General features: G+C 33.3%; 78 protein-coding genes, 3 tRNA genes and 1 pseudogene (1 of these 82 running past the window's edge). 23 read left to right on the forward strand and 59 right to left on the reverse strand.

The genetic code is table 11. From position 1 onward, the window contains the following. Together ACMHJ2_RS04825 and ACMHJ2_RS04830 are read right to left on the reverse strand one after the other, a co-directional pair. Positions 1-366, reverse strand: the 5' end (the start) of a protein-coding gene (locus tag ACMHJ2_RS04825) for an NUDIX domain-containing protein (protein WP_413511829.1). Its footprint begins 507 nt before the window's first position; the window shows 366 of its 873 coding nt (coding positions 1-366); its start codon is at positions 364-366; the stop codon falls past the left edge of the window. 677 nt (positions 367-1,043) lie between these two features. Then, complete coding sequence (locus ACMHJ2_RS04830) at positions 1,044-1,379, reverse strand: winged helix-turn-helix transcriptional regulator (protein ID WP_413511830.1); 336 nt, start codon at positions 1,377-1,379, stop codon at positions 1,044-1,046. Positions 1,380-1,843: 464 nt separating this feature from the next. Between ACMHJ2_RS04830 and ACMHJ2_RS04835 the strand changes: the two genes are divergently transcribed. Next, a complete protein-coding gene (locus tag ACMHJ2_RS04835) occupies positions 1,844-2,425 on the forward strand; it encodes a porin family protein (RefSeq protein WP_413511831.1) in 582 nt (193 codons plus the stop codon). Between the two features lie 183 nt (positions 2,426-2,608). Here ACMHJ2_RS04835 and ACMHJ2_RS04840 read toward each other — a convergent pair. The 6 genes from ACMHJ2_RS04840 to ACMHJ2_RS04865 form a co-directional block, all read right to left on the reverse strand. Further along, positions 2,609-2,685: transfer RNA gene (locus ACMHJ2_RS04840), tRNA-His, on the reverse strand. A gap of 24 nt (positions 2,686-2,709) precedes the next feature. Further along, a tRNA-His gene (locus ACMHJ2_RS04845) sits at positions 2,710-2,783 on the reverse strand. 24 nt (positions 2,784-2,807) lie between these two features. Next, positions 2,808-2,881, reverse strand: a tRNA-His gene (locus ACMHJ2_RS04850). A 72-nt stretch (positions 2,882-2,953) separates the two neighbouring features. After that, positions 2,954-3,670 carry a bacillithiol biosynthesis deacetylase BshB1 gene (gene bshB1, locus ACMHJ2_RS04855; RefSeq protein WP_413511832.1) on the reverse strand — a complete coding sequence of 239 codons (717 nt, stop codon included), beginning with the start codon at positions 3,668-3,670 and terminating at the stop codon, positions 2,954-2,956. A gap of 4 nt (positions 3,671-3,674) precedes the next feature. Beyond that, complete coding sequence (locus ACMHJ2_RS04860) at positions 3,675-4,730, reverse strand: isochorismate synthase (RefSeq protein ID WP_413511833.1); 1,056 nt, start codon at positions 4,728-4,730, stop codon at positions 3,675-3,677. Beyond that, on the reverse strand, positions 4,730-5,176 hold the full coding sequence (locus ACMHJ2_RS04865; protein WP_413511834.1) for a PaaI family thioesterase: 447 nt from the start codon (positions 5,174-5,176) through the stop codon (positions 4,730-4,732). The genes ACMHJ2_RS04860 and ACMHJ2_RS04865 overlap by 1 nt, the downstream gene beginning before the upstream one ends. Before the next feature lie 189 nt (positions 5,177-5,365). Between ACMHJ2_RS04865 and ACMHJ2_RS04870 the strand changes: the two genes are divergently transcribed. The 3 genes from ACMHJ2_RS04870 to ACMHJ2_RS04880 are packed head-to-tail and all read left to right on the forward strand — an operon-like array spanning position 5,366 to position 8,435. After that, complete coding sequence (locus ACMHJ2_RS04870; protein ID WP_413511835.1) at positions 5,366-5,938, forward strand: L-threonylcarbamoyladenylate synthase; 573 nt, start codon at positions 5,366-5,368, stop codon at positions 5,936-5,938. A gap of 18 nt (positions 5,939-5,956) precedes the next feature. Further along, the gene (locus tag ACMHJ2_RS04875; RefSeq protein ID WP_413511836.1) at positions 5,957-7,393 is read left to right on the forward strand and encodes a CCA tRNA nucleotidyltransferase; all 1,437 of its coding nucleotides are present in this window, start codon (positions 5,957-5,959) and stop codon (positions 7,391-7,393) included. Between the two features lie 4 nt (positions 7,394-7,397). Then, on the forward strand, positions 7,398-8,435 hold the full coding sequence (locus ACMHJ2_RS04880) for a COX15/CtaA family protein (RefSeq protein WP_413511837.1): 1,038 nt from the start codon (positions 7,398-7,400) through the stop codon (positions 8,433-8,435). 130 nt (positions 8,436-8,565) lie between these two features. Here ACMHJ2_RS04880 and ACMHJ2_RS04885 read toward each other — a convergent pair whose 3' ends face one another. The 10 genes from ACMHJ2_RS04885 to ACMHJ2_RS04930 all read right to left on the reverse strand — a co-directional run bounded on the left by ACMHJ2_RS04885 (position 8,566) and on the right by ACMHJ2_RS04930 (position 20,506). Continuing rightward, positions 8,566-9,006, reverse strand: coding sequence for an adenylyltransferase/cytidyltransferase family protein (locus tag ACMHJ2_RS04885; protein ID WP_413511838.1), 441 nt, complete (start codon positions 9,004-9,006; stop codon positions 8,566-8,568). 445 nt (positions 9,007-9,451) lie between these two features. Next, positions 9,452-9,700, reverse strand: coding sequence for a hypothetical protein (locus tag ACMHJ2_RS04890; protein ID WP_413511839.1), 249 nt, complete (start codon positions 9,698-9,700; stop codon positions 9,452-9,454). 537 nt (positions 9,701-10,237) lie between these two features. Continuing rightward, positions 10,238-10,489 (reverse strand): hypothetical protein, encoded by a 252-nt coding sequence (locus tag ACMHJ2_RS04895; RefSeq protein ID WP_413511840.1) that lies wholly within the window; start codon positions 10,487-10,489, stop codon positions 10,238-10,240. A gap of 480 nt (positions 10,490-10,969) precedes the next feature. Beyond that, positions 10,970-12,295 (reverse strand): alkaline phosphatase family protein, encoded by a 1,326-nt coding sequence (locus ACMHJ2_RS04900; protein ID WP_413511841.1) that lies wholly within the window; start codon positions 12,293-12,295, stop codon positions 10,970-10,972. Between the two features lie 9 nt (positions 12,296-12,304). After that, positions 12,305-13,723 carry a tetratricopeptide repeat protein gene (locus ACMHJ2_RS04905; RefSeq protein WP_413511842.1) on the reverse strand — a complete coding sequence of 473 codons (1,419 nt, stop codon included), beginning with the start codon at positions 13,721-13,723 and terminating at the stop codon, positions 12,305-12,307. 18 nt (positions 13,724-13,741) lie between these two features. After that, positions 13,742-16,891, reverse strand: coding sequence for a TonB-dependent receptor domain-containing protein (locus ACMHJ2_RS04910; RefSeq protein ID WP_413511843.1), 3,150 nt, complete (start codon positions 16,889-16,891; stop codon positions 13,742-13,744). 8 nt (positions 16,892-16,899) lie between these two features. Continuing rightward, entirely contained in the window at positions 16,900-17,508 is a 609-nt protein-coding gene (locus ACMHJ2_RS04915; protein WP_413511844.1) for an RNA polymerase sigma factor, read from the reverse strand. Then, complete coding sequence (locus ACMHJ2_RS04920) at positions 17,474-18,451, reverse strand: FecR family protein (RefSeq protein WP_413511845.1); 978 nt, start codon at positions 18,449-18,451, stop codon at positions 17,474-17,476. The genes ACMHJ2_RS04915 and ACMHJ2_RS04920 overlap by 35 nt, the downstream gene beginning before the upstream one ends. Before the next feature lie 502 nt (positions 18,452-18,953). After that, complete coding sequence (locus tag ACMHJ2_RS04925; RefSeq protein ID WP_413511846.1) at positions 18,954-19,421, reverse strand: YbaK/EbsC family protein; 468 nt, start codon at positions 19,419-19,421, stop codon at positions 18,954-18,956. Positions 19,422-19,573: 152 nt separating this feature from the next. Beyond that, positions 19,574-20,506: a helix-turn-helix domain-containing protein gene (locus tag ACMHJ2_RS04930; protein WP_413511847.1), complete on the reverse strand. Its 933-nt coding sequence runs from the start codon at positions 20,504-20,506 to the stop codon at positions 19,574-19,576. A gap of 77 nt (positions 20,507-20,583) precedes the next feature. Here ACMHJ2_RS04930 and ACMHJ2_RS04935 point away from each other — a divergent pair, with 77 nt between their 5' ends. The 9 genes and pseudogenes from ACMHJ2_RS04935 (at position 20,584) to ACMHJ2_RS04975 (ending at position 25,969) form a co-directional block, all read left to right on the forward strand. Continuing rightward, on the forward strand, positions 20,584-21,861 hold the full coding sequence (locus ACMHJ2_RS04935) for an NAD(P)-binding domain-containing protein (protein ID WP_413511848.1): 1,278 nt from the start codon (positions 20,584-20,586) through the stop codon (positions 21,859-21,861). A 316-nt stretch (positions 21,862-22,177) separates the two neighbouring features. Continuing rightward, on the forward strand, positions 22,178-22,276 hold the full coding sequence (locus ACMHJ2_RS04940) for a hypothetical protein (protein ID WP_413511908.1): 99 nt from the start codon (positions 22,178-22,180) through the stop codon (positions 22,274-22,276). Then, a pseudogene (locus ACMHJ2_RS04945) lies at positions 22,249-23,019 on the forward strand (TraM recognition domain-containing protein); the annotation flags it as partial. The gene ACMHJ2_RS04940 and the pseudogene ACMHJ2_RS04945, both read left to right, overlap by 28 nt. 72 nt (positions 23,020-23,091) lie before the next feature. Then, positions 23,092-23,616 carry a TetR/AcrR family transcriptional regulator gene (locus tag ACMHJ2_RS04950; RefSeq protein WP_413511849.1) on the forward strand — a complete coding sequence of 175 codons (525 nt, stop codon included), beginning with the start codon at positions 23,092-23,094 and terminating at the stop codon, positions 23,614-23,616. Between the two features lie 13 nt (positions 23,617-23,629). After that, positions 23,630-24,040: a DUF1348 family protein gene (locus ACMHJ2_RS04955; protein WP_413511850.1), complete on the forward strand. Its 411-nt coding sequence runs from the start codon at positions 23,630-23,632 to the stop codon at positions 24,038-24,040. Positions 24,041-24,185: 145 nt separating this feature from the next. After that, on the forward strand, positions 24,186-24,371 hold the full coding sequence (locus ACMHJ2_RS04960) for a hypothetical protein (protein WP_413511851.1): 186 nt from the start codon (positions 24,186-24,188) through the stop codon (positions 24,369-24,371). 105 nt (positions 24,372-24,476) lie between these two features. Beyond that, positions 24,477-24,854, forward strand: coding sequence for a hypothetical protein (locus tag ACMHJ2_RS04965; protein ID WP_413511852.1), 378 nt, complete (start codon positions 24,477-24,479; stop codon positions 24,852-24,854). Positions 24,855-24,988: 134 nt separating this feature from the next. Next, positions 24,989-25,705 (forward strand): hypothetical protein, encoded by a 717-nt coding sequence (locus ACMHJ2_RS04970; protein WP_413511853.1) that lies wholly within the window; start codon positions 24,989-24,991, stop codon positions 25,703-25,705. A 21-nt stretch (positions 25,706-25,726) separates the two neighbouring features. Then, entirely contained in the window at positions 25,727-25,969 is a 243-nt protein-coding gene (locus tag ACMHJ2_RS04975) for a hypothetical protein (RefSeq protein ID WP_413511854.1), read from the forward strand. 454 nt (positions 25,970-26,423) lie between these two features. Here ACMHJ2_RS04975 and ACMHJ2_RS04980 read toward each other — a convergent pair whose 3' ends face one another. The 3 genes from ACMHJ2_RS04980 to ACMHJ2_RS04990 all read right to left on the reverse strand — a co-directional run bounded on the left by ACMHJ2_RS04980 (position 26,424) and on the right by ACMHJ2_RS04990 (position 28,968). Beyond that, positions 26,424-27,215 carry a DUF6896 domain-containing protein gene (locus ACMHJ2_RS04980; RefSeq protein ID WP_413511855.1) on the reverse strand — a complete coding sequence of 264 codons (792 nt, stop codon included), beginning with the start codon at positions 27,213-27,215 and terminating at the stop codon, positions 26,424-26,426. Positions 27,216-27,278: 63 nt separating this feature from the next. Then, positions 27,279-28,472 carry a DUF6438 domain-containing protein gene (locus ACMHJ2_RS04985; RefSeq protein WP_413511856.1) on the reverse strand — a complete coding sequence of 398 codons (1,194 nt, stop codon included), beginning with the start codon at positions 28,470-28,472 and terminating at the stop codon, positions 27,279-27,281. A gap of 4 nt (positions 28,473-28,476) precedes the next feature. Continuing rightward, the gene (locus ACMHJ2_RS04990; protein WP_413511857.1) at positions 28,477-28,968 is read right to left on the reverse strand and encodes a hypothetical protein; all 492 of its coding nucleotides are present in this window, start codon (positions 28,966-28,968) and stop codon (positions 28,477-28,479) included. 518 nt (positions 28,969-29,486) lie between these two features. Between ACMHJ2_RS04990 and ACMHJ2_RS04995 the strand changes: the two genes are divergently transcribed. After that, positions 29,487-29,729 (forward strand): hypothetical protein, encoded by a 243-nt coding sequence (locus ACMHJ2_RS04995; protein ID WP_413511858.1) that lies wholly within the window; start codon positions 29,487-29,489, stop codon positions 29,727-29,729. A gap of 46 nt (positions 29,730-29,775) precedes the next feature. Here the strand turns inward: ACMHJ2_RS04995 and ACMHJ2_RS05000 are convergent, their stop codons facing one another. From ACMHJ2_RS05000 to ACMHJ2_RS05020, 5 genes are all read right to left on the reverse strand, one after another. After that, positions 29,776-30,501, reverse strand: coding sequence for a WG repeat-containing protein (locus tag ACMHJ2_RS05000; RefSeq protein ID WP_413511859.1), 726 nt, complete (start codon positions 30,499-30,501; stop codon positions 29,776-29,778). 1,479 nt (positions 30,502-31,980) lie between these two features. Then, on the reverse strand, positions 31,981-33,024 hold the full coding sequence (locus tag ACMHJ2_RS05005) for a hypothetical protein (protein ID WP_413511860.1): 1,044 nt from the start codon (positions 33,022-33,024) through the stop codon (positions 31,981-31,983). A 999-nt stretch (positions 33,025-34,023) separates the two neighbouring features. Continuing rightward, positions 34,024-35,049: an NAD(P)-dependent alcohol dehydrogenase gene (locus tag ACMHJ2_RS05010; protein WP_413511861.1), complete on the reverse strand. Its 1,026-nt coding sequence runs from the start codon at positions 35,047-35,049 to the stop codon at positions 34,024-34,026. 461 nt (positions 35,050-35,510) lie between these two features. Then, on the reverse strand, positions 35,511-37,313 hold the full coding sequence (locus ACMHJ2_RS05015) for a WG repeat-containing protein (protein ID WP_413511862.1): 1,803 nt from the start codon (positions 37,311-37,313) through the stop codon (positions 35,511-35,513). Continuing rightward, a complete protein-coding gene (locus tag ACMHJ2_RS05020) occupies positions 37,310-38,656 on the reverse strand; it encodes a hypothetical protein (protein WP_413511863.1) in 1,347 nt (448 codons plus the stop codon). The genes ACMHJ2_RS05015 and ACMHJ2_RS05020 overlap by 4 nt, the downstream gene beginning before the upstream one ends. 146 nt (positions 38,657-38,802) lie before the next feature. Between ACMHJ2_RS05020 and ACMHJ2_RS05025 the strand changes: the two genes are divergently transcribed. Further along, positions 38,803-39,819: a PTS transporter subunit IIC gene (locus tag ACMHJ2_RS05025; RefSeq protein ID WP_413511864.1), complete on the forward strand. Its 1,017-nt coding sequence runs from the start codon at positions 38,803-38,805 to the stop codon at positions 39,817-39,819. A 353-nt stretch (positions 39,820-40,172) separates the two neighbouring features. Here ACMHJ2_RS05025 and ACMHJ2_RS05030 read toward each other — a convergent pair whose 3' ends face one another. The 3 genes from ACMHJ2_RS05030 to cphA form a co-directional block, all read right to left on the reverse strand. Next, positions 40,173-41,120 (reverse strand): hypothetical protein, encoded by a 948-nt coding sequence (locus tag ACMHJ2_RS05030; protein WP_413511865.1) that lies wholly within the window; start codon positions 41,118-41,120, stop codon positions 40,173-40,175. A 408-nt stretch (positions 41,121-41,528) separates the two neighbouring features. Then, entirely contained in the window at positions 41,529-43,124 is a 1,596-nt protein-coding gene (locus tag ACMHJ2_RS05035) for an FMN-binding glutamate synthase family protein (protein WP_413511866.1), read from the reverse strand. A gap of 190 nt (positions 43,125-43,314) precedes the next feature. Next, complete coding sequence (gene cphA, locus ACMHJ2_RS05040) at positions 43,315-45,924, reverse strand: cyanophycin synthetase (protein ID WP_413511867.1); 2,610 nt, start codon at positions 45,922-45,924, stop codon at positions 43,315-43,317. A gap of 142 nt (positions 45,925-46,066) precedes the next feature. Here cphA and ACMHJ2_RS05045 point away from each other — a divergent pair, with 142 nt between their 5' ends. Both ACMHJ2_RS05045 and ACMHJ2_RS05050 read left to right on the forward strand, forming a co-directional pair. Next, entirely contained in the window at positions 46,067-46,945 is an 879-nt protein-coding gene (locus ACMHJ2_RS05045; RefSeq protein WP_413511868.1) for a cyanophycinase, read from the forward strand. Positions 46,946-46,959: 14 nt separating this feature from the next. Continuing rightward, complete coding sequence (locus ACMHJ2_RS05050; RefSeq protein WP_413511869.1) at positions 46,960-47,808, forward strand: isoaspartyl peptidase/L-asparaginase; 849 nt, start codon at positions 46,960-46,962, stop codon at positions 47,806-47,808. Between the two features lie 260 nt (positions 47,809-48,068). Here ACMHJ2_RS05050 and ACMHJ2_RS05055 read toward each other — a convergent pair whose 3' ends face one another. The 9 genes from ACMHJ2_RS05055 to ACMHJ2_RS05095 all read right to left on the reverse strand — a co-directional run bounded on the left by ACMHJ2_RS05055 (position 48,069) and on the right by ACMHJ2_RS05095 (position 56,445). Next, positions 48,069-48,302 carry a hypothetical protein gene (locus ACMHJ2_RS05055; protein ID WP_413511870.1) on the reverse strand — a complete coding sequence of 78 codons (234 nt, stop codon included), beginning with the start codon at positions 48,300-48,302 and terminating at the stop codon, positions 48,069-48,071. 453 nt (positions 48,303-48,755) lie between these two features. Then, on the reverse strand, positions 48,756-50,252 hold the full coding sequence (locus ACMHJ2_RS05060; RefSeq protein WP_413511871.1) for an acyl-CoA dehydrogenase family protein: 1,497 nt from the start codon (positions 50,250-50,252) through the stop codon (positions 48,756-48,758). A gap of 417 nt (positions 50,253-50,669) precedes the next feature. Continuing rightward, positions 50,670-50,867 (reverse strand): hypothetical protein, encoded by a 198-nt coding sequence (locus ACMHJ2_RS05065; protein ID WP_413511872.1) that lies wholly within the window; start codon positions 50,865-50,867, stop codon positions 50,670-50,672. A 1,175-nt stretch (positions 50,868-52,042) separates the two neighbouring features. Further along, the gene (locus ACMHJ2_RS05070) at positions 52,043-52,612 is read right to left on the reverse strand and encodes a helix-turn-helix domain-containing protein (RefSeq protein WP_413511873.1); all 570 of its coding nucleotides are present in this window, start codon (positions 52,610-52,612) and stop codon (positions 52,043-52,045) included. A gap of 410 nt (positions 52,613-53,022) precedes the next feature. Continuing rightward, positions 53,023-53,244, reverse strand: a complete 222-nt coding sequence (locus ACMHJ2_RS05075) for a hypothetical protein (RefSeq protein WP_413511874.1) — start codon at positions 53,242-53,244, stop codon at positions 53,023-53,025. Positions 53,245-53,707: 463 nt separating this feature from the next. Next, on the reverse strand, positions 53,708-53,926 hold the full coding sequence (locus tag ACMHJ2_RS05080) for a hypothetical protein (RefSeq protein WP_413511875.1): 219 nt from the start codon (positions 53,924-53,926) through the stop codon (positions 53,708-53,710). 476 nt (positions 53,927-54,402) lie between these two features. After that, positions 54,403-54,933, reverse strand: coding sequence for a hypothetical protein (locus ACMHJ2_RS05085; RefSeq protein WP_413511876.1), 531 nt, complete (start codon positions 54,931-54,933; stop codon positions 54,403-54,405). A gap of 27 nt (positions 54,934-54,960) precedes the next feature. Further along, entirely contained in the window at positions 54,961-55,152 is a 192-nt protein-coding gene (locus ACMHJ2_RS05090; protein WP_413511877.1) for a cold-shock protein, read from the reverse strand. A 180-nt stretch (positions 55,153-55,332) separates the two neighbouring features. Further along, on the reverse strand, positions 55,333-56,445 hold the full coding sequence (locus ACMHJ2_RS05095; RefSeq protein WP_413511878.1) for a DEAD/DEAH box helicase: 1,113 nt from the start codon (positions 56,443-56,445) through the stop codon (positions 55,333-55,335). 962 nt (positions 56,446-57,407) lie between these two features. Here ACMHJ2_RS05095 and ACMHJ2_RS05100 point away from each other — a divergent pair. The 3 genes from ACMHJ2_RS05100 to ACMHJ2_RS05110 all read left to right on the forward strand — a co-directional run bounded on the left by ACMHJ2_RS05100 (position 57,408) and on the right by ACMHJ2_RS05110 (position 60,561). Continuing rightward, positions 57,408-58,058 (forward strand): hypothetical protein, encoded by a 651-nt coding sequence (locus ACMHJ2_RS05100; RefSeq protein ID WP_413511879.1) that lies wholly within the window; start codon positions 57,408-57,410, stop codon positions 58,056-58,058. Between the two features lie 324 nt (positions 58,059-58,382). Beyond that, on the forward strand, positions 58,383-58,919 hold the full coding sequence (locus tag ACMHJ2_RS05105; RefSeq protein WP_413511880.1) for a hypothetical protein: 537 nt from the start codon (positions 58,383-58,385) through the stop codon (positions 58,917-58,919). Further along, entirely contained in the window at positions 58,912-60,561 is a 1,650-nt protein-coding gene (locus ACMHJ2_RS05110; protein ID WP_413511881.1) for a lectin-like domain-containing protein, read from the forward strand. Before ACMHJ2_RS05105 ends, ACMHJ2_RS05110 begins: the two co-directional genes overlap by 8 nt. A gap of 154 nt (positions 60,562-60,715) precedes the next feature. Here ACMHJ2_RS05110 and ACMHJ2_RS05115 read toward each other — a convergent pair whose 3' ends face one another. From ACMHJ2_RS05115 to ACMHJ2_RS05195, 17 genes are all read right to left on the reverse strand, one after another. Then, a complete protein-coding gene (locus ACMHJ2_RS05115; RefSeq protein WP_413511882.1) occupies positions 60,716-61,801 on the reverse strand; it encodes a hypothetical protein in 1,086 nt (361 codons plus the stop codon). A gap of 140 nt (positions 61,802-61,941) precedes the next feature. Continuing rightward, positions 61,942-63,069, reverse strand: coding sequence for an SPFH domain-containing protein (locus tag ACMHJ2_RS05120; RefSeq protein ID WP_413511883.1), 1,128 nt, complete (start codon positions 63,067-63,069; stop codon positions 61,942-61,944). A gap of 297 nt (positions 63,070-63,366) precedes the next feature. Next, complete coding sequence (locus tag ACMHJ2_RS05125; protein WP_413511884.1) at positions 63,367-64,317, reverse strand: aldo/keto reductase; 951 nt, start codon at positions 64,315-64,317, stop codon at positions 63,367-63,369. Between the two features lie 657 nt (positions 64,318-64,974). Then, positions 64,975-65,133, reverse strand: coding sequence for a hypothetical protein (locus tag ACMHJ2_RS05130; protein WP_413511885.1), 159 nt, complete (start codon positions 65,131-65,133; stop codon positions 64,975-64,977). Between the two features lie 452 nt (positions 65,134-65,585). Further along, a complete protein-coding gene (locus ACMHJ2_RS05135; RefSeq protein WP_413511886.1) occupies positions 65,586-66,725 on the reverse strand; it encodes a DegT/DnrJ/EryC1/StrS family aminotransferase in 1,140 nt (379 codons plus the stop codon). A gap of 198 nt (positions 66,726-66,923) precedes the next feature. Next, positions 66,924-67,934, reverse strand: a complete 1,011-nt coding sequence (locus ACMHJ2_RS05140) for an ATP-grasp domain-containing protein (protein WP_413511887.1) — start codon at positions 67,932-67,934, stop codon at positions 66,924-66,926. Between the two features lie 4 nt (positions 67,935-67,938). Beyond that, entirely contained in the window at positions 67,939-68,847 is a 909-nt protein-coding gene (locus tag ACMHJ2_RS05145; RefSeq protein ID WP_413511888.1) for a 1-aminocyclopropane-1-carboxylate deaminase/D-cysteine desulfhydrase, read from the reverse strand. Further along, complete coding sequence (locus tag ACMHJ2_RS05150; protein WP_413511889.1) at positions 68,834-69,373, reverse strand: GNAT family N-acetyltransferase; 540 nt, start codon at positions 69,371-69,373, stop codon at positions 68,834-68,836. The genes ACMHJ2_RS05145 and ACMHJ2_RS05150 overlap by 14 nt, the downstream gene beginning before the upstream one ends. After that, positions 69,348-69,980, reverse strand: a complete 633-nt coding sequence (locus ACMHJ2_RS05155) for a sugar transferase (protein ID WP_413511890.1) — start codon at positions 69,978-69,980, stop codon at positions 69,348-69,350. Before ACMHJ2_RS05155 ends, ACMHJ2_RS05150 begins: the two co-directional genes overlap by 26 nt. A 2-nt stretch (positions 69,981-69,982) precedes the next feature. Continuing rightward, a complete protein-coding gene (locus tag ACMHJ2_RS05160) occupies positions 69,983-71,149 on the reverse strand; it encodes a glycosyltransferase family 4 protein (RefSeq protein WP_413511891.1) in 1,167 nt (388 codons plus the stop codon). A 15-nt stretch (positions 71,150-71,164) separates the two neighbouring features. After that, positions 71,165-72,124: a hypothetical protein gene (locus tag ACMHJ2_RS05165; RefSeq protein ID WP_413511892.1), complete on the reverse strand. Its 960-nt coding sequence runs from the start codon at positions 72,122-72,124 to the stop codon at positions 71,165-71,167. Then, positions 72,121-73,209, reverse strand: a complete 1,089-nt coding sequence (locus tag ACMHJ2_RS05170) for a glycosyltransferase (protein WP_413511893.1) — start codon at positions 73,207-73,209, stop codon at positions 72,121-72,123. The genes ACMHJ2_RS05165 and ACMHJ2_RS05170 overlap by 4 nt, the downstream gene beginning before the upstream one ends. Further along, the gene (locus ACMHJ2_RS05175; protein ID WP_413511894.1) at positions 73,206-74,648 is read right to left on the reverse strand and encodes an oligosaccharide flippase family protein; all 1,443 of its coding nucleotides are present in this window, start codon (positions 74,646-74,648) and stop codon (positions 73,206-73,208) included. The genes ACMHJ2_RS05170 and ACMHJ2_RS05175 overlap by 4 nt, the downstream gene beginning before the upstream one ends. Next, on the reverse strand, positions 74,648-75,778 hold the full coding sequence (locus tag ACMHJ2_RS05180; protein WP_413511895.1) for a glycosyltransferase: 1,131 nt from the start codon (positions 75,776-75,778) through the stop codon (positions 74,648-74,650). The genes ACMHJ2_RS05175 and ACMHJ2_RS05180 overlap by 1 nt, the downstream gene beginning before the upstream one ends. Before the next feature lie 17 nt (positions 75,779-75,795). Further along, positions 75,796-76,920 carry an O-antigen ligase family protein gene (locus tag ACMHJ2_RS05185; RefSeq protein WP_413511896.1) on the reverse strand — a complete coding sequence of 375 codons (1,125 nt, stop codon included), beginning with the start codon at positions 76,918-76,920 and terminating at the stop codon, positions 75,796-75,798. A 344-nt stretch (positions 76,921-77,264) separates the two neighbouring features. Further along, positions 77,265-78,560 carry a nucleotide sugar dehydrogenase gene (locus ACMHJ2_RS05190; protein ID WP_413511897.1) on the reverse strand — a complete coding sequence of 432 codons (1,296 nt, stop codon included), beginning with the start codon at positions 78,558-78,560 and terminating at the stop codon, positions 77,265-77,267. Between the two features lie 69 nt (positions 78,561-78,629). Next, a complete protein-coding gene (locus ACMHJ2_RS05195) occupies positions 78,630-79,604 on the reverse strand; it encodes an SDR family oxidoreductase (RefSeq protein ID WP_413511898.1) in 975 nt (324 codons plus the stop codon). 553 nt (positions 79,605-80,157) lie between these two features. Here ACMHJ2_RS05195 and ACMHJ2_RS05200 point away from each other — a divergent pair. Next, a complete protein-coding gene (locus tag ACMHJ2_RS05200; RefSeq protein WP_413511899.1) occupies positions 80,158-80,961 on the forward strand; it encodes a DNA alkylation repair protein in 804 nt (267 codons plus the stop codon). A 310-nt stretch (positions 80,962-81,271) separates the two neighbouring features. On the opposite strand, the gene ACMHJ2_RS05205 is transcribed toward ACMHJ2_RS05200, so the two are convergent. The 3 genes from ACMHJ2_RS05205 to wecB all read right to left on the reverse strand — a co-directional run bounded on the left by ACMHJ2_RS05205 (position 81,272) and on the right by wecB (position 84,596). Next, a complete protein-coding gene (locus ACMHJ2_RS05205) occupies positions 81,272-82,018 on the reverse strand; it encodes a YoaK family protein (protein WP_413511900.1) in 747 nt (248 codons plus the stop codon). 189 nt (positions 82,019-82,207) lie between these two features. Then, entirely contained in the window at positions 82,208-83,419 is a 1,212-nt protein-coding gene (gene wecC / locus ACMHJ2_RS05210; protein WP_413511901.1) for a UDP-N-acetyl-D-mannosamine dehydrogenase, read from the reverse strand. Positions 83,420-83,477: 58 nt separating this feature from the next. Next, entirely contained in the window at positions 83,478-84,596 is a 1,119-nt protein-coding gene (gene wecB, locus ACMHJ2_RS05215; RefSeq protein WP_413511902.1) for a non-hydrolyzing UDP-N-acetylglucosamine 2-epimerase, read from the reverse strand. Positions 84,597-85,375: 779 nt separating this feature from the next. On the opposite strand from wecB, the gene ACMHJ2_RS05220 reads away from it, so the two are divergent. Both ACMHJ2_RS05220 and ACMHJ2_RS05225 read left to right on the forward strand, forming a co-directional pair. Then, the gene (locus tag ACMHJ2_RS05220) at positions 85,376-85,795 is read left to right on the forward strand and encodes a cold-shock protein (protein WP_413511903.1); all 420 of its coding nucleotides are present in this window, start codon (positions 85,376-85,378) and stop codon (positions 85,793-85,795) included. A 15-nt stretch (positions 85,796-85,810) separates the two neighbouring features. Further along, entirely contained in the window at positions 85,811-86,005 is a 195-nt protein-coding gene (locus ACMHJ2_RS05225; protein WP_002991706.1) for a cold-shock protein, read from the forward strand. Between the two features lie 164 nt (positions 86,006-86,169). Here ACMHJ2_RS05225 and ACMHJ2_RS05230 read toward each other — a convergent pair whose 3' ends face one another. After that, positions 86,170-86,265: a hypothetical protein gene (locus tag ACMHJ2_RS05230; protein ID WP_413511909.1), complete on the reverse strand. Its 96-nt coding sequence runs from the start codon at positions 86,263-86,265 to the stop codon at positions 86,170-86,172. Positions 86,266-86,405: the final 140 nt, after the last annotated feature.

Here is an 86,405-nt window from a genome sequence, read left to right on the forward strand (position 1 = left end):
ATCTGCTGTTTTTTCATCAGCTAATACGGTCAAATAACTCAATCCCGCATGCAAGGCTACTTTCTTTATTTCAACTAACAGTTTCTCCTCCCATTCTTCCTTACAATAATCGGGTAAAAGGTAAAAACTCGTCAAAATACCAAAAGAATCTTGGGAATAGATAGAAAAAATTCCAAGTAATTGCTCCTCTAAATAAGCGATATATACCTCGTTCTGATTCATACCCTCTAAACTATTTTTAATAGGCTCTTGCGTACTAAAAGGCTGATTATTATAAGATATTCCTTGCTTCATAGTATCTTGTACTACTTGAGTATCTTGCAGCGTTGCTTGTATTATACGCAATTTTAAACGGTCTCTAGTCATGATTGAAGAATATTTATATAGCCTTAAACCGGCTAATATAAAAAGAAAAAGCAGGACACTTTCATGCTCCTGCTTTTTCTTTTAACCCATTTTTACACCCAAAACAAAATTGTTTGTTGTGTTTTTTTTAATTTGAAAAATTAAGGTACTATTTCGAAACAACAAACAATTAAACAGAACTATTCTAATTTTTCAAATTAAAAATTGAAATTCTTTAGGTTTAAAATCTTCACCTCCTATTGTTATCTTACTAAAAAAAGAGATTTTTAAAATAAAATAAAGAACCTCAACTATTTATTTAATTCCCTAACAAAGGAAATAACAATCCTTCTAATAAACAAGAAAAAAATGAATTGAAATGTTTTTTTAATTTTAATTTAACACTATAAAATAATTGTTAAAACAAACAATCAATTACCTACTTTTTTTAGCCTATATGCGAAAAAAAAATAAAACACCCTACTTATTTAACATTAAATACCCATCCTCTACTGTATTTAGTTTTTCCTTTCTTAGTACCAATTGCAGTTTACACACTAAATACTCGTTAATCTATTAACTAATTTTCGTGCATTTATTTTTCCTCAACATAAATAAATAGCATCATTAGCAGGCCTCGTTAGGTTGAAAAAAGGAATATTCTTCCCTGACAATCACTGCTTTTATTTTTCTTTTTATTACTCCTTGGACTGTCCTTCAAGCAGAATTTCTCCCCAGGCATTTAATTGCTTCAAAACCTCCACTAATTGCATTCCTAAAGGAGTTAATGTATATTCCACTCTTGGAGGAACTTCATCAAAACGTGCTTTGCTCAAAATGCCTACTTCTTCTAGCTCCTTCAATTGTTGATTCAAAACTCTACGATCCACTGTAGCAATGCCTCTTAAAAACTCACTAGGCCTTTTTTCACCTTCATTCATTCGCCATATAATGGGGATTTTCCACTTTCCACTAATTGCTTTTACAGCATATTCTAAAGGACATATTTTGTCCCTAATTACTTGTTTGTCCATACCTATTTCGGTTTTAAAATCACCGTTGCATTACCTATTGAAGCTTGAAAAAGTTTATCTTAATGAGCGTTATCAAAAAAAAGACACTTTAATCAACTGGTAAACTACCTCCTTGCAAAGTACGAAAGAATCTTAGAAATTCATCACACCTTTCGTGCTAAAATACTTCTCTCTTACTAGCTAACCCTATCGTTTCGGATTCAGAATATAGAAAGTAGAAGCATTCCACTTTGAAAAAATAGAAAAAAATTCACATCCCTTATCTTATTTACTATGACTATAATTATACCATATGTAAGAGAATATACTGAGGATAAAACAAACTAAATTTCAGGAAAGCATGACTTAAAATATGTTATAAAGTTAGTATCCATATCCGAAATTTCTATTTACCTGCTCTATTATTTGGTTTTAGTGCAAATATTATCTTATATTTAGTGTTATTTTAACTTTATCTTAAAGATATGAAAAAAATTACTTTAAGCCTTTTGGCTATTTTCGCTTTTAGCGGGGTTACATTTGCTCAAACTCCCGATATTAAATTAGGAGCTAAAGCTGGTTTAAACATTTCTACTGTATCCGATTTAGATGACTCAAAAAGTAGAACTGGTTTTCACGTAGGTGCATTAGCAGAAATTTTCATCAATGAAAAATTCTCTGTTCAACCTGAGATTCTCTATTCAACACAAGGTGCAAAATCATCTAACCTTGGAGGATTAAGTTATAAACTTACTTTAGATTATTTAAATATTCCTATTATGGCAAAATACTATGTCATGGATGGCTTAAGTGTTCAAGCAGGACCACAAATTGGTTTTAATGTTAAAGCAGAAATGGAAAGGAAACTTCTAGGTGAAAAGGAAACCAAAGATATCAAAGACGAAATTAATACCGTTGATTTTGGATTAAATTTTGGCGCGGGTTATGAATTGCCAATCGGTTTATTCTTTGATGCACGTTATAATCTAGGTTTTACAAAAATTCATAAAGAAGGTGATTCTACTAAAAATAGAGTATTCCAACTTTCTGTAGGATATAAGTTTTAGTTTACCGCTAAGTTTGATAGGCACGCAAGCGATATCAATTATCCTATAGCGATGTAAACCAAAATAAAAAAGGGTTAGCTTTCAGTTGAAAGCTAACCCTTTTTCTATATCTAACTCCTTAGCTTATTCCACAAAAAAGAAAATTCCTTAAACAAAAAAAGAGAACGATTACTCGTTCTCTTTTGGGGTGATTAATGGGTTTCGAACCCACGACCTTCGGAACCACAATCCGACGCTCTAACCAACTGAGCTATAACCACCATGTATTTTTTTGTTGTATTTTGGGTGATTAATGGGTTTCGAACCCACGACCTTCGGAACCACAATCCGACGCTCTAACCAACTGAGCTATAACCACCGTGTATTTTTTTGTTGTATTTTGGGTGATTAATGGGTTTCGAACCCACGACCTTCGGAACCACAATCCGACGCTCTAACCAACTGAGCTATAACCACCGTCTTTGTCATATTTTGACGCTTGCAAAGGTAGCTATATTTACTTATTTTGCAAGCATTTTTAAAAAAAAATTACATCAAATCATCTAACCGATTGACTGCCAAATATCTTTCTACAGTAAATCCCTCTGCGTGCTCTTTATTTATCAATCGCCCTAAGTCTTGTGCACGATAAGCAATACTATCCAAGAAGTTTTTGGAAGTAATTGGCGTTGAAGGTTCTTTGGAATTGACATCAAAAAATTGGGTACCATACGCCAATACAGCTTTTACTTTTTGATCAATAAACCCCGTTACATCAACCACAAAATCAGGTTCAATGTTTTTCCATTGAATATAGTGATAAACTAATTTAGGACGATATGCTTCTTGTTCTTCTCCATTCAAGTGGGTTTCAATGCGTCTTAATCCAGCTAAAAAACAAGCATCAGACACCAACTTACTCCCTTTTCCGTGATCAATATGACGATCCTCAATTGCATTACACAACACAATTTCAGGTTTATACTTTCGAATCATTTTGATGATTTCTACTTGATGTGCTTCATCATTTGTAAAAAATCCATCGCGAAAACCTAAATTTTCTCTTACTTGAACACCAAGAATTTGGGCTGCAGCGACTGCTTCTTGCGCTCTAATTTCTGCATTTCCTCTCGTTCCCAATTCACCACGAGTAAGATCAACAATACCCACTTTTTTTCCAAAGTGAATTTCCTTTGCTAAAGTTGCTCCACATCCTAATTCTACATCATCAGGATGTGCACCAAAGGCTAATATATCTAATTTCATACGCTTAAAATAAAACTTTTTTCATAGTTGTAGATTTATTGACCGTTTCAATAAACTCACTGGTTGGATCACTATCTTCAGTAACACCACACCCTATGTATAAATTAACTTTTTCCTTTTCAATTTCCATGCATCTCAAATTGACGAATAAACGACTCGTCAATACTCCTGATGCATGAGCATAATTCAATTCACCCAAATACCCTGCGTAGTACTTGCGAGAATATCTTTCTTCTTCCAGAAGAAAGTCACGTGCTATCGCTTTTGGCATTCCACATACCGCAGGCGTTGGATGTAAAGCATCAACAACCGTCTTCAGATCAACCTGGCTTAGCTTAGCCTCTATGCTGGTACAAATATGCATCACTTTAGCTGCTCTTTTTGTAAAAGGAAGAGACACTTGTATAGATTCACTCAAGGGCTGTAATTGATTCACAATAAAATCTGTCACATAGCGCTGTTCTTCTTTTTCTTTTTCGCCCCATACTACATCCGGTTGGTTGTAATTCACTTGTGTTCCTGCCAAAGCCATTGTCGTCAAAAACTGTCCTTCCTGCTCTACTAGCGTTTCAGGTGTTGCCCCCATCCACAACCCTATTTGAGGATGATACATCACATAACAAAAAGCTTCTTGATAGGCCATTACCAGTTTTGTAAACAAGACTTGTATATCTTCGACCTTCAAAGTCAATGCTTCTTTTCGCGAAGGGACAACCTTACCAAAAGTCTTTTGCTTAATTGCATTTACACAGCGTTTTACCAAATCTTCAAAATCTGTTTTCGCAGGTTGAGCTTCATAATCCAAAGTAAAGATACCAAAATCACAAGCTGTTGGTGTAAACTCCTCCTCTACGCTTGTTGATTGAGCCAAAGGAATATAAAAGCGTGCCCCTTCATAAAAAGGAGCCATTACAAATCCTTGTTCTTTAAAATCTTCAACAACATACAACGTTGTATTCTGTTGAAATAAACCGATTAACTTCGTTTGGGTTGGTTTTTTATACAAAACAAAGGGCTTATCTTCTTTTATATGCTTTTCCCATATTTCGTATACGCCCATTATTCCTTACTTCTATCAATTACCATATTGGTTATCTTACACAAGGACAATAACACCTCATTTTCATCGGTTATGCGTATTTCCCATAAATGCAACGTTCGACCGCGATGTACTAATCGAGCTGTTCCGATAACGTATCCAGCTCTTTTACTTCGCACGTGATTTGCTGAAATTTCAATACCTCTAATTTCTTGTTGAGTAGGATCGATAAGCATTAAAGAAGCTCCACTTCCCAGGCTTTCGGCTAAAGCAACCATAGCCCCCCCATGAAGTAAACCTGCAGGTTGATGCACCCGTTCATTTACGGGCATTTTGGCCACTAAAAACTCCGGGCCTGCATCAATATATTCAATTTGCAAGGTTTCCATTAATGTGTTTTTACACACCTTAGCGTACATTGCCAATACCTCTTCTTTATTAAAATCCTTTCTTCGTTTCACATGCATAATATAACTAATTTTAGGCGTCTTAAAAGTAAGCCAAAAAAGATGTACTCCTCTTAAAAATATGATAATTCTTTCTTTTTTGAAAGTGAGAATGTATTTCTTCTGCTCCAATACTAAGGTGTATCCTCTTTTTTTTGTATTTTTAAGCCCTTGAAATAAAGAACCAATTTTATTGTAAGGAAACTGAGAATGGAAGACATCCAAAAAGAAGTTCACAAAGCTTTTGAAGTAATTAAAAATGGGGGTATAATTTTGTATCCTACGGACACAATTTGGGGTATCGGTTGTGATGCTACGAACCCAGAAGCCATCAAAAAAATATATCAATTAAAACAACGTGCGGAAAGCAAAAGCATGATTGTATTGGTTAATGGAGATCGTTTATTACATCGCGTTTTTAACAATATACCCGAAGTAGCTTGGGAAATCATGGAATTTAGTACCAAACCTACAACCCTAATTTTGGATAATCCGCAACTGGTTGCCAAAGAAATTATATCCGAAGACCAATCCTTGGGTGTACGTCTTGTTAAAGATCCTTTTTGTTTTAACTTGATTGAACGCCTGAAAGTTCCTCTTGTTTCTACGTCTGCCAACTTGAGTGGTTATCCCTCACCTGAAACCTTTATCGATATTGATTTACGCATTATTGAAGGAGTTGATTATGTTGTGAATTTGCGACAAGATGAAACAAAGAAAATTCAACCTTCTACCATCATTAAATTAAAAGAAAACGCCCAAGTAACTATCATTAGAAAGTAAACGTTACTATTGAATATTATGACCCAAGATAACCCAACTTATAAAGAAGCACTACAACATCCTATTTTTGAGATCATTACCCAAGCAGCAGCAAACTTGAAAGTAGACTCTTATGTTATTGGTGGTTTTGTACGTGATTTTTTACTACAAAGAGATTCAAAAAAGGACATTGATATTGTTGCTATAGGCAGTGGTATTGCCTTAGCTTTAGAAGTATCTAATTTGTTGCCCAATCGTCCTAAAGTGCAGGTTTTTAAAACCTATGGCACAGCTATGTTGCACTATGATGATATCGATATTGAATTTGTGGGCGCAAGAAAAGAGTCCTATCACTTTGACAGTCGCAAACCGGTTGTAGAAGACGGAACTTTAGAAGACGATCAAAACAGAAGAGATTTTACTATTAACGCCTTAGCACTTTCTCTTAATCGCGATACCTACGGTCAGCTCATTGATCCTTTTAATGGCAGTGAAGACCTCAAAAACAAGTTAATTCGCACACCTTTAGATCCAGACATCACCTATTCTGATGATCCGCTGCGTATGATGCGTGGAATTCGCTTTGCTACACAGCTGAACTTTACGATTGAAGAAAATTCTCTCCTCTCGATAACCAAAAATAGCGAACGCCTCAAGATTATATCGGGAGAGCGTATTATAGATGAGTTGAATAAAATATTACTAGCAGAGCAACCTTCCAAAGGTTTTTTACTATTGTATGAAACGGGCTTGTTACCTCTTATTCTTCCAGAGCTGATTGCCTTAAATCAAGTAGAAGAAATTGAAGGACATACTCATAAAAACAATTTTTACCACACCTTAGAAGTAGTGGATAATATTTCGAAAAATACACAGGATGTATGGTTGCGTTGGGCAGCCTTACTTCACGATATTGGAAAAGCACCAACAAAGCGTTTTTCTAAAAAACAAGGTTGGACCTTTCATGGACACGAATTTTTGGGTGGTAAAATGGTAAAGACTATCTTTACTCGTTTACATATGCCTTTGAATCAAAAGATGAAATATGTGCAAAAGATGGTTATGATGAGTTCTAGACCCATTGTTTTATCTCAAAAAGAAGTAACTGATTCGGCTGTTCGTCGTTTAGTTTTTGATGCCGGAGAAGATGTTGAGGATTTAATGCTTTTATGTGAAGCGGATATCACCACCAAAAATCCAACTAAATTTAAAAAATACCACAACAACTTTCAGCTAGTACGCCAGAAGATTGTTGAAGTGGAAGAACGAGATCACGTACGCAATTTCCAACCGCCAATTACAGGAGAAGAAATTATGACACTATTCAACCTACAACCTTGTCGAGAAATAGGCACTTTAAAAGAAGCGATTAAAGAGGCCATTTTGGAAGGGGTTATACCCAATGAATATGATGCTGCGTATGCTTTTATGCTTGAAAAAGCAGCTAAAATTGGACTAACAATTGTAAATAAATAATACTATGAAAAGCTCTTTTTTACCTTTAGCTAAAATTTCACTGATACTTGTGTATATGGTGATTTTTGCAGGAGCAGCTGTTCGTATGACCGGTTCTGGAATGGGATGTCCTGATTGGCCCAAATGCTTTGGTTATTACATTCCTCCAACAGATGAAGAAGTAGTAACTTGGCAACCTAATCGAGAATACCAAAAGGGACAGATGATCATTCACGATGAGGCTTTATGGAAAGCAAAAGAAACTTTTACTACCCCCTCAACCTACGAACAGGAGCACTGGGAAAAATACACCAAGCATGACTATGCTAAGTTCAATCCCAAACACACCTGGACGGAATACATCAACCGCTTATGTGGAGCTGTGGCAGGATTAGCCTGTTTAGCCTTAGCCATTAGCTCTTTTAGCTATTGGAAAACAAGAAAAAGCTTATTTTTTGCTTCTTGGTTGGTTGTATGCCTAATGGTATTTCAAGCCTGGTTGGGAGCTACGGTCGTGTATTCTCTTTTGAATCCGATTAAAATTACAGTTCACATGGTAATGGCCTTGGTAATTGTTGCCCTATTGATTAACATCATAAAAGTGGCTAAACACAAAACCGAAATTAAAAAATACAATGCAACCTTTCGCGTTTTAACCGTTATTACCTTATTACTTACCCTAATACAAGTGGTATTTGGAACACAAGTACGCGAATTTGTTGACGAACAAGTAAAAGCCGGTATCACGAATGAATATTTATGGTTAAATAACCCAACGGTTGAATTTTATATTCACCGTAGCTTTTCTATTTTAGTATTTGTTCTAAACTTTTATTTATTCTTCTTGAATAAAAAATTGAATTTAGGTTTTACAAAAGTAAAATGGGTAGCTATTCTATTAATTTTAGAAATTCTAACGGGTATTTTAATGCAATATGCCCATTTCCCATTCGGATCGCAAACCGCACACTTAGTGCTGGCTTCAATCCTATTTGGAGTTCAATATTACCTCTTCCTAGAAGCTAGAAAATGCTACTATAGTGGGACGAGTTGTGATGATTAAATCTGTATAAAAAACTAAAAAAGGGTTGGAAACTAGTTTCCAACCCTTTTTTTATCTGTTAGTAGTACGTTTTTTTTCTTGCTGTTAACTGTAAACTATAAATCGATTATACCAGTAACTGCAAATCATTTTAAATCGCAATTACCTTCCCATTTTCTTTCTTTGCTACTTCTTGTCGAAGCGAACTACTTGAAAAGCGGTGATCTCTTGAATTAAAATAAAATTCAATTCCTTTTTCTTCACAGTATTTTCTTCCTGTAAAGTTTTTATCTGCATATTCATCACCTAAAATTCTCACATGAATATGAAATGCACGCAAAATATCTTCTAAATCTTGTTCTGTAGTATAAGGCACAATTTCATCTACGAATTTACAACCTTTAAGTTGAATATAACGTTCTACAACCGTTTGTGTTGGTTTATTCTTCTCAGGTCTATCTATAGTAGGATCTGTTTGTAATCCTACAATTAAATAATCACATTGACGTTTTGCATCCTCTAGCATTTTAATATGCCCCGCATGGAGTAAATCAAAAGCGCTAAATGTAATACCAATTTTCTTTGTTGTCATAGCTTATTGGGTTAAAAGTTTCTAATACTGCTTATCTTGTAAGATGCAATACAATTAAACTCTTGATATAAGTGACAAAAATACAAGGTTTTTAACGTAAAATCCAAATGATTTAAGTGAATATTATGTTTTATTACTTCAATGAGCCCTTGAAAATACAGAAACTAGGTTCAAGTCACGACCAAAATAAAAAAAAGATTCCTTTATGAGCACTAAATTTTCTTAGACTATCAAACAAAAATGCTAGTAAACAAAATTTCCTGTTTAAGGAAAGTAAACTCAAACAGGAATTTTGCGATAAATACGATAAAAACAAGATTTCCCGTATAATTTTTTTCAGGATCGAGTAAGGATTGTAGTAATAAAGTTTTTGACCTTCAATATGTTAGCCATACATTGAACCTCGTTCCTACCTAATTCATCTGGGTGTAAACAAAAACAAATACTATTTTTCAGGTCTTATAATATAATACAATACATTCTTCTTAAAGAACAAAAATCTTTTTATTGTACGCTCTTCTCTTTTGATAACAAAATCTTCTTGTATCAAACGATAGTGCAATACTTTGGGTATTGTTGACATCACAACATAATTTTGTCCTTGTTTTCTTTCTCTTTCTAACAAGAGTAAAAAATTCTCAAAACCATCAGTAGCTCCTGATAATTTCAATTGTCGAAACGCTGATTCTAACATTTTATTATAATTTCGTTTTAGTAAGATATTGTAAATATAACAATTAAAACCACAAAAACAATAGTTTTTAGCAATAAAAACCAATCTAAAATAAATAAAAACACAATGTGCTCTTAAAAATTAAATTTAACAAAAATTTAGTTGTACTTTATTTAACTTATAAAAAAAACCTGCATTTATAGTAAGAAATACTTAATATTAAGTCAAAAGCACAAAAGTGGATAAAAATCTCACAATGAGCCAATTGAATAAACTTAATCTAAGCAAATAACAATAGATGCGTTCAAAAGGAACGCTTAACAATAGCACTTAATACTATCAATCCGATCTTTATTTTTATAAAAAAATTCCTGTTCTAGTCTATAAATAGATAGAACAGGAATATGGTGATAAGTAGGAACAGAAGCACTCAGTAGTAGTAACTCCTTGATTCTAATAAAATTAGATAAAAGAATAAGCTTATTGTAGTAAGCGATTATAGACAATTTTTCTTGTTATTCTTTTATTTACTTATCCTTGGTGTAAACAAACGTTAATTCATTGGTTTAAGGACTGAACAATATAATAAGAAATAGTTTTTTTAAAAAACAGGAAACGCGTTAGCGTTTTTTCTCTTTTCTTAATACTGTAATTCTCTTGTATTAATCTATAATGTAGAGTCACAGGAATCTGCGACAAGATGATGAAATTATGTCCTTTCTTTTTTTCTTTATCAAACAAAACTAAAAATGCATTAAAGTAATCATTCTGCTGTAATGATTCTAATTGTAAAACGATTGAATCTAACATTTCATTTATCTTTAGTAAAGTGGTTTTTCGTTACAAATATACTAATAATAACGCAATTTTACTAAAAAACACAAACATTACAGCCTAAAAATCAATCAAATAAACAAAAGAATAACAAATAATAACAATTTATTATTAAAATACTGAATAAATTTTAATATATCACAGTCATCATTCGATTAAAAATAAAAATATACTTTATTTCTTTAAAAAAACACAAAAATGAAACACTTTAAGGAAATATAATTTAATAAAAAACCAATAAATGAGAATAAAAAACAAAATACCTCTATTTGTTCTCGATTAATCCTTTTAATTAAAAGTAAACCTTCATTTTGTCCATACTATTTTATTTTCAATTCTACCTTTGTTGCCCTAGTATACGTGCAACTGCGAGCTAATATACTCCATCTACACCCAAAAAAAAGAGTGAACACTTTTCGTTTCACTCTCTTTCTAGTTAAAATTTTACACTTTACTTTATTTCGTTTTTTTATCGAGTATTGGCAAACGAACTCCTTCAGCTTCTTTCATATCAAAATCCAAAAGTTCACTAATAATCACCGGAATATCTTCTAAATTTAATTCATCAATAACCAAACCTGGTTTTACCATTTTACCATAGGCAACAAATCCCGTATAGATTTGATGAAAATTGGGATAATAGCCATGTTTGCCACCTTTTGTAGGGGTTATAACTTCTCCCTCTGATTGATTCGAAAAAGCGTAACCCAATTTTCCTGATAAAGCTAATTTGGCTGTTTCTTCTCCCCCTCTCGCTTTAATCATTGGCTCGGTAATAATTTCAAACTTATTTTTGTATGGTTCAGGTAGGCGTTGGAGAACTTTTAGTACTTCATCAACCACCTTTTGATTTTTGGGATCTTTGAGTTGCAATACAGCACTTCCTCCTGTAGAGAAGAAAAAGGCTTTATCTAATAATCCTTCTTTTTTAAGCCAGATATTAGGCGCTAGGCTAAAATGGGTAGAAACAAACCCGTGATCTCCAGTAATGATAATTACGGTATGATCTTCTATACCTGCCTGAACAACGGCATCCCAAATATTTCCAATGGCTTTATCTGCTCCTGCAATCGCGCGTTCCACTTCTGCTCCTTCTCTACCTTCACTATGTTGCGCTCCATCCGTATTGGGTAAATGAAGGGTCAAAAGATTGGGTTTGTACGTTTTTAGGATATAAGCGGCGCTCCGACCTAAATTCTCATCCATAGCCAAACTACTCAAATTCAATTGATTTACTTGAATTTGACCTAAAGCTTGTGTTAGAATTTCATCAAACAATCCTTTAGGCGTTGCATACAATTTGGTTGGAGTAATGCGATCCATTGGACGTTCAAAATCCCAAATTTCAGGTAGATTATAATCAATGAATGCATTGTTTAAGGTAATGGGCCAGGAGACTGAAGCTGTTGTCAATCCTTTTTCTTTTGCCATTTGCCATAGTGTAGGTACCTTAATATCTTTACTATCATAGATCCATTGTCCAGGTTGACCATCTGCACCTACTGTTGTATTGTAATATACGCCATGTTTATGTGGCAAAGTTCCCGTTGCTAGGGTTGTATGAGACGGATACGTGACGGATGGAAATATGGTGCGAACGCCCAGAGCGGACACCCCTTGCTTCGCCATTTGTTTCAAATTAGGAGTCCCCCATTTTTCTTGTTGATAAAATTCAGGTCTAAATCCATCAACGCTAACCAATATCACGTGTTTTACTTCTTGTGCTCCCGAAGGTAAGGCAAAAAAACCCGTCAATACTAGGGTAAAAATTATTTTTCTCATGGTCATTTTCTATTTTAGTAAAGGCATAATATAAGGGCTCGTTTTATGAGCTACCAACACTTTATTCATATCGTACTTCATTGTCACTGTTTTAGTCACAGGATCCGTTGTAAAATCGTCCATACCCGCTTTAAGCGGAATAAAATCAGGAATCAAAGCCTTAATATATTCCGCCGTTACGTGTGAATTATTGCCTGCTTCAATTTGAGAAATAGGATATTTAATTCCCAAATCACTCAAACGACGGCCTTCACTCATAAATATTTCTTGACGCAGTAAATAAAGGGTATACAGCAACTGATCTATCGTGGTACTTTGTTCTATTTCTGTTTTTGTCACCTTAGTTCCTGATACTTTATACACCAGAACCTTTCCTTTTTGACGATCTAATACATAACCTTGTTTTTCAGGAGAAGTAGCATCAAAACGAACGGCGACTTCTTGTACCGGGTAACCCGAGCGAATACCGCCATTTCTCGTTTCGCGTTTATCATCTACTAACTCCGTTGGACGTAAAGCAACTACATCTAATAGCGAATATAAATACTGTTTAGTCTGTGCTAAATTATTCGCTGCCAGTGCAACTTCTGCTAAAATCAAATAGCCTTCTTCTTCTTTGGCAAGGGCTAATGGTTTTTGATCATTTTGAGGTGTTCCAACCGAAAAGAATTTAGGATCTAAATAATCCAATCGCGGTAAGGGAGCCAAACGATTTGGCAAAGCATCATAGGTTGCATTTTGCATTTCATTGGGTACGCTATTTTTACCGTCAAATTGAATCGTGTACAAAAGTCCTGGAGTAGTAATAGCTACTTCTGCATATTTTTGAGCTTGTTCTCTATTCCCTGCCTTGTAATAAGCTCTTGCAATAAACATTGCATAGGCATTTTTAATTTCTGCTTTTTGTTCTAATTCATAGGCGAGTGTAAAACTAGCTACTGCATTAGCCAACATTTGTTTGGCTGTGATGACTTTTCCTAAATTAGACTCTGGAAGCCCCAAAAACAATTCTCCTCCCAATAAATTGGCATAACCTTTACAGAAGTGCATATAGGCAATATTAGCTTGAGTCAGGGTATTGTCTTTGGGTAAAATAACCTCTAGACCATAGGTAGCCATTTCGCGTAAAGTTTGGATGCTCGCTTGTAAGCTATTTACATCGGGATCAAAATAGTCAATCTGTGGTTGATCGAATACTTTGGTATATTGGGTATAATTATTAAAGTAATTGTCTGAGGTAATTTCGGTATTGATTACGACACTATTTGTTGTTAGCGCCACTTGCTTTTGTAAGCCAACCACCCAGCTATTTCCCGCATTGGGTTTGCTTATATAGTTATCTTCTGTAACATAGGGATTATCTACACAACTAACGGCTGTTAAGGCTAGGGTGAAAACCAAACTTAAGGTGATACTTATTTTTTTCATGGGTATTGCGTTTACGGCTTAAAAGTTAATTTTAATAGATGCTAAAAATTGTCTTGGTGCGGAATAGGTTGCATAGGCAATTCCCCCTGTTGATGCACCACCTTGTCCTTGGGAAGCCCCACTAATCGTTGCCTCAGGATCAAAAGAAGACGCGGTAAAGTTCAATGGATTTACAACCGTAAGTCCAAAGTTGATGGATTGATAAAAACTTGGTTTCGATGGACGTAAATAATACGTTAACCCAATCGTTCTAATTTTTAGGTAATCTGTTTTTTCAACAAATCGGTTGGTTAGATTGAGCCAATTCGTTCTGCCATTTTTGTCAATTTCTTCTTTCGGTACGAAATCATCTGATGCGCCGTAATTGTATCTAAACTGGGCATCCCAATTGGCCGCATAGCCACCCGTTTGATAATTGGCATTGGCAAAAAGACTCCAGTTTTTATAGCGGAGATTAAAACCCAAATTGCCAAATACTTCAGGTATGGTACTTCCTAAATACGATTGCGGAATCGTTTCTTGCAAGGTTCCATCTTCACCTATAACTCCGTAATTTCCTCGAATGTATCCGATAGGTCTTCCTTCTTCAACAACGGTTTGTAGGGTTCTAGAACTAAACCCATTGATATTAAAAGCAGGTGCCCCACCCGTACTTAATACTTTGTTTTTTAATGTATTTACAGATCCTGTTAACGTCAAACCCCAATCTTGTAAATCAATTGCTTCTAAGGAAAAGTTCATTTCAAAACCTTTATTCTCAATTTCACCTATGTTGTACAACTGACTTTTTGTATAGCCACTCGAAGGTGCTGGTGGTACGTAGAATAAGGCATCTTTCGTTTTTGAATAGTAATAGCCTACAGAAAGTGATAAGCGGTTTTTCCAAAAAGAAGCATCTACACCCGTTTCCCACGTATGGGTTTTTTCTGGTTTTAAATCATCATTCCCAGGTTGACTAAAACGCGTGGCTTGATCGCCTAAATAACCATCAAAGGAAACCGTTTTTTCATTGGCATAAGCAGGAGGAAGATTTCCAGCTACACCATAACTTCCGCGTAAGCGCAAGGAATTAACTAACGCATTGGCAAACCAGCTTTCTTCTGACATCACATAGGATACCCCTACTTTTGGGTAGTATTGTACCCCAATATTTTTTCCAAAAGACGGATTTCGATCCCCGCGAACACCTAAGTCCAAGAATAATTTATCTTTATATCCTATATTCTCAGAAAGATAGAAACCGTAGTTTAATACTTCACTAATATATTCTTCACTGGTTCTAATAGCTGCTTCTGAGATTGAATAAGCACCATCGCGAATATTGCGTCCTTCAATAAGGGTTTGATTGTCAGAATTTCTAAACAATTGCCCACCAAGCGTAGTAATAAAAGAAAAATTGCCCTGTTTAAAATTGTGTTGCCCATTAAATTCTACCGTCAATCCTAAATATTTGCGTTGTATTTTCTGAATACTTCCCTGATCTTTAATCGGTTGTCCTTTTGTAGCGGTTAGATATTCATTGGTTTCTATATTTTCTTGATCTTGAATTCTATAGTCCAATCCCCCAACTAATTTAAAAGATAAGTTCTCCAAGGGATTGTACTTAAACTGTTGGGACGTTGTAAAACGATTTACGGTGATATTGTTATCTTGTAAACGCTCGGCATTATCAACAAAGGTTTTCATCACGACAAACTCTTCCTCCGTAAGTTCATTTAAGCGATTTTTAAAACCTGGTCCGGTTACTTTAGAAGCACCATCTTCGGCAAACCATAAGCCCGTATAGCCGCCTTGGTTTCCGTTTCTATTGCGTTTGTATTGGTTATACACATATAAAAAGGAACTTTCATAGGTAACCGTTTCGGAAAGTTTGGCATGAAACCCAGAACTTAAATCAAACTTTTGATTTTCATTTTGTTTGTGAATTTGTACGCCTGATGAATTCTGATAGCTTGTACCAAAATTATAGCCAAACCCGCTATCAGATTCTCCGTTTAAATTCAAGCGGTATTTTTGATAGAATCCATTTTCGAATAGCAAATCTTTGGTACGATCAAAATACAAGAAATCAGTAGTTGGGGTTTCAACTCCCATTTCGGTAAACACATTGACATAGGTTCCTGGCATTCCTCTTTTCTTGGTAAAGATTTGAATCACCCCATTGGCAGCATCTGACCCGTATAAAGTAGTTGCTGCTCCTCCATTGATAAATTCTATTTTTTCGATGTTATCCATTGGAATATCGGCAATGGAACTCATAGAAGCGCCTTGTGCACTTCCTCCTAAGGTGGTTCTGGTATTGTTATTGTCCAAACGCACACCATCGATATAGATAATTGGGGTACTACTCAAAAAGGCAGAATTAACTCCACGAGAGCGAATTAATGAGGTTGCCCCCGCTTGTCCACCTGTAATATTAATCTGTGCATTGGGTAATTTAGTTGCTAGCAATTGATCGATACGTTGGGCTGGTATTTTCTCTAATTCACTGGCTTTAATAACGGTAACATTATTGGCTAAGCGCTTTTTTTGTACATCTGCACCCTGTCCTGTTACAACAATTTCATTTAGCATTTGGTTGTCTTCTTCGAGCTTGACCAAAATATTTTGGTTGTTTTTAGCAAAACTCAACTCTTTGGTTTTAAACCCCATATAGGAAAAGGAAAGGGTTATAGGTGATTTTGTAACCGTGAGTGCAAAGTGCCCCTCTAAATCGGTAACGGCAATAAACTCATTTTTGTTGTCTCGTACATCTACACCAAGAATGGGAAGTCCGTGTTCATCAACTACTCTACCTTTGAGTTCTATTATTTGATTTTGAACGGAAGCATTGCTCTTTACTAAGATTTGATTGCCTTGTGCCTGAAAAGAGACATTGGCTTTGGATGTAATAACGCGTAACAGCGCTTCTAAGGAATCATACTCTCCTACAATTCCATAGGCGGTATTCACAGGAATATCTTCGGTAATGTATACGAAATGTTGTTGGGTCATTTCCTCTACTTGGTCAAACACTTGTTTTAGGGTTGCTTGACTTTGGGTTAACTTCAATTTGGACGTTTTTTTGACTTGGCCTTGTATCTGCTCAATCTGAATTGGATACCGTGGGGAGGCCTGTGTTGCTATACTTGTAAAAGCAAGTGTGGCAAACAATACGCTTTTTTTCATGGGTGTAGTTATTTAATTTTATTGGTTTTGGCTAAAGTGAGGGCAATCGTTTTTAGGGCTATATGCATATGACTTTCAATGGTTTTGACAGAAAGATTTAAAATGTCTGCTATTTGATGGTACTTGAGTCCATCGATTCTACTCATCTCAAAAATGCGTCTCGATTTGGGTGGTATCTTATCAATGATTTGCAACAGTGCTTTTCGCAAGTCATCTTCTTGTTCGGATCGAATGATATCTTCTTCAATCGCGGGAACGTAATGCTTGTGTTCTACGGCATCAAACTGCAATTCCATTCGGTTCTTTTGGGTCGCTTTTTTATGTTGGAAGAGCCTATTTTTTGTCATCGTAAATACATATACTTTGGGGTTCATAATTTTCCCCAATTCTTCTCTCCTTTGCCAGATATAGTAAAATACATCGGATACATTTTCTTCTACGAGGTAAACATCTTTTTCATACGTCAGGGCAAAACGACACAGGTATTGGTAATATTTAACGTAGAATTGTTCAAAAGCAAGTTTATTTCCCTGAGCTATTTCTCGAAACAATTCTCGGTCATCTTCTTGGTCATCTTCTTGTTTATTGTTGCTTTTTTGATAAAGGGTGTTTTGCATGGGAGTCGATTAAATAACGGTTATTTTGTAAAGTGATGGTGCTATTGGTAATAAAAGCAAAAGCTTGAATAAATTCTGCTAAAGACTGATTGTCAAAAACACCCGTAATGCATTTTTCAGCCAAGAACTTATCTTGGATATAAAAGGAAACACCATAAAAGTGATTAATTTCAATCAAGGCTTGAGCTAAGGGCTCGTTGTTAAAAACAAGCTTATTCTCTCTCCAACTGGTCTGCTGATCTACATCGGCTTTGAGTCGCTTTACCTCGCCAAGGGTTGTATTCCACAGCAATTGCTCATTGGGTTTGAGGTACAATTGTTCGCCATTGCCCATTTTTGCCAGTATTTTTCCTGAGAGTAAGGCTACTTTCTTTTCATTACTTAGGGTATTCACACTAAATTGAGTCCCTACAACTTCAATTTCGAGGTCTTCGTGTTTGACGATAAATTTTTTATGGGTGTTTTTTACGACATCAAAAAAGGCTTCTCCTTCTAACCAAGCTAAACGCATGGAGTCATTTTGGGTATATTGCAAGCGTGTCTTTCCATTTAAGGTAACAACACTCCCATCTTCGAGGGTGACTTTTTTGCGGATACCCGCTGTGTTGGTATAGATCGCGTAATCGGAATGGGACTGCTCTTTTCCAGGTTGATTCACTTGATAGGCAATGCAAAAACTGGCAACTAACATAAAAAAGGTACAGGCGACTTGCCCATAATAGGACGAAAGAAAACGGAATCTCTTTTTGGGCTTTTCTTGGGCTTTTTGCCATACCTCACTATTGGTCGGATAGGATCTCCACAGTAATCGATAAGTTTGGTAGGTACTTTTTAACTCTTCATCAAAAAGTAAATCGATCTCAAATGTAATGCACTCTTCTTCGGAGTATTCTTTAGCGAGATACTTAATACATCGCTGCTTCTTAGGGTCTTGTTCACTCAAAACTAATGTAGTATTTGGTTTAGTAAAGGAGTGAAATAATTGGTTTTATCCCTAGAATTTAAAGTTATTGAATTGTTAGGTTTGTATTATGAATTTTGGACGGATTAGGGGATGGGGGAACAGGAAGTATGGAACTGGGGAAATGGGGGTGCCGGGGACAGAGAACAGAAAGTCGTATGGAACTTTTTCGAGCGGAATTTTATACTTACACAGTTTTTGGTACAGTGTCAGAAATTAGCTTTTAATCTAAATCAAAATTCAAAAATATTAAAATAACCAATAAAGGTCTTTTGATTTAAGATAATAGGGTGTGCTCTTAAAAGATCACACCCTAATTTTTTTATTTTACTAAAATATATCCTATCTAAGTAAAAGTTCCACCAATCGGATTTGCCTAGTTCTTATCTTGATTGTTGTCAAAATAAGCAATACATGTATTACTAAACTTCTAATGGCTCTAAGTGGTTGTATTTAGAACTTTATAGCAAACCATAATTTGAATCTACTTTGTCACAGCTACCCAATCAATAAAATCGCATAAACCGATTAACTCTTCTTGTTTTAGTCTAACTACGGTATTAGCACTTCCTCCAGCAGGATAAAGCTCTTGATGTTTTTTTAAAGATTCATCAAAATAGATCTTAGTTGATTCTTTTACCTTAAAAGGACAGACTCCTCCTACTCGATGACCTACTAGTTCTTCTACATCTTCATATTTAAGCATCTTGGCTTTGATACCAAAAGTATCTTTGAAATTCTTATTATCTATTTTACTATTTCCTGAAGCGACGACAAGAATAGCTGTTCCCTTTTCTGAGGCATAAAGCGTTATACTCTTTGCTATTTGGTCACTTTCACAACCAATCGCAATTGCAGCTTCATCTACGGTAGCTGTACGCTGTTCAAACTCAATAAAACGATCTTCAAAACCCTTGCTTTTTAGATAGTCTTTCACTTTTAAATGGTTCATACTAATTAATATTGGTTTTTAAAAATAGAAATTATAATGCAATTGGCAAGTTTTAATAACTAAGACTAATGTTTATGAAAGCCTAATAGTACCACTTGGTTGACAAGACTTAAAAAACTTTAGGTAAACATACTTCATAAATTCACGTACAATTATTCTTTTAATTTACTTGGGGAAATCCCAAATTTCTTTTTAAATGCGGATATGAAATGTTGAGGATTCTTATAACCTATTAGATCAGCTACTTCATAAACAAATTTATTTTCATTCAATAAATAGTGCTTCGCTTTCTCCATCTTCAGATTAGTTATATAGACAAAAATCGTAGTTCCGAATAGTTCCTTAAAACCTTGCATTAATTTTCTTTTATTGATACCAATACTCTGGGCAAGGTATGAAATCGTTATAAATTCATTTATATGTTCATCAATGAGAAATTTAGCTTCATATATTTTCTCTTTGTCAGTCGTTTTATAAGAAAAAAGTCTTGCTATGCTTAATTGCTGTTTCTCTTGCAGTTGCAAAAGAAAGAGTTCAGTCATTTTTGCTTCTAAAAACAAAGCTTTCATTTTGCCGGAGTAGTATGTATTATCTATTTGAGCTATTATAGCAAACATTTCAGGACTGGTTGTTAACGGATAACCTTTAACAAATTCACCTAATGTAACCTTATCAAAGTTGTCCATTAATTTTTCAAAATGGGATAAACCTATTCTGATTTCTAGAAATCCGCCACAAGTTGTCGGGTGCATCAATACTTCTTGGCGACTGTCTGTAGCGTAAGTAAGCATATTATTTCCCTTATGAATATCCATTGAATAACGGGATGAATTTACATTACTTGTACCATTAAACCTAAAGTGCATTTCTAATACTTCGTTTTCAATATCTATATAAAAAAGTTCTTTTTCAGCCAGATTATAATCACAGCGAATAAATTGCAAACCATCAAAACTTGTTTCACGAAAGTAGAGCATTCCACCCGATTTACTTCGAAGCTTATTTTCCTTTTCTACATAATCCACAAAAAAATTGCTTTGAAGGTTATGTCTTTGAATGATTGTATTTTCCTGAATTTGCATCATTGCGTAGTTTTTAATCACGATTACGTTATCGGGCTAATTGTCTAAATAAGAACCTTTGTACAAATTTAAATAATAAGATGATTAAAGACACAAATAACACATACAAAGTTGCTGTCATAGGTGCAGGACAGGCAGGATTAGCAACAAGCTATTTTCTTCAAAAGGCGGGTATAAAACATATTGTGCTGGAGGAAAATATAATTGGGCATTCGTGGATTTCACAGCGTTGGGATTCATTTAAAATGAATACACCAAATTGGATGACAGAACTTCCAGGAATGCCATTATCCCAAACAATAAGAGAAAATTTTATGGACAAAGATGAGTTTGTGGAATATCTCACTAATTATTCTCAACAGTTTGAATTGCCAATATTGGAAAAATATAAGGTGGTTAATATTAAAAAGCAGGGAAGTCTTTTTGTAATAATTACAGAGAATAATGGAAAAACACAGGAGATACACGCTGACACAGTTGTTATCGCTTCAGGTATAATGAACAAAATAAAGTTTCCTACAATAGCTGAAAAAATACCAGATAATATAGTACAACTTCACGCTTCGCAATACAAAAACCCCAATCAACTGCTCAAGGGAAATATTCTTATAGTTGGTGGTGGACAATCTGGTTGTCAGATAGCCGAGGAATTGGCACTTGCAGGCAGAAAAGTTTATTTAGCAAGCAGTAAAGTTTCCCGTGCACCAAGACGTTATAAAGGGAGAGATATAATGGAATGGTTGAATTTAATGGGAATTCAGGACATATCGACACAACAGCTTCGAGAAAACCCTAACCTTAATGCTACTCAACCCCAAAGTTCGGGTGTTGGAATTCTAGGACATACCGTTAGTTATCAATCTTTAAACAAATTAGGAGCTACTATTTTTGGAACATTCAAAAACATTGTTGACGGAATATTTTATTTCGCGGATAATGCAAAGGAAAATATTCGCTTTGCCGATGATACTTCACGGACAATTAAACAAAACATAGATACCTATCTTAAAAAACATCCTGAATTGGAAACGGGAATTGAAGAAGAAGATTTTGCTGATTTGTCAGATATAGATTGTATATCTGCTTCAAAACACAATAAAATTAACGCATTAGAATCCGGTTTTACTTCGATTATATGGGCAACGGGTTTCGGATATGATTTTTCTTATTTAGAAAGTTCTTTGCTCGATGATAAAGGAATACCTAAACATTATGATGGAAAAACATCACTTGAAAATTTATATTGTATCGGTTTTCCAGGGCTGAGAAAGAAAAAATCAGGATTGGTATTTGGTGTTAAAGAAGATGCAGAGGTAATAGTAAAGAGAATAATATCTAAAATAGAAAACACTTTTTAAAACTCTGACATCTTTCTATATAGTAGGACAAAACCTGCTATCATTCAATATAAAGTAAATAATAATTGCTCTTTAAAAGATCAATACCTATAATTTTAAAAAAAGGCTTGAAACAATATAGATTTTCAAGCCTTTTTAGTTCATTATTTTTTGATTTTGGAGCATTTGAAAGACAAATGAATCCAAAAAGTTCTATCCTATAAAAAAAACAAAACGCATATTACTTTGTTGGTTTAAAACTAATACAAACAATATGCACTCAGAAGACGATTTAAAAGCCCTTGCTAAAATCCTAGCATTTATGCGAGCCGTAAGCATGCTTAGTATGCTGATGCACGTATACAGGTACTGTTATTTTTTCTTTTTAAATCTTGGAATAACAGCAGAGCACAAGATCAATTACAAGGACAAATAGCTTCTGCTAAAATACTATGTGTAGGTAATAATCCCGATCGTCAAAACATCTACTCTGCCGCTCTTGGGCTTTATAACTCACGCATTGTAAAACTCATCAATAAAAAAGGACAACTTAAAAGTTCTGTCATCATAGATGAGTTACCTACCCTTTACTTTAGAGGACTTGATAATCTTATCGCGACAGCCGTAGTAATAAAGTAGTGGTATGTTTAGGGTTTCAAGATTTTTCTCAGCTTAATAGAGCTTACGGAGATAAAGAAAGTAAAGTAATTCAAAACACAGTTGGAAATATCTTCTCAGGTCAAGTTGTTGGCGATACTGCTAAATCGCTCTCAGAACACTTTGGTAAAATCCTACAAAAACGACAAAGTATATCCATTAATAGCAATGACCGCTCTACCTCCTTCTCTGCCCAGCTTGATACCCTTATCCCAGCTTCTAAAATAGCAACCCTTACTCAAGGAATGTTTGTAGGGGCAGTCTCGGATAATTTTGGTGAACGTATAGAGCAAAAGATATTTCACGCTGAGATTGTAGTTGATAACGAAAAGGTCAGTCAGGAAATGAAAGCCTATCAAAAGATACCTCAGCTAACTTCTTTCTTAGATGCTCATGATCATAATACCCTGGATAAAACGATTCAAGCCAATTACAGACAAGTTAAACTTGATATTGAGTCAATTCGAATAAGAGCTAAAACGCATTGAAAACGATCCTGAATTGGCTCATTTGTTAAAGTAAGTCACTCAAAAATATACAGACTTGTCTGTTTGTTTTTAATTCAATACCTTTACATTCGTAAATTATAAAACAATGACTAAGCCTAAACAACGAATTATCGAGACCGCCACAATCTTGTTTCATCAACAAGGCTATAATAGCACAGGAATCAATCAGATTATTATTGAAGCTAAAGTAGCTAAAGCTAGTTTTTACCAACACTTTAGATCCAAAGATGACTTATGTGTAGCCTATTTAAATGAAAGACATCTGTATTGGTTTTCGGAATTAACCCTCTACTTATCAAAATTTAAAGAAAGAAAAAAAAGAATACTAAGCACCTTTGATTTTCTTATCTATATGAACAGAAAAGAAAACTTTAGAGGATGTAGCTTTCTAAATATTTTGTCTGAAATATCAAAAGATCAAGATATTATTTTATCGATCATACAATCTCATAAAAGCGATCTTAGACTCTTATTTAAAAAGGAGCTTGGAGAAGGATTACTCGCTGATCATATCTATTTATTATTTGAAAGTTCAATTATAGAAAGTCAACTCTTTCAGTCCAATGAGCTCATTGAAAAATCAAGAGCTATAGCAAATAACCTACTTTAAACTTAAAAAAATTATGGAACAAAAACATCCTTTACCTCCATTTACTATGGAAATAGCAAAGCAAAAAATTCAGATGGCGGAAGATGCTTGGAATAGTAAAGACCCAGCAAAGGTTTCAATGGCCTATACCCTTGATAGCGAATGGCGAAATCGCGATATCTTTATTCAGGGAAGAGAAGCAATTGTAGTATTACTAACTAAAAAATGGGAAAAAGAGTTAAACTACAAACTTAAGAAAGAATATTGGGCCCACACAGACAACAGAATAGCAGTCAGATTTGAATATGAATACCAAGATAAAGATGGGAAATGGTTCAGGGCTTATGGCAATGAAAATTGGGAATTTGACGAAAATGGTTTCATGGCTAAAAGATATGCAAGTATAAATGATCTAGAAATAAAAGAAGATGAAAGACGCCTATAATTAACATTTGTTTCCTCTATCTAAAAAGAAAAAAAAGAGTACAAGACACAACTAATATTATGCTCTTCTTAAGTGCCTTGTTGATACATTTGGCAGTAATGGAGAAAAACTATTAAAATCTTTTCCCGATATTTACAATGCTTATATGAAATACGACAGAAGTGATTATGAACACCAACATATGGCAAATAAATACATTAACACCATTATAGCTGCACTAAAAGATTATGACGATTCTTACAGTGATGACGTATATGAAGCAATAGCATGGAATGGGTTAAAGGGAACCGATGCCTATTCAAATTTAAGTGATAAAAAGAAATCAATTTAGCTCAATCACTTTCTGATTTTAGAACTAACAATCAACCAATAGAATGTATATAGCATGAACAAAAGTATTATATTAATTCTCCTATGTTTTCTTACGAATCTTACTATGGCCCAAGTAACTATTCTCGACTCCATCGTGATTCAGGTTACTAAAAACCCAAAATATGATTTAATACAGACTGAAAAAAATATTTCTTGTATTTTTTCAGAGACTGGTAAAGCAGGGACTCGCTTACATGAGTATAGATTTACTTTGCTTGAAGAAGTAACACCTAATAAATGTACTGCTGTATTATCAGTAAATGATTTTGACACATTTATGTTAGATTATTACTACAATAAGATGTATAAGGAAAACTACTTAAACCTTGGTAGAATGTATTTTGGGAATTTTAATTTTAAAAATCTCTTTATAAAACTAAAATTAGATAACATTGAAAAAGTGTATAAGGTTGACTTCAATTATATAACAACCTCGTATTAGTACAAAAAGCTCCTTCATTGGAGCTTTGTTGTTTTTATCATTTGTATTAATTATTTCTAAAACAAACAAGTATAGCACAAAATCGAGTCACAATCAATTCAATAGCGTTTGTAATCTTTGTCATAGAACTTTAGATGACGTTGTCATACAAGTACCTGGATCTGGCGGCGGATGGGATAGTGGTTTTGGTTCTGAGTAAGGCATTGGAGTTATACCTGGCGGTGGAACCTCTGGCGGTTCAAGACCTCCTGCTCCAGAAAAAATTAAATGACAATCCTTGTTTGTATTTGATATATAATACCGTGATGAATACTAACTTTGGTGAAAAATTCATAAAAAATGTTTTTGATCTAAATAACAGTAGATTTGATTTAGTGTGGATGATAAAAAACTCAAATTCTGATAATTTTTTGAGAGATAATCCTGATACAAATGGATATACCACTCCATTCACTCCATTTAACAATAATTTAAAAATAGTACTCAACAGTGATAAATTTAGAGATAATCCAAAACTTGTTATGGCTTCAACGATAATACATGCCTATTTGTTTAAAGTTAGATATGAATATGATCCAAATAAAATCTTTTCAAGTGAATTAGAGATGGCTTTTCTAGGAGTTTTTGATTATGTATTAAGATATGCAAATGATGGAACTGCTAGAGCACAACATGAACAAATGGCTGCTCATTACATTAAAATTGTAAAAAATGCATTAAAAGCATATGACAATACTTTTGACGAGAAATACTATGATGCATTAACTTGGCTAGGTTTACAAGGTACTACTTCTTGGAATAGACTAGGTAAAAAGAAACAAGAGGAGAGAATTAAAATCTACAGCTCCTAAAATGGGGTGTTAATACTATTTATGAAAAAAATACATTTTATTTTAATATTTAGTTTTTTAAGTATTCACTGCTTTAGTCAAAAGGGCGAAGCATATAATTTTGATTTATATCGTACCACAGGTACTGATTTAATTATTGATTTGACGCAACAAGACCATATAATTCACGATAAACAAGGTGATTATGTTATCCTGGCGCTTGCAAAAAAAGACGAAGAACATCTAGGCTATTTTCGCTTTACACTTAATAAAGAAAAAAAATAGTGTCTTAAAAAAGCAGAAAATTAGAAAAGCCGTATCCTTCGATAACCTACTTTACGCTCCTGTTTTAATCCAATTAAAAAACAACGATACCATCAAGTATTATAAAAGTCAAATTGAATATCAAGAAATTGTCTTTTAATCAAACTTCAAAAATAGTAGTCTAAATAGACAATAAAGATCTTTTGAATGACAAACACAGGGTAAAATTGTAAAAAATTTCACCCTGTGTTTTTTAAAGAAGTTTTAAACTTCCTAATACTTTTAAGTAATCCAATGAATCTGTTTCTTGTCTTTTGACAAAGCTGAGCTGTTATATTAGATAGCACAATAAAAATCACCATAACGAACAATAGTAAGAAGATACTTGGTATATAGTTGTTTATTCAATTGCATAGTAGCCTTCATTGATTATATGGTAATAGTATTCCTTCGTTTTCTATACTATCTAATTTTTTTACTTTTTTAGCTTTAGGAATTTAAGCAAGTTAAATTTTGGTTTTGGTTTAATTACATGCCTTATATCTTCAACGGTTTCAACGGGGACTTTATTGGCTCTATTTTTTGGAACTGTACCTAAAAGTTGAGGAACAGTAGAATTGATTTTTTCAAAAATCCCCTTTGTAGTTAACCGTTCAATTATTCTCCATCCCTCTGAATAGTCATCGTAAATATCAACAGGTAAAGGGTAATATTGTGGTGTTGATTTTATGTATTTAGAAAAAAAGTAGGGATCTAAAGCTCCAAATTCCAATCCGAAAGCTATAGGAACTTCAATCTCTTGCTTGGTTTTAGTATTATAAAAATGACCATGTAAGCCATGAAAAAAAAACTTCCATTCCTTATACCTTCCACTCTGACCTTTTGTTTGCCAATAATTGAGAAAAGCAATATAAGGTACCTCCTTGTTTAAATCGATATTCAATTGTTCGGACAATCCATAAATCAGTTTTGTTGCAAGTTCTCGATAATCCAAAGCATATTGTTCCAATACCGTTTGATTCAAGTCGATTTCCTCATCTGTGATCAATTTTTGAATACCAATTTTTGGTTCATTCCAATATACTCCCACAGCATGGTGTGGGAACTTTACTTTGAGTGCTTCGCCTACCCTTTGTCTTTCAGGTTCGATATTAGCTGCGAACTCCATAATGAGATTTATATTACGTGATAGGTTTTCAATATAGGAATCTGAAGGAATTTGATCCAAATGATTGATATGCAATACTTTTTCGATTGATTCTAACATGATCTTTGCCTAAGGGTTAAACTACTTTTGTTTTTTGAGGTAATCCCTCTTCTTCTTCTATTCTCATCTTTCAAGGTCTTTTATAAAATTCGCCGTCTTGAAATTTCGCTCCAGGAAATTATACCCCAAATCATAAGTTATAGCTTCTCTATCTTTAAATTCAAATTTGTAAAACTGTCCATCAGTTACCACTGATTTTATTTCATTTTTATGTGTTCTTGCTTCATTTGGATCAGGTCCCCAATAGTCAAAATTATCCGCAAAGACAAGCCTGTACTTCGAGGTAAATGCTTCATCTACCTGTTTTGCTTTTTTGAGTTCTGTCCAAAGGTAAAAACTTTCTGATTTGGCAAGTGGAAATACGAAATTATCTCTTTTAAAGGTGAACGAATGCAACTTAGGATAGAAAGGTTCATCATAAGGCAAAGGATCAAGGTTCATCACATCATGAATATGCGAAAGCAACATATAGGCCCATATCAACTCCTTGGTTCCTGCCATTCCATAATCGTCGATTGTCTTAACGATTTTTCCATCTTGAATAAAGGTGGTTGTCAGTGTTTCATCATCCGTATGATCAACGGCATAGCTATTCTCAAGTGCTAAGGGATTTGCTTTTCTGAACTTGTCAAAAATAGTTTGCGTTGTTTGCCGGTCAAGATGCCCAGTATAAAAACCAAGCGATTTCACATAACCTTCGCCTTGATATAAAACATGTCCTTCTTTGGTGATTGAAATATCGAGTATTGGACATGAACCATAACAACCGGAGCTAGAATATATAATTTGATCAAAATCGGGTAAAGTATCTAAGTTATAGGTAAGTTTCTTGTATCGAATAATCGTACTATCATTCAGTGCTAGTTGTAAAGTTTCATTAGTTCTATTGACAAACTTCCATTCAAACTCCCAATTATGGGTCATCAGACTTTTAATATGAATACTATCTTTATTAACTTGATAAGGAACTTTATTTCCTAAAAAAAGTCGAGTTCTCTTACCGGTTATACTGTCTATATCAGCTTTGTAAAATCTCAAATAAAAATCGATGCTATCGTGAAAAATAGTCATGCCTTCTGGCTTAATCCATGAGCTCAAGGGAAAATCAACTCTTACATCTCCTTCTTCAATGATTAATTCCCAATCACCGACCAGCTTTTCTCTTACTTTGTTATCTGCCTTTTGTTGCTCAGTAATCTGACGACAACCTAGAAGTACAATCGTGAAGATAAAAAAAAGAATAGTACGTGTTGTCATATTTTTAATTGGAATTGCTGTTTCTACTTAATTGAGATATAAGCGTATTGAGCTGTACAAGATCTAGTTTAGTAACTGTTTCTAAAGTAGCTTCATTATCGAAGTTGATAACTAATACGCCTTTATTGTCTTCTTCATAGCCAACTTGACGTAAAGTGAACTGAATTTCTTTAAAAGAGAACTCCTTTACTCTGTTCTTAAACCAATGGTAATCAGCCGTGTATTGTAGTTTTTTATCCATTATTTTGATGACCTCTTTTCCGCAAGTATTCCACAGGGAAATTCTCAACATATAAAAAAAGACAAGACCAAAGAGAAGTAGAAAAATTAAATTAAAAAACTTGAATGCTCCTTCATTTACAAAATTTACTACAAAACCACCTAAAGGTAAAGCAGCTGCAAGAAACGTAATTACATACAAAATTGTTCGAACAAAAAGATTACTCTTTTTAACTTTCAGCACTAACGTAGTATCGTTAAACTCTATTTGGTCCATAGTTTCCTGTTTTTATATAGGGATGAAAAACTAACCTTGTTTTCTAGCAACATTCAAAAGTTAACATAAAAAATGTAGCCATAATTGAATAAAAAACAGGACCTAATGTAATTCCTTTTCTCGTAAATATCTACTTTAAATTAACCTTTAATGATAACAAACTCAACTGTCTTCTATTCGTTCATTATTACGTGTATTTTTTATACGTTTACAACTAAAAAAAAACAGCTTTGACTTCGTTTCAGGCTGAAGAGAACATCTGTTCAATCCAAACCTGCACTTAGATGATCCATCTAATGTTAAACGCAATTTAAAATCTAATCTTTAAATGAAAAAAAACTAGTCCTATTTACCTTATTACTTCTATCGTTAGTCACTTACGGTCAAAATAAAATATCTAACACCTATATTACTTGAAACGACTTTATTGACGGATTTGGAAAAGAGATAGTTTTAGCAGAAGATGTGTTTACTAGTATGGCTAAAAACGGTTTTAATGATGGACATTACCCATGATTATGGCTTATGGAAACGGTCAAGGTATTGAGCAAAATTTTGAAAAAGCATTTGAATATGCCCTAAAATGTGCAAATAACAATGATGCAACTTATATGTGGAATGGTGTTAACTGCTACTTAACAGGTAATGGTGTTAAAGCTGATGTAGACAAATTCAAAGAATGGATGATCAGATTGGAAAAACTTCAAAATACTGAAAACCTTGCTTCTAGGATTAATAATTTGTTCTTTAATTTCTACTAACACTTCAGCCCCGCTTGTGGCAAACCTTTGTTTTAGGCACTGCAGATTAATGAATTTTAATTTTTTTCCCTTTCTTGTTAATACAAAATTCTTTCTTATCTCGTGTAACTTTGCTTTGTCCGTTTTTAAAACTTTTAGCATTCTCAAATTCAAAAGGAATTGCTATTTTTCCTTCTTTATCTATAAAACCATATTTTCCATTTCGATTTACAGCTAGAGCTAAACCCTCTGAAAAATTTTCCATATAAATATAATTTATGGGTATTATTATGTTTCCTTCCAAATCTATAGCACCCCATAAACTGTCTATTGAAACTAAACTAAAACCATTGTTAAAACCATTGCTAATAGAACTATAATTTGCTTTGATTACAATATTACCGTGTTTATCAATAAAGCCAAATTTCTCATTTGAATAATCTAAGTAATAAGCACGTCCTTCAAAAAAACGACCCATAGACAAGTAATTTAGATTTATTGGTATGACTATTTGTCCAGTCTTATCAATATAACCATATTTGCCATTTTGTTTGACTGGAGCTAAATTTTCCGAAAAGTCATCTGCGAAATCATAAATACATTGAATTACAATTTCATCTTTTTCATTAATAAAACCCCATTTGTTATTCTTTTTGACTCTAGCCAATCCTTCTTTAAATTCTCCAACAAATTCCTCGGTCAGTTTTTCTGATTTAACTTTAATACTTATGTTTTGAGAGAGAATAAGATTAGAAAATAATATTAATAAAATAAGTAAAATATATTTTTTCATAATCAAATAATTCATTTTAATAATGTTGGTTTGCGCATTGCCTATAACATTGTTATGAAACAAAACATAGCGTAGTCTCATAATATTATACCTATATCGGTATTTCGCATAACACACTACTAAGATAGTTTGTTTTTTGTAAAAAAGACATTTATTACAAATGGCGAAACAATTAAACAATATTATTTTCTCTTCAAATATATTAAATTTTTCTATTAATTCTATTGAAAAAATCCGTAAACCCCCCAATATTTAAAGTTTACCAACTATTTCAAAAAAACTATCGACTTCGGAGTGGTTATCCAGACCGCTGCAAGAACAAGTCATTTTGCAAGCTCGAACCTTATTTCGAGTGATTCAACTATCACTTGATTCTATTTGTTTTTTATATCAAACAAGGTGTACTACTCGGGTGGATATACAGCTACGCAAAAATCATTTTGTATTAATCCAAAAGATTTAAAGGTTGGAACCTTAACCCATCCCCCTTATTCATGAAAAGAAGTATTGCTTACTAGTGAAGGAGCATCATGGAGGAATAGCGAAAAACCATTATTAGTCGTTGTATTACAGTTTGTTTTTAATATCAACTTTATAAAAAGAAGCAACAATTTCAGCAATTTCTAACGCTTCGTTTTTATCGATAGTCCTAAACAACGTTTTATTACTGTTCGTTTCGCTAAACACGTTTATGCAGATTCGTTCGCCTTTTAGAGTGGCTGAAGCTCCTAGTGGCTGATATTTATTCCCAATTGTATGTGTAACTTTTGCTCTTACTACAGAAATGTAGGCAATGGTTGGATAAGATTCCCAAATACCAATATTTAAGCCAAATATCGAGAAGATGATTCTAAACTATTTTGTATCAAATCTAATCTCTATTCCATCTGTTGAAGCTAAATAAAGCCCCACAAAAAAAGAAAAAAAACCAAGCACAAAAGTCAATGGATTAATTGAAATTAGTAGTAATAAAACACTAAAAATAAGTAATGAGGTTCCAATAGTTTTCTTTACAAACAAAATCTTTTTTAGATATAAGTACATATTCATAGCATTTGGATAAAATAACAGTTAACGTTTCTAAGCTCTCCTATTCACAACACAAAAAAACAAAATTTATATGATTCAAATAAAGAATTAGATTCTTAATTTTACTACCCATAGCGTCCTAAATAAATTTTAGACACAGCATTATCCTCCCATCGTGGTAGAATACGTGTATATTTTTGATAAAATTTAAAATAGAATCCCCTGTTTAGTTTTGTTGGCGGTTTTTCTACCCCATTCAGCGAATTATCCAACCATTTTCTTAGTTCAATTTTCACAAAAGGTTTAGTCTAATAAAAGCCACTAAATTTGATAAATGCCTATTGAATTTAGACTGTGCACGCAGCGCTTTTAGTATTAAAATAGTAATAAGGTTTGTAGACTTCCCCTTTTTAGGACACCTCTAAATTCGATAAATAATTCATCTTCTTCTTATTTACGGTAGGTTTTTAGTTGTTTCTTGAGGTTGTCTTTGATTATTTTGGCGCTAATTTTCTTGCTGCAATAAATTACTTCAGCTGTAAAATCAACCTGTTGGTTCGCAAGTAAAGCATCAGCAGTAAAGGACCACAGGTTATCTTTCAAACTAAAGTCCGAAGGAGCCCATCTCACTCTAGCAGGAATTTTATCCAACATTTGTTGTAAAATGCTGAAATTCTCAAGCGTTTGATTAGCTTCGTTATAGCGAAAAGCATTTGTCAAAATAATCTCTTGCAGGTACAATTTAGAAACTTGAAACTGTGGAGCAGTTAAAAGAGTTTGAATATCGCTAAACGATTTTATTTTCACTAAAGGCAAGAAAGCGGCTACATAATACTGATTTCCAAAGGGTTTGTTTTGAACAAGAGCTACTACCTTTTCTAGTGGATGTTCAATTGCGTACGTTTGAATAAAAATTTCTTTGATTTCCTCCAAGTCGTAGATATCTTTTCGTGCATCACATTTTTTCAAAACCTGGAGAAAATTCACTTTATCACCACGTTCGGCATAATAGTGTGCAATTAATCGATAACTGCTGTAGTGATAAGCTTTGTCCTTTATTTTAGAGATTATGGCTAGGCTTGTTCTTACCTCTCCGTCCAACAGTAGTTTTTCAATGGTGAAATTTGCCAATCGACTCTGCAAAATTTCATCTTCTGCTGCTTCCACATACGCTTGTAAAGCAGTGGTAGATACAGCTTCATTTTCACAGCACTGCAGCAAGCGATAGACAACATCAAGAAAGGAATATGGATACCGCTGATTGTGTACTTCCAGTGTTGGGTCAGCCCGTTCAAGTACTTGAAGTACATGTTCAACGAGCTGTTGTAGGGATTTTCCTACTATTTTTCCTTTTCTTTGTTGGTCGAGAATAAGGGCTTTAGCTAGAAAACCTTGGGTGTGAATACGCGATATTATTTCTTCATTTGGCAATGTACTATCTTGCATCCAATTGATTAATTGAATACAGAGGTTTATTTCTTCTTCTTGTTTCATAACATTAAGTAAAAAAAGACAAGATATCTCGTCTTTTGTTTTCTCTTTTTTTGTAAAATTAAGCAAAAAAAGGCTAAACCCATTTACCTTTTTTATGATTGCGCCTTTCTATTGTACAGCAATTTCAATGCTCTTCTATTCCTTCGCAACATCACGCTCATCTCAAGCAACTAATTGCTTTAATTTAGCATCCTTTTTTCATCGCTCATTGCTCCCAATATTTGTCTTGTACTTTCATCATCCCTGATTGAATGCTTTATTATTGTCGTATGTAACAGGTAAAATTTCCAACGTGGTAAAGTCTTCTTTTAAAACGATATAAGCATCAAACCTTTCCTCAATTTTCTAACTAAACCTTTGAATAACTTAGTTCTTCCTTCTGAATTAAGTCCGCTATATCATCCATTAAGAGTTTAGTTCCACAAACCTCCTTAAACAAAATCCAATTACAATCTGTATCTAAACATTTAACCACCTTTTCCCTTAGTTGGAGCGTGTTTTGTTTGCACTTAAGACACGATAGATGATTTGCTTCCTTACTTGATTTAATGGATAAAAGATCCGTTGTTATCTATGTGGTACTCCTCCTCTATCTGCCTGTGAAAATCTTCCATATTAATGTCTTTATTGATTTCCTTTATAAATTGTATCGCTTACTCTTTTTTAATAGCAGTAAAATCATATGAATAATAACCTTAGAGCACAAATAGAACAAGTAATAACCTTAACAGAGAAAGAGTCTGATTTCCTATTTGTTTTATTTTTAAAAAGTACAAAAAACATCAGTTTCTAATTCAAGAAGGAGAATCTGAACGCTATCTATATTTTATAGAAAAAGGACTATTTGAAAGCTTAACAGTAGAACATGAGAACTGTTGTAAAATGAATTATTTTTTAAAACAGATTCTATAAAATACCATAGAATCTGTTTTTTATATTGTTACATCTTGTTTCTGCATATTCATAAAACTAGGAAGTTTAAAACAATATTGGTTTGAATTAAGGAATCAATACCGCTCTACCTTTTATTTTCCCCTGTCTCATTCGCTCGTAAACTTCGTTGACATCGTCTAGCTTATGCTGTTCTATTTCAATGTGAATTTTATTCTGTCTTGCTAAACCTACAACTTCCATAAGTTCTGTTCTTGATCCCCAATAAGGATTAGTCATACTAACACCAAAAGGAAGACCGTTCATACTATATTGATAGTGACCACCACCAAGTCCAATAATTGTTAAGTCGCCATCCAAACTAACAACTTTTGTTCCTAAATCAAGGGTTGACGTTGCCCCCACAAAGTCAAGAACAACCTTAGCTTTCTTGATACCTGTAATTTTTTTAATCTGCTCAGCAGCATCAACATCTTTAGAATTAACAACATAAGTAGCCCCTAATTCTTTAGCAAAAGCTAATTTTTCAGCTGTTACATCACAAGCAATAATAGTAGCTCCACTTATCTCTCTTAAAATTTGTAAAGCAACATGTCCTAAACCTCCTACCCCAATAACAACAACATATTCATCTGCCATTAATTTAGGTAGCGATCGCTTAATTGCAGAGTAAGGCGTTAAGGCAGCATCTGTTAAGGGAGCTGCAATAATAGGATCAAGATCGTAAATCGGCACTAGAAGTCTAGCAGAAGGCACTAACATATATTCTGCCATTCCACCATCCAGCCCTAGTCCGCCACCATAGGCGTTTTCAGATTGATGATCACAATAGTTTTCTTTTGATTCTTGACACGGTTTACAATGACCACATCCCCATGGCCCATAAACTAAAACAGCATCTCCAATTTTATAGTCTTTCACACTTTCACCTACTTCCTCAATCCAGCCTGCATTTTCATGTCCTAAGGTAAAAACCGTACCTTCTATTGTTCCTTCATCAATAATATGAAGGTCTGAATGACAAACACCTGCTCCTCCTATTTTTAATAAAACCTCTTCACCTTTTGGGATAGGTTTTTCCATATCAGTGACAACTCTGACATCTTTATGTCCAAAATAACGAACTGCTTTCATTGGGTTTTTTTTAATGTTTCTTACAAATTACAAACTAACGCTCGATTTAAGATTATTTGTTAAGTTAAAAGATTATTAAAACAACACGTATAAGCTACCTGAAGTAATTCATAAGTCAGGTCGTAACTAGGTAAATCCCATTTTGAAAGAAACAGTATTATCTTAGGACGGGATGTTTCAGAAAAAATAGTTTCAATGCTTTTCGGAGTCTTAGCTGAAATAAGTAGAAAAGGTCCTTGTATAGAAAAAGTTAAATGGATAACCAAAGCGAAGCATAGTCAGCTAGAGCCTACAACTATACAAACATTCCAGTGTATACTGTCGTTAATGAGTCATCTAAAGTATATTTTGTGCGAATTTTGTTTGCAATTCCAACTAACTTCACAAAGTAGTTATAGACCTTTTTTACCTACAAAATGAGTATTTCGGCCATCCATCCCTTATACTTTTATTTCCCCCCTTTAATCCTCCTTTTCTTTTTCTCCCTTATAATTATAAGTTCCATCGCTTAAGCTCATCGTTCTCTTTCCGAAATTACTTGATTGTGCATAATTTCTATTTACGAATTTAGATACTTTTTCGTTTTTCAAGTTGATTAAACCTAAAGCATCATCTAAATATACAGGAGCAAGTCCGTACGAAAAAGGTCCACTAACATCGCTATACATAAAAGGAATTACCGTTTTATTGTTCAGATCGACAAACCCCCATTTATCGTTCTGTTTTACGGCAAATAGTAAATCGGTGGGCAAGAAATCAATCATATCAGAAAAAGTGTTCACTTCATCATACTGAATTGGAACCACAATCTTTCCTTCCGCATTCATAAAACCGTATTTTTCTTTTTTCTTTACGACAAAATATCCTTTTTCTGCGACTAAAACCTGATCTACATTGGCGATTTTTTGTGGTGCAAGACTAGTGTTGTTTAATAGGTAATAGGAATCCCCCGATGCAATCAAAGCGCAATTATACGCACTGCATATTTCGAAACTATCTACCTTCATTAGTTTAGTATTCGTTGCATCAACCAATTCCAGAGGTGATTCATCATCTTCTTGTATGATTACATAGTTATTCAATACGTTACTTACGTTGTAATAGGTAAGTGGTTGCATCTCGAGTTTATCATTCAAATAAAAGTATTGTAAATCTGTTTCAAAGTAGTAGTCATTTATGGGACTATATCGGTCTGGAAATTCTTTGATTAACTTTAAATCTGAGTTGTATATCAGGGTTTTATTGTCTTGGTGGGTAACAAAACGAGATTTAGGCGTTTGATTCAGTAATGTCTTCGTTACATTTTTCTCAAAGGTTTCTCGATTGCTATACATAACGATTTGATCTATAGGCTCCCCAAACTCATAATACAAATAACTAGCTCCTGTTGATTGATCCAATTGACCTGACCATTGCGACTCTAATTTGCTTAGTTTAACCTCTACAAGCCTCTTGAATTCAGCATGGTCCATCTCCATATTAGCCTTCGAAAAAGTCAAAACGGCTTCGATCTCTTTCAAGTATTCCCTTAAAAAAAGGTCAAACTTATCTGGGTGCATACCCGATCGTTGGGATCGATAACTACTCACCCTTTTTTTATTTTTTAAAAGCGCTTGAATCTCATCAAATTCCAGTTCGTTTGATGCTATTTTAAGTAACACGCTTTTATCAGATACCTCAACTACTTCAATAGCGACTCCGCGGTAGGTTACTTTTTGGTGTACTTTAGCAGGTAGTACGATACTGTCTACTTGTTTAACCGTCGAAAAAGCCAGCTCAACGTCTATTTTATCTACGGCTTTGGTCAATGCAAGTTCAGCCGAAAAATAAGTATTGATATTCGTTTTATCCGTTATTGTTTGTGTTGTGCCATCGTGATAATACACTTTTTTTACATAAATGGGTGCTTTGATATCCTCTAGTGAACTATAGATCGCAGGATCCTTTACTAGGTTTAGTGTAATAAAACCATCCGTCATAAAATCAGAAAACTGAATATTAACTTTCGTGATTTCCTCAATATGAGCCTCATAGTCCCGTTGATTAAAAGTCAGTTTTAAAGGTGCTACTTCCGAAGGTGTTCTGGGTTCCTCCTCGTCTTTACTAAATAAACGGACAAAACGATTCAAGGATTGCAGATCATCTGTAAGTAAGTCAATGTATTCTTCGTTGGTAGCGGCGTTGTTATACTTTTCTAGCTCAACTTGCGCTAATGCGAATGGGCTAATTAAAAAAAACAAAAGTATAGGCAAGTACGTTTTCATCGGATGATTTTTAGTTCGTTTGTATTTTTATCTATATAAAACAAAAAAGATATATTCTTGATGTAATCTAAGCCGACCGCTTTTAAATAAGCCGTTTTGTCTAACGCCTCTAGGTAAGCTAATTGTCCGTTATTACTGATATGAAGTTTGGTTTTCTTTGCCGTTATCACTTTGAAAGACTTTTCGAGCATGTATTCCAAATTGTCATATTCATGGTGTGATTTTAGTTCCGTACGATTGTAGTTATAGGTATATTTTTCTAGGAAAGACTCATATAAAAGCTCGGTAATTCGATTGAGATTTTTATCCAAAATCAAAGCGGCATAAGCGGCATAAAACTGCTTGATTTGCTCTTCTATATTTTTTTCTTTGCGCAGGTCTTTCCCCTTAGTCCATCCCACTACGTTATAAGCAACAGGCGCTTTTAGTTGGTAATTAAACCGAAGCTCTTTCTTTGTATAGTCATTCGTACCAGGGTAAGAGTAGTATCTCGTATCTCCATTTTCTACAATTGTATCTGTTACATACGTTCGATTGTTGAACAAATCTAGCGTTTGTACAACCTCCCCTTTTGCATTTACATATTCGATAGCAATCTCAGCGTATGAGCTTTTCGGAATCTTAGGCATCACATTCCCTTGGTCATCAATACCTGGTGTGAGCAAAAAAGTTAGATCAATCGGGGTATCTGGATTTAGGATATACTTATTCAGTGTAATTGTCTCATAAGTAGAATACTTGTCCTCTTTGTTTTTAGGTAGTATGGGGATACCATCAGCCCTAACAGTCGGAACCACATTATAGCACGAAACTTGCAATAGGCAAGTAATTCCCTTTTCATTTGCCTTTAATTCCTCTGACAAATTCGCTAGAGGATGATCAACTACTCTTGCAAATTGAATCCATAAATCCCCTTTTGCATTTTCTTCTATTTCAGCCTCTCTTTTTGCGTCTATTGTGAAAGTAAGGGTAAAATCGCGAGTAACTACTTTATACTTACGCTCATAATACTCCTGCTCTATTGTTAGATTAGTAGGATACGTTTGCTCTAAATAGCCAATAAATTGATTGGCTGTATTTTTTCCTGAAACATCAAGAGAACAGGAAAAGTAATCTTCATAAAAGTATACCTCTTCTACGGAGAAACCATTCCATCGTCCTTCATCATTTTTTCTAATGTATGGATTACTTTGGTCAAATGAATTAGCATCATATACTTTTTTATAGCTTTCTAAGGTAGTAAGCTGATCTAAAACAACGGTCGACTGACCAAATATAAAAGAAGGAAGTAGAAAGCTGAGTAGTAAAAACACTAATTTAATAGTGATATTGGAGGTATTCATTTTTTAAATTTGTGAATGAAAATACTAATTTACGAACTATATTAGCATTTAAAAGTAATTTAGTACTTCTATTCGTATTAATTATTTCGTCTCTGTTTCATCAACAGGTGATTAAGCCTATTATCTTTTATTAAATCAACCCCTGAATGCAAGAATTTCTTCAAAAAAAGGACATACAAATTTCAAGCAAGCGATACTTTATTGATGCTATGGGAGCCATGGCCTATGGATTATTCGCAACTTTACTAGTAGGAACTATCCTAAAAACAATAGGAGAAGAATTTAATATTTCCTTTTTAAAAGAAGTCGTTTGGCCTTTTGCGAATCAAGCGACAGGTCCGGTACTAGCTCTTGCCATCGCCTATAGTTTACGAGCTCCACAATTGGTTCTATTTTCTTCTGCTGTTGTAGGGGTAGCGGCTTATCAATTGGGTGGTCCATTAGGCGTATTTCTTGCAACCATTATCGCGGTAGAAATTGGAAAAGCCGTAGCTGGTGAAACAAGGATAGATATTGTGGTTACACCAATCGTCACTGTTTTAGTAGGCGTAGCTTTAGCACAATTAATCGGACCAAGTGTAAATCAGGTGATGCAATGGATCGGACAAATAATTATTCTTTCTACAGCCTCTAATCCCTTACTCATGGGCGTAGTTATAGCTGTAGTAGTGGGTATGGTTTTGACCTTACCAATCTCCTCTGCCGCCTTGTGTTTGATGTTGCAATTGGATGGTTTAGCGGCAGGAGCGGCTACAATAGGTTGTTGTGCTCAAATGATTGGATTTGCCACCATCAGTTATAAAGACAATGGTGTAAAGGGATTATTAGCACAAGGTCTTGGTACAAGTATGCTGCAAATGCCCAACATTTATAAGAATTGGAAGATATGGATACCGCCAACGTTAACGGCTGCTATACTAGGTCCCCTAGCCATTTTGTTTTTTGACATGCAAAATACGGCCTTAGAATCAGGCATGGGAAGCTGTGGATTCGTTGGTCAAATCGGAACCTTTAATGCCATGAAGGAGTCTCATTCAACAACTTATATTCTCTTAGCCATTTTAAGCTTACAGCTTATATTACCGATGGTTTTATCTTACCTGATTTATTATGTAATGAAAAAGAAACATTGGATCCAAGATGGAGACATGAAATTGTTTTAATTTATTAAAAAATATCAATTCATAGTAAGGATTAATACAGAGGGCATTGAAAAGTCATAGTAGGAATTGAAAGTAATTTCTTACCTCAAGTATATTGTAAATAAGTAATTCTATAAAATATACATCCTCAGATGATATAAATAGGCAATATGGTTTTCTTTACTCCTACTTTTCTTATTGAATTACTAAATACTAATGGCAAATCAATAAGGAAGACAAACTTTTAGCGTTTGAAATAACTTTTTTTGTCTTATTGTATAGCTTTTTAAAGGGGCACCATTTGACTGAAATACCCAACTTTCTTTACTACAACTAAATATACGTACTTCACATTTCAAGTAAAAGTAACGCCCCTATTTAAAGTAAACCACAATAGACCAATAGCCTTTTCCCCAGTTATAGTTATAGCCATCAGCACCAAATAACATCAAGTATATTACGCTTTTATCAATATCTTGCACAAACGTTTGCAGGGAATAAGTTACTTTTTGCTCTGAATTAGAAGCCGCAATATTGTCAGAAACGATCGCTGATACTGTCGTCACACTGGTGGGTGCCTTAGCATTACGAGGTCCAATAGTCACCTTTCTTGAACCAGCTTGAAATTCTTCAGCATTCTTCTTTAAAGTAATACCATAATATCCATATTGAGATTCACCTCCTATTGGAATACTATAGGATAATACAATTTTAGCCTCTTTATTTGGAGGAATAACAATTGTTTTTGAAAAACCATCCAAATCAATTCCACTTCGACGAACTTCTTGTGGGTCAGTCGCTACATAATCATAGATCATACCAAATTGCCAGGCCAATTCATCCCCAGGTACTATTGATGATTCCTCTGGTACTCCCAAATTAATAGAAGAGATATCCCAGGTAGAAGATCCTAAACGTTGTCCATTACAAACGATTTCTACATATTGTCCTGACTTTAGTTCAATATGTTCTACGTCTTTCCCAAAATTCCTGAACTTTTCGCCCAATGCAGGAGTTATAGTAACCGTATATTTTGAGATGTTTTTGATTTTATAAATTCGTCCCTTTAAAGAACTATCTTCTATTCCTACAAGGGGTAGGATAATTTGCCCTCCTTCACCTGCATTATAGGTAACATAATAATCTGTTTCTTCTAATTTTATAGGCGCATTAAAAGTAGTAATTTCTCTATATCCCCCTGCTATTGATCCTTCAACTGTAAGTGTAGAAGTGGGTGTTTTACTACCAATTCCTACCCTATTTTGTGCTAGGCTTGAAAAAGCTATGCTACACAAAATAAAACTTAATACTTGTTTTTTCATTACTTCTATCAATTAAAATTAAATACTCATAAAACAGCAATTATTGTATAATAAAAAACATGTTTTATTTTCAGCTACAAAAAAACAAGAATTGCAAAAGAAACAATTGCAAAATTGTACAATACTTTGGTCAATCTGTAAATGATAGTTTTACCCTTGTACACAGGCACACAAACAACCACCTGTATTTAAGCGCCTTATACAAAATCACGCCTCCATACGGTAAAAAAAACACGTACTAATAGAAACAATTTGCTTTGAATAAACAATACTCAAATTGTCAAAAAGTATATCCTTTCCTTCTCTGCTAAAGACTATTTAACTTGATGAAATAAGATTACATCCTACAAAAAACAAAGAGGCTATCTAAAAAAGTTAGCCTCTTATATTATTTTATATTACTGATCTTTAATTTGAAATCCCCCATCGATTCATATTTGCATATGCAAAATCTTTTTTATATCTCTCTGGAATTTCTCCTAAAAGCAAAGTTCCTACTTCTAGAGAAGGAAAAATTTCTTCATAAGTCAGCATATCGTTCAATGAAACACGTCTATAAATATGATTTCGAGTGATATTTTTCATATCATCCAGTCCTGAAGCGCCTAATAATTCTACAAAACTCTCAATTGTGCCTTTATGATAATTAGCCATTCGCGTTTTTTTATCTGCAATATCCAAGCCTATGGTTAGCTTAGGATCTTGAGTAGCAATTCCAGTAGGACATCGGTTCGTGTTGCATAAAAGAGTTTGGATACACCCAATAGCAAGCATCATGGCTCTAGCTGAATTGCAAGTATCTGCTCCTAAAGCCATTGCACGTGCGATATGAAAGGAGGAAGTTACTTTTCCTGAAGCGATTATCTTAATGTGTTGACGAATCCCCATTCCAGTCAAAATATTATGTACAAAAGCTAGTCCGTCTAACATTGGTGCGCCAACATAATTAGAAAACTCTTGCGGTGCAGCTCCTGTTCCTCCCTCTCCACCGTCTACAGCGATAAAATCCGGATAAGTATCTAAGTGAACCATCGCCTTACAAATAGAAATAAACTCTGCTTTGTGCCCTATACACAGTTTAAAACCTATTGGCTTACCACCTGATAAATTTCTTAGTTCTTTAATAAACTCGACTAATTCCAAAGGTGAATTAAAGGCAGAATGATAAGGTGGAGAAGCAACAATCGTATTAGGTTTCACATGTCTTATTTGAGCGATTTCCGCTGTGTTTTTAGAAGCGGGAAGTATTCCTCCATGACCTGGTTTAGCACCTTGTGAAATCTTAAGTTCTATCATTTTAACGGCAGGTAATTTAGCTTTTTCGGCAAATAATTTAGCTTCAAAATTTCCATGTTCATCTCTACATCCAAAATACCCAGTACCAATCTGCCAAATCAAGTCTCCTCCGTTTTTCAAATGATAAGGGCTTATCCCTCCTTCACCCGTATTATGTGCAAAATTACCTAATTTTGCACCGCCATTCATCGCTTCCACTGCTTGCGCACTTAAAGAACCGAAACTCATCGCTGAAATATTGAGAATACTTGCTGAATAGGGTTGTTTACAGTCTTTATTACCAAACATTACCCGAGGATTGTGATTTAATTTATCAAAAGCTTTTGGAGCAATCGAATGACAAATCCATTCATAGCCTTCTGCATAAACGTCTAATTGTGTTCCAAATGGAATAGTTTCCAACTCTTTTTTAGCGCGTTGATAAATAGTTGCCCGGTCGATGCGACTAATAGGCTTACCATCAGTGTCTGATTCAATAAAATACTGATACATCTTAGGTCGAAGTTCTTCCATCACATAGCGAAGTCGACCAAAAACTGGATAAATACGCCTTAGTGTATGTTTTTTTTGATACATATCCTGGTATCCCATAACTACAAATATGAGAACAATTATAAAAAAAATGCTCCAATTCCTATTTAAAAATAGAGAAAGTAGAAGCATTACAATTAATAATAAAGTTGAAAAAATGACAAATTGTTTACGCATATGCTTACTTGTTTTTGAACCGTAATTTGTACTAGAAAAATCGGTTTATTATTAAATATCCATTTATATATTTTGAACAAATTGTACTACTATTTAGACAAAGTAGACCAGTGAAACTTTTGATTATAACTAATCTTGTATTTTACTGATATTATCAAAGTTACTGATTTTTTCTTGTCCTTAAAGAATTCTATTTATCATTTTCAAGATAGGACTGAACAAGATTGATTGCATTTGATACAACATCACTTAAAGCTACTATGTAATTTCCTTCTTTTGCAATAGAAAGCGCCTGTTTAATAGCTTCAACTTCTTGTGGAATTATCTCATAAGTCACTTGTTTTTCTACACTTGTTATTCCTATTAATAACAGTTGTATAATCTCTTCTTCCGTTCTTCCTCCTAGATTATTTTCTTGACGAATAATAATATGATCAAACATTCGTGCTGCAATTTTACCACATTTAACGATATCCTGATCTCGTCGATCTCCTACTCCTGCTATTATCCCAATTTTCCTAGAGGCTTCAATAAAAGTTAAATAGTCTTCAATAGCTAAGTATCCCGCAACATTGTGAGCGAAATCAATCATGATTTTAAACTTTTTAAATTCAAAAACATTCATTCTTCCCGGAGTTTGAGTGGCGCTAGGAATAAAAGTTTGCAGTGACATTCTGATATTTGCTGGTTCAAATCCATATAAATAACTAGCTAAGGTAGCTGCTAAAACATTTTGTATCATGAATTTTGCTTTTCCCTGCATAGTAAGTGGAACATTATGGACTTTTTCAATTCTAATTTTCCAATGCTCTTTTTTAATGGTTATATATTCATTTTCGTAAACAGCAACTATTTCGCCTCTTTTCAAGCATGCTTCGACAATAGGGCTATTTTCATCTAATGAAAAATAAGCAACTTGACAGTCCAGTGTTGGTGCAATCTTCATACAATAGGGATCATCTGCATTTAAAATAGCCCAGCCCTCTCTTTTTACACTTTCAACCACAACCGCTTTTACTTTTGCTAAATCAGCCAACGTATGAATATCATCTAAATCTAAGTGATCTTCTTTGATATTTGTAATAATAGCAATATCACAACTGGTAAACCCTAATCCTGCGCGTAAAATACCTCCTCTAGCTGTCTCTACTATAGCAAACTCTACCGTTGGATCTCGCAGTACGTACTGCGCACTAGTAGGACCAGTGGTATCTCCTTTTTCCATTAGTTGATGATCGATGTATATTCCATCAGATGTTGTAAAACCTACTTTAATGCCCTGACTTTTTACAATATGAGCTAGTAAACGAGTGGTGGTGGTTTTTCCATTGGTTCCTGTTACTGCGAGTATGGGAATCCTAGATTCTTTTCCTGAAGGATATAACATATCCAATACAGGTGCTGCTACATTACGTGGTATTCCTTCACTAGGAGCCAAATGCATTCTAAATCCAGGTGCTGCATTTACTTCTAAAACCACTCCCCCATTTTCTTTTATAGGCGTTGTAAGATCAACAGCCACTATATCAATTCCACAAATATCTAATCCGATGACTCTTGCAATCCTTTCTGCAAGTAAAATGTTTTCAGGATGGATTTGATCCGTTACATCTATGGCAGTTCCTCCTGTACTTAAATTAGCCGTCGATTTTAAATCAACTCGTATTTTATCCTCAACAATAGCATCTAGCTGAAACCCTCTTTTTGACAAAAGATTCAGCGTATCGCGATCTATTTCTATCTTAGTTAAAACATTCTCATGACCATTTCCACGTAAAGAATCTTTATTTGCTAGCTCTATTAGCTCTTCTATTGTACAAACTCCATCACCAACAATGTGGGCAGGAACTCTTTTTGAAGCAGCTACAACTTTGTTATTGATAACTAAAATTCTAAAATCATAACCTGAAATAAACTGCTCAACGATAACTCTTTCACTACATTTCTGTGCATGTATCAACGCTTGGTTGGCTGATACAACATCTAGAATATTTATAGAGGCACCTTTTCCCTGATTTCCATCAAAAGGCTTTATTACTATAGGATATCCGATTTTATCAATCAGTTGTTTAAGTTGATCTTGATTGGTACAAACTCCACCATCTGCAACAGGTATAGAGGATTGTTTGAGCATCAATTTTGTCTTTTCTTTATCACATGCTAAATCTACAGCGATGTGATTCGTTTTACAGGTTATGGTTGCTTGAATGCGCATTTGATTAACTCCATATCCCAACTGAATTAACGATTGATTGTCTAATCGTATCCATGGAATTTTTCTCATTTTTGCTTCTTCTACAATACTCAGAGTAGAAGGTCCTAAAGTAAAACGCTGGGAAATTTGCTTTATCTTTTGAATTGCTAAATCCAAGTCATAAGCAACTCCATCAACTAGTGCTTGGGCAATTTCTACTGCTGCTTTAGCAGCAAATACACCTGCATTTTCTTCATCATAATCAAACACAACATGGTAAGTACCGGAAACTCTAGTTTCTCTAGTTCTGCCGAACCCCGTTTGCATACCTGCTAAAGATTGAATTTCAATTGCTATATGTTCAACCACATGTCCCATCCAAGTACCCGTATTTACTCTACTAAAAAAACCCCCTGGAGTTCCTTCAGAGCATCGGTGACTATATAATGAAGGTAATAATGCTTTAATTCGCTCTAAGAACCCTTCAATTACATCGGTGGGTCTTTGTTCTAATTCCTCAATATTTAATCGCATTTGAATGAGTTTAACTCTTCTATTACTCCAAAGGTTAGGACCTCTTAAAATTGATATTTTTTCTATAATCATACTTCTTACTTTATTTTTATCAAGTTACTATTAAATAAGCACTACTATTATTTTAATTAAAAAAATTATTAATAAATTATGACAATTATTTAACTTAATAATGATAATAATTGATTAAATTACAAAATCAATAATTTTAATTATGAGTATTAAAGGAAAATTAATTATCGCTGGTGGAAGCATAGATGTAGGAAATTCTATAGCCAATGAAAAAGAAATAAAAGAAGTAAACAGGAATTATTTTTACAAATATGGTATTCTGAAAAATATTATAGAAGAATCTAAAAACAAGGAAGAATCTCGAATTGAAATTATAACCACTGCCTCCAAAATACCAAAAGAAGTAAGTGAGATGTATATACGTGCTTTTAAACTTCTTGGGGCTACAAACGTTGCTCATCTACCTATCAATAGCAGAATAGAAGCGAATGACCCTACTAATTTACAACGGCTCACCCAAGCAAACGCAGTGTTATTTACGGGAGGAGATCAATTGCTATTAACTTCTGTAATAGGTGGAACTCCATTTCAACAAATCTTATTGGATAAATACCATCATGAAGAGTTTTTATATGCTGGTACCTCTGCAGGAGCCGCGGCAGTCTCATCTAATATGATTTATCAAGGAAATAGCTCGGATGCTTTTTTAAAAGGTTTGGTAGAACTAAATAGTGGTTTAGGTCTGATTGATTCTATCATTGTTGATACTCATTTTATTCAACGAGGTAGAATCGGTCGATTATTCCAAGTTGTTGTTGGCAATCCCATGAAAATAGGTATAGGTTTAGGCGAGGATACGGGTTTAATAATTACGGATAACAATGACACCATGATTGCCATTGGTTCAGGTAGCATTATACTTGTGGATGGACGGCAAATTACAGATACCAATCTAACGCAAGTAGATATTGGGAAGCCTATATCCATTAGTCATTTAATTACTCATGTTATGACTCAAAATGATGTTTTTTACTTTAAAAAAAATAAAATAATTATAAAGAATTCACAGTATAATAACTAATAGAAATAAGTAGCATGAAATTAATTATACATGGTGGTTTCTTTTCAGAATCACATACCAATGACAAAACAAAGAGTCAAAAACAAGAGGCGTTGAAACGCATTATTCATCAAGGTTTTCAATACTTGCAAAATCACACTTCTATTCAAACTGTTGTGTATGTAGTTAGTCTTTTAGAAAATGATCCGCTTTTTAACGCTGGGACAGGTTCTCAGATACAAGCGGATGGAATTATACGAATGAGTGCTGCATTAATGGATGGAAGTACGTTAAAAATGGCTGGTGTAATTAATATTGAAAATGTAAAAAATCCAATTTTAGTAGCAGAAAAATTAATGTCGTATGAGGATAAAATACTTGGTGGAACTGGAGCTATTGAATTTGCAAGAACTCATCATTTCCCTTTTTTTAATCCACAAATTAAACAACGCAAAGAGGAGTTTGATAAAAAGAAGGAAAACAAGGATAAAAATAGAACAAGTACCGTAGGATGCGTTTGTATAGACCATTTAGGTAAAATTGCAACGGCAACCTCTACTGGAGGTAAAGGATATGAAATACCAGGAAGAATCTCTGATTCTGCAACAGTAGCAGGAAATTATGCCAATGCCCATTGTGGAGTTAGTTTAACTGGAATTGGGGAGGATATTGTAAGCCTTGCTATGGCAGCAAAAATCGCAACACGAGTTAGTGATGGAATGACTTTAGCTCATGCGTTTGAGAAAAGCTTCCTGGATCTGAAACAAATACAAGGATTAGCTGGAGCCATAGGAATTGATTGCAAGGGAAATATATATCATCAAGAATCACACCCAACAATGGTATATGCTAGCTATGATGGAATTATATTGGATAGTTTCTAAACGATTTTAATAGCTCAATATCTTTATTTATCATAACGAAAAAGAACTAAAAGATACTATACAAAAAACGGAAGTGAATTTAATAAATGCTTTTTAAAAGTTTATCGCCTTCTTTAATTTATTCAACTTAATTCAAAAAACCACTTAATCTTTGCTCGATTCAGGTGGTTTTTTGAAGAAGCAACAAATCAGTACTAAAGTTTTCTTTATTTTGGTTAAGAATGCATACTTTTAAAATTGGTTGTTTTATTTATGTCAAATTAAAGTCTAGTACTCATCCTTTTACCCGTTTCTCTGATTGCTTGTTCTGTACAGGCTTGTGCCTTTGTATTACTTTCTACGGCTTTTTCAACTAATCCATCCTCATAATGTCTAACCGCATCTAAATGATATTTTACAGCTGATTCTAAATGACCAGCCGCCTCACGATGACTTTTGATTTCTTTTTCTGAGTTCATAACTGGGGGTTTGTTTTTTTTATCGTTCTTTTCCATCTATTTCATATATTATTTTGTAGTTTCATTACTACCTTATAAAGGTTGTGTTTATTGATTAACAAAGTGTTACATAACAAATAGTAGAGATTACATCATTCACACATTTTCTCTATTATTTTTTTTTTAGCCTTGCGTTTCTTAAAAAAAGTTGGGGTTAACCCCATAACTTTCTTAAAATGGGCTGTACTATTGCCATTTAATCCAGATAAAATATCAGATAAATTTAATTCATCATAGATTAACCGTTCTTTCACTCACTCATTCTTGTGAACGATGCCAAATTGCTTTATTGGTAGTACCCGTAGCCTCAAACAATATCGTAACCAAATCGCTTATAATTCTAAATGAGTTGTTTACCTATCTCATCTGATTTTTTTATTTTTAAATCCGCTATACCCCTGTAAATCTCGTTTCAATTATTCAATATATAAACTTGATATCGTAGTTTTGTTAAAAAATAGTCCAATCTGAATTCGTTTCATAATCTAAAATTGGATTTACATTATTTTTCGTATTAAATTGACCGTGAAAAGCAGCCAAATCAGAAAGAACACTTTGACGTGTAATTTCTATAAGTTGCGTATTAAAACCATCTAGTTGTAGGACAAATTGAAAGCTAATAACACAAGCTATCATTTTACCAATAAGTATTAAATTTCGCTGCTTTACTGTATTATCAATATTCAAATCTAATTGAGATGTAAAAAAATCAGCACTAAATTTCGTACGTTCATACCCTTTTAAAAAACGATATAGATTCGTTTCTTTGGTTTTTCGCATTAATTTTAATATTCCCTCCGCAATTTGTGTATACAGCATTTCGTTTGATCCTTCAAAAATTTGGAAAGGTCTACAATCAACCAAAGATCGTCCAGTAATATGGTCTAATCGATATCCATTAGCTCCAGCTAATTGCAAACTAATTTGGGCTGATTCTTGCATTAAATCTGTAACTACAGCTTTCAGTACGTTAGCTTCAATACTCATCAAAGCCACGTCTTTGTCAATTCCACTTGCCTCCACACTAAAGATACACATACCTGAACACAGCGTATAAGCGGCTTGGATTTTTGCAATTTGATTTTTAACGGAATCGATTGTCAGCAGAGGTATTCCCCCTACTTGTCTTTCTTGACAATGTGCTACGGACTCATCTAAAAGTCTTTTGATAAACCCTAGCCCCATACCTGGAAATTGAAGCCTACTACGATGCAGCGTATCAAGCATTAATCTAATTCCTGTAGTTTCAACCGTTAATTTTTGTTCCTTAGGAACAGCAATATCAATTTCATTGATACCATAAGGAATGGCATACAGTCCCAGACTATTATATCGGTGAGTCATAGGAATATGTTGATGTTCTTTGTTATTTTCAGAAACAAAAAAGTCAATATCTCTTGCCAATCCTCCATTTGACTTGCTCTCTCTGGCCGTTACAAGCCAAAAATCAGCCGCACCACTTAATCCTTGCCAGTGTTTTTGTCCTTTAATATAGTACATACCCTGTTTTTGTTGAAAAGCTGTTTTCATATTCAAGGCATCACTTCCGTGTGCTTTTTCGGTAATCATTAATCCGCCCATAGCCTTGTTTTCTATAAACTGTTTAAATACCCTTTGCTGAACAGCCGGTTGTCCATACTTAGCTAAAGGCTCCAAAAAAAGAGCGATATTAATTCCAAGCATCAGCGAAAGAGGTAAAGACTCGTAAGCGGCGGCGGCGAGTATTTGCAGACATTCTTTTACTTTCACTCCTCTACCACCGTACTTTTTAGGAATAGCTACAGACAAGGGTTTTTGATCCATAATTTCCTCAACTAATTCAGCAGGAAAATCACGGGTAAGCCCCATAGTATTACCATTGTATTTTTCGCGAAACAGATACTTCAATCGTTTCTTGAACTCTTCTATATAAATACTAAAATCAATATTTTCTATTATTGCATTCATTTCTATTATCTTTTTTCCTTTAAAATTTTTTAATTGCTTGAAAGTCATAACCCCATGACCTTAAAAACCAGCAAATGGAGAGTAATCCTAAAGTCTAGTTACTATCAAACCACCCCCATACCAAGCTTAATAACCTGATAATGAAATAAATATGATAGTTTAGATTAAATGTAAAACAAATCGTGCCTCACAAAAAACTGATTATCCTATGTTCTTCTATACTCCGAAGGTGTGATTTCCACATTCTTTTTGAGAAGACATGCAAAAGAGGAAGAAGCTATAAAATCAACAATAAAAAACCACCTGACAACAAAAATCAGGTGGTTTTAGAAAGAAGCAACAAATCGCTAATAAAGTTTTCTTTATCTCGGTAAGAGAATTAATGCTATTAAAATTTGATATTTTATTTACTTCTGATTAAAGTCTAGTACGTATATTTTTACCCGTTTCACTGATTGCTTGTTCTGTACAGGCTTGTGCCTTTGTATTACTTTCTACAGCTCTTTCAACTAATCCATCCTCATAATGTCTAGCAGCATCTAAATGGTATTTTATAGCAGATTCTAAATGACCAGCGGCTTCGCGATGATTTTTGATTTCATTCTCTGAATTCATAACTAAGGATTTGTTCCTTTCATCTTTTTTATCCATGTTCCTTATGTATTATCTTGTAGCTTCATTACTACCTTACAAAGGTTGTTATAATTGATAGACAAAGTGTTACACAATAATAATTATCTGTTACATCATTCACACATCTTCTCGATTCATTCATTTTTTATCCTTGAGTCTCTTAAAAAGATGTCGGTATTAAACCAGTGATTTTTTTAAATTGAGTAGATAAATAGACGACACTACTGTAATTAAGTTTATATGAAATCTTAGATAAATTTAATTCATCATACTTTCAAGTGCTCAAGCTTGTGAACGATATCTACTTATTCTCTTGTAGTACCAGTAAACCATTTAGTTGCCAGACAAATTCAGCACTAAAACTCGCTCATTCATACACTTTTAAAAACGAAATAGGTATGTTCCTTTGGCATTTCGCATCCATTTTAATATCCCCGCCGCAATTTGTGTATATAGCATTTCGTTTGATCCTTCAAAAATTTGGAAAGAGCTACAATCGTCCAAAGATCGTCCAACAATATTGCAAATAGATCTAATTTCACTGCTCCTATCAACTAGGTATCACAAGAGATTAACTTAATTTTACTTTGTGCAGCAAAATCAATTTCTAGAAAAATAAAACATTGACAATTATATTCTAAAGCATTTTAATTCAACTCAATACAGAATTGTTTTTTTTAATTCATACTTTAATTTGATTTTTATCCATAAAAAAAACCACCTGACGACGACAAATATCAAGTGGTTTAATAAAGAAGCAATAATCAGTACTAAAGTTTCCTTCTTTTATTTCGGTTAAGAATTGATAGTATTAAAATTTGATATTTTATTTAGACCTTACCAGAGTTTAGTACGCCCCTTTTTATCAGTTTCAGTGCTTTCTTGTTCTCTACAAGCTTGTGCCTTAGTATTACTTTCTACCGCTTTTTCAACTCATCCCAATTTATAATGTTTAGCAACATCTAAATGATATTTTACAGCTGATTCCAAATAACCTACCACTTCACGATGACTCTTTATTTCATTTTCTGAACTCCTAGCAAAGTCTCAGTTTTTTTCATCTTTCTTGTCCATATCTTTTATTTTGTAGTTTTACTACTACAACACAAAGATGATACTTATTGCTTATCAAAGTATTATACAATAATCATTATCTATTACATCATTCGCACATCTTCGCGATTTATTCTTTTTTTATCTTTTAGTTTTTTAAAAAAGGTAGAGGTTAAACCTGTAACCTTTTTAAATTGAGCAGATAAATGTGCTACACTACTATAGTTAAGTTTATATGCAATCTCAGATAAATTTAATTCATCATAAATCAGAAGTTCTTTTACTCGTTCAATCTTGTGAACAATACCAAATTGTTCTATTGTAGTACCTGTGGACTCAGAAAATATATTAGCTAGATAGGTATAATCATAATTTAGTTGTTGACTTATGTAATCTGATTTTTTTATTTTTAAAACCTCTATATCCTCATACACCATTTCAATTACTACTTTTTTAATTTTCTCAATCAAAATAGCTCTTTTACTCTCCATGAGTTCTAAACCTGTTTGAAGTAAAGCCTTTTTTAATTGCGTAAACTCTTCATTGGTAAGTTTTTGTTTTAATTCTATTTCGCCAAGATCCACACTACCATAAATGATTCCGAGTTTATCTAACTCCATCTTCACTATCATCTTACAACGAAAACTCACCATGTACTTTATGAAAATCTTCATACTTAAGAACTTTTTACTTAAAGATAACCTAAAGAATTGATTAACTGATGTTAATACTCTAAAAAAGCAAATTGAAATATTTTTAAATTTAAAACAAAGAGGAAGATCTATGTGAATCTTCCTCTTTTAGCAAAACGCTAATTATTTAAATCTCACAGAGAGATTCCTTTAAAAAAAGTTTTTATAGCAGCTTATACGAATAAAAAAAAATGATAGATACCAGGGTAAGGATATCTAAAAAATACTTTTGGTTACTCAATACTCGCACCTGTTTTCTTCTCTTCGTTTTTATACCATATTCATTAAACCCATTTCCCTTCTATATTTATTTTTGACAGCAATAAATTAGGCTTTTTATTTTAAACCCAATCAACAAATTATCATCCTCCTATTCAGTTTACTATTTGTTCTCAATTTTTGTTCTCAATTTTTGAATTACATTCCACAGCCTTATTAGTACTATCTTGTGCTTTTGCGTTGCACTCAATGGCTTTATCAATATCTCCATTTTCAAAATACCTAGCTGCATCAAAGTGATACTTTACAGCTAATTCCAAATGATTGACCGCTAGATTGTGATTAAGTATCGCTTGTTCCATTATCTTTTGGTCCTTTTGTTTTTTTGTACCCATTTTGCTTATCTTAAATAACAATATTTATATAACTTAAAGATCCGTTTTAATATCAAAAATGTTTTACATAATAATTGATATAAATTATATCTTTCACACATTAAAACATACTGCCAATAACTTCCTTTAATAAAAAATACTGTTTTATTCAAATTATCAAAGCTGTTTTTGTATCAAAAATTCTCTTTCTATAGGCTGTCGAATTAAATTCCGTTATTTTTTAACTGATAAGATAAACAAACTATAGTACAATAGCAAAGCTTATAAGCAATCCTATTTACTATTCTGACACCCCATTTCAATTCTAACAAAATCTATCGATAGTATCTCCAATGTACTTTGAACAAGTCGAATGCACCGTATACAAATCAAATTTTTTACCTCACTATCCTTAATTTATGGAAATAAAGTGAACCCTAAAGTGCACTTACAGTTATATTAAAGTGTTTTTAGAATAAAATAATTACACTTTACTCTGTTTTTCATATTTATTGATTAAATCAATCACTTCTGAGCGTTTTTTATTAATTTTCTTCTCAAGACGATTTATTAAATCATTCTCTTTTCCCACCTCATATTTCAAATCAACGTCTGTCAATTGCGAAAATTGCTCTTTTAACTTTTTTGACGATTCATCCCAATTTGAAATTTTAACTCCTTCCAATCTTTGATTATTATCCATAATAAAGAATTTTATTATAGCTTAATTACTATTAGGTAAATGTAGATTTTCTAGGCCACCTGGATTTATATAATACTAATAAATGTTTACATACTACAGCTAGTTTCCAAAATTCTATCACCTCGTTTTCTTACAAGAAAAACTACGCTAATTCAAATACCTCAATTTCCTTATCTATTTTAGTTGCCTTGATTAATTCATAAGCAAAAGCTCCACCTAGTAAAGGATTCTTAACTAAGCATCAAAACTGATAGCCAATTGTTGTTTATGCGTATCATATTCTTACAGGTACGTGTGTTTCAAATCCACTTCGTTTAAAAGTGCTTGTAGTATTTCTTTATAAAAGTTAGGGTTCACATACAGTGTGGCATCATTTGGCTTAAGATGAGCGTTTTTATCAAGTGCTACATAGTATTGTTGATAGACTTCTCCATTTCTATAAGTAGCAATAACCTGTGCTTTTTTTGCCTTCACTTTCAGCAGTATTTCAACCGCATTTGCATTGCCAGGATCAAGGGATAGTAAAGTCTGATAACGCTGAAGGGCATTATTCCAGTCCCCCTCTCTATATAAGATTTCCCAAGACTATCAGACAAGTCTACGTTCTTTGGCAATAAAGTAATACCATAGCAAAAAAACTTACTAGCCGTCTTTGGGTTTTTCTTATTCTTTAACCATTCATATCCTAGGCTCACAATATCACCTCCTACATCCATTTGTTCCAAGTTAGATTCCGTATACTTTTGCTTCGAAATAAGCTCTTCTATAGCTAAAGTAGGGTATTCTGCATCATTGTATTTTACATAGTGCTTATAGCCCAAGGATTCCTTTGGAAACAAATCAGCAATCATCGTTTTGTGATTGCCTTTTTGTAATTCCTGCATTAAATCTATTTCAACCGATTGCGCAAAATCATTAAAAAGATATACGCGTATTTTTAAGGCATTTAAATCATAGATTACCCCCTTTACCGAAAAAAAAGGCATAAAAAAAGGGAGATATACCATATCCCCCTTTCTTTATACTAAAAAAAATTATTTTCTTTTAACATTGACAGCCATTAGGCCTTTTTGTCCACGTTCAATATCGAAAATAACTTGGTCATTTTCACTAATATTATCTAATAATCCTGTAGTATGTACAAAAATATCTTCTCCACCATTTGCTTGAGAAATAAATCCAAAACCTTTGGATTCATTAAAAAATTTCACTGTACCTTCTTGCATAGCGCTTCTTATTTAATTGATTTATATTTACTTATTTATAGTACACTTTTGTTTTTTAAGTGTATTTTTTTTATTCTTTGGAAGAAAATGCGGCTACTTTCGTTAGAAAATAAATAGCACCTCAACTAGTATTCTTTTATTTTTTCTGATTTTTTAAAACTCCGTTGTCAAAAAACACATTTAATTTGACATTACAGGAATAGTAAACCCGATTAGTTTTTCAATCTTCTTCAAGTCTTTTTTCTCTTCCGTATCACAAAAAGAAACGGCAACTCCCTCTACTCCAGCACGCCCCGTTCTTCCTATTCGGTGAACATAACTTTCTGGTATATGAGGCAATTCATAATTTACAACATGTGGTAATTCTTCTATATCGATACCTCTCGCTGCTATATCTGTAGCGATAAGTACGCGTATGCGATTATTTTTGAAATCAGTCAGGGCTTTCTGTCTTGCATTTTGTGATTTATTTCCGTGAATTGCAGCGGTATATATCCCCATACTTGCTAGTTTTTTCACTAATTTATCTGCGCCATATTTAGTACGTGCAAAAACCAATGAACGCTTTATAGAAGTATCCTTTAAGATAGTAACAAGCAAATTTAGCTTTTCATCTTTTTCAACAAAATAGATTGACTGTTTGATCGTCTTTGCTGTAGACGAAATAGGAGCTACATTAATTTCCTTCGGATTTTTCACGAAATGTAGTGCCAACTTCTTTATTTCTGGCGGCATAGTCGCTGAAAAAAACAACGTTTGTCTTTTGGGAGGAATTTTTGCAAATATTTTTTTCACATCGTTTACAAACCCCATATCCAACATACGATCTGCCTCATCCAGTACGACAATCTCTATTTGATTGAGTTCTAAACAATTTTGCTTGAGTAGATCCAACAATCGTCCAGGGGTAGCAATTAATATATCTACGCCTCGATTCAATTGAACTACTTGTTTTTTCTGTGGTACTCCACCAAAAATAGCTAAATGTTTGAGCTGTAAAAATTGACTATATGTCTTGAAATTTTCATTAATCTGAATAGCTAATTCTCTTGTAGGTGTAAGAATCAACGAGCGTATTGCCTTTTTTGAAGTGGCTTTTTGATTCAACAATTGCAAAATAGGTATTGCAAATGAAGCTGTCTTACCTGTTCCTGTTTGTGCGCATCCAATTACATCATGTCCTTGTAATATAGGAGGAATTGCTTGCGTTTGTATCGCAGTGGGTGTATTATATCCAACCTGATCGATTGCGTTCAGGATAGGTTGTATTATATTTAAATCTTTAAAATTCATAGTAATTTGACTAGAAAGTCCGTATTTATAAACTCCAATAAATAATTTCGAAATAATCCGGAGTAATTAGATTATACGATATATTTTCTTCTCTATTAAACCCAAAAACTCATGCTTACAGAGAAAGAAATTGCAAAACTCACGCTCACTTTGATTTTATTTTTACTAAAATATTTCATAAAACAGACCTAATAAAAGGTTTTTAAATAGGTTGATTACTATTTTAATATAAACTTTTTTTAAATAAAACTATCCATTTCCCGTATAATCGCTATACGCAGAAGAAGCTAAAATTAAATAAAGAGTGATTGTAAATAAGGCAACTGAAAAAGCAAAAACTGAGAAAGAAAAAATGTTTTTGACTATTTTCAGATAAGGCAGAAGGCAGAAGCCTGTATGTAAATTCTTTGCAAATATACATTAATTTATTTGATTTCTATAAAAATATTTTTCACAAACAAATTAAAACAGATTATTTCAATCAATCAACTCAAATACCCCCTGTGTTTATACCAATATTAATTTCTCAAACTTAGTGCAAAACTATACTAAATTTACTTTGAATATTGTATTTTTTAAGTAAAAAACACAATATAAAAAATGAATAATCAACGTTAATTAGTACTAAAAACACTAAGAATAGATTACTAAAAGCCTCAATAAAGTAAAATTAACGACTCTTTCAACCAAACTGCGTTGTTTTTTTAGAACGTATTCAAAAATACACAAAACAAACATTAACATTATATTTTTACTTTTGGCATAGAATTAGTTAACACTTTAAATTGATTCCACACTAAACTTTAAACCAATAAAAAAATAGGAATAACAGCTAAGTGGAAAATGAGAATCAAATCAATATACACAAGTTATTTTAATACCCAAATTAGCTAAATACTAAACATTATATATACCTTTGTGAATATTTAATACGAACATTATTAATTTATAAGACTAAAAACATGAGATTACTAAATCTATCTGGAAGTTTACTTTTTATCCTTATTTGCTCAACAGTTCATGGTCAAGTAACGATAGGAAGCTCCAAACCCGCGGTTGAAGGAGCAATACTTGATTTGAAAGAGTTTGAACCCAATAGTCAAGGCCAGGATTTAAGTACAGCAAGAAAAGGCTTGTTATTACCCAGAATGGTGCTCCAAAAACAAACGAGCCTAGGCCCAATCATAGCTGAAACAGATCCTAATTTAGTTAATCAAAAAGAGGCTCATATAGGACTCGTTGTTTTTCATCTAGGCGGAAATAATATGGAAGCTGGTCCAGTAGTTTGGGATGGAGAACAATGGGCTTCCTTAAAAAATGCAGAAAGTACTGCGCCAACCTGGTTTTATATGCCTGGCTTTCCTATTGACATATCGGATATAAGCCTGAAAAAAGTTAATCTGTATGATGAATATAGAAGACAGTTTTCATCTATTCCTGACTATGATTTGATTGCTCCTGGAAAATTAAAATTTGTAATTACGGGATATGATGAAGATTCATTTAGATCTGCCTCAATTAATCCTACTACACAAGAATTAGAGTATCAAGCGTTGCCCGCTTTTATCAGTTCTAAATCTTACATAAATATTATTTGCGTAGTCCTACCTTAAATCTAAAATAGATCAAACGACAAATCGCGAGCTTACGATTGATCTTAAAATAGAAATATTCCCTGAAAGAAACAGTGACTAACTATCACTTTCCATGCTAATTTTAAGGATATAAATTCAATATCCTCTGGGATTTAAAGACTAACAACAAACCTCAAATTGAGAACTTTTTTTTAAAGTACGAGACAAAATTTAGACCTAACATAAATTTTCCTTTTTAGACGCTATACTCTAAGTCGTTTCGATTGGAATTTAAAACCAAACTACACCTAACATTCAGAATCTCAAATTTGATATTTATTAGGCGTATTAAAATAATAAACAATGATACATAGATCTTTACTTACAATTGGGTTTATTCTACTATATGCGCCATTAACCTTTGCGCAACAGACAAATTTTGGCGCGGTGTATAACCAAAGTACAGCCCAAGAAAAGATTGTAGATAATGTATCTACATCCGGAAAAACGATATTTATTCCCTTCCCTGAAGGAGAGATTACTACTGAAAGACGCAATGCGTTATCCAATCACAACATAGACCTTAGTAGCTTTAAGTTTATGAAATTACACGAAGACTTAAATAGGCTACTACCACCTTCCAATCCTTATGAATATGCCACAAGCCAAGGAACCTATAGCTATGAACCTACCTTAGGTAAAGTGTCTTTTTCGCCCAATTCGAATATAAGTATAGCAGAAGAGGATATTTACTTTGAGGTAAAATATATGGACACAGATAGAAATGGAACTCCTATATCTGGAGAATCTAAATCTATGATTTCTAAAGTTACAATGAAATTTACTCGACTTTGGGAAAAATTCATAATTGTAAATGCTAATCCGATTAAATATGAGTAACAATATAATTAAAATACAAACACATATAATAAAAGTATGCCTTTCACTCCTTATTCTCACAATTGGCATACATGATGTATTTGCACAAAAATCAACTTTCCCCTATTTCACGGATGGCACTAAAAAAGCTGAATTTGAAATAATGGCTGGAGGAAGTAGAGCTCCTGTATTCAATGACCTAGGCGTTCTTTTAACTGAAGCAACAGCAAGCCAAGCCAATGGTGTTTATTTAAAAAATCTAGAGTTTTTTTCTAAGCTTGGTTATATCATATCCTTCGAGTATGCAATGTCTGGCGCAGGGCATAGTCAATTGGGATATGCAGATGGAATGACTATGGTTTTATTTGATGCAACCGTAGAGAATCCAAAAGTAGGTACTTATGGCTCTGGGTTGGGGTATTCAGCCAGCTACAACAAGCAAAATGGTTTTTCAAAAGGCTATTTAGCTGTTGCCTTAGATTACTTTGGTGGATTCCATGGTAGAGATTCAGATAGAAGCCCCCGTAATGGAGTTTATACAGCCTATAAATATGATGAAATGACCAATTATTATTTTGATTCTCCTAAAAGTTTTCTTACTGTAAGAGGTCCCTATGATAAAGATAACTTAACCAAAGGGTATCCTGTATTAACAGCGGTATCAACTGCAGAACGCCAACGCAATACACCAGAATTTTTAGCTAATGTCACGCTTAATAACAAAGAAAGTGATAGAGGAACACCCACTTTTGGGAAATATGTATATACAGAAGATCGTTCTATAATGGGCTTTTCCATACGTGGAGGAATTGACAATCCACAACCCAATCAAAGTAGTTACCGTAAAGTTACAGCAAGTATCTATGCTGCAAAAGATGATGCAGGTGAAAGAGTCTTTTACATTACAGTAGAAATACAACATGGCGCATCAAAAACAGTAGTACTTAAAGATTTTATCTTCCAATCAGAACAAAATGTTCCCTTGGTTTATGATGAAATATTAAATAGCTATCCTAATAGCCCATATGACGATGCCCCCTATAATCTAAATTTTACAACACCAGAAAAATTCAAACTAGCCTTCACAGCAGCAACGGGTAGTGGTTATCAAAGACATTATATCCGTAATATTAGAGTAGACCTTCCTTTTGCGGCTGTAACAGAAGAAGATATTCTTGAAAATGCCTGCTACGAATGTGGATCAAGAGTTAATATTCATATCAATGACTATGGTTATGGTACCAATCAATATGACCCAGATATCCCACCTGAAAAAAGCAATCGTTTTCTAGATCCTGATACCTTTAGATTTATGGAATATAATCCTTCTACTGGAGGATATAAACCTACGCCAAGTGCATTTGAACATAGTATTCCAGGTGAAGGAACCTACAGATATATCAATAGAGGAGACGAAACTAGTTTTGTTCAATTTATTCCAGATATTGACAAACTCAATTCTGGCACGAACTTCCCAACGACTTCTACGCTATTTTATGACATAAAAAATCGAAAAGCTGATGATGCTAATATAAATTGGGGTATTAATATTTCAGAAGAAATTTATCGATCTAATGTATCTCCAATAACAATAAAATTCAATCCAGCAGCCCCTAAACCACAGAAATATATTATAATTAATAATAGTTATCAAGGAGAATAATACATTCATCCTAAGAGAATACGATACAAATTCGTTTTAATTTGAGAAGATAGCTATTGCTTAGCTATCTTCTCTTTTTTATATCTATACATCCGAAGTCGCGATGCACTATACCCCCTTGCTTACTAGTTTATCTATCAAATGTCAAATCAAACTACGCATCCTTAAACAGGAGTACCAACACGATTAGGATAAAGAAAGCTATCAAACTCACAAAAATTATTTTCCATGTACTATAAGGGCGTTCACCCGTAATTTTACCTGTTACCCCATTCACATAAAACGTGTATTGTTTATTTCCATACGAAAATGAACTAACATATAAAGGTAAAAGGATATGCTTAAACGAAATATTGGATAATTCGGTATTCATCGAATGAATCTGTTGTTGATCTCCACCTATATTTCTTTTAACACTTTCTCTTTCATATCCTTCCACTATACCTCTAGCTACCTCATAAGCTTCTTTTATATCTACCTGATACTTTTCCGTAATGAATCCACTTAAATAATCCCCTTTTATTTTCTGAACTGCTTTAGGATTCCAACCCGTAGAAATAGTTTGCAGTAAATCTTTTTTCAGTGTTTTATTACCAGTTACTAATAGATCATCATAAAAATTGGCTACTCGCCCTCGTACATTTGTCCACGCAATGCGGCGTTCTCTCCTTTGCTTATCACCACTGCCCACCGTTACATAATAAGCGTCCCCTCTTTGTCCACTATACTGGGTATAGGTTTGCATATCATACGTCCAGAAAGGCACATAGATACCTCTTAAATTATCGGCAGAAAATATTCCTCTTTGTATTTTGTCTGGTGCAAACCACAGTCCTTTGATCCACTTTTGCAGTATACCAGCAACTTGCTGTTTGTCAACAGTGAAAGGAGCAATATATTCGGGTTGAATATATCTTTCTTCATGGATATCTTTTTCAACCAATGGGCTTGCACAATACGGACAAATCATTGATTTTAAATTCTCATCAACCGTAGATGTGGCGAGACACGTAGTACAACCTACAAATTTAGTTGTAGTAAAGTTTTCCTTCTCATAGTTTTTCATAAAACTACTAAAATCACGCTCATCCAATACTTTTTCCCCAAGCTCTATTTCTTTGGTACTCCCACAATATTCACATACCAAGGTTTGCGTACCTGGTTTATAAATCATGGAAGCTCCACATGAACTACAAGCGGTGGATTCAGATATATTGTGTTTTATGTCTTCAAGTATCACTTTATATGTATTAATAAATCCTTATCCTATTTATCTATATATGCCTCAAATGTACCTTTACTAAATTATTTAGTAAAGGTACATTTGAGGCAATTTTAATAAAAGAAACAACTAAGATGTAAAATCCTAAAGCTTTGCTTTTATTTATGGGGTAATGGTGGAGGTATTTGTGTCCATAAAGTACTCAAATCTTCTTGTTCTTCTGCTTTATCCCAGTTTGCCATTCCTTTTTTCCAAACTAGTGTATCTCGAAGTAATTGACCGTTTCTCATCATTTGTTTGATTCCATCTAAATCAAAAGGCCCAGTTTGTTGACCGTTAACTGCTACAAAATAACTCATCAATACCGTTCCTGGAATGGGTGGAGGTGTACTAACTACTGGCTGAGTGACCGCTTGTTGTGTGACTGCTTGTCCTTGCGCCATAGCTTGTCCGAATTGATTTGCCATGGCAAAACCGGCTCCCATACCTACTCCAGCTCCTGCTAATCCTGAAGGATTATTAGCCGCTGCTTCCATCGCTTTAGCCGTTTTCATTTGCATTAATTTATTCAAGTCAACATGGTTTAATCTACTTAACTCAAATATTTCTTTTTTCACCTCTTCTGGCATCGATACGTTCTCAATTAAGAACTTCGTTACATCCATACCATATACCTCGAAATCGTCTTTCATATAGGTAAAGATCGCCGTAGATAGTTCATTGAGGTTAGCGGCATAACTTTCGATTGGAAGATTAGCCTCTCCTATAGAGTCCGAAAAACGAGTGACAATAGCACTTCTCAACTGATCGTTGATTTGCTCCGTGGTGAATGTACCTGATGTGCCTACGATTTCTCTTATAAACTTCCCTGAATCAGCAATTTTAAAGGTATACGTACCAAAAGCTCTCACTTCTATCATACCAAAGCGATTGTCATTCAAGATAATTGGGGTTTTCGTTCCCCAGCGTTGATCAATAAAAGTCTTGGTGCTCACAAAGTATACCTCCGCTTTAAAGGGACTATTAAAACCATATTTCCATCCTTTCAACGTAGATAGAATGGGTAAGTTCGCTGTATTTAAAGTATGGGTACCTGGACCAAAAACATCGGCTAATTGCCCCTCATTGATAAATACAGCCATTTGTCCCTCACGAACAACAAGTTTCGCATTGTTTTTTATCTCGTTTTGAAACCGTTCAAAACGGTGTACAATTGTATTTTGACTTGGATCTAAAAACTCAATGATATCAATGAATTCCCCAGTTAATTTTTTAAATAAATTCATAGCTCTTTTTTTCTTAAAGGTCATTTACTTAGCGTAAATATAAAAGATTTCACGCTATTTTAACCTGTTTTATATTTAAATTAATTGTATTTTTAACACGTTTCGTTTTCTATTTAAACTAAAAGGAAGGATAAACGATAGTTTCTAGTTAGGGGCTTTACTTTGATTGCCAACAGCTCCATATTTGTCTTTAATTCCCAAGCAATTGAACACAAAAACCCCACAAAAGACATAAAAAAGTAGTCTTTTGTGGGGTTACTATTCTAAACAGGAGTTCAATGTACTGTCTAAAGTGTTTTAATAAGCACTTGCCTTTGCCAAAATTTCAAGATCTGCTTGGTCCAACACAACCTGACTTACAGCTAGAAGTGCTTGTAACTGATTATCTTTTGTTGTACTTACAATTGGAGCAGTAACTAAGGGGTTAGTTAGTAACCAACTCAATGCAATTGTTGTTGGGGTTGTATGGTGCTTTTTAGCAATAGCATCTAAAGCATTTAGAATATTCTTTCCGCGATCATTAAAGTGTTTTTTGATGCCCTTTCCTCGAGCTGTATTTTCAAAATCCGCCTCTGTCTGGTATTTTCCAGTTAAAAAGCCTGCTTCTAAAGACCAATAAGTAAACACACTTAAATCGTATTGTTCAACTAATGGAGTATATTGCTTTTCAAATTGCTCGCGAACAACTAGATTATAATGTGGTTGTAAAGCAACATATTTTGGCAAATTATATTTTTCGGAAGCTTCAAACGACTGAATTAACCGCTCTGGTGTAACGTTAGAGGCTGCTATATAGCGAACTTTTCCCGCTTTTATAATTTGATCATAAGCTTCTAACGTTTCTTCTACTGGTGTTACTCCATCGTCAAAATGCGTATAATATAAATCAATATAATCGGTCTGCAAGCGCTTTAATGATTCATCTACCGTTTTTAAAATATGCTTTTTGCTTGTATCTATCGGATGCAATCCTGTTTCCCCACCTACTTTTGTAGCTATAACTACTTGCTCTCTAAGGGCTCGATTCTTCATCCACTTCCCAATAATTGTTTCTGACTGGCCTCCAGCTCCTCCATCGACCCAATAGGAATAGCTATCAGCTGTATCAACAAAATTAATTCCAGCGTCGAAAATTTGATCTAAAATACCAAAGGATTGTTTTTCATCCAAGGTCCAACCAAATACATTTCCACCAAAATTAAGGGATGAAACTTCTAAATCTGTATTTTTTAGTTTTACTTTCTTCATTTTTAAATTATTTTAGGTTTAAAAAGCAGGATTTACAACTCGACCATCTACCCTTAATGCTGCCGTTGTAGTGGCATAAGAAAGGGGACTAACTGTACTAACTGCTGCACAAAGTTCTACAAATATGCCTCCAATTGATGAAGGTCTTTATTCTTGTATAAAAGTTTTTCTCGCTTCTTCTACTGTACTATTTTTTCTGTAGGCTATTTTTGTCTATTTCGAGTATTTGAAGCAGACCAAGTTGAATCAGGAAGTAGTGCATTGAAAGTAATACTCGTCCTTTTTAATATGCATTGGTTTTGCTTTTTTTCCTCAATCCCAACCTAAGACCAACTCACATCTCCAGTAATTAAACACTCTTTGCCATTTTCAAGTTGGATATAAACCCTAATTTCACCTGGCGTATGTCCTGAAGATATAGATAAAACATTCTTAAAATCAACAATTAAAAACCCCTTTACTTGTTCTTTATTCAATTGTAAAAGTGGCGTTTGCAGTTCAAAAAGTAAGGTATTAACCCTTTTTTTAGTCAGCAGGATTGTAGCTCTACTTCATCTTAATATTCGGTTCGCAATACCCTGCAATATGATCTCCATGCTCATGGGTATGGTAATTTGTTTGGCTCCTTTTAAAGCGAATTGTATCGAGTCATTTTCTTTAAAAAAAAGGTTGTCCCACCCCATTTCCCAAAAAAACGTGTACTTTATCATCCATACCTGAATCAATCATAATCCATTGGTTATCAAAACAAAATTGGGAAGCCGTTCTAGCTTGTATATAAGGTTCTATTTGTTCCTCCTTCAATGATTTGTTCAAAAGTACGAGGACTTTAAGCAAATTTCACCTAAAGCAAATCATTGGCTTGTCCAAAACTATAAGTTATGGAGAATAACCCCAACAAACTAAATAAAGTGATTGTTTTTTTTATGCTAGCCTTTTTTAATATTTTTTACTCCTTTTTTATTCTATACGAATCCTATCTTCTCTCTTTTCAATTAGTTCTGATTAAAACTCACCTAATTTATTACACAAAACAAGAGAGTGCCCAAAAAAAAGGACTGGATAAATCTCAACCACTAAATCCATCGCCTTTATCCAAACTTCTAATTTTTGAGGGGCTTTGATAAATTTCACACTTTTTTATTTCTTATACTTGAGATGAAACCTAATATCATACCATAAATACTAAAAAATACGTCAATAAAACAAAGCCTAAAAAAAAGGATACCCTATGTGGATATCCTTTAGTTATACTTCTATTTTTCTATTTAAGATTTAAAAAACGCTTTAATCGCTATTGCAATACGTTTGCGTTCTTCATCGGTTAGATTTGAACCTGAAGGCAAGCATAGGCCTATTTCAAATAATTCTTCTGCTACGCCCCCGCCATAATAGGGAGCATTCTCAAAGATTGGTTGTTTATGCATAGGTTTCCACAATGGACGGCTTTCAATTTCTTCCGTTAACAAAGCTAAACGCAATTGCTCTCTGTTTTTACCACAAACTGTTTCATCTATCGTAATACAGCTCAACCAATGGTTTGAAAAGAAATCTGTCGAAGGTTCTGTAAAAACAGTAACGCCATCAATTAAAGCGAATAACTCTTTATAAAAAGCATGATTGGCACGACGAGCGGCGATGCGATCCTTCAACACTTCCATTTGTCCTCTACCTATTCCTGCCACAATATTACTCATGCGGTAGTTATAGCCAATATGGGAATGTTGGTAATGAGGCGCATTATCTCTGGCTTGTGTAGATAAAAACACAGTATGTTCCTTTTGTTCTTTAGTATTACAAACTAGCGCTCCTCCCCCTGAAGTTGTGATAATCTTATTTCCATTGAAACTCAAGCCAGCCATGATTCCAAAAGTACCGCATTGTTTTCCCTTATATGTACTTCCTAATCCTTCGGCTGCATCTTCTAAAACGGGGATATCATAGCGAGCTGCTACCTCCATAATTTCATCCATCTTAGCAGGCATTCCATATAAATGAACTGGTAAAATCGCTTTGGGTCTTTTTCCTGTTGCAATCGTACGTGCTTTAATAGCCTCTTCTAATGCTACTGGACACATATTCCACGTTTCTCTTTCACTATCAACAAAAACGGGTTTTGCTCCTAAATAAGCGATCGGATTAGCTGATGCTGAAAAAGTCATCGTTTGACAAATAACCTCATCTCCTGCTTCTACGCCTAGATTAATTAAACCCAAGTGCAAAGCGGCTGTTCCAGAGCTTAATGCTGCCACTTGAACATCCGAACCTAAAAATTGTTCTAAATCACCTTCAAAACCATTTACATTTGGTCCTAAGGGAGCCACCCAATTCGTTGCAAAGGCTTCGTTTACATACGTTAATTCGTTTCCTCCCATATGCGGAGAAGATAACCAGATTTTTGCTTTCATTCTGCTGTTTTTTTATCGAATTTTGGAAGACTTAAAGGTAAGTAGTTATTACATAATGTTTATACAATGTATACACCTTTTTTATATAATTATGTAAAAGCAAAAATCCACTCTTAAAGAATGGATTTTTGTTGTAAAAAAAAGACAGTTCCTATGCATTATTCTTACTAAAAGTATTTCGTTAAGGATTAATAACAACTAATTTACTCTTAATAATCGGTCGCATTTTGAAAACATTATCCCCTCTTCGTATTTTGAAAAGGAAGAAACTTCCGTATTTCCTTTTAGCCACTCAATATAAATAGCGGCTGTATTATTTCCAGCTTCATGTGAAAATGGATATCCACCACCAAAACGAGGATTCAATTCTAGCACATATAGTTCTCCATTATATTCAAACACATCACAATCTAAATTTCCAATATGCTTTAAATGCTTACCAATTATTTTTCCAATTTCTTCAAATCTAGAATCTATCACTGAAATAGCTTTATCCGTTTCGCCTGATCTCATTTGCAGTTTTTGACGAACAAATGTTCCTATATAATTTCCATCAAAATCATTTAATATATCCATTCCATATTCTTTTCCAGGTATTTTTTCTTGAATTAATATGGCATGTTCAATATCTGCTTTACTCGCTTCTGCCAAAATTGTTCTTTTCAAACGAATGCTTTGGAGTTTATAAGCTAGTTCTAATTCTTCTAAGTCCTCTGGAAAATCAATTCCAATAGAAGCGCTTCCCCAACGAGGTTTTACTACTAATGGAAAATTTAATTGTCCATCTGCAATTGCTTTTTTAGCTTCATTAAAATCGATAAAAGTCTTTGGTGATTTTAAACCTACTTTTTCTAAAAATTTCACTGTTTCCCATTTATCAAATGCAATATTTATCGCTTTTTCATCGGAAACAATCACCTTAGCTCCTAAAGCTTCTATGTCACTTTTGGCTTCACTCAAAATAGGCAATTCTAAATCATTTAATGAAATCACTGCATCTATCCTGTTCTCCTTTATGATATTAATTAATGAAGAGATATAATTCGCACTATAGATTGCAGGTACTTGCAATGCAACATCAGCATCGACTAATGCTGGAGCTGTTAACTGCATATCCGTTGCAAAAATTTTTCCTTGTCCTTTTAAGGCTTCTTTGAAATAATTAATTAAATAATTACGTCTTCCTGCACATGTAAATAATATATTCATTTGTTTATTCTGCTAAAAAATTAAATATTCCTCCTGTATGCCAAAACACAATGTTCTTTTGTTCTAGTTGATGCTGTTTACAATATTCTAACATACCATAAAAAGCCTTCCCTGAGTAACAAGTATCTAACGTAAAACCATATTCTCGAATTGAATTCAGGCACAATTCTTTTAATTCTTCTGAATATTTTGCATAGCCACCCATTAAATACTCATCTAAAACAATCGATTCTCTATTTAAACAAGAAATATGATAGTTCTCACATAAATCTTTATAAAATTCATCTACAATTTTAGTTGCTTGTTCTGCTTTTCTACCCACTGAAATTCCAATTACTTTTGTATGCTCAAAAGCCAATTTATCTAAACCAGCCATAATTCCAGATTGAGTAGAACCCGTGCCTGAAGCATGAAAAATATAATCTGGCTTCCAGTCATTTTCATCACAATAATTCTTCAAATCTTCAATTGCTTCTATATACGCTAAGCCCCCCTCTAATGTATGTCCTCCCCCCCAAATATAATAAGGAATATCACCTTGGTCATGATATTGTTGCATAGCAGAATCCATGGCCAATCCAATAGCAGAAGCTTGTTCAACAAAATGGATAGCAACACCCGAAAGGCGCATTATTTTAGCATTACCTGACTGTTTTTCAAACTCCTCTTTAGAACCATGTAAAACAAGCGTACACTTCATCTTATTTTGAGCAGCGAATACAGCAACTGCTCTGCAATGATTAGATTGAAAACCTCCTGTTGTTACTAGAGCATTAGCTTGCTTTGCCAAAATATCTTTTCCAATGAAGTCCATTTTCCGTCCTTTATTACCCCCACCAAGAAAAGGATAAAGGTCATCTCGAAAAACAACTAAATTCTCACTTAATTTTGAAATTAATTTAAAGCTCATCATGATAATATTCTTTCCATTCTAATACTTCCCATTCAGATTTCAACAAGCCATAAAAACGTCTATTTTGAAATTTATCGTTTTTCCACTTGTGATTTCTTAGGATACCCTCCAATTGAAAACCACTCTTTTCATAGATACTATACGCTGCGACATTATCATCATTCGTATAGAGGTAAATCTTATTCAATTTCAATATAGAAAAGGCATAATTATACATCCATTTAGATACATATTGACCAATCCCTTTTCCCTGTTGAAAAGGATCCACCATCACATAAAACTCAGCGTTAGAATGCTCCTTGGAGATACTCGTAAAACCTCCCATAGCAACACATACCGAATTGGTATCAAAAAAAGAAAAATCAATGCGATTTTGATTACCAATATTCGCATTATACCATTTTACTGTATTTTCTACAGAAGCAGGCAATTCAAAAAACATGGTTTGATTAATTAAAGGATTGTTGATCCAATCCACTCGGATTGTTATATCTCCTTCATTAAATCGCTTCGCTTTTATTTTCATTTTTTCTATAAATATCTAGTCGTGTAAATAATTGTCCTGGAATAACAACAATATCTTTTCTATTAATTACATTCTTTATCGTTTGAATAAAAATCTTCACATCATTCGCAAAAGATAAATTTTCTACATAAGTAGCATCCAGTGCTAAACGTTCGTCCCAATTAATTGTGTTTCTCCCATTTACTTGAGCTAATCCTGTAATACCAGGTCTAATTGTATGTCTTAATCGCTCACTTTCCGTATAAAAAGGCAAATAGGCTACTAATAATGGTCTTGGCCCAATTAAGCTCATATCTCCTTTTAAAATATTAATTAATTGAGGTATTTCATCTAAGGAAGTTTTACGAACAAAAGCTCCTACAGCTGTTAATCGTTCCGCATCTGACAATAGATTACCATTTGCATCCTTCTTATCATTCATTGATTTAAACTTGATAATCTTAAAAACGCGTTCCCCTTTTCCGGGTCTTGCTTGAAAAAAGAAAGGCTTTCCTTGATTAGCAAAAAACAAACCTAACATCACTATAATAAATATAGGGCTTAACAATAATAAACCAAAAAAAGCGGCTAAAAAATCGAATACTCTTTTAAAAAAAAATTTATACATATTTATTTTAGTTTTACTTTATTTGACAAACTATTATATTCATTCAATATTATTTTCCAAACATGTTTTTGTTCATAACGTTCTTCAATCATTCGTCTACAATTTTCCCTTAAGAAATTAGAATAGCAAGAGTCCAAACCTATTTTTTTCATAGAATAAAATATAGCCTCAATATTTCTTACTGGTATTATCATACCATTTACATTCTCTACTATAATTTCGTTACAACCATTAATATTTGAAACAATAGAAGGTATTCCCATAGCACCAGCCTGCATAACTACATTTGGAAACCCTTCACGATAACTTGGAAAAACAAGCACATCAGAAATAGCAAAATAGGGACGTACATCTTTTTGATATCCAACACTAATAATATTAGAATGGTTATTTATTAAACATAATGTTTCTTCCTGCAAAGCATCTAATTCATTTTCCAATGGACCTACTAGTAATAATTTGGGTTTTATTAGAGATTCCTTATCTAATTTTATAAAAGCACTTACTAATTCATTTATGCCCTTGTCTTTCACTAATCTACCTACAAATATGAACACAAATTCATCCGTTTTAATACCTAACTTCTTTTTTAATTCTGTACGTGAATCTTGAGAAATCAATTCTGGATCAAAAAAACTTGTATCTATTCCATTAGAGCTACCACTACCTAAAACTTTTAATTTACTAACTCTTGTAAATTTATTTTCTAAAATTATTTCATTCAAACCATAAGAGTTAGGGTAAACTTTCGTTGCACAAGCATAAGTTAACACTTCTACTTTATTCAATAACAAACGTTTAAAACCAGTGGCTACAGTCAAAGGCATTCCTGCAACTGTATGCAAACGATAAGGAACTCCAACAATTTTTGCTGCCAACATTCCCAATAAACCAGCTTTGGGAGTATGTGTATGTACAATTTCGGGTTTCTCCTTTTTAAAAAATTTAATCAGCTGAATTAATGATTTTAAATCACTTAAAGGGGAGATTGTTCGTGTCATATTAATAGCCACTGTTTGTACCCCTTCATTTATATGTACATCATCTAATGCTTCACCTGAGCTAGACACTCCTATTACCTCAAATCCTTGAGATTTCATAAATTTTAATTGCCCCTTTAAAAGCCCCCTTAATGATTGAGGAACAGTTGTAATACGGATAAGTTTCATTTTTAATCTCTATGCTTAATAACTTTGAAATTTTATTGGTAAATCAATTCTTCTATGCTTCTTAATTTGATTATTATTATCTGATTTAAAATTTTTCATTTCAATGGATCCTTTCATATTTTTAGATTTCACAAAATCTTCTTTCAAAACACCAGAATAAGTAAATCCATATAATGAATTTGAATCATTTAAATTTTCTATACTAATAGAAATTTCATTCTTAGATCCTGCATAATATTTTAGATATACTTTAACACCTTCATTAGTATTATTCATAGTTCGAATATTTCTCAAAACAATATTTTGCAAAAATTGACGATTATTATTGGGTTCAATATCAATCCCTGACATAGGATTTTTTCCATTTGTATTAGTAATTAAAATATCACTAATTTCTAATCCCTTTACTGTAATAACAGAAATTCCATTTCTATTGTTATTATCAATAATTCCACCCTTAATCTTTATTCTTTCATTAGGTAATTTAGTATGTTTATCTTCTCCAATATAAATACCATCTCCCCAACATAATTTTATATTTGGATTTATTATTTGAACATCTATTGATGACAGAATACTAATTCCCATCCCCCATTCACCTTTTATACCAAGATGTGTAAATCTATCTCCTTCAATTACAGGATTAACTATTTTTACATTTTTTACATTAGCAATATATAAAATACTATAATTTGTTTCAAAATTAGGTTCTATGATTAATTTTGATTTTTCTTGAAAAATAACTGTTTGATCACTGGAAATCTTAAGTCCATTTTTATTTATCAAAACTGTAAAATTTGGTATTAACACACTCAGATTTTCATCTAATCCTTTTTGGATATATTCTGTATAATCTATTTTACCAGAAACATCAAAATTGTCAGGCAAATACTTAGTCAAATCAATCGGATTTGCTAATAAAGAAACGGATACAATGAATGCGATGAAACAGAATATTTTTTTTAAACTATTCATTCTATTTTTTTAATTAACAATTCTTTTTTATAAACATCTATATAATTATCTACCATATTACAAATATCATATTCTTTTGATCTCAAATAACATCGATACGCTACTTCTTTATAATACTTTGAATCATTTATTAATTCTAAAACAAATTGAGCTATTTGTTTTTCATTTCCTCTTTCAAATAGAATTCCAAATCCATTAACTATCTCGCTTAATCCTTCTACATTTGATGCCAAAATTGGCTTCATAGAAGCCATTCCCTCCACTGCAGCGAGACCGAATCCTTCATAAAAAGATGAAAGAATGCAGATATCAGTATTAAATAATATATCAGGAATATCATTTCGTTGTCCAAGAAATCGAACTCTATCTTCAACCTTTAAGCTTCCTGCTAATTTTCTACATTCCTCGAGTCTTGGCCCCGACCCAACAAATTGTACTATGATATTCTTAGGTAAGTGTAACAAAGATCGAATAACAGTATCTTGATCTTTTGGATATCTAAAACTTGCTATTTGAGTTAAGGTAACTATATCATTATTTTGTATTGTATTATTGGTATTTGGTCGAAAATTTAATGTCTTTACTCCATTTTCAATTACTACTACCTTACTTTTAAATCGAACACCTAAATGGTCTAGTAATTGTCTCTCTGTAGCTTTTGATATACATATTATTTTTTGATATTTTGAATAAATAAATTTTTCAAACCATTTCAAATAAATTTTATCTCTTCTCTTATTATTAGTACTATGTTCAGTAAATATTATACATAAATTCGGAAAAAACAAAACTTTACAAATAGCTAACCAATAAACAGTTGGAAATAAATGTGCATGCACTATATCATAGTCTTTTAAAAATTTCTTTAATTTAAAAACTATAGAAAAACTATAGAAACTTTTAGCATGTATAGAATAAATATTAACACTCGTTTGCTTTATTTGCTCGTATAAAATAGTATCAGACTCTTTTAATAACAACAAATCGGCCTTTATATTCCTTTCATTATATAAAGGTAATGTGTCAACTATCAATTTTTCAGCTCCTCCTGTATTAAGAGAATTTATTATATGTAAAATTTTCATCTTTTTAAAACTCTTTTAAAAAACTTATCTTTTAAAAATAACACTAAGTTTTTTTCCTTCACTAATAAAATAGCCAGCATTATTACAACCATAATTGTTTTGTACATAATATTATAAGCAAACTTATCTATGAAATAATCTATTATTGAAGAAAAAATAACTAAAAAGAAAACTACCAACAATTCATATTTAACTCCAGATAAACAATCTATAACGGATATACCTAACTTTCTTTTTGCTTCATAAAAAATATAGGGAAATCTTAAATACAAACTTCCGTATCTAATTAAAACATAAGCAATAATTCCATAATGAACTGAAAAATAAATAAAGGGTAAAGAAATTAAAGTACATATCAAAGTATTAACACCGATAACTTTAAAATATCCTTTTGCACGCAAAGCCTGAATTACAACTTCATTAAAAAATGTACATCCCATCAATACAAATGTCCATTTTAAAATATAGGAAATACCGACCCATTCATCATTAAACAACACTTTCTCCATTAATTCACTATAAACAAATCCTACTGCACAGGATACAGCTGATAAGGTAAAAACAATTTTATGTGAAAAAAGAACTTTCCTATTATAATCAATTGATCCAGAAAAAGAAGAAAATGCACTATAAAGCACAGGCAATAAAGGTGCTAATAAAAATCCCTTTAATGTATTATATAATGTTCTACTCGTGGTAAACAAACCTAAGTCTTTAGATGAGAAATAATTAGCTATTAAATACGTATCCAAAAATATAGGAATCCAAATAAAAATTTCTTCTATCGTATTCCAAATAGAATTAGAAAAAATATCTTTAAATATACCTTTTTCAAAATAAAATCTAGGCTTCCAATCACTAAATTTCCATAAAATAATTGTATTTAAAAAGGCTCCCATTACTGACCCAAAAACTATTGCCCATACGCCACCGCCTAAAAAAGCTAATGGTATAGAAATAACCGCAGGAGTTCCAATTGTTATAAGTCTCGTATAAAATAAAAACTTGAAATTTAAATCTTTTCTCTTTAAAGCATTTTGTACAGATGATAATGTATAAAATATAATTTGTAAAGACATTATTTTTATTACATCAGTAGATTTTGGTTCATTAAATAAATAAGCTATCCAATCAGAAAAACTAAATATTATTACAAATAAAATCAAACCAATTACAAAATTGGTCGTAAATGCAACATTATAAACTTTAAATCTCTCCTCTCCATCTTTATTTAATTGAATAATATACTTAGCTGTACCTAAATCACTAACAATATAAATAAAAGTCAATAAAGTTGTAGCTACAGCAACAACACCATAATCACTTGGGCTAAGTATTCTAGTTAAGACAAGAAAAACTAACGGACTTACTACTTTTGCAACTACCTCTGTTAAAGAAGACCAAGCTGAGGCTTTAAAAACTTTTTCACCTACAGACATTATTTACTAAAAATTGTGTTAACTATTTTTTTTAATTGACATTCACAAGTAAACTCTTTTTCAGCAAAACTCCTCATTTCAACAAGTAAATCAGAATTTTTATAGATCTCATCATAAAATTCCAAGATTGTATTAATTTCAATAGCTGTTTCATTAAAAAGCACTTTTTTTGCAAACTTCTGCTCTTCTATTTGAGGTTCTTCGGCTGAATAGATAAAGGGTAATCCTCTAGCAGTATACTCTCTTACTTTTAACTCTGAACATTTCGTTGAACCTTTTCTAAAAATAGCTAATGATCCTATTCCAATATCACTAACATTAAAAATACTGTCTAATTCCTTTCCTCCTAACGCTCCATAGAACTTTACATATTTATTCAAATCATACTCTTTAACCAAGTTTTCAAGTACTTTCTTTTCTACACCATCACCTACAATATGTAAAAAAACTTTTTGTTTAATATTCTCTTTACTATAATAGTTCTTTAACCCTCTAACTACTCTATCAAATCCATGGGCTGGTGTGATCTGCGCTAGAGCCAAAAGGTCTACTACATCATTCTTGATTGGTTGTCTTAGTTCAATCTTTTCAATATTTACAAAATTTTCTATCTGAATAGTAGGCATATTAAATAACCTTTCGTGATTAGAAAACGTAGCCAAATAATCTATATACTTGTATGTATTATTATTTAGAAAACGTTTGACTTTAAATAAAATTTTTGTTTTTAATGAAGAATTCTGGTTTGATCTCTCCATATAAGTAGGTAATTCCCCAACTATTTTAATATTTGGATTAATCTCCTTCATTTTCTTAAAAAAACTAATCATAGAGAAACTAAAATGTTCATATCGAAGGTAAATCATATCATAATGCTCTAGCACATTAATATTATCCTTCAAATACTTATAAGTATTGTCCATTGATTTATAAAATGAAGAACTTTCATTTACTAAAAAGGTACGATTATCATTAATATTCAAGAATATTTTTCCCAAATCAAATTCTAAGAAATCTACAAGAAAACCAATTTTTTTATATGTTTCGATTTCTAGGTTAATTTTTTTTGCTACACCATTTTTATCTAAAAGATCAACACGATAACCTGAAATAAAAAGAAGTTTATACATACTATCTATTATTATTATTATTTCCTTTTATTATTTAACAACACTCCCATAAATAACCAAAAAAACACAGATCTCCAATATACATTTGAAAAGAGTAATTCTATTATACCTGCGGAAAAAAGATAAATTAAAAATATTTTATATTCTTTAGTATACTGATTTGATACAATAATTTTAAAAAATCGAAAAATAATAATCAACATTGGTATTAAATACAATAATCCACCTTCATACAAGACTTGAATAATAAAATTATGAGGATAAATACCATATTTTTCATCAAAAACAGCAATACCGTTTCCTATAAATAAACTATCTAAAATATCTAAAAAAGCATAACCCAATAATGTTCCTCTACCATTAGAAAGATCTTGCTGACTTTCATTAAACATTAAGATCTTATCAATAGCCTTAATATTATATCCAAAATTATCTAGAATTTCCTTAATCAAAAGGAGTAAATCAATAAAAACAAAAGAAACTAGAAATAATAATATTACGGATATGATTATAGCTCTCGTTTTTAATAATTTTCTTTTTTCTAAGAATATTAAAGCTAAAAATAAAAGTAATGCTAATAATGCCCCTCTAGTACCATATTTAAAATAAAATGTTAAATAATATAGAATAACAGTGATAGCAATTATTTTAAATATTCTTTTATGTAGAAATGAAACTGTTAATATCAGGGCTAAAATTAATCTTAATACTCCATAAGAAACTCCCATATAGAATCCAGAAGCCGTAACTAGAGAATCAAAGACCTTAAATTCAACTAAATAAATACCAGGAATACTAATTATTGCTATTAATGATACAGCATAATAAAAAAACTTGTAATCAATTTCGCAAGAAGAATATAAAATTCCAGTGAGCCCAAAAACTAAAAAAGAAGAAAAATAAAGAAGAAATGTTTCTCGGTCAGGTAATGAGTATGCATAACTAAAAAGAAAAAGAACCATTATTAATACAAAAACAAAGAGCTTTTTATTAATAAATATTGTTATATTATTATTTAATAGTAATAAAACTAGGCTAAACAAACATATAAAAACAATAATATTAGATACTGGAAATATCCAAGATATTGGATTAGCACATAAAAAAATTGCCAATCCAATACTATTTATCTTATTCTTCAAAATTTTATCCAAATCCTACAAAATTTTCAGTATCCTAAATACCATTTTAATGCAAATAAACTTAATTACTATAGTATAAATCCTATATCTTCAAAGTAATTCCTATTATTTGCATTAGCAATTCTAAGAGATTACAATGACTAGCTTTACAATCATCTCCTTTCACATCAATTATAATAATATACAATTTATAGAAATTAATAAGAATAATTCACAAATAATTTTTATTCTCACAACAAGTTGATTATACAACAATTTATATATATAGATGCTTTTTTACTTTTAGAAAGACTTTAAGATCTTTATCTAAAGCATTTTAATATACTATTTTATTAAAATTAATGTTACAACCTGTTATCAACGCCTTCTTTCAACAATCCTTTCACATCATATACGATTGCCGTATTTTTCTTCAGTTTTTCAATATCCAAAACTAACAATTCTTTATGTGCTACACCAAGTACTACGGCATCAAATTGTCCTTGTGGCAAAGTTGTATTACTTGTTACCCCATATTCATGCATTACTTCATTTGGATTCGCCCATGGATCATAGGTTGTTACTTTTACGCCATAATCTTCTAAAGCAGCGATTACATCTACAATTTTCGTATTGCGGACATCTGGGCAGTTTTCTTTGAAGGTAACGCCTAACATTAATACCTCCGCTTTACTCACATCAATTCCTTTTTTAATCATGGTTTTGATTACCTGAGCAGCCACATATTCACCCATCGAATCATTCAAACGACGGCCTGCCAAAATTATCTCTGGATGATACCCCTTCTCCATGGCTTTTTGTGCCAAATAGTAAGGATCTACTCCAATACAATGTCCTCCAACTAAACCAGGTTTAAACGGCAAGAAGTTCCATTTAGTTCCGGCAGCCTCTAATACCGCATGGGTATCAATCTCTAGAAGATTAAAAATCTTCGCTAATTCATTGACAAAAGCAATGTTGATATCGCGTTGAGAATTCTCAATAACTTTAGCTGCTTCAGCTACTTTAATGGTCGGTGCCAAATGCGTACCTGCGGTAATAACGGCTTTGTAAATATCGTTCACAACTACGCCAATTTCGGGTGTACTTCCTGAAGTTACTTTTAATATTTTTTCAACCGTATGTTCTTTATCTCCTGGATTAATACGCTCTGGAGAATAGCCAGCATAAAAATCATCATTGAATTTTAAACCCGAAACGCGCTCTAATACAGGCACACATTCTTCTTCTGTTACACCAGGGTATACGGTAGATTCATAAATAACGATATCTCCTTTTTTCAATACCTTCCCTACCGTTTCCGAAGCTTTATACAAAGGCGTTAAATCAGGGCGATTATGTTTATCTACTGGTGTTGGCACCGTAATTACGAATACATTACAATCCGTAATATCGCCTAAGTCATACGAACAAAATAAGCCTTTCGCTTCTTTCGCTAAAACAGGGTTCATGGATACGGTTACCGCTTTTAGTATTTCATTTTCAACCTCAAGCGTACTATCTTTCCCCTCTCTTAATTCATTAATACGCCCTTTGTTTATATCAAAACCAACCGTTGGGAATTTTGTAGCAAATAAACGCGCCAATGGCAAACCTACATAGCCTAATCCTATAACTGCAATTTTATGTTGTGTACTCATGTAATATAATGTAATGTTTTGTTCCTATTGATTATAAAGCACAAGGCTTTCTCTTTTATTTTCTATTTTTTAAAGCATCTCTTTATGCTTCCAATACCATTTCACCGCTTCTTTTAATCCTTCGCGAATCACATATGTCGGTTCATACCCCAACAATGTTTTTGCTTTATCAACAGAAGCTAAGGAATGAGCTACATCACCTTGTCGATTCGGTCCGTGTTTTACCTCTACATTGGCTATTTCAGCATCGTATTCCGTCAAAAACTCTTTCAAATAGCCTACCAATTGATTCAAATTTGTACGATCACCAACAGCCGTATTATAAACGGTATTAATTGCCGCTTTATTATCGGTTAGCATGGCACGTTCGTTCATTTGAATCACATTATCAATATAAGTAAAATCGCGTGAATTTTCTCCCGTTCCATTGATTGTAGGGCTTTCGTGTTGAATAAACTGTTTGGTGAATAAAGGAATAACCGCCGCATAAGCGCCTCTTGTATTTTGACGACGACCAAATACATTGAAATAGCGTAAACCAATAATTTCTATGCCATAGGTTTTTGCAAACACATCTGCATATAATTCATTCACGTATTTGGTAACTGCATAGGGTGAAAGTGGTTTTCCAATAACGTCTTCTACTTTAGGTAAAGCAGGTGAATCCCCATAGGTAGAAGAACTAGCAGCATAAACCATGCGTTTTACTCCACCATCACGTACGGCCACTAACATATTCAAAAAGCCATTGATATTTACTTCATTAGAAGTAATTGGATCATTAATTGAACGCGGTACAGAACCTAATGCTGCTTGATGCAATACATAATCTACACCTTCTACCGCTTGTTGACAGGTTGTCAAATCACGAATATCACCTTCTAACAATTCATACTTGGGATTACTTAAAAAATCCTCAATGTTGTGGCGATAACCGGTTGCAAAATTATCCAAACAACGCACAAAGTATCCTTTATTTAAAAAGTACTCTGTAAGATTAGAGCCAATAAAACCAGCTCCACCAGTGATCAATATCTTTTTCATTTTTTCTTTGTAAGCTTTTTAGCCTGTCTTGCACTTTACTACAAGTTTTTTTCTTTATCGACAAAGGTACATTTTTTACGCATTTAGCATAGCATTCTATTTATTATTTTTAAGCAAATACGAATTGAGCGAGTACTTCAAAAAACACTCATTTCACAAAATTAAAGTTAAAAAAACTTAATTTACTTCAACAAAAACAAAAAAAATAGCCCCATACTGATTTTAATTCAACTTAATCGCCTTTTTCAACTTTAGCTAAAACTTCACTTTTTGTAAAGATTGAATATTTAATTTGACCTTCCTTCTTTCCCCAGTCTTCTCTCTTTCTTCTCTCTTTCTTTTCCTCCTCCTAATTGCAACTCAAAATTGACAAGGTCTATTGCTCTGTATTTTTGAATGACCAATAAATCAAAATAAATCTCTTACTATGGGCTCTCACTGCAATTTCTCATTTCTATCTTAAATTTCTAGGGGGAGGGTGACTTTTTTATGCGGTATTGCAAGAGTCAAAAAAGAGACTAACCTTTGTACGTCAAACCAAATAGCCATCCGTATGAAAGAAACGAAACGTAAAGGTTCGAGAACAATTGCATCCATCCCACCTGCTCTCTTGCAACAATTGAATCAAGGAGAAATAGAAACTGCTAACCTAGTAGAATGGCTAGCTATTGACGTGGTAGAATTAGTCAAAAATCTACTACAGCAAAGCAATAAGCTGCAGTACTTGGATGCGGTATTAGATGCATTGGAAGACATAAAAAAACCGACAATCACGTTAAAAAACGCAACAATCGGTCAGGTTTTACTCGAGCAAGTCACGCTTAACAAAGACGAGGAACTCTTTGCGTTTTTAAGTCAACACCCCTCGGATATGGCCCGATGCTGGGCTACGTATATGATTGGGTGCGACCCTGCACTTAGTCCCCAAAAACAACTAGAAGCGATTCAAATATTTGCAGCAGATTCCCATTTTGGCGTAAGAGAAACAGCCTGGATGGCGGTTCGACCAACAATTAGTGCCAATCTCGCCTTGAGTTTGCAAATTCTCGAACCCTGGACCTTAAACGCCGATGCAAACATCCGCCGTTTCGCTACAGAATCAACCAGACCCAGAGGCGTTTGGTGCGCCCATATCGAAGCACTTAAAGACAACCCTGAACTAGCACTAGCGCTACTGGAAAATTTGCGCAATGATTCTGTCAAGTATGTACAAGACAGCGTGGGCAATTGGCTGAATGATGCCAGTAAAACACAACCTGAATTTGTTCGAGCTATTTGTACGCGCTGGCAAGAAGAAAGTCCATCGAAAGCCACGCTTTATATTAGCAAAAAAGCCTTGCGATCGATTGAAAAGTAATTTTTGTTCTTTCTAGTAGCTAATAAAAAAGAAAGAAATACCACTGCCTCCCGCCTTAGCTAGCTCCATGAAAGTTTTGTGCACTACTCAATTGCTGTACTTACCTCCCTATTTTTCGCGTCGGCATAAAGTAACTAAATAGGTTGTTTTTTTGAATTTCACTCGGTATTTCTTCGAGTGTTCTTTTGGTCTTGTTCGGGTTTTGTTCGAAAAAAGGGGTGTTTTCTCGAAGAACTCCCGAACAAGACCAAAAGGTATTAGTGAGCTAAGAAGAGAAAAAATTAGAGAGAAAAAGACAAAATCGCGTTGCTTAGAGACGAAAGTCTCTCTTTTGAATTTTGCGTCTTAAGGCATAATAGCTGAGTAACAATTGGTCGTACCATAAGGCTAGCACCAGTAAAAGCACAGCTAAAAACAAGGTTTTAAATTGATAGTGAAAATACATAAAACCGCCAGCTACACATCCAATAAAGAAACAACCAATAATGGCGAGCATCAAGATAACACTGCGGTATAACCGCTTGCGCTCTACGCGATCTCTATAGAAAAACAGTTGGGAAAGGACAATGCCCATATCCGTAAACAAGCCCGTTAGGTGCGTTGTTCGCACTACAGCGCCAGAAACTCGGGTAACCAATGCGTTTTGCAAGCCCATTGAAAATAATAAGGCTAAAGCGCAAAAAACGCGGTATTTAGCTAAGGCGTCTTCATAAAAAACATCAACTAGACCGATACTCAGCAATAAAACAACTTCAATAAGAATGGGTATAACATAGGAAACCTCGGATTTGTGTTTCAATCCCCACTCCATAATAAAACTAGAAACAAAGGCTCCTAAGAAAAAGAAAAACGTATAAATCAGGTAAACCATTGCCCTACTGTAATTCTCTTCAATAAATTCTTCCGCAAAAAATGCAAAATGCCCCGTTACATTCGTAGTCAAGGTATGCACACCTAAAACGCCAACAATATTAACAATCCCCGCTACACAGGATAATAAAGAGGCTAATTTAAGATTGTGTGAATACGTACGACTCTTCCCTTGATGCCTAAACATACTACAATTACTTTTATACAAAGTTACAAAATCTCTTTGGATGCTACTCCAATTCTTTTTTAGCTACTTAAAATTCAAGCCATTACAACTGTTTTTTTTAGCTAAAAAGTTTTTTTTTTAATTCAACAACGCAAAAAAATAAGGCGCAAGAAACCTAGGTTTCTTGCGCCTTATTTTTTAGTTAAGCCCTTACGCTCGTTTGATTCCACAAAAATCCAAAACAACTTTATCACTTGGGATATCTAGGGTCTTAAATTCTTTATGGGCTACTAGAAAAACAAGAATATCAGCTTTTTCGACCGCTTCATTGTAATCCGTCAACTTAAATATTTTATGTTCTTGAACATTCGGTTCTACAATATACAAATCTGCATCCCCAGAATCTTGCAAGATACGCTCTGTAATATAAATAGCTGGTGACTCGCGTAAATCGTCAATATTGGGTTTAAAAGCCAGTCCCATTAAGGCGATTGAGGGTTCGCGTTTCTCTTTTAATTCAAAGGCTAAACGCGTTGATTTCACTTTTTCTGCACACCAAAAAGATTTGTAGTTATTAACTTCTCTTGCTTGTGCAATGATTCTTGACTCCATAGGGAATTCAGAAACAATAAAATAAGGATCTACAGCAATACAATGTCCACCTACCCCACAGCCGGGTTGCAAAATATTTACGCGTGGATGTTTATTAGCTAATTCAATCAACTCCCATACATTAATCCCTGCTTTATCGCAGATTAGAGACAATTCATTGGCAAAAGCAATTTGTACGTCACGAGAAGAGTTTTCTGTTAGTTTACACATTTCTGCTGTGCGCGCATGGGTTGGATGTAAGGTTCCCTGTACAAATTGAGCATAAAATGCAATTGCTTTTTGCGTAGATGCTGCGTCCACTCCACCAATTACACGATCATTATGGACTAATTCATACATAACATTACCCGGTAATACACGTTCTGGACAGTATGCCAAGTAGATTTTACCCTCTAATTCCGGTCGTTCAGCAAAAATATATTCCATCATCTTTTCCGTAGTACCTACCGGAGAAGTGGATTCAATAATATACAAATCGCCTTCTTTTAACAAAGGAATGATTACGGAAGTAGCGGCTTTTACATAGGAGATATCGGGTTCGTGATTCCCTTTAAAAGGAGTTGGAACCACAATTAGATACGTATTGGCTTGCACAGGCTTGGTGTCCGCTTTTAAATACCCTGCTTGTACGGCTTGCGCAACTGCTTGATCCAAATCAGGTTCAACGATGTGAATTTTTCCTGCATTAATTGTATCTACAACTTGTTGTGAAATATCCACACCATGTACTTGTATTTTATTTTGTGCAATTAAAGCCGAAGTTGGTAATCCAATATACCCTAAACCTATCGTTACTACTTGTACATTCATTCTTATTGGGTTATTTTTATAATTGTATTTTTAATATATTCATGTCTTTACTTGACTGCTATAATTGATCGATAAAATCAACAATACGTTGACAAGCCTTTCCATCACCGTAAGGATTATGTAAAGCAGACATTTCTGCGTAACGCTCATTATCAATCAATAAACGGTGTGTTTCACTTACAATTTTCGCTTGATCTGTTCCTACCAAAATAACCGTACCTGCATCAACTGCTTCTGGCCGTTCTGTAGTATCACGCATCACTAAGACCGGTTTTCCTAGACTAGGAGCTTCTTCTTGTACGCCTCCGCTATCTGTTATAATAAGGTAGCTCTGATTCATCAACCATACAAAAGACGGATAGGTCAATGGATTAATTAATTTAATATTATCAATTCCAGATAAAAGGTCATAAACTGGCTTTTTTACATTTGGGTTTAAATGTACAGGATATATAATCTGAACCTCTGGATGCATGGTTGCAATCTCTTTTAATGCTCGACAAATGCGAATAAATCCTTCTCCGTGATTTTCTCTCCTGTGCCCCGTAACCAAAATCAACCGCCTTTCTTGTTCCACTATTTGCTTGAGATAGTCAATTTCATCATACTGTAAATCCTCAACTCTTGCTACGCTTTCTAATAAAGCATCAATTACGGTATTACCTGTCACCAAAATGTTATTGAGGGCAACATTCTCTTTTATCAAATTATCCCTTGAAGTTGCAGTTGGTGCAAAATGATAATCACTAAGACGCCCTGTAAGCTGTCGATTCATTTCTTCGGGAAAAGGAGAATATTTATTGTGGGTACGCAAACCTGCTTCTATATGACATACTTTCGCTCCACCATAAAAAGCAGCTAAACTTGCTGCCATTGTGGTAGTGGTATCACCGTGAACAAATACGTAATCGGGTTGAAAATCACTTAGAACATCTTTTAGTCCAACAATAATATCCCCTGTTAACGTATACAGATTTTGGTCGGGTTTCATCAAATTCAAATCATATTCTGGTACAAGATCAAAGAAATCTAGTACCTGATCCAACATTTCTCTATGTTGAGCTGTTACACATACCCGTGTATCAAAGTGATTGCCCCTTTTTTTAAACTCTTTAACTAAAGGAGCCATTTTTATTGCTTCTGGTCTTGTACCAAATACAATTAAATTTTTTTTCATTCTTTATATTCTTAAGAGGAGAACCAATGCTTATCCCTACTCAATACCTTTCCAAAGTAAGGCAAATAGCCTTAAATTCATTACTTCTAACGATGCAAAATAACGGATTAATCAGAGTCAACAAATTGTATTCCCAATCAAACGGTAGTATCAAAAAAAAATTGTTAGTTCTCAACTTTTTTACACCCAAAGGTACATTTTTAAAGCTTTAGCCCCAATTTAATTTATCTTTTTATTTTTGCTTGATATACATCTTTAAGCCATTTATTTTATATTTTTGTACATATAAACGATAAAAAACAACACAATCAAAAATACCCCGTAAAGTCGATACATCTCTACTATTACAAGACTATAAAGTACACGTAGAATGGAATTAAACCCCCTAAAATTATTTTTATGCAAGAAAAAATGAAAAAAAACGACAAAATCCCTTGTCCTAATTAAAAAAACTATACCTTTGCACTGATTATGGCAATTAAACTTAATGTATAGCCTGGTAAATTTCAAACGCAGTACTACTGCGCTTATGTTTTTCAAACCTTTACTACTGTTTTTGCATTTATCACCAAAAAGATAAATATTTTTTATTTTCATTTGTAGTAAGTAGGTATCATCCGAACAACTTTTCAATACAAGGTTTATTCTAAAAAATAACCTTACTGTAACTACATAATTTAATAATCAATTATTTCTCTTAATTGCTTATCTTAGCAATGTTGTATATTTACAAACCTACAGATGGAAAAAGAAAACATTTGTTAACTATAGATTATTTAATGGCAGATTCATTTTTTAAAAAAGAGAACAACAAAAAGAAAAAACAAAAGCAAGAAGAAAAATTAAAACGAAGAGAAGATCGTAAACAAAACAACAACAAAGGGAAAGATTTAGAAGATTTGTATGTTTACGTTGATAAATTAGGGCAACTTACTCACTTAACCCCTGAGGAGCAAGCACTATACGAGAAGCAAGAAAGTAAAAAAGCGGATAAAATCTCACAAGATACTCATGAAGGTGTGATTAGCTATGTTACGGATAAAGGGTACGCTTTCGTCATTGACTCTAAGAGCAAAGAAAGTATCTTTCTGCATCAAAATGACTTAAATATTCCTTTGGAAAAAGGATTGAAAATAAGTTTCAAATTAGAACAGAATAAAAACGGAATAAGAGCTGTAGAAGCAGCTAAAAAAGAATAATAAATTTTAATTAATATGCAACAAGGAACAGTTAAGTTTTTTAATGAAACTAAAGGATTTGGATTTATCACACCAGACGATAATGGAGCAGATATCTTCGTACACACTTCAGGTTTAGTAGATCGTATTCGTGAGAACGATGTAGTTACTTATGAAGTAGAAAAAGGAAAAAAAGGATTAAACGCAGTAGAAGTTAGACGTGTAAGATAATTTCACACTGTAAAGTAAAAAAAAGCCAATCATATTCGTATGATTGGCTTTTTTGTTTTGGGGTAATAAGAATAGGAAATGAGTAAAAATGATTACTCAACACTTCTACTTCCATCTAACAAAACCCTTCTGTAAGTCACTCTATGTTTGCAAATAGAATGGGATCAAGTACAAAAGAGATCAATCCTAAAAGCTTTAATTTTCGCATTAAAGGATTCTGCAGAAGCATTGGTACTTCTGTTGTCAAAATAGTTTAATATAGATTGATAATTTAACCCATACTATGAATAACAAAGCTGAATAACCCATGCAATGCTTCACTGTAAACCGTATGATATACGCTGTGTTGATGTTAGTGTAAAGTTGGTTTGGGTAATCAAAAATTACTTTCTTTTTTAAA

This window comes from Myroides odoratus (genome assembly GCF_965118575.1).
GTDB classification, from domain to species: domain Bacteria; phylum Bacteroidota; class Bacteroidia; order Flavobacteriales; family Flavobacteriaceae; genus Flavobacterium; species Flavobacterium odoratum_B.

Bases quoted from the DNA above. Each gene is read 5' to 3' on its own strand.
- ACMHJ2_RS04860 (WP_413511833.1), bottom strand. From the start codon at position 4,730: ATGGGCGTATACGAAATATGGGAAAAGCATATAAAAGAAGATAAGCCC.
- ACMHJ2_RS05020 (WP_413511863.1), bottom strand. From the start codon at position 38,656: ATGAATACCTCCAATATCACTATTAAATTAGTGTTTTTACTACTCAGC.
- ACMHJ2_RS04870 (WP_413511835.1), top strand. From the start codon at position 5,366: ATGGAAGACATCCAAAAAGAAGTTCACAAAGCTTTTGAAGTAATTAAA.
- ACMHJ2_RS05140 (WP_413511887.1), bottom strand. From the start codon at position 67,934: ATGAATATATTATTTACATGTGCAGGAAGACGTAATTATTTAATTAAT.
- bshB1 (WP_413511832.1), bottom strand. From the start codon at position 3,670: ATGAAATTAGATATATTAGCCTTTGGTGCACATCCTGATGATGTAGAA.
- ACMHJ2_RS05060 (WP_413511871.1), bottom strand. From the start codon at position 50,252: ATGAATGCAATAATAGAAAATATTGATTTTAGTATTTATATAGAAGAG.
- ACMHJ2_RS05050 (WP_413511869.1), top strand. From the start codon at position 46,960: ATGAAATTAATTATACATGGTGGTTTCTTTTCAGAATCACATACCAAT.
- ACMHJ2_RS05075 (WP_413511874.1), bottom strand. From the start codon at position 53,244: ATGGGTACAAAAAAACAAAAGGACCAAAAGATAATGGAACAAGCGATA.
- ACMHJ2_RS04965 (WP_413511852.1), top strand. From the start codon at position 24,477: ATGGCCCAAGTAACTATTCTCGACTCCATCGTGATTCAGGTTACTAAA.
- ACMHJ2_RS04925 (WP_413511846.1), bottom strand. From the start codon at position 19,421: ATGAACCATTTAAAAGTGAAAGACTATCTAAAAAGCAAGGGTTTTGAA.
- ACMHJ2_RS04960 (WP_413511851.1), top strand. From the start codon at position 24,186: ATGAAATACGACAGAAGTGATTATGAACACCAACATATGGCAAATAAA.
- ACMHJ2_RS04875 (WP_413511836.1), top strand. From the start codon at position 5,957: ATGACCCAAGATAACCCAACTTATAAAGAAGCACTACAACATCCTATT.
- ACMHJ2_RS05100 (WP_413511879.1), top strand. From the start codon at position 57,408: ATGAGATTACTAAATCTATCTGGAAGTTTACTTTTTATCCTTATTTGC.
- ACMHJ2_RS05090 (WP_413511877.1), bottom strand. From the start codon at position 55,152: ATGCAAGAAGGTACAGTGAAATTTTTTAATGAATCCAAAGGTTTTGGA.
- ACMHJ2_RS04995 (WP_413511858.1), top strand. From the start codon at position 29,487: ATGGCTTATGGAAACGGTCAAGGTATTGAGCAAAATTTTGAAAAAGCA.
- ACMHJ2_RS05095 (WP_413511878.1), bottom strand. From the start codon at position 56,445: ATGAATTTTAAAGATTTAAATATAATACAACCTATCCTGAACGCAATC.
- ACMHJ2_RS05220 (WP_413511903.1), top strand. From the start codon at position 85,376: ATGGCAGATTCATTTTTTAAAAAAGAGAACAACAAAAAGAAAAAACAA.
- ACMHJ2_RS05175 (WP_413511894.1), bottom strand. From the start codon at position 74,648: ATGTCTGTAGGTGAAAAAGTTTTTAAAGCCTCAGCTTGGTCTTCTTTA.
- ACMHJ2_RS05155 (WP_413511890.1), bottom strand. From the start codon at position 69,980: ATGTATAAATTTTTTTTTAAAAGAGTATTCGATTTTTTAGCCGCTTTT.
- ACMHJ2_RS04885 (WP_413511838.1), bottom strand. From the start codon at position 9,006: ATGACAACAAAGAAAATTGGTATTACATTTAGCGCTTTTGATTTACTC.
- ACMHJ2_RS04985 (WP_413511856.1), bottom strand. From the start codon at position 28,472: ATGACAACACGTACTATTCTTTTTTTTATCTTCACGATTGTACTTCTA.
- wecC (WP_413511901.1), bottom strand. From the start codon at position 83,419: ATGAATGTACAAGTAGTAACGATAGGTTTAGGGTATATTGGATTACCA.
- ACMHJ2_RS04990 (WP_413511857.1), bottom strand. From the start codon at position 28,968: ATGGACCAAATAGAGTTTAACGATACTACGTTAGTGCTGAAAGTTAAA.
- ACMHJ2_RS04930 (WP_413511847.1), bottom strand. From the start codon at position 20,506: ATGATGCAAATTCAGGAAAATACAATCATTCAAAGACATAACCTTCAA.
- ACMHJ2_RS05205 (WP_413511900.1), bottom strand. From the start codon at position 82,018: ATGTTTAGGCATCAAGGGAAGAGTCGTACGTATTCACACAATCTTAAA.
- ACMHJ2_RS05200 (WP_413511899.1), top strand. From the start codon at position 80,158: ATGAAAGAAACGAAACGTAAAGGTTCGAGAACAATTGCATCCATCCCA.
- ACMHJ2_RS05070 (WP_413511873.1), bottom strand. From the start codon at position 52,612: ATGAAGATTTTCATAAAGTACATGGTGAGTTTTCGTTGTAAGATGATA.
- ACMHJ2_RS04940 (WP_413511908.1), top strand. From the start codon at position 22,178: ATGCTTAGTATGCTGATGCACGTATACAGGTACTGTTATTTTTTCTTT.
- ACMHJ2_RS05145 (WP_413511888.1), bottom strand. From the start codon at position 68,847: ATGATGAGCTTTAAATTAATTTCAAAATTAAGTGAGAATTTAGTTGTT.
- ACMHJ2_RS05190 (WP_413511897.1), bottom strand. From the start codon at position 78,560: ATGAGTACACAACATAAAATTGCAGTTATAGGATTAGGCTATGTAGGT.
- ACMHJ2_RS05015 (WP_413511862.1), bottom strand. From the start codon at position 37,313: ATGAAAACGTACTTGCCTATACTTTTGTTTTTTTTAATTAGCCCATTC.
- ACMHJ2_RS04955 (WP_413511850.1), top strand. From the start codon at position 23,630: ATGGAACAAAAACATCCTTTACCTCCATTTACTATGGAAATAGCAAAG.
- ACMHJ2_RS05180 (WP_413511895.1), bottom strand. From the start codon at position 75,778: ATGTATAAACTTCTTTTTATTTCAGGTTATCGTGTTGATCTTTTAGAT.
- ACMHJ2_RS04890 (WP_413511839.1), bottom strand. From the start codon at position 9,700: ATGTTAGAATCAGCGTTTCGACAATTGAAATTATCAGGAGCTACTGAT.
- ACMHJ2_RS05110 (WP_413511881.1), top strand. From the start codon at position 58,912: ATGAGTAACAATATAATTAAAATACAAACACATATAATAAAAGTATGC.
- ACMHJ2_RS05085 (WP_413511876.1), bottom strand. From the start codon at position 54,933: ATGGTATATCTCCCTTTTTTTATGCCTTTTTTTTCGGTAAAGGGGGTA.
- ACMHJ2_RS05055 (WP_413511870.1), bottom strand. From the start codon at position 48,302: ATGGAAAAGAACGATAAAAAAAACAAACCCCCAGTTATGAACTCAGAA.
- cphA (WP_413511867.1), bottom strand. From the start codon at position 45,924: ATGATTATAGAAAAAATATCAATTTTAAGAGGTCCTAACCTTTGGAGT.
- ACMHJ2_RS05150 (WP_413511889.1), bottom strand. From the start codon at position 69,373: ATGAAAATAAAAGCGAAGCGATTTAATGAAGGAGATATAACAATCCGA.
- ACMHJ2_RS05125 (WP_413511884.1), bottom strand. From the start codon at position 64,317: ATGAAGAAAGTAAAACTAAAAAATACAGATTTAGAAGTTTCATCCCTT.
- ACMHJ2_RS04950 (WP_413511849.1), top strand. From the start codon at position 23,092: ATGACTAAGCCTAAACAACGAATTATCGAGACCGCCACAATCTTGTTT.
- ACMHJ2_RS04835 (WP_413511831.1), top strand. From the start codon at position 1,844: ATGAAAAAAATTACTTTAAGCCTTTTGGCTATTTTCGCTTTTAGCGGG.
- ACMHJ2_RS05030 (WP_413511865.1), bottom strand. From the start codon at position 41,120: ATGAAAAAACAAGTATTAAGTTTTATTTTGTGTAGCATAGCTTTTTCA.
- ACMHJ2_RS05035 (WP_413511866.1), bottom strand. From the start codon at position 43,124: ATGCGTAAACAATTTGTCATTTTTTCAACTTTATTATTAATTGTAATG.
- ACMHJ2_RS04830 (WP_413511830.1), bottom strand. From the start codon at position 1,379: ATGGACAAACAAGTAATTAGGGACAAAATATGTCCTTTAGAATATGCT.
- ACMHJ2_RS04905 (WP_413511842.1), bottom strand. From the start codon at position 13,723: ATGAAAAAAATAAGTATCACCTTAAGTTTGGTTTTCACCCTAGCCTTA.
- ACMHJ2_RS04980 (WP_413511855.1), bottom strand. From the start codon at position 27,215: ATGTTAGAATCAATCGAAAAAGTATTGCATATCAATCATTTGGATCAA.
- ACMHJ2_RS04900 (WP_413511841.1), bottom strand. From the start codon at position 12,295: ATGAGAAAAATAATTTTTACCCTAGTATTGACGGGTTTTTTTGCCTTA.
- ACMHJ2_RS04935 (WP_413511848.1), top strand. From the start codon at position 20,584: ATGATTAAAGACACAAATAACACATACAAAGTTGCTGTCATAGGTGCA.
- ACMHJ2_RS04910 (WP_413511843.1), bottom strand. From the start codon at position 16,891: ATGAAAAAAAGCGTATTGTTTGCCACACTTGCTTTTACAAGTATAGCA.
- ACMHJ2_RS05005 (WP_413511860.1), bottom strand. From the start codon at position 33,024: ATGAAACAAGAAGAAGAAATAAACCTCTGTATTCAATTAATCAATTGG.
- ACMHJ2_RS04880 (WP_413511837.1), top strand. From the start codon at position 7,398: ATGAAAAGCTCTTTTTTACCTTTAGCTAAAATTTCACTGATACTTGTG.
- ACMHJ2_RS05025 (WP_413511864.1), top strand. From the start codon at position 38,803: ATGCAAGAATTTCTTCAAAAAAAGGACATACAAATTTCAAGCAAGCGA.
- ACMHJ2_RS05135 (WP_413511886.1), bottom strand. From the start codon at position 66,725: ATGAAAGCAAAAATCTGGTTATCTTCTCCGCATATGGGAGGAAACGAA.
- ACMHJ2_RS04865 (WP_413511834.1), bottom strand. From the start codon at position 5,176: ATGCATGTGAAACGAAGAAAGGATTTTAATAAAGAAGAGGTATTGGCA.
- ACMHJ2_RS05225 (WP_002991706.1), top strand. From the start codon at position 85,811: ATGCAACAAGGAACAGTTAAGTTTTTTAATGAAACTAAAGGATTTGGA.
- ACMHJ2_RS05160 (WP_413511891.1), bottom strand. From the start codon at position 71,149: ATGAAACTTATCCGTATTACAACTGTTCCTCAATCATTAAGGGGGCTT.
- ACMHJ2_RS05170 (WP_413511893.1), bottom strand. From the start codon at position 73,209: ATGAAAATTTTACATATAATAAATTCTCTTAATACAGGAGGAGCTGAA.
- ACMHJ2_RS05120 (WP_413511883.1), bottom strand. From the start codon at position 63,069: ATGAATTTATTTAAAAAATTAACTGGGGAATTCATTGATATCATTGAG.
- ACMHJ2_RS05195 (WP_413511898.1), bottom strand. From the start codon at position 79,604: ATGAAAAAGATATTGATCACTGGTGGAGCTGGTTTTATTGGCTCTAAT.
- wecB (WP_413511902.1), bottom strand. From the start codon at position 84,596: ATGAAAAAAAATTTAATTGTATTTGGTACAAGACCAGAAGCAATAAAA.
- ACMHJ2_RS04970 (WP_413511853.1), top strand. From the start codon at position 24,989: ATGACGTTGTCATACAAGTACCTGGATCTGGCGGCGGATGGGATAGTG.
- ACMHJ2_RS05080 (WP_413511875.1), bottom strand. From the start codon at position 53,926: ATGGATAATAATCAAAGATTGGAAGGAGTTAAAATTTCAAATTGGGAT.
- ACMHJ2_RS04915 (WP_413511844.1), bottom strand. From the start codon at position 17,508: ATGCAAAACACCCTTTATCAAAAAAGCAACAATAAACAAGAAGATGAC.
- ACMHJ2_RS05045 (WP_413511868.1), top strand. From the start codon at position 46,067: ATGAGTATTAAAGGAAAATTAATTATCGCTGGTGGAAGCATAGATGTA.
- ACMHJ2_RS05065 (WP_413511872.1), bottom strand. From the start codon at position 50,867: ATGAATTCAGAGAATGAAATCAAAAATCATCGCGAAGCCGCTGGTCAT.
- ACMHJ2_RS05165 (WP_413511892.1), bottom strand. From the start codon at position 72,124: ATGAATAGTTTAAAAAAAATATTCTGTTTCATCGCATTCATTGTATCC.
- ACMHJ2_RS04895 (WP_413511840.1), bottom strand. From the start codon at position 10,489: ATGTTAGATTCAATCGTTTTACAATTAGAATCATTACAGCAGAATGAT.
- ACMHJ2_RS05000 (WP_413511859.1), bottom strand. From the start codon at position 30,501: ATGAAAAAATATATTTTACTTATTTTATTAATATTATTTTCTAATCTT.
- ACMHJ2_RS04975 (WP_413511854.1), top strand. From the start codon at position 25,727: ATGAAAAAAATACATTTTATTTTAATATTTAGTTTTTTAAGTATTCAC.
- ACMHJ2_RS05105 (WP_413511880.1), top strand. From the start codon at position 58,383: ATGATACATAGATCTTTACTTACAATTGGGTTTATTCTACTATATGCG.
- ACMHJ2_RS05010 (WP_413511861.1), bottom strand. From the start codon at position 35,049: ATGAAAGCAGTTCGTTATTTTGGACATAAAGATGTCAGAGTTGTCACT.